At 63.1% G+C, this 111,945-nt stretch carries 113 protein-coding genes, 1 other RNA gene and 1 pseudogene (2 of these 115 running past the window's edge); 73 read left to right on the forward strand and 42 right to left on the reverse strand.

Annotated features, from left to right (window positions below; genetic code table 11):
- The 7 genes from feoB to ssrA form a co-directional block, all read right to left on the reverse strand.
- Positions 1–169: the 5' portion of a ferrous iron transporter B gene (gene feoB, locus Q3C01_RS04665; protein ID WP_458144302.1), read on the reverse strand. Its footprint begins 1,703 nt before the window's first position; the window shows 169 of its 1,872 coding nt (coding positions 1–169); it begins with the start codon at positions 167–169; its stop codon lies beyond the left edge, outside the window.
- 36 nt (positions 170–205) lie between these two features.
- A complete protein-coding gene (locus tag Q3C01_RS04670; protein ID WP_458144158.1) occupies positions 206–517 on the reverse strand; it encodes a FeoA family protein in 312 nt (103 codons plus the stop codon).
- 121 nt (positions 518–638) lie between these two features.
- Positions 639–893: a ribbon-helix-helix domain-containing protein gene (locus Q3C01_RS04675; protein WP_458144159.1), complete on the reverse strand. Its 255-nt coding sequence runs from the start codon at positions 891–893 to the stop codon at positions 639–641.
- The gene (locus Q3C01_RS04680) at positions 890–1,078 is read right to left on the reverse strand and encodes a DUF4169 family protein (RefSeq protein ID WP_458144160.1); all 189 of its coding nucleotides are present in this window, start codon (positions 1,076–1,078) and stop codon (positions 890–892) included. Before Q3C01_RS04680 ends, Q3C01_RS04675 begins: the two co-directional genes overlap by 4 nt.
- A 274-nt stretch (positions 1,079–1,352) precedes the next feature.
- Positions 1,353–2,783 carry a class II fumarate hydratase gene (gene fumC / locus Q3C01_RS04685; protein WP_458144161.1) on the reverse strand — a complete coding sequence of 477 codons (1,431 nt, stop codon included), beginning with the start codon at positions 2,781–2,783 and terminating at the stop codon, positions 1,353–1,355.
- A gap of 87 nt (positions 2,784–2,870) precedes the next feature.
- Positions 2,871–3,389 carry an SspB family protein gene (locus Q3C01_RS04690; RefSeq protein WP_458144162.1) on the reverse strand — a complete coding sequence of 173 codons (519 nt, stop codon included), beginning with the start codon at positions 3,387–3,389 and terminating at the stop codon, positions 2,871–2,873.
- 134 nt (positions 3,390–3,523) lie between these two features.
- Positions 3,524–3,889, reverse strand: a transfer-messenger RNA (tmRNA) gene (ssrA, locus tag Q3C01_RS04695).
- An 86-nt stretch (positions 3,890–3,975) separates the two neighbouring features.
- Between ssrA and Q3C01_RS04700 the strand changes: the two genes are divergently transcribed.
- The 11 genes from Q3C01_RS04700 (at position 3,976) to Q3C01_RS04750 (ending at position 13,622) form a co-directional block, all read left to right on the forward strand.
- Complete coding sequence (locus tag Q3C01_RS04700) at positions 3,976–4,578, forward strand: chromate transporter (RefSeq protein WP_458144163.1); 603 nt, start codon at positions 3,976–3,978, stop codon at positions 4,576–4,578.
- Positions 4,575–5,105, forward strand: coding sequence for a chromate transporter (locus tag Q3C01_RS04705; protein ID WP_458144164.1), 531 nt, complete (start codon positions 4,575–4,577; stop codon positions 5,103–5,105). The genes Q3C01_RS04700 and Q3C01_RS04705 overlap by 4 nt, the downstream gene beginning before the upstream one ends.
- A gap of 96 nt (positions 5,106–5,201) precedes the next feature.
- Positions 5,202–5,966, forward strand: a complete 765-nt coding sequence (locus tag Q3C01_RS04710; protein ID WP_458144165.1) for a tripartite tricarboxylate transporter TctB family protein — start codon at positions 5,202–5,204, stop codon at positions 5,964–5,966.
- Between the two features lie 7 nt (positions 5,967–5,973).
- Positions 5,974–7,491, forward strand: a complete 1,518-nt coding sequence (locus Q3C01_RS04715) for a tripartite tricarboxylate transporter permease (protein WP_458144166.1) — start codon at positions 5,974–5,976, stop codon at positions 7,489–7,491.
- Between the two features lie 196 nt (positions 7,492–7,687).
- The gene (locus tag Q3C01_RS04720; protein WP_458144167.1) at positions 7,688–8,482 is read left to right on the forward strand and encodes a thymidylate synthase; all 795 of its coding nucleotides are present in this window, start codon (positions 7,688–7,690) and stop codon (positions 8,480–8,482) included.
- Positions 8,483–8,968: a GNAT family N-acetyltransferase gene (locus tag Q3C01_RS04725; RefSeq protein WP_458144168.1), complete on the forward strand. Its 486-nt coding sequence runs from the start codon at positions 8,483–8,485 to the stop codon at positions 8,966–8,968.
- Positions 8,968–9,477, forward strand: a complete 510-nt coding sequence (locus tag Q3C01_RS04730) for a dihydrofolate reductase (protein WP_458144169.1) — start codon at positions 8,968–8,970, stop codon at positions 9,475–9,477. The genes Q3C01_RS04725 and Q3C01_RS04730 overlap by 1 nt, the downstream gene beginning before the upstream one ends.
- Positions 9,478–9,631: 154 nt before the next feature.
- Positions 9,632–10,771 carry an FtsH protease activity modulator HflK gene (gene hflK, locus Q3C01_RS04735; protein ID WP_458144170.1) on the forward strand — a complete coding sequence of 380 codons (1,140 nt, stop codon included), beginning with the start codon at positions 9,632–9,634 and terminating at the stop codon, positions 10,769–10,771.
- Entirely contained in the window at positions 10,768–11,673 is a 906-nt protein-coding gene (gene hflC, locus Q3C01_RS04740; RefSeq protein WP_458144171.1) for a protease modulator HflC, read from the forward strand. Before hflK ends, hflC begins: the two co-directional genes overlap by 4 nt.
- Before the next feature lie 72 nt (positions 11,674–11,745).
- Complete coding sequence (locus Q3C01_RS04745; protein WP_449379225.1) at positions 11,746–11,949, forward strand: DUF2065 domain-containing protein; 204 nt, start codon at positions 11,746–11,748, stop codon at positions 11,947–11,949.
- 158 nt (positions 11,950–12,107) lie between these two features.
- Positions 12,108–13,622 carry a Do family serine endopeptidase gene (locus Q3C01_RS04750; protein ID WP_458144172.1) on the forward strand — a complete coding sequence of 505 codons (1,515 nt, stop codon included), beginning with the start codon at positions 12,108–12,110 and terminating at the stop codon, positions 13,620–13,622.
- A gap of 133 nt (positions 13,623–13,755) precedes the next feature.
- On the opposite strand, the gene serB is transcribed toward Q3C01_RS04750, so the two are convergent.
- A complete protein-coding gene (serB, locus tag Q3C01_RS04755; RefSeq protein WP_458144173.1) occupies positions 13,756–14,661 on the reverse strand; it encodes a phosphoserine phosphatase SerB in 906 nt (301 codons plus the stop codon).
- Positions 14,662–14,672: 11 nt separating this feature from the next.
- Here serB and miaA point away from each other — a divergent pair, with 11 nt between their 5' ends.
- The 8 genes from miaA to ilvC all read left to right on the forward strand — a co-directional run bounded on the left by miaA (position 14,673) and on the right by ilvC (position 22,666).
- Complete coding sequence (miaA, locus tag Q3C01_RS04760; protein ID WP_458144174.1) at positions 14,673–15,614, forward strand: tRNA (adenosine(37)-N6)-dimethylallyltransferase MiaA; 942 nt, start codon at positions 14,673–14,675, stop codon at positions 15,612–15,614.
- A 327-nt stretch (positions 15,615–15,941) separates the two neighbouring features.
- Positions 15,942–17,717, forward strand: a complete 1,776-nt coding sequence (locus Q3C01_RS04765) for an acetolactate synthase 3 large subunit (RefSeq protein WP_458144175.1) — start codon at positions 15,942–15,944, stop codon at positions 17,715–17,717.
- A gap of 4 nt (positions 17,718–17,721) precedes the next feature.
- Entirely contained in the window at positions 17,722–18,705 is a 984-nt protein-coding gene (locus tag Q3C01_RS04770) for a threonine dehydratase (protein WP_458144176.1), read from the forward strand.
- 23 nt (positions 18,706–18,728) lie between these two features.
- On the forward strand, positions 18,729–19,271 hold the full coding sequence (gene ilvN / locus Q3C01_RS04775; RefSeq protein ID WP_458144177.1) for an acetolactate synthase small subunit: 543 nt from the start codon (positions 18,729–18,731) through the stop codon (positions 19,269–19,271).
- Between the two features lie 3 nt (positions 19,272–19,274).
- Positions 19,275–19,964, forward strand: a complete 690-nt coding sequence (locus Q3C01_RS04780) for a class I SAM-dependent methyltransferase (RefSeq protein ID WP_458144178.1) — start codon at positions 19,275–19,277, stop codon at positions 19,962–19,964.
- 64 nt (positions 19,965–20,028) lie between these two features.
- A complete protein-coding gene (locus Q3C01_RS04785; protein WP_458144179.1) occupies positions 20,029–20,904 on the forward strand; it encodes an EamA family transporter in 876 nt (291 codons plus the stop codon).
- A 7-nt stretch (positions 20,905–20,911) separates the two neighbouring features.
- Positions 20,912–21,514 (forward strand): LysE family translocator, encoded by a 603-nt coding sequence (locus Q3C01_RS04790; RefSeq protein ID WP_458144180.1) that lies wholly within the window; start codon positions 20,912–20,914, stop codon positions 21,512–21,514.
- A 132-nt stretch (positions 21,515–21,646) separates the two neighbouring features.
- Positions 21,647–22,666, forward strand: a complete 1,020-nt coding sequence (gene ilvC, locus Q3C01_RS04795) for a ketol-acid reductoisomerase (protein WP_458144181.1) — start codon at positions 21,647–21,649, stop codon at positions 22,664–22,666.
- Positions 22,667–23,135: 469 nt separating this feature from the next.
- Here the strand turns inward: ilvC and Q3C01_RS04800 are convergent, their stop codons facing one another.
- Complete coding sequence (locus Q3C01_RS04800) at positions 23,136–23,756, reverse strand: hypothetical protein (RefSeq protein ID WP_458144182.1); 621 nt, start codon at positions 23,754–23,756, stop codon at positions 23,136–23,138.
- Positions 23,757–23,866: 110 nt separating this feature from the next.
- On the opposite strand from Q3C01_RS04800, the gene Q3C01_RS04805 reads away from it, so the two are divergent.
- The 5 genes from Q3C01_RS04805 (at position 23,867) to Q3C01_RS04825 (ending at position 30,059) form a co-directional block, all read left to right on the forward strand.
- The gene (locus tag Q3C01_RS04805) at positions 23,867–24,526 is read left to right on the forward strand and encodes a TetR/AcrR family transcriptional regulator (RefSeq protein WP_458144183.1); all 660 of its coding nucleotides are present in this window, start codon (positions 23,867–23,869) and stop codon (positions 24,524–24,526) included.
- 338 nt (positions 24,527–24,864) lie between these two features.
- Positions 24,865–26,577: a sulfatase-like hydrolase/transferase gene (locus Q3C01_RS04810; protein WP_458144303.1), complete on the forward strand. Its 1,713-nt coding sequence runs from the start codon at positions 24,865–24,867 to the stop codon at positions 26,575–26,577.
- Positions 26,578–26,954: 377 nt separating this feature from the next.
- Positions 26,955–28,127, forward strand: coding sequence for a COG1470 family protein (locus Q3C01_RS04815; protein WP_458144184.1), 1,173 nt, complete (start codon positions 26,955–26,957; stop codon positions 28,125–28,127).
- Positions 28,124–29,107, forward strand: a complete 984-nt coding sequence (locus tag Q3C01_RS04820) for an ABC transporter ATP-binding protein (RefSeq protein WP_458144185.1) — start codon at positions 28,124–28,126, stop codon at positions 29,105–29,107. The genes Q3C01_RS04815 and Q3C01_RS04820 overlap by 4 nt, the downstream gene beginning before the upstream one ends.
- Positions 29,097–30,059, forward strand: coding sequence for an ABC transporter permease (locus Q3C01_RS04825; protein WP_458144186.1), 963 nt, complete (start codon positions 29,097–29,099; stop codon positions 30,057–30,059). Before Q3C01_RS04820 ends, Q3C01_RS04825 begins: the two co-directional genes overlap by 11 nt.
- 58 nt (positions 30,060–30,117) lie before the next feature.
- Here Q3C01_RS04825 and Q3C01_RS04830 read toward each other — a convergent pair whose 3' ends face one another.
- Both Q3C01_RS04830 and Q3C01_RS04835 read right to left on the reverse strand, forming a co-directional pair.
- Positions 30,118–31,677 (reverse strand): ABC transporter permease/substrate-binding protein, encoded by a 1,560-nt coding sequence (locus Q3C01_RS04830; RefSeq protein WP_458144187.1) that lies wholly within the window; start codon positions 31,675–31,677, stop codon positions 30,118–30,120.
- Positions 31,674–32,456 (reverse strand): ATP-binding cassette domain-containing protein, encoded by a 783-nt coding sequence (locus Q3C01_RS04835; RefSeq protein ID WP_458144188.1) that lies wholly within the window; start codon positions 32,454–32,456, stop codon positions 31,674–31,676. The genes Q3C01_RS04830 and Q3C01_RS04835 overlap by 4 nt, the downstream gene beginning before the upstream one ends.
- Positions 32,457–32,596: 140 nt before the next feature.
- Here Q3C01_RS04835 and Q3C01_RS04840 point away from each other — a divergent pair, with 140 nt between their 5' ends.
- Positions 32,597–33,412: an ABC transporter ATP-binding protein gene (locus Q3C01_RS04840; RefSeq protein ID WP_458144189.1), complete on the forward strand. Its 816-nt coding sequence runs from the start codon at positions 32,597–32,599 to the stop codon at positions 33,410–33,412.
- Positions 33,412–34,200 carry an ABC transporter permease gene (locus Q3C01_RS04845; RefSeq protein ID WP_458144190.1) on the forward strand — a complete coding sequence of 263 codons (789 nt, stop codon included), beginning with the start codon at positions 33,412–33,414 and terminating at the stop codon, positions 34,198–34,200. Before Q3C01_RS04840 ends, Q3C01_RS04845 begins: the two co-directional genes overlap by 1 nt.
- 73 nt (positions 34,201–34,273) lie before the next feature.
- Here the strand turns inward: Q3C01_RS04845 and Q3C01_RS04850 are convergent, their stop codons facing one another.
- Positions 34,274–34,723, reverse strand: coding sequence for a cupin domain-containing protein (locus tag Q3C01_RS04850; RefSeq protein ID WP_458144191.1), 450 nt, complete (start codon positions 34,721–34,723; stop codon positions 34,274–34,276).
- Positions 34,724–34,860: 137 nt separating this feature from the next.
- Here Q3C01_RS04850 and Q3C01_RS04855 point away from each other — a divergent pair, with 137 nt between their 5' ends.
- The 9 genes and pseudogenes from Q3C01_RS04855 (at position 34,861) to Q3C01_RS04895 (ending at position 43,407) form a co-directional block, all read left to right on the forward strand.
- Positions 34,861–35,889, forward strand: a complete 1,029-nt coding sequence (locus Q3C01_RS04855) for an ABC transporter substrate-binding protein (RefSeq protein WP_458144192.1) — start codon at positions 34,861–34,863, stop codon at positions 35,887–35,889.
- A 40-nt stretch (positions 35,890–35,929) separates the two neighbouring features.
- Positions 35,930–36,634, forward strand: coding sequence for an NUDIX hydrolase (locus Q3C01_RS04860; RefSeq protein WP_458144193.1), 705 nt, complete (start codon positions 35,930–35,932; stop codon positions 36,632–36,634).
- Positions 36,635–36,745: 111 nt separating this feature from the next.
- Entirely contained in the window at positions 36,746–38,068 is a 1,323-nt protein-coding gene (locus tag Q3C01_RS04865) for an ABC transporter substrate-binding protein (protein WP_458144194.1), read from the forward strand.
- 24 nt (positions 38,069–38,092) lie between these two features.
- Complete coding sequence (locus Q3C01_RS04870; RefSeq protein ID WP_458144195.1) at positions 38,093–38,860, forward strand: ABC transporter ATP-binding protein; 768 nt, start codon at positions 38,093–38,095, stop codon at positions 38,858–38,860.
- A 3-nt stretch (positions 38,861–38,863) separates the two neighbouring features.
- Positions 38,864–39,568 carry an ABC transporter ATP-binding protein gene (locus Q3C01_RS04875; protein ID WP_458144196.1) on the forward strand — a complete coding sequence of 235 codons (705 nt, stop codon included), beginning with the start codon at positions 38,864–38,866 and terminating at the stop codon, positions 39,566–39,568.
- A 17-nt stretch (positions 39,569–39,585) separates the two neighbouring features.
- Positions 39,586–40,467, forward strand: coding sequence for a branched-chain amino acid ABC transporter permease (locus Q3C01_RS04880; RefSeq protein ID WP_458144197.1), 882 nt, complete (start codon positions 39,586–39,588; stop codon positions 40,465–40,467).
- Positions 40,464–41,472, forward strand: a pseudogene (locus Q3C01_RS04885) (branched-chain amino acid ABC transporter permease); the annotation flags it as partial. The gene Q3C01_RS04880 and the pseudogene Q3C01_RS04885, both read left to right, overlap by 4 nt.
- Positions 41,444–42,373, forward strand: coding sequence for a polyphosphate kinase 2 family protein (locus tag Q3C01_RS04890; protein WP_458144198.1), 930 nt, complete (start codon positions 41,444–41,446; stop codon positions 42,371–42,373). The pseudogene Q3C01_RS04885 and the gene Q3C01_RS04890, both read left to right, overlap by 29 nt.
- Positions 42,370–43,407: a patatin-like phospholipase family protein gene (locus Q3C01_RS04895; protein ID WP_458144199.1), complete on the forward strand. Its 1,038-nt coding sequence runs from the start codon at positions 42,370–42,372 to the stop codon at positions 43,405–43,407. The genes Q3C01_RS04890 and Q3C01_RS04895 overlap by 4 nt, the downstream gene beginning before the upstream one ends.
- A 40-nt stretch (positions 43,408–43,447) precedes the next feature.
- On the opposite strand, the gene Q3C01_RS04900 is transcribed toward Q3C01_RS04895, so the two are convergent.
- Positions 43,448–44,338, reverse strand: coding sequence for an MBL fold metallo-hydrolase (locus Q3C01_RS04900; protein WP_458144200.1), 891 nt, complete (start codon positions 44,336–44,338; stop codon positions 43,448–43,450).
- Between the two features lie 669 nt (positions 44,339–45,007).
- On the opposite strand from Q3C01_RS04900, the gene Q3C01_RS04905 reads away from it, so the two are divergent.
- The 10 genes from Q3C01_RS04905 to Q3C01_RS04950 all read left to right on the forward strand — a co-directional run bounded on the left by Q3C01_RS04905 (position 45,008) and on the right by Q3C01_RS04950 (position 58,574).
- The gene (locus tag Q3C01_RS04905) at positions 45,008–47,341 is read left to right on the forward strand and encodes a mechanosensitive ion channel domain-containing protein (protein WP_458144201.1); all 2,334 of its coding nucleotides are present in this window, start codon (positions 45,008–45,010) and stop codon (positions 47,339–47,341) included.
- 94 nt (positions 47,342–47,435) lie between these two features.
- Positions 47,436–48,434: a tripartite tricarboxylate transporter substrate-binding protein gene (locus tag Q3C01_RS04910; protein WP_458144202.1), complete on the forward strand. Its 999-nt coding sequence runs from the start codon at positions 47,436–47,438 to the stop codon at positions 48,432–48,434.
- Between the two features lie 177 nt (positions 48,435–48,611).
- Positions 48,612–50,261: an NAD-dependent malic enzyme gene (locus Q3C01_RS04915; RefSeq protein ID WP_458144203.1), complete on the forward strand. Its 1,650-nt coding sequence runs from the start codon at positions 48,612–48,614 to the stop codon at positions 50,259–50,261.
- 130 nt (positions 50,262–50,391) lie between these two features.
- On the forward strand, positions 50,392–50,784 hold the full coding sequence (locus tag Q3C01_RS04920) for a BlaI/MecI/CopY family transcriptional regulator (protein WP_027524466.1): 393 nt from the start codon (positions 50,392–50,394) through the stop codon (positions 50,782–50,784).
- Complete coding sequence (locus Q3C01_RS04925) at positions 50,781–53,291, forward strand: M56 family metallopeptidase (RefSeq protein ID WP_458144204.1); 2,511 nt, start codon at positions 50,781–50,783, stop codon at positions 53,289–53,291. Before Q3C01_RS04920 ends, Q3C01_RS04925 begins: the two co-directional genes overlap by 4 nt.
- 53 nt (positions 53,292–53,344) lie before the next feature.
- Positions 53,345–54,499, forward strand: a complete 1,155-nt coding sequence (locus Q3C01_RS04930) for a serine hydrolase domain-containing protein (protein ID WP_458144205.1) — start codon at positions 53,345–53,347, stop codon at positions 54,497–54,499.
- A 154-nt stretch (positions 54,500–54,653) separates the two neighbouring features.
- A complete protein-coding gene (locus tag Q3C01_RS04935) occupies positions 54,654–56,138 on the forward strand; it encodes a DUF1800 domain-containing protein (RefSeq protein WP_458144206.1) in 1,485 nt (494 codons plus the stop codon).
- Positions 56,139–56,140: 2 nt separating this feature from the next.
- Positions 56,141–57,397 (forward strand): DUF1501 domain-containing protein, encoded by a 1,257-nt coding sequence (locus Q3C01_RS04940; protein ID WP_458144207.1) that lies wholly within the window; start codon positions 56,141–56,143, stop codon positions 57,395–57,397.
- A 355-nt stretch (positions 57,398–57,752) separates the two neighbouring features.
- Complete coding sequence (locus Q3C01_RS04945) at positions 57,753–58,301, forward strand: septal ring lytic transglycosylase RlpA family protein (protein ID WP_458144208.1); 549 nt, start codon at positions 57,753–57,755, stop codon at positions 58,299–58,301.
- Between the two features lie 117 nt (positions 58,302–58,418).
- On the forward strand, positions 58,419–58,574 hold the full coding sequence (locus Q3C01_RS04950) for a hypothetical protein (protein ID WP_458144209.1): 156 nt from the start codon (positions 58,419–58,421) through the stop codon (positions 58,572–58,574).
- A 23-nt stretch (positions 58,575–58,597) separates the two neighbouring features.
- Here Q3C01_RS04950 and Q3C01_RS04955 read toward each other — a convergent pair whose 3' ends face one another.
- The 3 genes from Q3C01_RS04955 to Q3C01_RS04965 all read right to left on the reverse strand — a co-directional run bounded on the left by Q3C01_RS04955 (position 58,598) and on the right by Q3C01_RS04965 (position 62,205).
- Positions 58,598–58,966 carry a hypothetical protein gene (locus tag Q3C01_RS04955; protein ID WP_458144210.1) on the reverse strand — a complete coding sequence of 123 codons (369 nt, stop codon included), beginning with the start codon at positions 58,964–58,966 and terminating at the stop codon, positions 58,598–58,600.
- A gap of 85 nt (positions 58,967–59,051) precedes the next feature.
- A complete protein-coding gene (locus Q3C01_RS04960) occupies positions 59,052–59,315 on the reverse strand; it encodes a hypothetical protein (RefSeq protein ID WP_458144211.1) in 264 nt (87 codons plus the stop codon).
- 202 nt (positions 59,316–59,517) lie between these two features.
- Entirely contained in the window at positions 59,518–62,205 is a 2,688-nt protein-coding gene (locus Q3C01_RS04965; protein WP_458144212.1) for a flavin-containing monooxygenase, read from the reverse strand.
- Positions 62,206–62,405: 200 nt separating this feature from the next.
- On the opposite strand from Q3C01_RS04965, the gene Q3C01_RS04970 reads away from it, so the two are divergent.
- Entirely contained in the window at positions 62,406–62,621 is a 216-nt protein-coding gene (locus tag Q3C01_RS04970) for a hypothetical protein (protein ID WP_458144213.1), read from the forward strand.
- Positions 62,622–62,730: 109 nt separating this feature from the next.
- Here the strand turns inward: Q3C01_RS04970 and Q3C01_RS04975 are convergent, their stop codons facing one another.
- On the reverse strand, positions 62,731–63,966 hold the full coding sequence (locus tag Q3C01_RS04975; RefSeq protein ID WP_458144214.1) for an LON peptidase substrate-binding domain-containing protein: 1,236 nt from the start codon (positions 63,964–63,966) through the stop codon (positions 62,731–62,733).
- A gap of 276 nt (positions 63,967–64,242) precedes the next feature.
- Here Q3C01_RS04975 and Q3C01_RS04980 point away from each other — a divergent pair, with 276 nt between their 5' ends.
- Complete coding sequence (locus tag Q3C01_RS04980; RefSeq protein WP_458144215.1) at positions 64,243–65,754, forward strand: carboxylesterase/lipase family protein; 1,512 nt, start codon at positions 64,243–64,245, stop codon at positions 65,752–65,754.
- Positions 65,755–65,763: 9 nt separating this feature from the next.
- Here Q3C01_RS04980 and Q3C01_RS04985 read toward each other — a convergent pair whose 3' ends face one another.
- Positions 65,764–65,943 (reverse strand): hypothetical protein, encoded by a 180-nt coding sequence (locus Q3C01_RS04985; protein ID WP_458144216.1) that lies wholly within the window; start codon positions 65,941–65,943, stop codon positions 65,764–65,766.
- Positions 65,944–66,107: 164 nt separating this feature from the next.
- On the opposite strand from Q3C01_RS04985, the gene Q3C01_RS04990 reads away from it, so the two are divergent.
- Together Q3C01_RS04990 and Q3C01_RS04995 are read left to right on the forward strand one after the other, a co-directional pair.
- Positions 66,108–66,905 (forward strand): DODA-type extradiol aromatic ring-opening family dioxygenase, encoded by a 798-nt coding sequence (locus tag Q3C01_RS04990; RefSeq protein WP_458144217.1) that lies wholly within the window; start codon positions 66,108–66,110, stop codon positions 66,903–66,905.
- A gap of 183 nt (positions 66,906–67,088) precedes the next feature.
- Positions 67,089–67,391 (forward strand): hypothetical protein, encoded by a 303-nt coding sequence (locus tag Q3C01_RS04995; protein ID WP_458144218.1) that lies wholly within the window; start codon positions 67,089–67,091, stop codon positions 67,389–67,391.
- A 67-nt stretch (positions 67,392–67,458) separates the two neighbouring features.
- On the opposite strand, the gene Q3C01_RS05000 is transcribed toward Q3C01_RS04995, so the two are convergent.
- The 3 genes from Q3C01_RS05000 to glgC are packed head-to-tail and all read right to left on the reverse strand — an operon-like array spanning position 67,459 to position 70,488.
- Complete coding sequence (locus Q3C01_RS05000) at positions 67,459–67,719, reverse strand: SemiSWEET transporter (protein ID WP_458144219.1); 261 nt, start codon at positions 67,717–67,719, stop codon at positions 67,459–67,461.
- 55 nt (positions 67,720–67,774) lie between these two features.
- Entirely contained in the window at positions 67,775–69,229 is a 1,455-nt protein-coding gene (glgA, locus tag Q3C01_RS05005) for a glycogen synthase GlgA (protein ID WP_458144220.1), read from the reverse strand.
- Positions 69,220–70,488, reverse strand: a complete 1,269-nt coding sequence (glgC, locus tag Q3C01_RS05010) for a glucose-1-phosphate adenylyltransferase (protein ID WP_458144221.1) — start codon at positions 70,486–70,488, stop codon at positions 69,220–69,222. The genes glgA and glgC overlap by 10 nt, the downstream gene beginning before the upstream one ends.
- A 265-nt stretch (positions 70,489–70,753) precedes the next feature.
- Here glgC and Q3C01_RS05015 point away from each other — a divergent pair, with 265 nt between their 5' ends.
- Together Q3C01_RS05015 and Q3C01_RS05020 are read left to right on the forward strand one after the other, a co-directional pair.
- Complete coding sequence (locus tag Q3C01_RS05015; RefSeq protein ID WP_458144222.1) at positions 70,754–71,182, forward strand: hypothetical protein; 429 nt, start codon at positions 70,754–70,756, stop codon at positions 71,180–71,182.
- A 228-nt stretch (positions 71,183–71,410) separates the two neighbouring features.
- Positions 71,411–71,848: a hypothetical protein gene (locus Q3C01_RS05020; RefSeq protein WP_458144223.1), complete on the forward strand. Its 438-nt coding sequence runs from the start codon at positions 71,411–71,413 to the stop codon at positions 71,846–71,848.
- Positions 71,849–71,953: 105 nt separating this feature from the next.
- Here Q3C01_RS05020 and Q3C01_RS05025 read toward each other — a convergent pair whose 3' ends face one another.
- A complete protein-coding gene (locus tag Q3C01_RS05025; protein WP_458144224.1) occupies positions 71,954–72,115 on the reverse strand; it encodes a hypothetical protein in 162 nt (53 codons plus the stop codon).
- 193 nt (positions 72,116–72,308) lie between these two features.
- Here Q3C01_RS05025 and Q3C01_RS05030 point away from each other — a divergent pair, with 193 nt between their 5' ends.
- Positions 72,309–75,395: an ATP-binding protein gene (locus Q3C01_RS05030; protein ID WP_458144225.1), complete on the forward strand. Its 3,087-nt coding sequence runs from the start codon at positions 72,309–72,311 to the stop codon at positions 75,393–75,395.
- Here the strand turns inward: Q3C01_RS05030 and Q3C01_RS05035 are convergent.
- The 4 genes from Q3C01_RS05035 to Q3C01_RS05050 all read right to left on the reverse strand — a co-directional run bounded on the left by Q3C01_RS05035 (position 75,376) and on the right by Q3C01_RS05050 (position 78,614).
- Entirely contained in the window at positions 75,376–76,467 is a 1,092-nt protein-coding gene (locus Q3C01_RS05035) for a catalase family protein (RefSeq protein WP_458144226.1), read from the reverse strand. The genes Q3C01_RS05030 and Q3C01_RS05035 overlap by 20 nt on opposite strands.
- A 154-nt stretch (positions 76,468–76,621) precedes the next feature.
- Positions 76,622–77,008 (reverse strand): hypothetical protein, encoded by a 387-nt coding sequence (locus Q3C01_RS05040; RefSeq protein ID WP_458144227.1) that lies wholly within the window; start codon positions 77,006–77,008, stop codon positions 76,622–76,624.
- Between the two features lie 262 nt (positions 77,009–77,270).
- Complete coding sequence (locus Q3C01_RS05045; RefSeq protein WP_458144228.1) at positions 77,271–78,257, reverse strand: ABC transporter substrate-binding protein; 987 nt, start codon at positions 78,255–78,257, stop codon at positions 77,271–77,273.
- Between the two features lie 132 nt (positions 78,258–78,389).
- The gene (locus Q3C01_RS05050) at positions 78,390–78,614 is read right to left on the reverse strand and encodes a hypothetical protein (RefSeq protein WP_458144229.1); all 225 of its coding nucleotides are present in this window, start codon (positions 78,612–78,614) and stop codon (positions 78,390–78,392) included.
- 133 nt (positions 78,615–78,747) lie between these two features.
- On the opposite strand from Q3C01_RS05050, the gene Q3C01_RS05055 reads away from it, so the two are divergent.
- The 9 genes from Q3C01_RS05055 to Q3C01_RS05095 all read left to right on the forward strand — a co-directional run bounded on the left by Q3C01_RS05055 (position 78,748) and on the right by Q3C01_RS05095 (position 87,648).
- Positions 78,748–79,851 carry an ABC transporter substrate-binding protein gene (locus tag Q3C01_RS05055; protein ID WP_458144230.1) on the forward strand — a complete coding sequence of 368 codons (1,104 nt, stop codon included), beginning with the start codon at positions 78,748–78,750 and terminating at the stop codon, positions 79,849–79,851.
- Positions 79,829–80,842 carry an ABC transporter permease gene (locus Q3C01_RS05060; protein ID WP_458144231.1) on the forward strand — a complete coding sequence of 338 codons (1,014 nt, stop codon included), beginning with the start codon at positions 79,829–79,831 and terminating at the stop codon, positions 80,840–80,842. Before Q3C01_RS05055 ends, Q3C01_RS05060 begins: the two co-directional genes overlap by 23 nt.
- Complete coding sequence (locus Q3C01_RS05065) at positions 80,836–81,627, forward strand: ABC transporter ATP-binding protein (protein WP_458144232.1); 792 nt, start codon at positions 80,836–80,838, stop codon at positions 81,625–81,627. Before Q3C01_RS05060 ends, Q3C01_RS05065 begins: the two co-directional genes overlap by 7 nt.
- A complete protein-coding gene (locus tag Q3C01_RS05070; protein ID WP_458144304.1) occupies positions 81,624–82,805 on the forward strand; it encodes an acyl-CoA dehydrogenase family protein in 1,182 nt (393 codons plus the stop codon). Before Q3C01_RS05065 ends, Q3C01_RS05070 begins: the two co-directional genes overlap by 4 nt.
- A gap of 20 nt (positions 82,806–82,825) precedes the next feature.
- Positions 82,826–83,926 carry an LLM class flavin-dependent oxidoreductase gene (locus tag Q3C01_RS05075; protein ID WP_458144233.1) on the forward strand — a complete coding sequence of 367 codons (1,101 nt, stop codon included), beginning with the start codon at positions 82,826–82,828 and terminating at the stop codon, positions 83,924–83,926.
- Positions 83,923–84,834, forward strand: coding sequence for an ABC transporter substrate-binding protein (locus Q3C01_RS05080; protein WP_458144234.1), 912 nt, complete (start codon positions 83,923–83,925; stop codon positions 84,832–84,834). Before Q3C01_RS05075 ends, Q3C01_RS05080 begins: the two co-directional genes overlap by 4 nt.
- A gap of 334 nt (positions 84,835–85,168) precedes the next feature.
- Positions 85,169–86,014 (forward strand): CmcJ/NvfI family oxidoreductase, encoded by an 846-nt coding sequence (locus Q3C01_RS05085; protein WP_458144235.1) that lies wholly within the window; start codon positions 85,169–85,171, stop codon positions 86,012–86,014.
- 104 nt (positions 86,015–86,118) lie between these two features.
- Positions 86,119–86,418, forward strand: a complete 300-nt coding sequence (locus Q3C01_RS05090) for a septal ring lytic transglycosylase RlpA family protein (RefSeq protein WP_458144236.1) — start codon at positions 86,119–86,121, stop codon at positions 86,416–86,418.
- Positions 86,419–86,478: 60 nt separating this feature from the next.
- Entirely contained in the window at positions 86,479–87,648 is a 1,170-nt protein-coding gene (locus tag Q3C01_RS05095; protein WP_458144237.1) for a Gfo/Idh/MocA family protein, read from the forward strand.
- Between the two features lie 456 nt (positions 87,649–88,104).
- Here Q3C01_RS05095 and Q3C01_RS05100 read toward each other — a convergent pair whose 3' ends face one another.
- Positions 88,105–88,776 (reverse strand): IS110 family RNA-guided transposase, encoded by a 672-nt coding sequence (locus tag Q3C01_RS05100; protein ID WP_458144238.1) that lies wholly within the window; start codon positions 88,774–88,776, stop codon positions 88,105–88,107.
- Between the two features lie 650 nt (positions 88,777–89,426).
- Between Q3C01_RS05100 and Q3C01_RS05105 the strand changes: the two genes are divergently transcribed.
- The 3 genes from Q3C01_RS05105 (at position 89,427) to Q3C01_RS05115 (ending at position 95,010) form a co-directional block, all read left to right on the forward strand.
- Positions 89,427–90,431 (forward strand): AraC family transcriptional regulator, encoded by a 1,005-nt coding sequence (locus tag Q3C01_RS05105; protein ID WP_458144239.1) that lies wholly within the window; start codon positions 89,427–89,429, stop codon positions 90,429–90,431.
- Between the two features lie 623 nt (positions 90,432–91,054).
- A complete protein-coding gene (locus Q3C01_RS05110; protein ID WP_458144305.1) occupies positions 91,055–93,484 on the forward strand; it encodes an arylsulfatase in 2,430 nt (809 codons plus the stop codon).
- A gap of 203 nt (positions 93,485–93,687) precedes the next feature.
- Entirely contained in the window at positions 93,688–95,010 is a 1,323-nt protein-coding gene (locus tag Q3C01_RS05115; protein WP_458144240.1) for a TAXI family TRAP transporter solute-binding subunit, read from the forward strand.
- Between the two features lie 133 nt (positions 95,011–95,143).
- Here Q3C01_RS05115 and Q3C01_RS05120 read toward each other — a convergent pair whose 3' ends face one another.
- The gene (locus Q3C01_RS05120) at positions 95,144–95,605 is read right to left on the reverse strand and encodes an Hsp20 family protein (RefSeq protein WP_458144241.1); all 462 of its coding nucleotides are present in this window, start codon (positions 95,603–95,605) and stop codon (positions 95,144–95,146) included.
- Between the two features lie 952 nt (positions 95,606–96,557).
- Between Q3C01_RS05120 and Q3C01_RS05125 the strand changes: the two genes are divergently transcribed.
- Both Q3C01_RS05125 and Q3C01_RS05130 read left to right on the forward strand, forming a co-directional pair.
- Complete coding sequence (locus Q3C01_RS05125) at positions 96,558–96,863, forward strand: hypothetical protein (protein ID WP_458144242.1); 306 nt, start codon at positions 96,558–96,560, stop codon at positions 96,861–96,863.
- Between the two features lie 583 nt (positions 96,864–97,446).
- Positions 97,447–97,662 (forward strand): hypothetical protein, encoded by a 216-nt coding sequence (locus Q3C01_RS05130; RefSeq protein ID WP_458144243.1) that lies wholly within the window; start codon positions 97,447–97,449, stop codon positions 97,660–97,662.
- Positions 97,663–97,718: 56 nt separating this feature from the next.
- On the opposite strand, the gene Q3C01_RS05135 is transcribed toward Q3C01_RS05130, so the two are convergent.
- The 5 genes from Q3C01_RS05135 to Q3C01_RS05155 form a co-directional block, all read right to left on the reverse strand.
- Positions 97,719–98,105, reverse strand: coding sequence for an NUDIX hydrolase (locus Q3C01_RS05135; protein WP_458144244.1), 387 nt, complete (start codon positions 98,103–98,105; stop codon positions 97,719–97,721).
- Between the two features lie 341 nt (positions 98,106–98,446).
- On the reverse strand, positions 98,447–98,944 hold the full coding sequence (locus Q3C01_RS05140; protein WP_458144245.1) for a chemotaxis protein CheB: 498 nt from the start codon (positions 98,942–98,944) through the stop codon (positions 98,447–98,449).
- The gene (locus tag Q3C01_RS05145) at positions 98,842–99,264 is read right to left on the reverse strand and encodes a hypothetical protein (RefSeq protein ID WP_458144306.1); all 423 of its coding nucleotides are present in this window, start codon (positions 99,262–99,264) and stop codon (positions 98,842–98,844) included. The genes Q3C01_RS05140 and Q3C01_RS05145 overlap by 103 nt, the downstream gene beginning before the upstream one ends.
- On the reverse strand, positions 99,261–99,476 hold the full coding sequence (locus Q3C01_RS05150; RefSeq protein WP_458144246.1) for a hypothetical protein: 216 nt from the start codon (positions 99,474–99,476) through the stop codon (positions 99,261–99,263). The genes Q3C01_RS05145 and Q3C01_RS05150 overlap by 4 nt, the downstream gene beginning before the upstream one ends.
- 9 nt (positions 99,477–99,485) lie before the next feature.
- On the reverse strand, positions 99,486–99,941 hold the full coding sequence (locus Q3C01_RS05155) for a helix-turn-helix domain-containing protein (protein ID WP_458144247.1): 456 nt from the start codon (positions 99,939–99,941) through the stop codon (positions 99,486–99,488).
- Between the two features lie 691 nt (positions 99,942–100,632).
- Here Q3C01_RS05155 and Q3C01_RS05160 point away from each other — a divergent pair.
- From Q3C01_RS05160 to Q3C01_RS05190, 7 genes are all read left to right on the forward strand, one after another.
- Positions 100,633–100,947: a hypothetical protein gene (locus tag Q3C01_RS05160; protein WP_458144248.1), complete on the forward strand. Its 315-nt coding sequence runs from the start codon at positions 100,633–100,635 to the stop codon at positions 100,945–100,947.
- A gap of 475 nt (positions 100,948–101,422) precedes the next feature.
- Complete coding sequence (locus Q3C01_RS05165) at positions 101,423–102,175, forward strand: hypothetical protein (RefSeq protein ID WP_458144249.1); 753 nt, start codon at positions 101,423–101,425, stop codon at positions 102,173–102,175.
- 164 nt (positions 102,176–102,339) lie between these two features.
- The gene (locus Q3C01_RS05170; RefSeq protein WP_458144250.1) at positions 102,340–102,705 is read left to right on the forward strand and encodes a helix-turn-helix domain-containing protein; all 366 of its coding nucleotides are present in this window, start codon (positions 102,340–102,342) and stop codon (positions 102,703–102,705) included.
- A 12-nt stretch (positions 102,706–102,717) separates the two neighbouring features.
- The gene (locus Q3C01_RS05175) at positions 102,718–103,008 is read left to right on the forward strand and encodes a hypothetical protein (protein ID WP_458144251.1); all 291 of its coding nucleotides are present in this window, start codon (positions 102,718–102,720) and stop codon (positions 103,006–103,008) included.
- The gene (locus tag Q3C01_RS05180; RefSeq protein WP_458144252.1) at positions 103,005–103,451 is read left to right on the forward strand and encodes a hypothetical protein; all 447 of its coding nucleotides are present in this window, start codon (positions 103,005–103,007) and stop codon (positions 103,449–103,451) included. The genes Q3C01_RS05175 and Q3C01_RS05180 overlap by 4 nt, the downstream gene beginning before the upstream one ends.
- Entirely contained in the window at positions 103,448–103,777 is a 330-nt protein-coding gene (locus tag Q3C01_RS05185) for a hypothetical protein (RefSeq protein ID WP_458144253.1), read from the forward strand. The genes Q3C01_RS05180 and Q3C01_RS05185 overlap by 4 nt, the downstream gene beginning before the upstream one ends.
- Positions 103,774–103,962 carry a hypothetical protein gene (locus tag Q3C01_RS05190; protein WP_458144254.1) on the forward strand — a complete coding sequence of 63 codons (189 nt, stop codon included), beginning with the start codon at positions 103,774–103,776 and terminating at the stop codon, positions 103,960–103,962. The genes Q3C01_RS05185 and Q3C01_RS05190 overlap by 4 nt, the downstream gene beginning before the upstream one ends.
- 883 nt (positions 103,963–104,845) lie before the next feature.
- Here the strand turns inward: Q3C01_RS05190 and Q3C01_RS05195 are convergent.
- From Q3C01_RS05195 to Q3C01_RS05235, 9 genes are all read right to left on the reverse strand, one after another.
- Positions 104,846–105,025 carry a hypothetical protein gene (locus Q3C01_RS05195; protein WP_458144255.1) on the reverse strand — a complete coding sequence of 60 codons (180 nt, stop codon included), beginning with the start codon at positions 105,023–105,025 and terminating at the stop codon, positions 104,846–104,848.
- A 624-nt stretch (positions 105,026–105,649) separates the two neighbouring features.
- Positions 105,650–106,993 carry a collagen-like triple helix repeat-containing protein gene (locus Q3C01_RS05200; RefSeq protein ID WP_458144256.1) on the reverse strand — a complete coding sequence of 448 codons (1,344 nt, stop codon included), beginning with the start codon at positions 106,991–106,993 and terminating at the stop codon, positions 105,650–105,652.
- Positions 106,990–107,334 carry a hypothetical protein gene (locus tag Q3C01_RS05205; protein ID WP_458144257.1) on the reverse strand — a complete coding sequence of 115 codons (345 nt, stop codon included), beginning with the start codon at positions 107,332–107,334 and terminating at the stop codon, positions 106,990–106,992. The genes Q3C01_RS05200 and Q3C01_RS05205 overlap by 4 nt, the downstream gene beginning before the upstream one ends.
- Positions 107,331–107,927, reverse strand: a complete 597-nt coding sequence (locus Q3C01_RS05210; protein WP_458144258.1) for a DUF4376 domain-containing protein — start codon at positions 107,925–107,927, stop codon at positions 107,331–107,333. Before Q3C01_RS05210 ends, Q3C01_RS05205 begins: the two co-directional genes overlap by 4 nt.
- 12 nt (positions 107,928–107,939) lie before the next feature.
- Positions 107,940–109,265 carry a hypothetical protein gene (locus Q3C01_RS05215; protein ID WP_458144259.1) on the reverse strand — a complete coding sequence of 442 codons (1,326 nt, stop codon included), beginning with the start codon at positions 109,263–109,265 and terminating at the stop codon, positions 107,940–107,942.
- Positions 109,177–109,866 (reverse strand): GIY-YIG nuclease family protein, encoded by a 690-nt coding sequence (locus Q3C01_RS05220; RefSeq protein WP_458144260.1) that lies wholly within the window; start codon positions 109,864–109,866, stop codon positions 109,177–109,179. Before Q3C01_RS05220 ends, Q3C01_RS05215 begins: the two co-directional genes overlap by 89 nt.
- 16 nt (positions 109,867–109,882) lie before the next feature.
- Positions 109,883–110,644, reverse strand: coding sequence for a YmfQ family protein (locus tag Q3C01_RS05225; RefSeq protein ID WP_458144261.1), 762 nt, complete (start codon positions 110,642–110,644; stop codon positions 109,883–109,885).
- 10 nt (positions 110,645–110,654) lie between these two features.
- A complete protein-coding gene (locus Q3C01_RS05230) occupies positions 110,655–111,770 on the reverse strand; it encodes a baseplate J/gp47 family protein (RefSeq protein ID WP_458144262.1) in 1,116 nt (371 codons plus the stop codon).
- Positions 111,770–111,945 carry the 3' end of a phage GP46 family protein gene (locus Q3C01_RS05235; RefSeq protein WP_458144263.1) on the reverse strand. It continues 346 nt past the right edge of the window, so 176 of the gene's 522 nt are visible here — the last part of the coding sequence; its start codon lies beyond the right edge, outside the window; its stop codon occupies positions 111,770–111,772. The genes Q3C01_RS05230 and Q3C01_RS05235 overlap by 1 nt, the downstream gene beginning before the upstream one ends.

The raw sequence follows: 111,945 nt of genomic DNA on the forward strand, positions 1-111,945 counted from the left end.
CCGAGACCTGGCGTCCCAGGGGAGTAACGAAAAAGCCTTCCTTACGCTCGACGGTGACGCCGGGATAGTTCGCGACCTTCTGCTTGCTGCCGGTCAGCGCATTGAACAGCGAGGTCTTGCCGCTGTTCGGCGTGCCCACCAGGGCGAGATGCAGCAGGGGAGATTCCATGGGATCGAAGGCGTGGGTCAAAGGTCCGGTCGCTCGTTACGCGACGATGATGGCCATGGCTTCGCGGCGCCGCACCGCGATGGTGACGTTGTCGACGCGCACCGCGATCGGGTCACGGCCGACGATGCCCTCGTGCAGGATCTCGACCTTGGCACCCTCGACGAAGCCGAGCTCGATCAGGCGGCTTTCCAGCTCGACGTCCGACAAAGCCGAGCCCGCACCGCTGGCGGAAAGATGCTGGATGACGCCCGAATAGCCGCGTTCGGCCAGCCCCAAGGGCAAACTCGAGGGCAAACCCGAGGGCAGCTGCGTGGACGTCTGCGGGCGCGTGATCTTGTCGTCGGTCATGCCCTGTATTTTCAACGGCAGCGAGAGAGGTCAAGCGCACTCACGCAGCCGGGACCGCACCTTAGAGTGATTATAAAGTGCGGGCCTCGCGGCGGGGTTTTGTCGAACGCCTTCGAGCGCTCTATTGCGCCGGGACCTTCTGCTCGGGCAGGACGGCCATAGCGCGGTTCTTGAAGTAATCGAGCACGAACAGGCGGATCGCGGAAGACAGGTTGCCCTGCTGGCGATTGCTGTCGATCTCGCCGACCAGCTCCGACAGCGTCATGTTGCGCAGCCCGGAGATCTCCTTCATGCCGTTCCAGAAGGCCTCTTCCAGGCTGACGCTGGTCTTGTGGCCGGCGACGACGATCGATCGCTTGACAACGGGCGATTTCATGGCTGTTCCTCGCGCTCGATCCGATGCTGATCCAGGCGCTCCTTCGCTTGGGCCTCGCGCTTCTCCTCCGCCGATCGCTCGGCCTTGGTGCGGCCGAACTTCGTCCGGTTGGCCTCCGCCTGCTTCGCCGAGGCTTCCCGTTCGGCGCGCTTCCGGAAGCGGTTCAGGTTGATGACGTTCCCCATGCCGCGTCTCCATCAGCCAATCCTCGGCAGGCGGGATGAAATCGTTAGAAATGATGCACTGCGTTGTGTTCCATGAGACTTGATCGCCATTTGGTCCTCGTCAATCGGCCTCTGATACCATCAAACAATCAATTTCGCCCGGTCGTGGGCAAATACCGCCTAGCACGCGCCAAGGCCGGAACATTGACGGTAATCAAATCCCCTTGCTCGGATCTTATATTTCTTGCCGTTTTTTCCTCCGTATCTTTACGGAGGCCTATCGAAATCCGGCAATTCAGCCGGGGTGGGTCATCTTTTCGGGCTGGACCAGCCGCTCGAACTCGTCCGCCGAGACGAAGCCGAGTCGGAGTGCCTCTTCCTTCAGCGTGGTGCCGTTGGCGTGCGCCGTTTTCGCCACCTTGGCCGCGTTGTCGTAGCCGATCTTCGGCGCCAGCGCCGTCACCAGCATCAGCGAGCGCTCCATCAGCTCGCGGATACGCTTCTCGTCGGCACGGATGCCCGAAACGCAATGCTCGGTGAAGGAGCGCGCGGCGTCGGCCATCAGCCGGATCGAATGCAGCATGTTGTAAGCGAGCACGGGCTTGAAGACGTTGAGCTCGAAATGGCCCTGGCTGCCGGCGACGGTGATTGCAGTGTGATTGCCGAACACCTGGCAGCACACCATGGTCATCGCCTCGCACTGGGTCGGATTGACCTTGCCGGGCATGATCGAAGAACCGGGCTCGTTCTCGGGCAGAATCAGTTCGCCCAGCCCCGAGCGCGGGCCCGATCCCAGCAGGCGGATGTCGTTCGCGATCTTGAAGAGCCCCGTCGCCACCGAATTGATGGCGCCGTGCACGAGCACATAGGCATCGTTCGACGCCAGCGCCTCGAACTTGTTGGCGGCGCTGGTAAAGGGCAGTTTCGTGATGGTCGCGACGTGCCTGGCGAACAGTCTTGCAAAGCGCGGCTTTGAGTTGAGACCCGTGCCGACCGCGGTGCCGCCTTGCGCCAGCGGATAGAGATCCTTCACCGCGACCTTCAATCGCGCAATGCCGCTTTCGACTTGTGCGGCGTAGCCGGAAAATTCCTGGCCGAGCGTCAGCGGCGTCGCATCCTGGGTATGGGTGCGGCCGATCTTGACGATCTCTGCGAACGCCTTCTCCTTCTTGCGCAGCGCGACGAGCAACTCGGAGAGCGCTGGAATGAGATCGGCCGTGATCCGGCCGGCGGCCGCGATGTGCATCGCGGTGGGAAAAGAGTCGTTCGACGACTGACTCATGTTGACGTGGTCGTTGGGATGAACCGGCTTCTTGGCGCCGAGCTCGCCGCCGAGCAGCTCGTTGGCGCGGTTGGCGATCACCTCGTTGAGGTTCATGTTGCTCTGGGTGCCCGAGCCGGTCTGCCACACTACCAGCGGAAAGTGGTCGTCGAGCTTGCCCTCGACCACCTCGCGCGCGGCGCGGATGATGGCATTCGCGCGGCGCTGGTCGATGAGGCCGAGCTCGCGATTGGTCTGGGCTGCGGCCAGCTTGACGATGCCGAGCGCATGCACGAGCGAGATCGGCATGCGATCTTCCCCGATGCGGAAATTCTGCCGTGAGCGTTCGGTCTGCGCTCCCCAGTAGCGGTCGGCGGGGACCTCGATCGGACCAAAACTGTCGGTCTCGATACGGGTGGAAGAGCGGCGTGAGGTGCGGGTCGTCTTGTCCATGAGCACATCCATTCTGCCGCGCGGAATGCGCACAGCTTTTCGATGCTCATCTATATAGGTGGTTTGGCCGCGCTTGGCTCTCGCGCGGCGCGACCTCAATCATTTCTTGCGGAAGCGATCCAGCCGCACGACCTCGGCGCCGCCTTGGTTGGGCGCGGTGGGTTCGTCCTCGGCTTCCGTCTTCTCGGGAGCCGGCGCGGGGACCGAGACGGCCGAGGGAGCAGGGGCTGTGGGGAGTGCCGCGGGCGGCACTTCCGCCACATCGGAGGTGTCGAACTGGAGGCCGAATTTCACCGACGGGTCGAGGAAGCTCTTGATCGCGCTGAACGGCACCACCAGCCGCTCCGGGATGCCGCCGAAGGACAGGCCAACCTCGAAGCGATCATCGAGCACGGTCAGGTCCCAGAACTGGTGCTGGAGGATGATCGTCATCTCGTCGGGGTATTGCGCGAGCAGCCGCGGCGACAGCTTTACGCCCTCCGCCTTCGATACGAAGGTGATGAAGAAGTGATGCTCGCCCGGCAATCCGTGCGCTGCGGCATCGCTCAGCACCTTCCGCAGCACGCCGCGCAATGCGTCGCGTGCCAGCACGTCGTATCGGATATGATCGGTCGCCATTATGGATCCTGACTATCGGTCCTGTCGCATTTCCCGAGCCGGTGCCGCGCCGACTCGCCAAGTCGCAATGGTACCGCGCCCGACCGGCCAGCAGGAGTCCCCGCCCGCGAGAAAATGGTCGGGAGAAAAATGGAAGTGGAGGCTTCTGTTGCCAGGTGCCTCCGAACCCCGCCTAGCGGAGCTTAACCCGCTAGGGCTTTAGAGTGGTCTTTCAAACTGCGTTACGCAGCCTGAGCAACCGGAGCAAAGTTGTCGTTGGCAACTATTGCAGTAGCCCGATAACGGCGGAACAATACCGGGAAAAAGTACGCCCTTTACGCCCTCGTCGATCCTATTTCGCCCCCGCCAAAGCCCGCTCTGGGATAGCCTGCTGGTGGGCTTTGGTGGAGGCGCCGGGTACCGCCCCCGGGTCCGAATGGTTTATTGCGACGACCGTTTATTTCCATAGCCGGCAAGCCGGCACCCCCAATATAGGGGGCAAAGGTCGGGAAAGACAGGGGTTTGGCGAGAGTTCCTTTGGATAGGTGCTGGCCGCCCAGAAGGCCGGCCCTTGGCGCAGGCATACCCGGCCCCTTAAGCTGCCACGATGTCCTCGGATTCCGCACCGGCCGTTCAAGAGCCGGATATCCTCGCCAAGACCGTCCCACCGGGCCTCTTCGCCCTGTTCACGGCATTTGCCAGGATGTCGCTGGCCGGGTTCGGCGGCGTCCTGGTGTTCGCGAGACGGGCGATCGTGGAGGACCATCGCTGGATGACGGCGGACGAGTTCAACGAGACCTTTGCGCTCTGCCACTTCCTCCCCGGTCCCAACATCGTCAACCTGTCGATGGTGTTCGGCTCGCGCCTGCGCGGGCTTGCCGGTGGCGTCGCCGCCTTCGCCGGGCTGCTGGCGCCGCCGACGCTGATCATGACGGCTCTCGCTGTGCTCTACGCCCATTTCGGCGAGCTCGAGGTTTTGCGCCGGACCCTTGCCGGGGTGTCCTGCGCGGCCGTCGGGCTGCTGATTGCGGTGGTCTTTCGCATGATGGCGCCGCTCCTGAGGCGTGCCGACGCGATTGCCCTCGTCCTGATGGCAGCCGTGTTCGTCGCGATCGGCGTGCTGCGGCTGCCGCTGCAAGCGGTGCTGCTGGTCGCGATCCCTGCCAGCATCGCCGTCACGGTTGTCCTGCGGCGGAAGGTATCAGCATGAACAGCGAGAACCCGATCTGGGCGCTGATCTCGACCTTCGGCCTGATGTCGCTGTTCGCGGTCGGCGGCGCGGCTGCCGCGGTGCCGGAGATGCACCGCATCGCCGTCGACGTGCATCACTGGATGACCGACAAGCAGTTCGCCGACGCCTTTGCGATCTCGCAGCTCTCGCCCGGTCCGAACGTCCTGATCGTCACGTTGATCGGCTATGCGGTTGCCGGCATTCCCGGCGCGCTCGCGGCAACGCTCGCGATGTGCCTGCCGACGGCTCTGCTTGCCTACTATGTGAGCCGCCTCCTCAACCGTCCCAGCCAATCGCGCTGGCCCGCCATGATCCAGGTTGCACTGGTTCCGCTGTCGATCGGCCTGATGGCGGCAAGCGCTCTGATCCTGGCCCAATCCACCACTCACACCGTGATTGCCGCGCTGCTGATGGCTTGCGTTGCGGTGCTTGCCTCGGTGTCGCGCATCAATCCGCTCTGGCTGTTGCTTGCCGGCGGCGTCTTGGGTTTTGCTGGCGTTGTGTGATGAAAGTCGCTAGGCAATGATGCTGGTGGTAGGGATCCAATTCCATCCAATAGAACAACAAGGCTCGTGACTTACGGGGTCGCGGAGGAGACATGCATGGCCGACACAATGGGCCACTCGGCGACAACGACTCGAAACACATCGGTCGCAATCGGCATCGTCCTTTTGGCGCTCGCGCCGCAGATCTTCGAATTCATCTGGTCGGTCGGGACGATCTTCGGATGGGGTAGCGGGCGCGGCCCGGCGACCGTCCTGATCAGCCACGCGACCGCGCTTCTGGCGGGGGCGCCCGGCGCGGCGTTCGGGGCGTTCGGCGCTGATGCCAAGAAGGCGCTGTCCTCGGACGTTCTGCTGGCGCTGATCTACTCCTATCCGCTGTTTGCGGTCGCAATCCTCACGCTCTTCATGACCATCCGCGCGCCGCAGGATTATATCGGCGGTATCGTTCTGATGGCGGTGGCGCTGTTCGCATTGTGGGCGTCGAGTGACTTGCAGGGCATGCGCGGCTTCTCCTTCGGAGCCGGCACGGCGCCGCGCATGTTCGGCGGGCTGCTGGTCGCGTTGGCCGCCGCCATCGCGCTGACGGGACTTCTGACCGAGGGGGCGGGGCTCTCGCATTATTCCTGGCGCGGGCCGTTGTTCGTGATGGCGGCGATTGTCTTCTTTGCCTTGGCGATCCGGCCTCTAGGGCTCGTGGTTTCGGCATTCGTCAGCTTCCTGATTGCAGCGATGGGCTCGCATGAGACGAAGTGGATCGAGGCCTTCATGGTCGGGGCCTGCCTGACGATCGGCTGTGCGCTGCTGTTCCCTTACGTGCTCGGATTGCCGATGCCGATGTTCCCGCGATTCCTGGTCCAGTGAGGGCATGATGGTCGATCTCTTTGCCAACCTCGCTCACGGTTTCGCCGTCGCATTTTCGCCGATCAACCTTCTGATGTGCCTGATCGGTGCGCTCGTCGGCACGCTGGTGGGCGTACTGCCGGGTATCGGCACCATCGCAACCGTCGCGATGCTGTTGCCGATCACGTTCGGATTGCCGCCGGTTGGCGCCCTGATCATGCTTGCCGGCATTTATTACGGCGCCCAATATGGCGGCTCGACCACCTCGATCCTCGTCAACATCCCCGGCGAAGCGACCTCCGTCGTCACGGCGATCGACGGCCATCAGATGGCCAAGCAGGGCCGCGCCGGTCCGGCGCTGGCGATCGCGGCGATCGGTTCGTTCTTCGCTGGCTGCGTCGCAACCGTCCTGATCGCCGTTCTCGGCGCCCCCCTGACCAAGCTCGCGCTGGCATTCGGTCCGGCCGAATATTTCTCGCTGATGGTGCTCGGCCTGATCTTCGCCGTGGTGCTGGCGAAAGGTTCTGTGCTCAAGGCGATCGCCATGATCGTGTTCGGCCTGCTGCTGTCGATGGTCGGCTCCGACATCGAGACCGGTGCCTCGCGCATGGCCTTCAATATTCCGGAGCTTGCCGACGGCCTCGGCTTCGCGACGGTGGCGATGGGTGTGTTTGGTTTTGCCGAGATCATCCGCAACCTCGACGCCGGCGCCGAGATGAACCGCGATCTCGTGCAGCAGAAGATCACGGGATTGATGCCGACCAGGAAAGACCTGGTCGACTCCGCGCCCGCGATCGTGCGTGGCACGGTGCTCGGCTCGATCCTCGGCATCCTGCCCGGCGGCGGCGCGGTCATCGCATCCTTCGCCGCTTACACGCTGGAGAAGAAGATCGCGAAGAATCCCTCGCGGTTCGGCCGCGGCGCGATTGAAGGCGTAGCTTCGCCGGAGAGCGCCAACAACGCTGCGGCGCAGACCTCCTTCATCCCGCTGCTCACGCTCGGCATCCCGCCGAACGCGGTGATGGCGCTGATGGTCGGTGCGATGACCATTCACGGCATCGTGCCGGGCCCGCAGGTGATGCAGAAGCAGCCGGACCTCGTCTGGGGCATGATCGCCTCGATGTGGATCGGCAACCTCATGCTGATCATCATCAACCTGCCGCTGGTCGGCATCTGGGTGCGCTTGTTGCGCGTTCCCTACCGGCTGATGTTCCCCTCGATCGTGATCTTCTGCGCGATCGGGATCTACTCGGTGAACAACGCGCCGGTCGACGTCATTCTTGCAGGCGTATTCGGCCTCGTCGGCTACTGGCTGATCAAGCACGATTTCGAGCCGGCCCCGCTGCTGCTCGGCATGGTGCTCGGACCGCTGATGGAGGAGAACCTGCGCCGCGCGCTGCTGATCTCGCGCGGCGACTGGAGCGTGTTCGTGACGCGTCCGCTCTCCGCCGTGCTGCTCGCGATCGCGGCCGCCCTCCTGGTGCTCACGGTTTTGCCGGTGTTGCGCGCCAAGCGCGACGAGGTGTTCACGGAATCGGAGAATTGAGGCCGGCGGTTGCCAACTTGGCCAGTACTATCAAGAAGGTAGGGCAGGGGCGGGACGCAAGTTCCGCCCCTTGTCGTTTGTCGGCGGAACGCTCACTTTTCCGGGTATAATCTGCGCGAAGCAGCGAATCGCTGCTGTCGCAGCACGGGGCTGGCCGCTAAGTTCGCCGTCCCCCCAAAAGGCCCATAGCGCACGCATGCACCAATATCAGGACCTGCTCGAGCGGATTCTCTCAGACGGCGTCGAGAAGCGCGACCGGACCGGCACCGGCACGCTGTCGGTGTTCGGCCATCAGATGCGCTTCAACCTTGCGGCCGGCTTTCCGATGCTGACCACCAAGCGGTTGCCGCTGAAGGCGATCGTGCATGAGTTGCTGTGGTTCCTCAACGGCGACACCAACATCAAATATCTGCGCGACAATGGCGTCACCATCTGGGACGAATGGGCCGATGCCAACGGCGATCTCGGCCCGGTCTACGGCCATCAGTGGCGCTCCTGGCCGACGGCCGACGGCCGCAGCATCGACCAGATCGCCAACGTCGTCGACATGATCAAAAAGAACCCGGACTCGCGCCGGCTGATCGTCACCGCCTGGAATCCGGCCGACGTCGAGAAGATGGCGCTGCCGCCATGCCACCTGCTGTTCCAGTTCTATGTCGCGAATGGCAAATTGTCGTGCCAGCTCTATCAGCGCTCGGCCGACGTCTTTCTCGGCGTACCCTTCAACATCGCCTCCTACGCGCTGCTCACGATGATGGTCGCGCAGGTCACGGGGTTGAAGCCCGGCGACTTCGTGCACTCGCTCGGTGACACGCATCTCTATTCCAATCACCTGGAACAGGCGCGGCTGCAACTGACGCGGACGCCGCGTCCGTTGCCGGTGATGCGGATCAATCCGGACGTGAAGGACATCTTCTCCTTCCGCTTTGAGGATTTCGAGCTCGTCGGTTACGACCCGCATCCGCACATCAAGGCGGAAGTCGCAGTATAGATGTCGCTCAACATCCGCCGCGCGCGCCCAGGCGAGGCCGGGCTCGTTCTCTCCTTCATCCGCGAGCTTGCCGAGTACGAGAAGCTCACGCACGAGGTGGACGCGACGGAAGCGATGATCGCGGAGGCGCTGTTCAGCGCGAACCCGCGGCTCTTTTGCGCGATCACCGAATGGAATGGCGAGGCTGTCGGGTTCGCGGTGTGGTTCGTGAATTTCTCCACCTTCAGTGGCCGCCACGGCATCTATCTCGAGGACCTCTACGTGCGACCGTCGCATCGCGGCAAGGGCATTGGCAAGGCGCTGCTTAACTATCTTGCGAAGGACTGCGTCGAGAACGGCTGGTCGCGGCTGCAATGGGCGGTGCTGGACTGGAACGCGCCATCGATCGCGTTCTACAAGTCGCTCGGCGCCGTCATGATGGATGACTGGACGCTATGCCGCGTCACCGGTGACGCCTTGACGCGGCTTGCAGGGAAGGCGCCCTGATGGAGATCGTCTTCGTCGTCGCCATCGCGGAGAACGGCGTCATCGGCGCCGGGAATGCGATCCCGTGGCGGCTGAAGTCCGACATGCAGCGCTTCAAGGCACTCACCATCGGCAAGCCCGTGGTGATGGGCCGCAAGACCTTCGAGTCGCTGCGCCGGCCGCTGCCCGGTCGCACCAACATCGTCATCACCCGCGATGTGAGCTTCCGCGCGGCGGGCGCCGTCGTGACCACGTCCTCGGCGGATGCCTATGCGATCGCATGTGGCGATGCCCTGCGGCGCTCGGTCGCCGAGATTGCGGTGATCGGGGGGGCCGAAATCTATCGCCAATGGCTCGATCGCGCCGATCGCCTCGATGTCACCGAGGTGCATGCGCGGCCCGAGGGCGACACTGTTTTCGAGATCAACAAGGCAGAATGGGAGGAGGTCGTGCGTGTCCGTCATCCGGCCGCAGGCGACGACAGCGCCGATTTCTCCTATGTGACATATCGTCGGCGGCCGCAACATTAACCGCTTTCACCAATGTTTACATTGACATTTCCCCAGCGCGGCATAGCTCGGAGGCGGTCAGGCGTGCGTTGTAAGGGGGCAAAGCGTCCCCTATAAAGCCGGACCGGACAAAGCGGGCGGGGGCAATTCCAGACCCTGCCGAGGAGACTGTCGAATGCCGTGGAAGAATCAGGGCGGTGGCCCGTGGGGCTCGGGCTCGAAAGGGCCATGGGGCACAGGCCCGCAACCGGTCGGGCCGCGGCCGCCGGATCTGGAAGACCTTCTGCGACGCGGCCAGGACCGGCTCCAGCAGCTCCTGCCCGGCGGCTATTTCAGCGGCCTTGGCATCAGCGTCATCGTGCTGTTCATCGTCGCGATCTGGCTCGCCTCGGGCTTCTTCCGCGTGCAGTCGGAAGAACTCGGCGTGGTCCTGCGCTTCGGCAAGCATGTGCGCACCGTGCAGCCGGGCTTGAACTACCATCTGCCCTATCCGATCGAGACGGTGCTGCTGCCCAAGGCGCTGCGTGTCTCGACCATTTCCATCGGCATGACGCTGATCGATGATCCCTCCCGCCGCGGCCGCACCATCCGCGACGTGCCAGAAGAGAGCCTGATGCTGACCGGCGACGAGAATATCGTCGACGTCGACTTCACCGTGCTGTGGCGCATCAAGCCCGACGGCGTTGGCGACTTCCTGTTCAACATCCAGAACCCCGAGGGCACCGTGAAGGCGGTCGCCGAAAGCGCGATGCGCGAGGTGATCGGCCGCTCGCAGATCCAGCCGATCCTGACCGGCGCCCGTAATACCACCGAGCAGGGCGTGCAGGAATTGATGCAGAGGACGCTCGACGGCTACGGCTCCGGCATTCTGATCACCCAGGTGCAGATGCAGAAGGTCGACCCGCCTGCGCAGGTCATCGACGCCTTCCGCGATGTGCAGGCCGCGCGCGCCGACCTTGAGCGCAAGCAGAACGAGGCGCAGACCGATGCCAATCGTATCGTGCCGGTAGCCCGCGGCCGCGCGGCGCAGATCCTGCAAGACGCCGAAGGCTATAGGGAACAAGTGATCGCCGAGGCCAAGGGCCAGAGCGCGCGGTTCTTGAAGGTGTACGAGGAATACAAGAAGGCGCCGGACGTGACGCGTGAACGAATCTATCTGGAGACGATGGAGCGCGTGCTCGGCGGCTCGGAAAAGCTCGTCTATGACGGCGCCGCGACGGGACAAGGCGGCGTCGTGCCCTTCCTCCCGCTCAACGAGCTGACGCCGAAGCGGCCGCCGGCCACCTCCGGCCAGCAGGGCGGAGGCACCCGATGAGGTCTCCGGTTACAGGCATCGTCTCGCTGATCGTCCTCTTGCTCATCCTGATCGTGGCCTACAGCTCGGTCTTCACGGTGCAGCAGACCGAGCAGGCGCTCGTGGTCCGTCTCGGCGAGCCCGTCAAGGTCGTCACCGAGCCAGGGCTGAACTTCAAGGCGCCGTTCATCGACAGCGTGATCAGCATCGATAATCGCATCCTCGATCTGGAAAACCCGTCGCAGGAAGTGATCGCCTCCGACCAGAAGCGGCTCGTGGTCGACGCCTTTGCGCGCTACCGCATCAAGAACGCGCTGCGCTTCTACCAGAGCGTCGGCTCGATCCAGGCGGCCAACCTTCAGCTCACGACGCTGCTCAACGCGGCGCTGCGCCGCGTGCTCGGCGAGGTCACCTTCATCACGGTGGTGCGCGACGAGCGCGAGAAGCTGATGGGGCGCATCCGCGAGCAGCTCGACCGCGAGGCCGACGGCTACGGGATCTCGGTCGTCGACGTCCGAATCCGCCGCGCCGACCTCCCGGAGCAGAACAGCCAGGCGGTCTACGACCGGATGAAGACCGAGCGCCAACGCGAAGCGGCCGAGTTCCGCGCGCAGGGCGACCAGAAGGCGCAGGAGATCCGCTCCAAGGCCAATCGTGAGGCGACCGTGATCGTCGCGGAGGCCAACTCGCAGGCCGAACAGACCCGCGGCGCGGGCGATGCGGAACGCGCCCGGCTGTTCGCGGAAGCTTACAGCAAGGACCAGGACTTCTTCGCCTTCTTCCGTTCGATGTCGGCCTATGAGACCGGGCTGCGCTCGAGCGACACCCGCTATCTGCTGCGGCCGAACTCGGACTTCTTCCGGTACTTCGGTAGCCCAAGCGGCAAGGCGGGCGCCGAAGCGCAGGCGGCGCCGAAACAGTAAAACGAAGCAAGGGGCGGCGCCAACGCCGCCCCTTCGCGGAACAAGAACGGCACAAGGGGAGGTTCCAGTCCGATGAGGTCAATAGCGTTTGCCGACTTCCTCATCGGCTTGGGCATCCTGTTTGTGCTGGAAGGCTTGATGTTCGCGGCGAGTCCCGCCTGGATGCGCAAGGCGATGAAAAGTGCGCTTGCAACTCCCGATCACATCCTGCGTGCCGTGGGCATCGGCTCGGCCGTGGCCGGCCTGATCCTGATCTGGTGGATCCGACACCACTGAGCCCGGCACTTCCAACGCGAACGCTAAAGTGAAGCGAAGTCGCCGGTTTTTCGCCGTATTATCCGGGTCTTGAGGCCCGTTAACCTCCGTGCTTGCGCCGCCACCCCGTTCGAGCGCAGTCTGGAGAACGAATCCTTAATTCTCTTTCGGAGATCACAATGACCGCTGCCACCATTGCCACGACCCGTTTGCGCCATTGCGTGCGAATTGGGCTGGCTGCGATCGCCATCGGCGCGTTCAGCGCATTCGGCTCGCCGGCTTATGCGCGCGGACCGGAAGGCATCGCCGACGTTGCCGAGAAGGTGATCGATGCGGTCGTCAACATCTCGACCTCGCAGACCGTCGAAGCCAAGGGCGGCGGCACCAACACCATGCCGCAACTGCCGCCCGGCTCGCCCTTCGAGGAATTCTTCGACGACTTCTTCAAGAATCGTCGCGGTCCCGGCGGCGGCAGCAAGGGGGGCGACAGAGGGGACAATGGTCCGCCGCGCAAGACCAACTCGCTCGGCTCCGGTTTCATCATCGACACGTCCGGCATCGTCGTGACCAACAATCACGTCATCGCGGATGCCGACGAGATCAACGTCATTCTCAACGACGGCACCAAGATCAAGGCCGAACTCGTCGGCGTCGACAAGAAGACCGACCTCGCTGTCTTGAAGTTCAAGCCGCCGAAGCCGTTAGTCTCGGTGAAGTTCGGCGACTCCGACAAACTGCGTCTCGGCGACTGGGTGGTCGCGATCGGCAACCCCTTCAGCCTCGGCGGCACGGTAACGGCAGGCATCGTCTCGGCCAAGAACCGTGACATCTCGTCAGGCCCATATGACAGCTACATCCAGACCGATGCCGCCATCAACCGCGGTAATTCCGGCGGTCCGCTGTTCAACCTCGAAGGCGAGGTCATCGGCGTCAATACACTGATCATCTCGCCCTCCGGCGGCTCGATCGGCATCGGCTTCGCCGTGCCGTCGAAGACGGTCGCTGGCGTCGTCGACCAGCTTCGCCAGTTCGGCGAACTGCGCCGCGGCTGGCTCGGCGTTCGCATCCAGTCGGTCACCGACGAGATCGCCGAAAGCCTCAACATCAAGCCGCCACGCGGCGCGCTGGTCGCCGGCGTCGACGAGAAGGGCCCGGCAAAGCCCGCCGGCATCGAGCCCGGCGACGTCGTCGTCAAGTTCGACGGCAAGGACGTCAAGGACCCGAAGGATCTCTCTCGCGTCGTCGCCGATACGGCGGTCGACAAGGAGGTCGACGTCGTCGTCATCCGCAAGGGCCAGGAGGAGACCAAGCGCGTCAAGCTCGGCCGCTTGCAGGATCCCGACAAGGTCCAGGCGGCAGTGAAGACCGATGAGCCGGCGCCGGAGAAGCTGGTGACGCAGAAGGCGCTTGGTCTTGATCTGGCGACACTGAACAAGGATTTGCGCGCCCGCTACAAGATCAAGGACACCGTCAAAGGCGCGGTCGTGACCAATGTTGACGCCAATTCCGACGCTGCCGAGAAGCGGCTCTCGGCCGGCGACGTCATCGTCGAGGTGGCGCAGGAGGCCGTCTCCAGTGGTGCCGACGTCCAGAAGCGCATCGACCAGCTCAAGAAGGACGGCAAGAAATCGGTGCTGCTGCTCGTCTCCAACGGCGACGGTGAGCTGCGGTTCGTGGCGCTGAGCGTGCAGTAGTCGCGGCGCAATCCCGTAGGGTGGGCAAAGCGAAGCGTGCCCACCGTCTTTCTGACATCGCGGTAAGAGTGGTGGGCACGGCGCAAGTGCGCCTTTGCCCACCCTACGGCCGCTGAGCGTGCAGCAAAAGAGGCTACGCCTCCACGAACTCCTCGCGCTTGTACCCTTGCGCATAGAGCAGCGCGGTGAGATCGCCGTGATCGATCCGCGCGGCTGCCGCAGCCGCCACGGCGGGCTTGGCGTGATAGGCGACACCTAGCCCTGCCGCCTGGATCATCGCGAGATCGTTGGCGCCGTCGCCGACGACCAGCGTATCGATGTCGTCGAGATCGAAAGACTCCATCAGGTCGACCAGCGTCGCGAGTTTCGCCGCGCGACCCAAAATTGGTTCCTTCACTTCGCCGGTGAACTTGCCGTCGCGCACGATCAGCTCGTTGGCTCGGTTCTCCTGGAAGCCGATTTTCGCGGCGACCGCATTGGTGAACAGCGTGAAGCCGCCGGACACGAGACAGGTATAGGCGCCGTGCGCGCGCATGGTCGCGACCAGCTCGCGGCCGCCCGGCGTCAGCGTGATGTGCTTGGCGAGCACATCGTCGACCACGCTAACGGGCAGGTCCTTCAACAGCGCGACGCGCTCGCGCAGGGCGGGCTCGAATTCGATCTCGCCGCGCATCGCACGCTCGGTGATCGCAGCGACATGCGCCTTGACCCCGACGACATCGGCGAGCTCGTCGATGCATTCCTGGCCGATCATGGTGGAATCCATGTCGGCGAGAAAAAGTCTCTTGCGCCGGAAGCCGGCAGGCTGCACGACGATGTCGATCGGCAGGTCGCCGCGCAGCTCGCGCAACCGATGTTCAATGGCGTGACGATCGCCTTCGAGGTTATCCTGCGCGCCGAAGGGTATGTCGACCGCGACGCCGTCGAACAGCCAATGCGCAGGCGCGGCCGAGGGCAGCACGGCACGCGCGCCGTCGACGATGGTGCTGTCGAGCGCGGGACTATTGGGGTTGCTGATCAGCGTGGCGACGAGGGACATTTGAGGTTTTCGTGAGCGAGGGGCAAGTGAGCAAGGCCGTGCTTATCGCAGGCCCGACCGCCAGCGGCAAGTCGGCGCTGGCGCTCGAGCTAGCGCTGAGCGCCGGCGGCGTCGTGATCAATGCCGATTCCATGCAGGTCTATCGCGATCTGCGTGTCATTACGGCGCGTCCCACGCGGGACGAGGAAGCGCAGGTCCCGCACCGTCTTTATGGCCATGTCGACGCGGCCCTGAATTTTTCGGCCGGCGCCTGGGTCGCGGATGCGGCGGCAGAGCTGGCCGAGGTGCGGGCGCAAGGCCGCCTGCCGATCTTCATCGGCGGCACCGGGCTCTATTTCAAGGCGCTGACGAGTGGCCTCTCGACGGTGCCGCCGATCCCCGCCGAGGTGCGGGAGGGCGTACGCGCGCGGCTCGATCAGGGCGGCGTCGAGGCGCTGCACGCGGAACTCGCTAGCCGCGATCCGGCCGCCGCCGGGCGGCTGAATGTGCGCGACCGCACACGCATCGCACGCGCGCTCGAAGTGGTCGAGGCGACCGGCCGCTCGCTGCTCGACTGGCATCGCGAGAGTCAGCCGCCCCTGTTGCCCAAAGACAGTTTCAGCGCCCTGTTCCTCGCCCCCGAACGTGATGAGCTCTATGCCCGCATCGATGCCCGCTTCGACGCCATGCTTGGCGCCGGCGCGCTCAACGAGGTCGAGCTGCTCGCCTCGCGCAAACTCGATCCGTTGTTGCCGGCGATGAAGGCCCACGGCGTGCCCACGCTGATCCGGCACCTCCGTGGCGAGATCAGCCTGGACGAGGCGGCGGCGATCGGCCGAGCCGACACCCGCCATTACGCCAAACGTCAGTTCACCTGGTTCCGGCACCAATTGCCGGAGTTCGAATGGGTGAAGCCGGAGGAGGCGAGGAGGTGGCTGACGGCTGCCGTCGGTGCGGCGCGGCAAGCGGAATGACGCGCTTTTGTGCCGGCGCAGCAAATTCTCTCTCGCCGAACCGCCGGAACGCCGCTACACTCCTCGAAATCGCGCGAAAATGGCCGCATTGCCTTGACATCCGGGCTTTGGCCGCTATGGTTTGCGCAACCTTTGGGAAGCCGAGCCGACTTCATGCGTAATATTATTACCAAGCTCCTTATCGTCGTCGTACCCAGGCGCATCGCCGGGGATGGCTAGCGGCCATCCAAAACCGAGCGGTGCGCATGGGGCCTCTTGGGGCCCTTTTTTATTTCCCGAACCAGACCTCGAAGAAGCCGCTGACAACAGCGCATCCGGAGCAAGACAATGACCGAGAACAGCCACGATCCGAACCAGATGACCGGCGCCGCGATGATCGTGCGCGCGCTCATCGATCATGGCGTGACGGATATTTTCGGCTATCCCGGCGGCGCGGTGCTTCCGATCTATGACGAGATTTTCCAGCAGAGCGAGATCCAGCACATCCTGGTCCGGCACGAGCAGGGCGCGGGCCATGCCGCGGAAGGCTATGCGCGCTCGACCGGCAAGCCGGGCGTCGTGCTGGTGACCTCCGGCCCCGGCGCCACCAACATGGTGACGCCGCTGACGGATGCGCTGATGGACTCGATCCCGCTGGTCTGCATCACCGGCCAGGTGCCGACCCACCTGATCGGCAATGACGCGTTCCAGGAATGCGACACCGTGGGCATCACGCGCCCCTGCACCAAGCACAACTGGCTGGTGCGCGACGTCAACGATCTTGCCAAGGTGCTGCACGAGGCGTTCTACGTCGCGACCTCGGGACGGCCGGGCCCGGTGCTGGTCGACGTGCCGAAGGACGTGCAGTTCGCGACCGGTACCTACCATCCGCCGCGCAAGTCCGACGTGCACGTCTCCTACGCGCCGCGCGTGAAGGGCGACGCGATGCAGATCCGCAAAGCCGTTTCACTGCTCGCCAATGCCAAGCGGCCGGTGATCTATTCCGGCGGTGGCGTGATCAATTCCGGGCCTGAGGCCTCAAAACTGTTGCGCGAACTGGTCGAAGTCACGGGCTTTCCGATCACCTCGACGCTGATGGGCCTGGGCGCTTATCCGGCGTCGGGCAAGAACTGGCTCGGCATGCTCGGCATGCACGGCACTTACGAAGCCAACATGACCATGCATGATTGCGACGTCATGCTGTGCGTCGGCGCGCGCTTCGACGACCGTATCACCGGCCGGGTCGATGCGTTCTCGCCGGATTCGAAGAAGATCCACATCGACATCGATCCGTCCTCGATCAACAAGAACATCCGCGTCGACGTGCCGATCATCGGCGATTGCGGCAACATCCTCGGCGACATCCTCCAGGTGTTCAAGGCGGAGGCGAAAAAGCCCGACATCAAGCCGTGGTGGCAGCAGATCGTGCAATGGCGTGCGCGCAATTCGCTGTACTTCAAGAAGAACAACGACGTCATTCTGCCGCAGCACGCGATCCAGCGGCTGTTCGAGCTGACGCGCGGCAAGGACGTCTACATCACCACCGAGGTCGGCCAGCACCAGATGTGGGCGGCGCAGTTCTTCGGCTTCGAGGAGCCGCATCGCTGGATGACGTCGGGTGGTCTCGGCACCATGGGTTACGGCCTGCCGGCCGCGGTCGGCGTGCAGGTGGCCCACCCGGACAGCCTCGTCATCGATATCGCGGGCGATGCTTCGGTGCAGATGACGATCCAGGAGATGTCGACGGCCGTGCAGTACGAGCTGCCGATCAAGATCTTCATCCTGAACAACCAGTACATGGGCATGGTGCGGCAGTGGCAGCAACTGCTGCACGGCAACCGACTGTCGCATTCGTACTCGGAAGCGCTGCCGGATTTCGTCAAGCTGGCGGAAGCCTATGGCGGCGTCGGCATTCAGGCGCATAAGCCCGCCGATCTCGACGGCGCGATCAAGGAGATGATCTCGGTCAAGCGCCCGGTACTGTTCGACTGCCGCGTCGCGGCTCTCGAAAATTGCTTCCCGATGATCCCCTCCGGCAAGGCGCATAACGAGATGCTGTTGCCGGAGCAGGCCAACGACGAGGCCACGGCAGTCGCGTTCGCCGGCGGCAAGGCGCTGGTGTGATGCGATGTTCGACCTGAAGGAGCTAGAGCGCGCACATGCGATCGTGGGGCAGGCGGTGCCGGCGACGCCGGCACACGCCTGGCCGCTGCTTGCTGAGCGGCTCGGTACCCGCGTCGTGGTCAAGCATGAGAACCACACGCCGATCGGCGCCTTCAAGGTGCGCGGCGGGCTCGTCTATCTCGAGCGGTTGAAGCGCGAGCGGCCAAACACGCCCGGCATCATCTCGGCAACGCGTGGCAATCACGGGCAGAGCCTGGCGTTTGCGGCAAGCCGCCACGGCGTGCCCGCGGTGATCTACGTGCCGCGCGGCAATTCGGTCGAGAAGAACCGGGCGATGAAAGCCTTTGGCGCCGAGCTCGTCGAGCACGGCGAGGACTTTCAGGCCGCCCGCGAGGAAGCCGAGCGCCATGCGCAGTTCGCCGGCCTGCACATGGTGCCGTCATTCCACCCGGACCTCGTGCTGGGCGTTGCGACCTATGCGCTGGAATTGTTCCGGACGGCACCCGACCTCGACATTCTCTATGTGCCGATCGGCCAGGGTTCCGGCATCTGCGGTTGCATCATGGCGCGCGACCTGCTCGGCCTGAAGACCGAGATCGTCGGTGTGCAGTCGACCGAGGCGCCGTCATACGCGCTGTCGTTTGCGGCGGGCACAATCGTGACGACGGAGACCAGCAACACGCTCGCCGACGGCATGGCCACGCGCATTCCCGACGCGGACGCTCTCGCACTCATCCGCAAGGGTGCCTCGCGCATCGTGCAGGTTACCGACGACGAGGTGGGCGCGGCGATCCGCGCCTATTGGACCGACACGCACAATCTCGCCGAAGGCGCCGGCGCGGCAGCACTTGCGGCAGCGCTGCAGGAGAAAACCAAGCTCGGCGGCAGACGAGTGGGTCTCGTGCTCTCGGGCGGCAATATCGATTTCGATCTGTTTCGCCGTTGGGTCGGGACGGACGCGCCGATCGCCCGGCGGGCGACGGCGTGACGAAGAGAATAGAGGGGACGACAATGAACCAGCCCGCATCCGCCTATTTCCTCGAGGATCGTCACGATCCCAACGAGACGCATACGCTTTCGGTGCTCGTGCAGAACGAGCCCGGCGTGCTCGCCCGCGTCATCGGCCTGTTCTCGGGACGCGGCTACAACATCGAGAGCCTCACGGTCTCCGAGACCGAAGCCCAAAAACATCTCTCGCGCATCACCATCGTCACCACGGGCACGCCGATGGTGATCCAGCAGATCAAGCACCAGCTCGATCGCATGATCCCGGTCTATCGCGTCGTCGACATGACGCAGACCCGGCGCTCGATCGAGCGCGAGCTGGCGATGGTGAAGGTGCGCGGGGAGGGCGAGCATCGCGTCGAGGCGTTGCGGCTGGCGGATGCCTTCCGTGCTCGCGTGATCGACGCCACCACCGAGAGCTTTGTGTTCGAGATCACCGGCAATACGGACAAGATCAACCAGTTTATCGACCTGATGCGTCCCATCGGCCTTGTCGAGGTGTCGCGCACCGGCGTTGCCGCGATCGGTCGCGGGCCTGAAGGGATGTGAACCATGCTGGCGCGCGACTGGTACTACAACGAGCGCAACCGGATGGGCATCGAGCCCGCGGTCGCCTCGATCTACGACAACTACGATGACGCCGATCTGCGCGCGCGCGCCGCGCTGAAGATGCTCGGCGTACAGCGCGGCTGGCGCATCGCCGACATCGGCTGCGGCAACGGCGTGCTCGCGACCGAAGCCGCGCTGATGGGGGCCGAGGTCGACGCCATCGATATCTCGCCGGCGATGCTGGCGCTTGCCGAGATCTATGCCCGCGATCGCAAGGCCAAGGTCGCGACGCAGTCGGCGGGCCTGCTCAGCTTTGCCTACCGGCCCGAATCCTACGACCTGATCGTCAGCGAATTCACGCTGCATCATCTGCCGGATTTCTGGAAGGCAGTGGCGCTGTCGCGCATCTATCGTGCGCTGAAGCCGGGCGCGAGCTTCTATTTGCGCGACATCGTCTTCGTTTCGATGCCGGATGCGGCCGAGCGCGACGTCGAGCAATGGGCCGACTTCCAGATCAAGAACCACGAGTTTTCGCGCGAGAGCGTCGTCACGCATATGCGCGACGAATACTCGACCTTCGGCTGGGTGATGGAGCGGATGCTGACCGACGTCGGCTTCACGCTGATCTCGGCCGATTACCACGCTCCGATGCACGGCACCTATCTGCTGCGCAAACCCAACCCCTCCACGTAAGCGCCGGCGAGCAAGGCTGAACGACAAGAACACGCAACAGAACAGAGCCCGAAGAAGAACAACAATGAAGCCGGCCGACATCCTCATCGCCGTCATGGTGGCGATCGTCTGGGGACTTGCCTTCGTGGCAAGCCGGCTGGCGCTCGACGAATTGTCGCCGGCGCTGATGACGGCGCTGCGCTTTTCGATCGCCGCCGTGCCCTGCCTGTTCATCCGGAAGCCGAAGATCGCCTGGCCGCTCTTGATCGCGATCAGCTTCACCCTGTTCCTCGGCCAGTTCCTGTCGCAGGCCTATGGCATTGCCCATGGCGTGCCGGTGGGGCTCACGAGCGTCGTCGTGCAGAGCCAGGCGCTGTTCACCATCGGCTTTGCGGTGCTTGCCTTCGGCGAACGTCCGACGCCGGTGCAGACGCTCGGCATTGCCATTGCCGCGGTCGGCCTTCTCTTGATCTGCGGCACCGTCGGCTATGAATTCAGCGTCAGTGCCTTTGCGGTGCTGATGATCTCGCCGATCTCGTTCGCAATCGGCAATCTCCTGTTGCGCGGCGCCCGCGGCATGCCGATGTTCGACCTGTTCGCCTGGCTGTGCCTGACGTCCGCGGTGCCGCTGTTCGCGCTGGCGCTGATCGCCAATGGTCCAGCGCCGACCTGGCAAGCGCTGACGCAGATGTCGCTGACCACGGCCCTCTGCATGCTGGCGCTCGGCGGCATCTCGACGAGCATCGCCTATTGGCTGTGGGGCCGGCTGCTGCGCGACCATCCGGCTGCGCAGGTCGTGCCGTTCGCGCTGCTGGTGCCCTTCGTCGGCTCGGCCGCCTCCAGCATCGTGTTCGGCGAGCGGTTCGGACCGCTGCGGCTGGCCGGCATGCTGACCGTGATCGGCGGTATCGCGGTGATGCTGTTGACCAGGCGCCAACAAGTCCTGCCGAAGACAACGTGAGGTAAGGATGTCGCAGTCGCTTCTCTATGCCTTCATCGTCTTCGCGGTCGTGATGTACTTTACGCCCGGACCGAACAACATCATGCTGTTGTCGTCGGGCCTGACCTACGGCTTCCGCCGCACCATTCCGCACATCGCCGGGATCACCATCGGCTTTGCTTTCATGGTCGCGACGGTCGGTCTGGGGCTAGGGACGGTCTTCCTGGCCTATCCAATCCTCCAGACTCTGCTGAAATATGCCGGCGCCGCCTACCTGATCTATCTGGCGGCCGTGATCGCCTTCTCCGGCCCGGTAAAGTCGGGCGACGACAACGGGCGCGGCCCGATGACCTTCTTGGGCGCGGCCATGTTCCAGTGGATCAACGCCAAGGGCTGGGTGATCGTGATCGGCACCATCACCGCCTATGCGGCGATTGCCCAATTCCCCATCAATATCGCGATTCAGACCGTGATCAGCCTGATCGTCGGCACGGTCTCGACCGTGGTCTGGGCCCTGTTCGGGAGCGCGCTCCGGCCTGTCCTGACCTCCGAGCGGCTGGTCCGCGCCTTCAATATCCTGATGGCGGTCCTGCTGCTTGCCTCTCTCTACCCCGTTTTCATGGATGCATGATGTCGCGGATTTCCATGCAGAAACGGGTTTCCTTCGGGGCGGAAAATGCTCTAGACAGCCCCCGAAATCCGCAAATTTCACCTTCGGACCCTGACCATTGGCCGATTTTCGGCCCTCAATGAGGAAACGACTATGCGTGTTTATTACGATCGCGACGCCGACCTGAACCTGATCAAGGGCAAGAAGGTCGCCATCGTCGGCTATGGCAGCCAGGGCCACGCCCATGCGCTCAACCTGAAGGACTCCGGCGTCAAGGAGGTGGCGATTGCGCTGCGCAAGGACTCGGGCTCGGTCAAGAAGGCGGAAGCCGCCGGCTTCAAGGTGATGGAAGTCGCCGAGGCCGCCAAATGGGCCGACCTCGTCATGATGCTGACGCCGGACGAGCTGCAGGGCGACATCTACCGCGAACACCTGCACGACAACATGAAGAAGGGCGCAGCGCTCGTGTTCGCGCACGGCCTCAACGTCCACTTCAACCTGCTCGACCCGCGCGCCGACCTCGACGTGCTGATGATCGCCCCGAAGGGACCCGGCCACACCGTGCGCTCGGAGTATCAGCGCGGCGGCGGCGTCCCCTGCCTGATCGCGATCGCCAAGGACGTCTCGGGCAACGCCCATGACCTCGGCCTCTCCTACGCTTCGGCAGTCGGCGGCGGCCGCGCCGGCATCATCGAGACCACCTTCAAGGAAGAATGCGAAACCGACCTGTTCGGCGAGCAGGTTGTGCTCTGCGGCGGCTTGGTCGAACTGATCAAGGGCGGCTACGAGACCCTGGTCGAGGCCGGCTACGCCCCCGAGATGGCCTATTTCGAGTGTCTCCACGAGGTGAAGCTGATCGTCGACCTGATCTATGAAGGCGGCATCGCCAACATGAACTACTCGATCTCCAACACCGCGGAGTATGGCGAGTACGTCACCGGCCCGCGCATCATCACCGACGAGACCAAGAAGGAGATGAAGCGGGTTCTCAACGACATCCAGTCAGGCAAGTTCTCGCGCGACTGGATGCTCGAGAACAAGGTCAACCAGACCTCGTTCAAGGCGACCCGTGCCAAGCTTGCCGCACACCCGATCGAGGAAGTCGGCGCGAAGCTCCGCGACATGATGCCCTGGATCAAGAAGGGCGCGCTGGTCGACAAGTCGAAGAACTAACCACTGTCATTCCGGGGGCGCGAAGCGCAACCCGGAATCTACCTCTGGATTCCGGGTTCGCGACTGCGTCGCGCCCCGGAATGACGGGTGAAACGAAGGCTTCACTCGCCAAACCAAATCTTAAACCTTCGCTCTTACAACCGGCGCGAAATCGCGCGCCGCGGTCTCGCTCTTTCCGACTCAGCGCAAGCGCTGGTGCTTCATTCAAATTCTTCGAGGTTGAAGCGCAGCCTGAAGGCCAAGAACTGACGCTTAAAGCACATTCTTGACCTCGCGCAATTTCTGAGGCTTTCGCCTCGCCCTCTAATCCCCAAAAGCCAAACCACTTCAGAGTCTAAGATTCGGCTCTTCATCCGGACTGTGATCATTCGCGCGAATGCACGAGGACGGCTTCGTGTGGCACATCATCTTAAGAGCTGACGTCTGATCGATATTCTTGCCGGCCATCGCAGATGCGAACGACAGACGCCTAAACCGGCGCGATCGGCCTCGGGCGTGAGATCGCGGCCATCGCGATCAGCCGCAGCGCGATCACGGCGAGAAGAGGGACGAGGAAGGCCGCATAGAGCGGCATTGCCGGCACCCGCTTGCCGAACGAGACCATGAACTGGAAGCAGAGATAGTAGCCGCCGACGAGGTGCAGGGCGCGCCAGGCACGGGCGCCGAGCAACTCGGCCGTGCGGTCGAAGGAGGTCGCCGCCATCGCGATGATGACGGCGTAGCCGATCCCGCCGAAGAGGTAGGACGCGGCCGAGGTCGCTACGGCAAAACCGGCCGGATCCATCTTGGCGAAGGCGATGATCGCAACCGCATGGAGGCCATGGGAGACGGCAAAGCCGAGGCCGAGATAGCGCCGATTGCGGCGCTGCCATCGCGTCCACGCGTTGGGCCAGAGCCGCGCCAGGGCGGCGGCGCCGAAGGCGAGGCAGAACAGGAGGAGCGAACTGCGTGCGGTGAAGCGGATTGCCATCCGCACGCCCTCGACCTCGAACTGCCGCATCGTGGCGATCCAGAGGCTGAGCGCGAGCAGGCTCAGGCTGAGCAGCGAGAGCAGGCGCCAGCCCTCGAACCAGCTTTGACGTTGCGACATGACGACGGCCTCCTTCATTGTGTAATCACTGATTACATTTGGGGAGTCTGTTTTGGTCAATAGTGTAATCGCCGCTTACATTCACGTTCGGGTGATGCTAGGAGTATCCGATGCCCGCCCGCGAAACTCCGAAGCGCCGCTCTCGCAATGCCGAAGCCCGGCCCTACCATCACGGCGATCTCCGCCGCGTGCTGATCGACGCTGCGCTGCAATTGGCGGCTGAGGGCGGCGACGTCTCCGTCCGCGAGGCGGCGCGGCGCGCGGCGGTGTCACCGGGGGCGCCGTTCCGGCATTTTCCCAACCGCGACGCACTGATGGCGGCGGTGGCAGAGGAGGCGCAGCGCCGGTTTCGTGCAGAGATCGATACGGCGCTGGCGCATGCGCCGCCGGCCGATCCGCTCGCTCGCTTGCGTGCCTTCGGCCTTGCCTATTTGCGCTGGGCGATGCGCAACCCCGCCCATTTCGAGATCATCTCGACAGGGCGCTACTTCGCCCATGGCAGCTCGCCCGAGCTCACCCGCGATAATGCCGAGCTGATCGCGCTGAGCGAGCGCATGCTGGGTGAGGCGGCCGAGCACGGCCTGTTGCGACAGGGCGAGCTGAAGCCGATCCAAATCGCCGCCCGCGCCCTGGTCTACGGTTTCGCCCGGATGAATCTCGACGGTCATTTCCCGCGCTGGGGCGTGGAGGACGGCGACATCGAGAAGATGGCCGAAGCGGTGATCGATGTCTTCATCGCTGGGATCGCCAGGCCCAAACGCGGCAGCTGACGCTGTCTAACCCTCATGGTGAGGAGGCGCGTAAACGCCGTCTAGCGGACGATGCTTCGCATCGCCGCGAGAACCATAGAGGCCCGGCAGCCGGCCTCCCCTTCGAGACGCCTGCTTCGCAGGCTCCTCGGGGTGAGGGGATCGAGTAGGGCGCGCGCTTTGTTCGCCGCCCGCTAACATTAAGCGAAGGTCGGATGGCGCGTCGCGTTGCTTGCTCGTGACTGTTACGTTACAATTTTATGACACGGCGCTCTCCGGCGGCGCCGGACGCCTGGTCGCCAGCAGGCCGGCCAGATGGCTTGGCATCACCGCGCCGGAGCGTGTTCAGCGTGTCGTCGATGGCGTCCGCGCCCAACCCAGGTCCTTCCGCCGCCACCGCCGTGCTGGCGAGCGTTGCCGCGATCGGCATCTGGCGCCTGCTCGCCGTCGCCGCGCCGCACCTGGCCGCACTCGCGCTGATGTACGAGACCGAGACCGATTTCAGCTCGCGCCTCGGCTTCGTGCTCAGCTGGGGCATCCTCAATTTCTTCTGGATCACGCTGCTCCGCCGCCCGGCGCTGTCGGGCGCGCTGTCGCTGACCATGGTCGTGGTGCTGGTGTTGCTGTCGCGGCTCAAGCACGACGTCGTGCAGATGACGGTCAACTTCATCGACCTGATGATGATCGACCGCGACACCGTCGCCTTCCTGTTCACGATCTTCCCGAACCTGCGCTGGTCGGTGATCGGCGCCTGCCTCGTCATCCTGCCGCTGATGTATGCGCTGTGGTGGCTCGATCCGTTCCGCATCCGCCGCCTGCCGGCGTTTGCCTGCAAGCTCGCCTGCCTCGCCGCGCTGGTCGGCTATTCGCTGTACCATCCGGACGAAGCCTGGCGCGGCTATTACGACGACGGCTATCTCTCGAAGTTCTTCCGCTCCGGTGTCACCGCGGTCTCCGACTTCGTGCAATACGGCTTCATGGAGTCGGCCGCGTCCACCGGCGAGCATCTCAACGTGCCGCTGGTCGATGCCTGCCACCCGGCGGGGCGGCGGCCGAACATCATCATGATCCATGATGAATCCAGCTTCGACATCCGCGCCGCGCAAGGCATCAAGGTGCCGCCTGGCTATGGCAGCCATTTCAAATCCTGGGACGGCAAGCAGCGCATCTTCCTCGCCGAGAGCAATGGCGGGCCGAGCTGGTTCACCGAATACAACGTGCTTGCCGGCCTGTCGTCGCGCTCCTTCGGCCGTTTCGCCTATTTCGTGACGCGCATCGCCTCGGGCCGTGTCGAGCGCGGCCTGCCGCTCAGCTTGCGCCGCTGCGGCTACGACACGATGTCGCTCTATCCGGCCTACGGCGCCTTCATGAGCGCGCGCAGCTTCCAGATAACGACCGGCATCGAGCGCTTCTATGATGCGAAGGACCTCGGGGCGAAGGACGTCGAGCCTGATTCCTTCTTCTACGACAAGGCGCTGGAGTTGATGGGCCAGCAGCCTCCCAACAAGCCGCTGTTCAGCTTCATCTATCTCGGCGCCAATCATTTCCCTTGGGAGACGCGTTTCCGTCCCGACCTGATGCCGGGCTGGCGCGCGCCGGGGAATGCGCCCTCGATCGACGAATATCTGCGCCGGCAGGCGATGAGCGCCGAGCAGTACCAGGCCTTCCTGGCCGGCCTGAAGAAGAAGTTTCCGAATGAGCCGTTCCTGATCGTGCGCTATGGCGATCATCAGCCGGAATTCGCGCCGCAGATCCTCGAGCCGGGTCTCGACGAAGGCAGCCTCGGCAAGAAGCTCGACGACTATGATCCGCGTCTCTACGCCACCTACTATGCGATCGACGCCATCAATTTCGAGCCGGTGAGAAGCGACGCCGTCATGGACACGATTGACGGTGCCTATTTGCCGCTGGTGATTCAGGAAGCCGCCGGCATTCCGCTCGATCCCTCCTTCGTCGCGCAGAAGGATGTCATGCTAAGCTGCAGGGGCATCTTCTATGGCTGCAAGGACGGCGCGGAGGCACGCCGCCTCAACCGCCTGCTGATCAACGCCGGCATGATCCACGGGCTGTAGCGCGCGTATTCGACGTGTGGCGCTTCAACACGGTCATTGCGAGGAGCGAAGCGACGAAGCAATCCAGAGTCTCTCTGCGGAAAGATACTGGATTGCTTCGCTTCGCTCGCAATGACGATGCGGATGCAGGTGTGCAATTTCGCTCGCAAATCCACGTTGCCAACCTTGCCCGCTCACGTCGGTTTGAAGTCTCGCGCATTTTTCAAACTAAAGTCTGAGCCGAAAACGCCTGCAATCACCGACTTGTAACTGGCGCGGCGCTGGGCTTCCAAAACATCGTCACGATTGCTTCGATGATGCGACGCGCTGCCGCCAATGTCTTTTCGGCGGCACGATGCCCATCCGTGATCCAACTTTCCTTGCAAGGAGTATCGTCCATGCGAGCGCTTGATGCTGCGCGTCTTGCATTTATCCTCATCCTCATCAGTCCCGCCGTTCATGCCGCCGAGCCCGCGCATGACCACGACATCAAGGGCCTCTATCTCATGACCGACTATCCGTCGGTCACGGTGCGGCCGGGGACCACCACCAACATTTCGTTGCGCTTGCAGGACTACGGCCTGTCGCCTGAGCGCTATCAGCTTTCGGTCGCGGGCGTGCCTGCGGGGTGGACCGCAACGCTGCTTGGTGGCGGGCAGCCGGTCGGCGCGGCGATGCCTGCGCCCGACTCCAGTGTCGCGTTGCAGCTCAGGCTCGACGTCCCCGCAAACAGCGATCTCAGTCCGCAGACGCTCACGGTGAAGGCGCAAGGGCAGGGGACGAACGCGGAGCTGCCGATCGCGGTGTCGCTCGCCAAGGAACTGCCGGCCAAGCTCAGCGTGAAATCGAGCCTGCCATCGCTGCGCGGAAGTCCGAAATCCAATTTCGACTACACGCTCTCGATCAAGAACGACTCGGGCCGCAATCTCGTCGCAAGTTTTGCCGCGGAAGCGCCGGCCAATTTCGAGACCTCATTCATAGAGGCCTATGGCACGCAGGAGCTGTCTTCGATCCCCATCGACGCCGGCCAGTCCAAGGACATCAAGCTGAAAGTGCGGCCGCCCAGCACGATCGACGCCGGGCATTTCCCTGTGAAGGTGACGGTGAAGGCCGAGGACGTCTCTGCGTCCACCGAACTCGCGCTCGACGTGGTCGGCCAGCCGCAACTTCAGGTCTCCGGCCGCGACGGCCTGTTGAGCGCCCGCGCCGTCGCAGGCCAGCAAAGCTCGATCCCGATCGTCGTGACCAACACCGGCACGGCGCCCGCCGAGAACATCGCGCTTGTGGGCACTGCGCCGAGCGGCTGGAAGGTGACGTTCGAGCCGAAGGCCATCGAGCGCCTCGTCCCCGGCAAGGACGCCGAGGTGCAGGCGCTGGTGACGCCGAGCGACAAGTCGCTCGCCGGCGACTATCAGGCCACGATCCGTGCCACCTCGCGCGGCGAAAACGCCTCGAGCCAGTTCCGCGTCACCGTCGGCACCTCGACGGTATGGGGCATGGCGGGCGCCGGTGTGATCGGCGTCGCGCTGTTGTTGATGCTGGGTGCGGTTGCGAGGTTCGGACGGCGATGAACAGCAATTCGCAGAACCAGACAGTGACTCCCGACGCTGTGATCAGCGCGCGCGGCCTGACGCGGCGCTACGACAAGACGGCGGTCGTGGACGCCATCGATTTCGATATCGCAAAGGGCGAAGTGTTCGGCCTGCTTGGCCCGAACGGTGCCGGCAAGACCACGACCATCCTGATGATGCTCGGCCTGACCGAGATTTCCTCGGGCTCGGTCAGCGTGCTCGGTTTCGATCCGGCGCGCCAGCCGCTACAAGTCAAGCGACGTGTCGGCTATCTGCCGGATGCGGTCGGCTTCTACGACCAGCTCACGGCCGCCGAAAACCTCGCTTACACTGCGAAGCTGATGGGCCTGTCGCGGGCTGAGCGGGCGCGGCGGATCGCGGCGGCACTTGCGCGCGTCGGGCTTGCCGAGGTCGCGGAGCGGCGGGTCGCCACCTTCTCGCGTGGCATGCGCCAGCGGCTCGGGCTTGCGGAGATCATCGTCAAGCGCGCCGAGATCGCGATCCTCGACGAGCCGACTAGCGGGCTCGACCCGCAGGCCACGCTGGAATTCCTCGCGCTGATCGGCGAGCTCAAGGCCGAAGGCATCACGGTGCTGCTCTCGTCCCACATGCTCGATCAGGTGCAGCGCATCTGCGACCGCGTCGCGCTGTTCCAGGCTGGACGCATCGTGCTGATGGGCTCGGTGCCGGAGCTGTCGGTCAAGGTGCTCGGCGCGGGGTTTGTGGTCGAGGTGGAGGCCGAAGGCGCGGGAATCGCGCGAAGGCTCGCGATGATTCCGGGCGTGACTCAGGTCGAGACGCTTGCCGCCGATCGCTTCCGCATGACCGCCGAGCGCGACGTGCGGCCGGACGCGGCGCGCGCGGTGGTCGCAGTCGACGGCGCGCTCAGGCGGCTGTCGGTCGACGAGCCGAGCCTGGAGGCAATCTATGCGCGCTATTTCCAGGCCCAGCCCACGGGAGACGTTCGTCATGCGGCGTGAGGGATCACCGTTCCAGGGCTTGTCCACGGTCTTCGTCAAGGAGCTGGCGGACCACATCTCCAGCGTTCGCATGCTGATGCTGCAATTGCTCATCGTCTTCACGGCGCTCGCTGCTCTCTACGAGGCGATCAACAGTCTCAGGCAGAACACGGCGGAAGATCCCTTCCTGCTGCTGCGCCTCTTCACCACCGACCAGGCGCCGCTGCCGTCCTTCGTCGCGATCCTCGGTTTCCTTATTCCGCTGATGGCGATCGGGCTTGGCTTCGACGCGGTCAACAGCGAGCACAACCGGCGGACCTTGTCGCGCATCCTGGCGCAGCCGATCTATCGCGATGCGCTGCTGATGGGCAAATATCTCGCAGCCCTCGCCACCATCGGCATCAGCCTTGCGGCGCTGTGGCTGCTGGTGATCGGTCTCGGCCTGATCTTCCTCGGCGTGCCGCCCGGCGGCGAGGAGATCGCGCGGTCGCTGGTGTTTCTGGTCGTGGCGATCTTCTATGCCGGCGTCTGGCTCTCGCTCGCCATGCTGCTTTCGATCGTGTTCCGCTCGCCCGCGACCGCCGCGCTGGTTGCCCTCGGCCTCTGGCTGTTCCTGACCGTGCTGTGGCCGATGCTGGCGCCGGCGCTGGCCCAGGCCATCGCGCCGCCGGATCCGCGCTATGCGATGCTCGGCCTCAACGATCCGGTGACCGCAGTGTGGACGCAGGAGCTGTTGCGGCTGTCGCCGAACGATCTGTTCGGGGAAGCAATGCTGGCGGTGCTCTCGCCGACCACGCGTGCGTTGGGGCCGGTCTTCATCGACCAGCTCCGCGGCGCAGTGATGGGCGCACCATTGCCGTTCGGCGAAAGCGTCATGATTGCCTGGCCGCAGACCGTGGGCCTCGTCGCCGGCACCATCGTTCTGTTTGTCTTCGGCTACGTCCTGTTCCAGCGGCAGGAAGTGAGGGCGTGAGATAGCCGCGAGCAAGGTGAGAGGGGAGGGAACGGAGAGAGCCTGCGTTGGGCTTACGCTACCGTTTGCTGACTTTCTCCCAGAGCCACTTCGCCACCGCATCGGGCGATGAGTTCGCGTCATTGCCGCTGGCACGCAGATTGGCTTCGCGCATGTCGGCGATGTCGATCCGATCGATCAGCGGCTTCAGCGCGGCCTTGAGCCGCTCGTCGTTGGCGCGCTTGGGGGCGAGCAACAGAATGGCGTCGTAGGGCGGGATCGCGTTCTTGGGATCGTCGAGCGCCACGAGGTCGTATTTTGCGATCAGGCCGTCGCTGGTGTAGCCCGCAATGACGTCGACCTCGCCGCTCGCGACCGCTGCATACATGAAATCGGGCTGCATCTGCCGCTGGGCGCGGAAGACGAGGCCGTAGGCGTCGCGCAGGGCCGCCCATTCCGGGCGCGAGAAGAATTCGTAGTCGCCGGCAATCGACATGTCTTGCGCATGCGCGGCGAGGTCGGCGGCGGAGTGAATGCCGAGCGCCTCGGCGCGCTTGCGCGGCATCACCAGCGCATAGGCGTTCTCGAATCCGAGCTCGCCGAGCAGCGTGATGTTCTCTTTGGCCAGCGCGGTCTTCAGCTCCTCGATCAGCTCCTTGCGCGGCTTGATATCCGAGCGGTGCAACTGATTGGCCCAGAGCGTGCCGGAATAGTCGACATAGAGATCGATGTCGCCGGCCTTCAATGCCTCGAAGGCGACGTTCGAGCCGAGGCCCGAGCGCGTCGTTGCGGGCAGGCCCGCGGCCGCCAGGCGATCCCGAATCAGGGCCGACAGCACGTATTGCTCGGCGAATGTCTTGGCGCCGACGACGTAAGCCGGCGACGAGCGCCCGAGCGAGGGCACCAGCGTCGCGGCGACCAGCGCCGCAATCCCGACGCCGCCGAGCGTCGTGCGCAGGCGGCTGCGATTGCGCAAGCCGGTTTCGATCAGGCCGAGCAGTTGGTCGACCGCAAGCGCCAGCACGGCCGAGGCAAAACAGCCGAACAGCACGAACACCCAGTTCTGGGTTTGCAGGCCGGCGAAGATGTAATTGCCGAGGCTGGTCTGCCCGATCGGCGTCGACAATGTTGCCGTGCCGATCACCCACACGGCGGCGGTGCGGATGCCCGCCATCATCACCGGCAGCGCCAGCGGCAGTTCGACCATGGCAAGCGATTGTCGCGGCGTCATGCCGACGCCTTGGGCGGCTTCAAGCAAGGCGGGATCGATGCCGTTCAACCCGGTGATGCCGTTGCGCAGCACCGGCAGCATGGAATAGAGCGCCAGCGCCAGCATCGCCGGCAGGAAGCCGAAGGCCGAGAAGGATATGCCGAACCAGGCGAACGTCGCGGAGGCCGCGAGCAGCAGCAGCGGATAGAACAGCGCAAGCAGCGCCAGCCCCGGCACGGTCTGCACGATGCTCGCGAGCGCGAGCAATATGTTGCGCGCTACCGGGCGGTTGCGGCAGAGGATCGCGAGCGGCAGGCTCACGATAAGCCCGAGCGCGAGCGCGGCAAGACTCACCCGCACATGATTGCCGAGATAGTCCGGCAGATGCGCCAGCGCCTCGCCCCAGCGCGGATCGGAGAAGAGGCTCATGCCGCACCACCCTGCGGCAGCCGCTCGTTCAGCCGCGCGACCTGGCGCCGCGGCGTGCGCAACAGCTCCAGCACATACGCATCGTGGCTTCGGCCGAGCTCCGCGGGCGTGCCCTGTGCGAGCAGCTTCCCGGCACGCATCACCGCGATGCGGTCAGCAAGCAAGATCGCTTCCGTCATGTCATGGGTGATCATGACCGTCGTCAGGCCGAGCTTGTGATGCAGCGCACGATAGTCTTCGCCGAGCGCGTCGCGAGTCAGGGGATCGAGCGCGCCGAACGGCTCGTCCATCAGCACAATGCGCGGCCGTGCCGCGAGCGCCCGCGCCACCCCGACGCGCTGGCGCTGTCCGCCGGACAGGTCTTGCGGCAATCGATCGCGATGCTGGGTGCGGTCGAGCCGCACCAGGTCGAGCAGTTCATCCACGCGTGCGGCAATCTCTCGCGGCGGGATGCTCAGCAGCTTCGGCGTGATGCCGATATTGTCGGCGACGCTCAGATGCGGAAACAGCCCGCCGCTCTGGAAGACGTAGCCAATGCGCCGCCGCAGCGCGACCGGGTCGACGCGGCTGATATCCTCGCCCTCGACGTTGATCGTGCCACGGTCGGCCTCGATCAGCCGGTTGGTCAGTCGCAGCAGGGTGGTCTTGCCCGAGCCGGAGCCGCCGACGATGGCCAGAAACTCACCCTCGGCGACGTCGAGCGAAACGCCGTCGACGGCCACGACCGGGCCGAAGTATTTCGCGACATGCGCATAACCGATCACGGGCTTGGAGGGCATCGGTGCGGACCCAGCCTTGCACTCCCGCAAGGGGAGACTGATGGAGGCGACCCCGCATGCGTACCACGCTTGGCCGCTCGATTGAACTTGCCGGCGCAAGCGGGTAAGGCATCCGCCAAGAGCTGGGAGGAAATCGGCATATGACAACGCCCACGGCGGTGGCGCTCGAGGATACGAAAGTCGCATTCCGGCTGGGCGACGGGCGCGTCTATACCGCGGTCGAAGAGGCGCGGCTCACCGTCGGCCAGGGTGAGTTCGTCGCCATCGTCGGCCCGACCGGCTGCGGCAAATCCACGCTGCTCAACGTCGCCGCGGGGTTGCTGAAGCCCGCCGCCGGCAGCGTCAAGGTGTTCGACCGGCCGCTTGCCGGCCTGAACCGGGATGCCGGCTATTTGTTCCAGGCCGATGCGCTGTTCCCCTGGAAGACGGCCATCGACAACGTCGCAATCGGCCCCGAGATCAAGGGCACGCCACGCCCCGAAGCGCTAGCACGCGCGCAAAAATGGCTGACCTTGGTCGGGCTCGGCGCGTTCGCGGGCCGCTACCCGCACATGCTCTCAGGCGGCCAGCGAAAGCGCGTGGCGCTGGCTCAGGTGCTGATCCGCGATCCAAAAATCCTGCTGATGGACGAGCCGTTTGGCCCGCTCGATGCCCAGACCCGGCAGGTCATGGGCAATCTCCTGCTCGAGCTCTGGAGTGCCGACCGCAAGGCGGTGCTGTTCGTCACCCATGACCTCGAGGAGGCGATCGCACTCGCCGACCGCGTCGTGATCATGTCCGCGGGACCGTCCTCGCGCATCATCGGCGACTGGCGCGTAGAGCTTGCACGCCCGCGCGACATTTTCGAGGTGCGGCTGGACAAGGAGTTCCATGCGCTCCATCGCGAGATCTGGAGCGTGCTCAAGGACGAGGTGATGAAGGGCTACGCACAATCCACCCAGGCGGAGGCGGTCTGATGTCGCGCCTCACGCTGCTCTCGCTGCAAATGCTGGTCGCCGTGGTTGCGATCGTGCTGTGGCAGGTGCTCTCTACCGTTCCGGTGTTCGGAAAGATCCTGTTGCCGCCGTTCTTCTTCTCCAACCCGGCCGACGTGTTCAGCCAGATCGTCAAATGGTTCGCGAGCGGCGTGATCTGGAAGCATCTCTGGATCACGCTCTGGGAGTCGATTCTCGCCTTCGTGATCGGCTCGCTCGGCGGCGTGCTGGTCGGCTTCTGGTTCGCGCGGCAGCCGTTGGTCGCCGCCGTGTTCGATCCCTACGTCAAGATGGTCAACGCCCTGCCGCGCGTGGTGCTCGCGCCGATCTTCGCGCTGTGGCTTGGCCTCGGCATCTGGTCCAAGGTCGCGCTCGGCGTGACGCTGGTGTTCTTCATCGTGTTCTTCAACGTCTATCAGGGCGTCAAGGAGGTCAGTCGCACGGTGCTGGACAATGGCCGCATGCTCGGCATGAGCGAGCAGCAGTTGATGCGGCACGTCTATTGGCCCTCGGCGCTGTCGTGGATGTTCTCCTCGCTGCACACCTCCGTCGGCTTTGCCGTGGTCGGCGCCGTGGTCGGCGAATATCTCGGCTCTGCCGCCGGCCTCGGCTATTTGATTCAGCAGGCCGAAGGCGTGTTCGACGTCGCCGGCGTGTTTGCAGGGATGTTCGTGCTGTCGGCCTTCGTTCTCCTGATCGACATGGGCGTGACGATGGTCGAGCGCCGGCTTCTCGTGTGGCGCCCGTCCGCCGCGGACGGGCGAGGCTAGTGATGTGATGGTGCGATCGTTGCCGGACCCGCGCAGGGATGCGGGCCCGGACATGTGTGTGAGCCTCTCCAGCTCAGTCCAGAAGCTTGGTGTCGTCGGGCGCCTGCGGCGGTGTCTTGATCGCGATCGCCTTGACCTGTCCGCTGATCGGCTTGGTGCCACCATGCGGCGTCCCCTTCGGGATGATCACGAGGTCGCCCGGCTTTACCGTTACCTCCTTGTCGCCGAGCCAGATCGTCCCGGTCCCGTCCAGGATGTACTGGATCTCGTTGGTGTTGGGGTGCAGATGCTTGGGCACGTTGCCGACCTGGATCGAGACGGTGGCGCCGTCTGCGGCCATGAACATCTTGGAGCGGTAGCCGACCTCGTTCGCTGGCCCGAGCGCATCGCCTTGCATCTCGCCGGTGTGGATGAGTTGCGCGGTGATGTTCTCGGCAGCCCACGCCGGCTGGAACAGGTAGGTCACGCCGCACCCTGCGGCGAAGGCGGCGGCGAGTGAGGCGGCGATTGCGATGCGGTTCATGGATGATTCTCCCGATAAAGGGTTGTTGTTGTGTCGTCATGCTATTGCGCCGAAAGTCCGATGGCCAGTGCGCTGGCCAGCGCTTCTCAAGCCAGTTCCGCTGCTCTAATGTGCCGCCAGCCGAACGGAGGAAACCAATGAAGAACACGATTGCCAGGCTCGCGGGCGCGCTGCTCGCGCTTACACTCACTACCGGATTCGCCGCAGCGCAGAGCAAGGTCACCATCGCGGTCGGCGGCGGCTCCTGCCTGTGCTACCTGCCGACGGTGCTGGCAAAACAGCTCGGCGAGTACGAGAAGGCCGGCGTCAATGTCGACCTCGTCGACCTCAAGGGCGGCTCGGATGCGCTCAAGGCCGTGCTCGGTGGCAGCGCGGACGTCGTCTCCGGTTATTTCGACCATTGCGTCAACCTCGCCGCCAAGAAGCAGGAGTTGCAGTCTTTCGTGGTCTATGATCGCTATCCCGGCCTCGTGCTGGTGGTCGCGCCCTCGCATACCAACGAGATCAAGTCGGTAAAGGATCTCGCCGGCAAGAAAGTCGGCGTCAGTGCGCCCGGCTCCTCGACCGATTTCTTCCTGAAATACCTTCTGAAGAAGAACGGGCTAGATCCCGCCGGCACCGCCGTGATCGGCGTTGGCCTGGGTGCGACCGCGGTCGCGGCCATGGAGCAGGGCCAGATCGATGCGGCCGTGATGCTCGATCCCTCCGTCACCGTGCTCCAGGGCAGCCACAAGGACCTGCGCATCCTCAGCGACACCCGTACGCAGAAGGATACGCTCGAGACGTTTGGCGGCGAATATCCGGGCGGCGCGCTGTACTCGACGGCGGCCTGGGTCGCCAGCCACGAGAAGGAGACGCAGGCGCTGACCAATGCGATGCTGAACACGCTCGCCTGGATCCATTCGCACTCGCCGGAAGACATCATGGCGAAGATGCCCGAGGAGATGGTCGGCAAGAACAAGGAGCTCTATCTCGCCGCGCTGAAGAACACGATCCCGATGTTCTCCGAAACCGGCAAGATGGACCCGAAGGGCGCAGACGCCGTGCTTGCGGTCTTCAGTGTCGGCTCGCCCGAGGTTGCGAATGCCAAGATCGACGTCAGCAAGACCTTCACCAACAAATTCGTCGAGCAGGCCAAGAAGACCACGGGGATGAATTCCAAGTAAATGCCAAGCAATTGACGTGAAGCGCTGATATGCAGGTGTCATGACGTCTCCCGCCATTCATCGCGTCACGACGCTTGATCTCACCGTGGAAGCGCAGGCGTGGCCGTTCGCACAGGAACGGAGCGCCGACATCGCGGGCCATTTTGCCGAGAAGCAGCGCGAGCGACCGCAGATCTGGAACGGCCGCATCCTGCTCGGGCGCGATCCCGTGCTGGCGGGCGGCCATTTCTCTGCGCGCTATTTCGAGGCAGATTTCGCCAGTTTTCTCGCGTGGCGAGATTGGGGTTTTCCCGACAAGGCCGTGTTCAACGGCTTTGGCATGGGTGCGCTGCGCGCCAGCGATGGTGCCTTCGTGCTGGGCGTGATGGGCGAGCATACGGCAAATGCGGGGCGCATCTATTTCCCGTCGGGCACGCCGGACCTCGATGACATCAAGGATGGTACGCTCGACATCCCCGGTAGTGTGGTGCGTGAGGTCGAGGAGGAGACCGGGCTCACGGCTGCCGACTACCAGGCCGAAACGCATTGGCATTGCGTGGTGTCGGGACCCGCGATTGCCCTGATCCGGATCCTGGACCTGAAGCTTTCGGGTGAAGCGATCCGCGCCTGGATCGAGGCCAACCTCGCCGCGCAGGAGCATCCGGAGCTTGCCGGCATTCACCTGGTCCGCGGGCTCGGTGATCTGACGCCAGCCATGCCGCGCTTTGTCACGGCCTTCATCGAGCAGCAGTTCGCCGCGCGCTGACGCCTCAAGCCCGCGACGCTATTCGGCTTGACATCGCATCTCCCAGCCCATGTGATGGGCGAAAAGCAAAAGCAAGAAGACTGCAACGCACAATCGCCCAGGGAGGTTTTGATGCGCATGCGCATGGCTGCCCGCTTGGTACGTCACTTAGTACAAGGGCTGATGGTCGCGATCGCGGCGACGGGCTTGGCGGTGTCTGCCCAGGCCCAGGAGAAGAAGATCAAGATCGGCGTGATTTTCGACCTGACGGGCCCGCTCGCCGGCGGCGGCTCCGAGCTCGAGTATATCGGCACCAAGATCATCCTCGATCAGTTTTCCAAGACCGGCGTCGAAGGCTACAAGGTCGAGGCCGTTTACGCCGATGCCCAGAGCAAGCCCGACGTCGCCATCAACGAATCCGTTCGCCTGCTCGAGCAGGAGAAGGTCGACATGGTGCTCGGCTTCTTCTCCTCCGCGCAATGCGTTCCGGTCGCGGCCCGCGTCGAACAGTTGAAGAAGTTCATGTGGATGACGACCTGCATCTCGTCCGCCGTGTTCGCCGACAAGAACTACAAATACGTGTTTCGCCCGCAGGCGAGCGGTGACCAGTTCGGCATGATGACGATGGACTTCATCGCGCAGAATTCCAAGGAGAAGTTCGGCAAGGAGCCGAAGGACCTGCGCGTCGCCATTATCCACGAGGACGGCTCCTACGGCGTCGACGTCGCCAAGGGCAACGAGGCCGGCGCCAGGAAGGCCGGCTTCAACGTCGTGCTGAAGGAGGGCTACTCCGCGACTGCGCCCGACCTTTCGGCGCTGGTCACGAAGCTCAAGCGCGCCAAGCCCGACGTGATTTTCCACACCGGCTACAATCCAGACATCACGCTCCTGCTTCGCCAGGCGCGCGAGCAGGGTCTGAAGTTCGGCGCGCTGATGGGGCATGGTGCGGGCTACGGCGTCTATGAGAAGCTGAAGGAGGGTATGGGGGCTGACGCCAACTACATCTTCAACACCGATCCGATCTCGATTTGGCTCGCCAATCAGAAGACCATGGACCCGAAGCTCACGCCCGTGATCAAGATGGTCGGCGAGGAGTTCGACAAGCTCAAGCCGGGCGTCGCAATCCGCTCCGCCCATGTCGGGATCGGTGCGTCCAACACCTACGTCTTCATGGCGGATGTTCTGCCCCGTGCGATCAAGAAGTATGGCGGCGTCGATCCCGACGCTTTGCGCAAGGCGGCGCTCGATACCGACATCCCCGAAGGCGGCACCATGCTCGGCTTCGGCGTGAAGTTTTTTGGCGAGGGCACGCCGATGGCGGGCCAGAACGAGCGGTCGTTCCCAGTCGTGATCCAGTATCTCGATGACAAATCCTATGTGGTGTGGCCCAAGAGCCAGATGCAGCGCGAGGCCGTGCTGCCGCTGCCGAAGGGCACCACCTACAGCAACCAGTAGCGCGAGACGCGGCGGAGGGATGCGGTGCTGGAAGTTAGCGGGCTGGTGAAACGTTTTGGTGGCTTCACGGCCGTCAACAACGTCTCCTTCAGGGTCGATCAGGGCGAGATCCTCGGCCTGATCGGTCCCAACGGCTCGGGCAAGAGCACCATCTTCAACATGCTCTCGGGCACGCTGACCCCGACTGCCGGCTCGATCCTGTTCGCGGGAGTCGAGATCGCGGGGCTCGCGCCGCACCGGATCATCAATCGCGGCATCGGCCGCACCTTCCAGATCCCGCGACCGTTTCGCCGCCTGACGATCTTCGAGAACGTCGCGCTCGCCGGCTATTACGGGCAAGATCGCCATAGCCGGGCCAAGGCCGAGGAGGCCGCCGAGCGCGCGCTCGCCATGGTTGGTCTGCCGACCGATCGGCGCGCGAGCGTCGATGGTCTGGGGGCCGCAGGGCTCAAGAAGCTCGAGTTGGCAAAGGCGCTCGCCACGGGACCAAAGCTGCTGCTTGCCGATGAAAGCCTCGGTGGCCTTGATGAAGCCGAGATGGACCAGGCCGCGGACATGCTGCGAAAGATCCGCGACGATCTCGGCATCACCATCATTTGGGTCGAGCACATCATGGGCGTTTTGATGCGCGTGGTCGACCGGGTGATGGTGCTCGATCACGGCGAGAAGATTTCGGAGGGGCTGCCGAGCGCAGTCGCCAGCGACGTGCGGGTGATCGAGGTCTATCTCGGCACCGACGCCGAGACCACGCAAGCCGCGGCCGCCGAAGCGCGCCGCCGCGCCGGAGGGTAAGCCATGCTGGAGCTTCGATCCGTCGACGCCGGCTATGGCAGCTTTCAGGCACTCTTCGGCGTCAATCTCGACGTCAAGGCCGGCGAGGCAGTCGGCGTGATCGGCCCGAACGGTGCTGGCAAGACCACCTTGATGCGGGTGATCTCGGGCCTGATCCGCCCCGTGCGCGGATCGATCAAGATGGAAGGCGTCGATGTCCTGACGACGCCGGCGCACCGCATCGTCAGTCTCGGCATTGCGCATGTGCCGGAGAACCGGCGGCTGTTTCCGCAACTGTCGGTCGACGACAATCTCAAGATGGGCGCTTTCATGAAGGAGGCACGCCACAAATACGCCGAGCGGCTCGAGATCGTCTTCGAGCTGTTTCCGCGCCTGAAGGAACGCCGACACCAGATGGCCGGCACCATGTCGGGTGGCGAGCAGCAGATGTGTGCGATCGGGCGCGCGCTGATGTCGGATCCAAAACTCCTGCTGCTTGACGAGCCCTCCGCGGGCCTCGCCCCCGTGGTCGTGCAGCAGGTGTTCGAGCTCGTGAAACGCATTCGCGCGAGAGGTCTGACGGTTCTGATCGTCGAGCAGAACGTCCAGCAGGTGCTGCGCGTGGTCGACCGCGCGTATCTGATCGAGGCTGGATCGATCCGCGCGTCCGGCAGCTCGGCCGCCATGCTGGCGAGCGACACGGTCAAGGAAGCTTATCTCGGGGTTTGAAGGAGCGGGCAGGGCAGATGCAGGCATTTCTTGATATCTTCGACATCTATTTGCTCGAGGCGGTGATCAACGGCATCCTGCTCGGCGGCGTGCTGGCGCTGCTCGCGCTCGGACTGAACCTGATCTTCGGGGTCATCGACGTGACCTGGATCTGTTATGCCGAGCTCGTGATGATCGGCATGTACGCCATGTACTTCATGGTCCAGTACTACGGCCTCAGCTATTTCATCGCCGCGCCCTTCACCATCCTTCTGGTCGCGCTGCTCGGTGCGGCGCTGCATTATCTCGTCATCGCGCCACTTTTGACCGCGCCGCCGATCAACCAGTTGCTTGCAACCGGCGGCGTGCTGTTCGTGCTCCAGAGCTTCGCGACCGTCGCTTTCGGCATCGATTTCCGCAATCTCGGCATCCGCCTGCCCGTGCTCGCCCTCGGCGACATGAATTTCAGCTATGCCCGGCTGTTGTCCTTCATCGCGGCGCTGGTCGGCATGGTCGCCGTCTATCTGTTCATGACACGCACCTTCACGGGCACGGCGATCCGCGCCATCTCCCAGGACCGCCAGATCATGGCGCTGATGGGCGTCGATACGAAGAGGATCTACATCGTCACCTCGGCGCTCGGTGGCGCGCTCGCAGGCCTCGCCGCGTGCCTCCTGGTGCTGCAATACGACGTACATCCCTTCGTCGGCCTGTCGTTCGGGCCGATTACCTTCCTGATCTGCGTGCTCGGCGGACTCGGCAATTTCATCGGCGGCTTCATCGCCGCCTTCGTCTTCGCTGAGATCATCTCGCTTGGCGGACTGTTCTCCGACCTCGAATGGGGCTACGTGCTGGCGTTCGCCTTCTTCATCGTCATGATGTTCATCCGGCCCGCCGGCCTGCTCGCGAGGCGCCGATGACGAGACCGGCGCAGCTTGCCGCATGGGCGGTCGGTCTTGCGGCGCTCGTCATGCTGCCGTTCGTTTATCGCGATCCCTACCACCTGCACATACTGGTGCTGATCCTGATCTGGTCCTTTGCCTACACATCCTGGTCGATGATGGGGCGGTTCGGTCTGGTGTCGCTCGGCCACGGTGGCTTCATGGGGATCGGCGCCTATGTCACTGCGCTATTATGGAATCATCTGGGGCTATCGCCCTGGATCGGCATTCCCATCGGCATGGTCGCGGCCGGTGCGCTGGCGCTCATCGTCGGCTATCCCTGCTTCCGGTTCCGGATCACTGGACACTATTTCGTGCTGGTGACGCTCGCGCTCTCCGGAATCGTGCTCCAGGTCATTACAGCCACGCGCGACTGGACCGGCGGCTCGCTCGGCTATACGCCCAACCGTGCGGCAGGCAACAGGCTTTGGGCGCTCCAGTTCGATGACAAGACGACCTGGTATCTGGTCGCGCTTGCGGTCTGGGTCGCAGGTCTCGTGGTCTGGCACTGGATCGATCGCGGCATGGGCCGGTACGCGCTGGAGGCGATCTCGGAGGACGAGGACGCTGCTGCCGCCGTCGGCGTCAACGTCACCGCGGAGAAGCTGAAGATAACGCTGGTCAGCGCGCTGATGACCGCGCTTGCGGGCGCCATCTACTGCCAATACCAGATGTTCATCACGCCTGATACGGTGAGCGGCATCGCGGTGTCGCTCCAGATGGTGTTCGCAGCCATCGTCGGCGGCCTCTTCGTCTCGCTCGGGCCGACGGTCGGTGCCATCATCACAATCCTGCTCGCAGAATCCTTGCGCATCGGATTTGGAACCAAGGCCGTCGGCTGGGACAATCTCGTTTATGGCGTGCTGCTCGTCCTTTTCATCATATTCCTCCCGAAGGGCATTCTTGGTAGCCTGCTGGAACGATTGAAGCCGCAACGCAAACCGTCTTCGAGCTCATGAACAAGAAACCGTCCAAAACGCTCGCCGCAGGGCTCGCCGAATTCATCGCGCCATTCCGTTACGATGGTTCGGGCAAGTTTCATCTGAGGGGCCACAAGACGAACGAGAACGGCGGTCTCGATAAGGACGAGGCGCAAAAGATTCTCGAGGTCAACAAGAAACATCTCGCCGATTTCCAGGAGAAGCTCTACGCGCAGGACCGCTGGTCGGTCCTGATCATCATCCAGGGCATGGACGCGGCCGGCAAGGACAGTGCGATCAAGGCGCTGTTCGAAGGCATCAACCCGCAGGGCTGCGAGGTTCATGCGTTCAAGGCGCCGACCAGCCACGAGCTCGACCATGATTTTCTCTGGCGCCACGTCGTTGCGCTGCCACCGCGCGGCCTGATCGGAATATTCAATCGCTCCCATTACGAGGAATGCCTGGTGACGCGCGTTCATCCGGAGGTTCTTGCCAAGGAGAAGCTGCCGCCCGGGCTCGTCACCAAGAACATCTGGCGCGAGCGGTTCGAGGACATCTCCGGCTTCGAGCGCTACCTCGTGCGCAATGGCACTGTCGTGCTGAAATTCTTCCTCAACCTGTCCAGGGAGGAGCAGCGCCAGCGCTTCCTCGACCGGCTGGAGGATCGCTCCAAGCAGTGGAAGTTCTCGATGGACGACATCAAGGAGCGTGCGCTGTGGCCGCGCTATCAGGCGGTGTATCAGGATATCGTCCGGCACACCGCGACACCCCATGCACCCTGGTATGTCGTGCCCGCCGATCACAAATGGTTCGCGCGCGTTGTCATCGGCTCCGTCATCGTCGCAGCGCTCGAGCGACTTGATCTGCAGTTTCCTCGGGCCGACAGGGCTTCGCTGCGGGAGTTCAAGGCTGTGCAGCACGCCTTGGAGGGTGAAGCGAAGGTAGGGAGGAAGCGGGCAAGGTGAGGGGCAACGGCAGCAAGAACGTCAAAAACGTCAACTTCGCGCTGCAGGGCGGCGGAGCGCACGGCGCGTTTGTGTGGGGCGTGCTCGACCTCGTACTGGAGGATGGAAGGCTCGCAATCGAGGCGATCAGCGCGACCAGCGCCGGCGCAATGAATGCGGTAGCGATGGCTTCGGGCATGGCGCTCGGCGGTGCCGATGCCGCGCGCGAGAATCTGCACCGGTTCTGGTACGAGGTTTCGCGCATGGACATGGTGTACGACCTGTTCTCGCCGCTCAACCAGTGGATCCAGGCTCTCAAGCTGCCGCCGGAGTATCATCCGGTGCACTCCTTCATCCATACCCTGACCCACACGGTGCCGCCGAACGTTCTCAACCCCTTCAATTTCAATCCGTTGCGCGCGCTGTTGCAGCGGGTCGTCGATTTCGACCGGCTGAATTCCTCGGCGGATGCGCCCCAGCTCTTCCTCACGGCCACCAATATCCGCACCGGCAAGATCAAGGTGTTCCAGCCGCCGCACTTGAGTGCGGACGCCGTGCTCGCCTCGGCCTGCCTGCCGCCCTATTTCCAGGCCGTCGAGATCGATGGCGAGCATTATTGGGACGGCGGCTATCTGGGTAATCCTGCGATCTTTCCCCTGATCTATCGCAAGGGCAGCCACGACGTCATCATCGTGCAGGTCACCGCGATCCGGCGCGACGAGCTGCCGGCGAGCGCCGCCGACGTGCTCCACCGCATCAACGAGATCAGCTTCAATTCGTCATTGATGCGCGAGATGCGCGCGATCGCCTTTGCGACGAAGCTGATCGACAATGGGGAGCTCGACAAGGACACGCATAGCCGCATGTACATGCACTGGATCGGCAACGATCAGTTGATGTCGCAGCTCGGGACTGCGACGCAATTCCACCCGGAATGGAGCCTGCTGTGCCGCTTGCGCGACGAGGGCCGCGACGCGGCGCGGGGCTGGCTCGACAGGCACTTCGGTCAGATCGGCAATGCTTCGACCGTCGATCTGACCGAGATGTTTCTCTGAGCCTTCCCCAACGCAGGGAATCGCCGAGAGGTTGGCCCGGTCAATACCCGCGACCCCACCAGTAGCAGAAGCGCTCGACGTTGGCGGCAAGGCCGTTCTCGTAGTTTGCCCACTTCTCGTATTTCGGCAGCTTGACCTCCTTCATCGCGGTGTCGAAGCATTTGCCGGCATCAGCAGCCTTCTTCACCTCGGCGGAGAGATCTTCCATGTAGGCGATGTCGTCCTGCACGTCCTTCTTGGTGCCGAGGCGTCCGCCGGCATTGGGATGCCCGGGGATCATCCGCTCCCAGTCGAGCGAAGCGAGCTTCTTGAGCGAAGCGATATATTCCAGCGGCGAGGCGTTGTCGGGGATGTTGCGGAACTGGATTGATTCGATCGGCGCGAAGTCGACGACGAAGACCAGCTTCTCCTTCGGCAGCCGCATCACCAGCGAATTATCCGAATGATTGCGGCCGACATAGATCAGCTCCAGCGTGGTGCCGCCGAGCGTGATGGTCTTCTTGTCGTCGACGACCTGATCAGGCATCACGACATCAGCTAGCAGCGCGTTCTGCTTCTTCAAGTCGAGCCAGCGCTCCTTCAGCCGCCGGTGCGCGATGAAGGTGGCGCCGAGGTCCTTGAACGCCTGGCCGCCCGCGGCGTGGTCGTAGTGATGATGGCTGTAGATGACGTATTTGATTGGCTTGTCGGTGACGGCCTTGATGGCGTCGATATAGGGCTTTGCAGGACGCTCATACGAGATCGGATCGGTGGCGATCACGCCCTGCGGGGTCACAACGAACATCGACTGGTGACCGCCGTAGCGGAAGATGTAGACGTTCTCGGTGCCCTCGACCTTCCTGGTCGAGACCTGCGGGGAATTTTGCGCGGATGCAGAGCCAATTCCGGTGAAGATCGCGGCTATGACGGCGAGGCGATGGACGATTTTCATCTGTGATTTTTCCGGCTGAAAATATCGGCGCAGGAGGAAGATGCTCTCATCGATACAAACGCCGGTGGAACCGGTTTATTCCGATCATGGAACGTGCGCGCCATCACTTCACATTTGCCCACTGCGTCATCGTTCCCGCTTGACAGTTCTATGTCACGGGAGGAGCATGCGTATGGTCGCCGAGCGCGACGCGTAACGTCCATGTCATGAGCAAGGGGAGGTCTATGACACCACCTCCGCAAATCCAGCCGCGTTAAGTGCGATGGAGCTCGTTCGGACTATCGCATAGCGGCGAAATCCGCGAACGGCACGCCGGGTCAAGGTGAAGTGGGCCGCATCAGTGAGGCATGGCCCCTTACCGGCCCGGCGCTGTATTTTTTGCGCATGCCCCAGCTTCTGTCGGCGATGAGGGCGCGGCCTTTCCCGGGCGAAACGCTGGACGTTTTACGTGCCGGGCAAATCACAGTGGTCTACGTTGCTTTGGAGACGGGGGCGCGGTCGCGCGCGCGTCGACGGCGTGTGTCATGCGTCGCAGCAATGCCAAGAGAATGTCGCCGCGACGGCAAACTTCCGACACAGCACCAGAGCGAATAGCGATTATCCGACATGACTCGTACACAAAGGCGGTGCCGGTTCTGACACCGCCTTAGCCATTTCTGGGGACTCATCGTGTCGCAAAGACTGTCTTCGGCGCTTCTCGCTGCCTGCGTCTTCCTCGCGATCTCAACTCTTTCCGGTGCTCGCGCCGAACCGACGCCGCCTGCGACCGGCAATGCTGCGACCCTCTCCCCTGAGCAGGCCCGGCGCGCGCTGGACACATTGCAGGACGATCAGAAGCGTGCCCGGATGATCGATACGCTGCGCGCAATCGCCAGTGTATCGGATCAGCCGCAGGCCACGGCACCCGCGCCCGAGCAGAAGCCGTCCGCTTCGCTGTCAGCCGACGGTCTCGGCGCGCAGCTCCTGCTGACGGTCTCGGAAGAGATCGGCGAGATCTCGCGTCAGGTTGCCGACGTGGCGCGGACACTCACGCATTTTCCGTCGTTCTACTATTGGATCGTGCGGACCGCGAATGACCCCGCCGCCTACAATCTGCTGATCGAGATCGCGTGGAAGCTGGCGTTGGTATTCGGTTGCGCCTTCTGCGCCGAGTGGCTGATTTTCCGCCTGATCAGGCGTCCGGTCGCATTCCTGGAGGCGCGCGTGCCGCAGGCTCCGCACGTGCCCACGCAGGCGCTCCCCATCATCGAACCGCCATTGTCCGTGGCCGCCGAGCCTGAGCTGCATCGCCGCCGCGCCAGTCTGGCCCAGGCATGGCAGCTCCTGCTCCGTCTGCCCTTCGTGCTCGGCCGCCTTGTGCTCGAGTTGCTTCCGGTGTTCGTCTTTGTCGGCATCGCCACGACATTGCTGGGTACCGAGATCGGCGAGCCGGCAACCGTCCGCCTCGTCATCCTCGCCGTCGTCAATGCCTATGCCTTCTCGCGAGGACTGATCTGTCTGGTCCGGGCGCTGGCGAGCCCCTTCGGCCTCTTCCCGGTTCGCGCCGAGACCGCAGCCTATATCGAGATCTGGGCGCGGCGCATCGTCGGCGTCGGCGTCTCCGGCATTGCCTTTGCCAATGTGGCGCTGCTGCTCGGGCTGCATCGGGCCGGCTATGCCGCCCTGCTGCGCATGGTCATGCTGATCGTGCATCTCTTCATCGTGGTCATCATCCTGCAATGCCGCCGCCCGGTCGCCGAGGCCATTCGCGCGCCGGCCGGCCGGCAGGGCCTTGCGGCAAGGGTACGTAATCGCGTTGCCAGCTTCTGGCATTACCTTGCGATCGCGCTCGATCTCGCGCTATGGGCCGTCTGGGCGCTCAACATTCAAAACGGCTATTCGCTGCTGCTCCAATATTTTGTCGGCACCATCGTGGTTGCGTTGATCACGCGCGTCGCCATCATGGTGACGCTGAGCCTGATCGACCGCGGCTTCCGCATCAATCCGGAGATCCTCCAGCGCTTTCCCGGCCTCGAGATCCGCGCCAACCGCTATCTGCCGTTGCTGCGCAAGATCGTCTCGAGCGTCATCGCCTTTATCGGCCTCGTAGCCGTGCTGGAGGTCTGGGGCGTGGATGCCATCGTCTGGTTCTATGGCGGTCAGATCGGCAGCAGGCTCTTGTCTGCGGTCGCGACCATCGGCGTTGCCGCCGCAATCGCGGCCGCGATATGGGAGGCCAGCAACGCGCTGATGGACCGACAGATCAACGCCTTGTCGCGCGAGGGCCATTATGCGCGCGCGGCGCGTCTGCGCACGTTTCAACCGATGCTGCGGACGGCATTGCTATGCTTGATTGCCACCGTCGTCGGTCTCACTGCGCTGAGCGAACTCGGCGTCAATGTCGCGCCGCTCCTGGCGGGGGCAGGCATCGTCGGCATCGCCATCGGCTTCGGCTCGCAAAAGCTGGTGCAGGATCTCATTACCGGCCTGTTTCTCCTGCTCGAGAATACGGTCCAGGTCGGCGACACCGTCAGCGTCTCCGGGCTGACTGGCGTGGTCGAAAACGTCTCGATCCGCACCCTTCGCCTGCGCGCCGGCGACGGATCCCTGCACATCGTGCCATTCAGCGCGGTGACCACCATTACCAATTCAAGCCGTGGCGCGGGCAATGCATCCGTCAGCGTCAATGTCGCCTACAAGGAGGATACCGATCGCGCCGGACAGATCCTCAAGGACATTGTCGATGAAATGCGTCGGGAGCCCGAATTCCGCGCCGCGATCCGCGGCGATCTCGAGCTCTGGGGCATTGACAAGGTGGACGGTTCGATGGTGTCGATCGTCGGCCAGATCCGTTGCACCGACAGTGGCCGTTGGCCAGTTCAGCGCGAGTTCAATCGCCGCATGAAGTTACGCTTCCAGGAAAACGGAATCGAGATCGCGTCTTCTGCACAGACCATCCTGATGCAGCTTGCCGGGCCGGCCGACGTGGCGTCGAACTTGACCTTACGGCGGGCGACCGGCTGATCTTCGTCCTTGCCTCCTGAACGGCGACGTCGTTCACTCCTCCCCACAAACATGTCGCCGGTCAACGGCGGGCGGAAGCGGGAGACCGGGAACGATGGGTGCATTGTCGGCGGAATTGCGCGGCTGCGTCACTGCGATTTGCACACTGATCGGACTTGTTGCGTTCGCCGCACCAGGGACGACGCAGCCATTCCCGTCACGGCCCATTATGCTGGTGGTGCCGTTTGCGGCGGGTGGGCCGACCGACACGCTGGCGCGGATTCTCGCCGAGCGGATGGCGGCCGATCTTCATGCAACCATCGTGGTGGAGAATGTGGTCGGTGCGTCCGGCAGCATCGCAGGCGCGCGCGTGGCGCGGGCAACCCCTGACGGCACCACGATCACTATCGGTCATTGGGGTACGCACGTGCTGAACGGCGCGGTCTACAAGCTCAGTTACGACGTGCTTGCCGATTTCGAACCGATCGCTCTGGTTGCCAGCGGGCCCCAGCTCATCGTTGGCAGGAAGACTCTGGCAGCCAGTAATCTCAAGGAGCTGATCGCCTGGCTGAAGGACAATCCGAACAAGGCGTCGGCCGGGACGGCCGGCGCCGGCTCCGGCGCGCACGTCGCCGGCGTGTTCTTCAAGACCAGAACCGGTACCGAATTCCAGTTCGTACCCTATCGGGGCGCGGGGCCGGCCATGATCGACCTCGTGGCCGGCCAGATCGACCTGATGTTCGATCAGGCGTCGAATTCGCTGCCGCAGATCAAGAACGGCACGATCAAGGCGTTTGCAGTGACTTCGCCGACGCGACTTGCCTCTGCGCCTGATATTCCGACGGTCGACGAAGCAGGACTCCCCGGCCTCTACATTTCCTACTGGCACGGTTTCTGGGCGCCGAAGGACACGTCCAGGGAGGTCGTCGAGCGGCTCAACGCCGCAATCGTCGCCGCGCTCGCCGATCCCACGGTCCGTCAGCGCTTTGCAGAGCTCGGTCAGGAGATCCCGCCACGCGAGCAGCAGGCTCCGGCTGCACTCGCAGCGTTCCAGAGAGCCGAGATCGACAAGTGGTGGCGCATCGTGAAGATCGCCGACATCAAGGCGGAATAGGCGCAGCATTAACCTTTGCGGCCGGCGCTGCGCGGCAGCCGACTGCATCATTCTTCGCCACTCGCGCGTCGCTGCGGTGCGAGATCACAATTGGGTCTTGACCTGCAACGTCCTTGATCTCAATCAAGGGGTGGCCGACAATGTTCGTTCTCTCACAAGAAACTCTCGGGGGAATTCGTGAATAGACCTGATCGGGTCGGCACCCACTCAACGCCTTCCAACTCGCCGCGTGGCATGACTCTGCTTCGCGATCCCTTGCTCAACAAGGGCACCGCCTTCACCGAGCAGGAGCGGGCCGCGTTCGGCTTGCGCGGCCTGTTGCCGGCGTGCGTGCTGACGATGCAGGACCAGGCGGAGCGTGTCCTGATCAATCTGCGCAATCTGCCGAGCGACCTCGAGAAGTATGTTGCGTTGAACTCGTTGCACGATCGCAACGAGGCGCTGTTCTTTCGCGTCGTCTGCGACAACATCGATGAGATCCAGCCGCTGATCTACACCCCGACGGTCGGCCTCGCCTGCCAGAAATTCGGCCTGATCTTTCAGCGTCCGCGCGGCATGTTCATCTCCTCGCGCGACCGCGGACAGATTGCCGAGATTTTGCAGAACTGGCCCTATCCGGCGAAGCTGATCGTTGTGACCGATGGTGAACGGATTCTCGGTCTCGGTGATCTCGGTGCAAATGGCATGGGCATTCCGGTCGGCAAGCTCTCGCTCTATTCGGCCTGTGCCGGTGTGCATCCGGAGCAGTGCCTGCCGATCGTGCTCGACGTCGGCACCAATAATGAGGAGCTGCTGCACGATCCCTATTATCTCGGTTTGCGCGAACGGCGCCTGACGGGCGAAGCCTATGATAGTTTCGTCGACGAGTTCATGCAGGCCGCGCGCAAGACGTTTCCGGGTGTGCTGATCCAGTTCGAGGATTTTGCCAACCACTCCGCGTTCAAGCTTCTGCACAGATACCGGGACGAAGCCTGCGTCTTCAACGACGACATCCAGGGCACGGCGGCGGTCGCGCTTGCCGGCTTGTTCTCGGCACTGCGCGTCAGCGGCGGCAAGCTCAGGGATCAACGCATCCTGTTTCTGGGTGCTGGCGAGGCGGCGACTGGCATCGCCGATCTCGTGGTCTCCGCGATGATGGCGGAGGGCGCCTCCGAAGCCGAAGCACTCAGCCGTAACTGGCTGGTGGATTCCCGCGGCCTCGTCGTCAAGGGACGGGCCGGCCTGTCCGGTCACAAGCTGCGCTACGCCCATGACCATGGGCAGATCGCCGACTTCCCCGCTGCGATCGAAACGCTGAAGCCGACCGCGATCATCGGCGTCGCGGCAGTCGGTGGCGCATTCACGCCGGACGTCCTCAAGGCGATGGCGAAGCTCAACGCGCATCCGATCGTGTTCGCGCTCTCCAATCCGACCTCGAAGGCGGAGTGCTCGGCCGAGGACGCCTATCGCTACACCGAGGGCCGCGCGCTGTTCGCCTGCGGCAGTCCCTATGACCCGGTGACGCTCAACGGCAGGACCTTCGTCCCGCGCCAGGGCAACAACTCCTACATCTTCCCGGGCGTTGGCCTCGGCGTGATCGCCAGCGCTTCACGCCTCGTGACCGACGAGATGTTCATGGCCGCCGCGCATTCGCTCGCCGATTGTGTCGGCAAGGACGATCTCGACCAGGGCAGCCTCTATCCGGCGCTGCCCCGCATCCGCGAAGTCTCCGCCCGGATCGCCGCCGCGGTCGCGCAAGTGGCCTATCAGCGCGGCCTTGCGGAAGGGCCCGCGCCCAACGACGTGATGACCCTCGTCCGGTCGCAGATGTACGAGCCGCATTACTGAGGGGTTTCGCCCCGCGGGGATCGGTCAGCACCACGGCTCCATCTGAGGTGGAAACGCCGTTGCGCTGCGCGTCAGTATATGCGACGATCTGTAACGTTACACGAAATCTTCAGCCGCAAGGTCAGACACCATGGACGATCGTTTGCCCGAACTGGGCGACCTCGAGCGCGAGGTCATGCAATTGGTTTGGGCTCACGGACCGGTGACGGCCGAAGTCGTGCGTGAACGGTTGCCGCGACGTCTCAAGGAATCGACCGTCCGCACCGTCCTGCGCCGGCTGGAAGAAAAAGGTTACGCGCGGCACACCGTGGACGGACGAACCTACGTCTACCAGGCAGTCGAGCCCCGCGCGCGCGTCGCGGCCAAGGCGGTCCAGCGCATCGTCGACTGGTTCTGCAACGGCTCGATCGAGGAGGTGCTGGTCGGCATGGTCGACAATGCGATGCTCGATCAGCAACAGTTGCGCACGCTGGCTGACCAGGTGGCCAAAGCGAAAAAGGTGAGGGGAGTGAAGAAAGAATGATCGCAACTCTGGCAGAGGCGGCGCTGCGCTCCTTTGTACTGGGAGGCGTCGTCTGGTTTGGTCTTTATCTCTTTCGCGTGCGCAATCCGCACGTGCATATGACGGCGTGGGTCGTCGTGCTGCTGGCCTCGCTCGCGATGCCGTTCGTGATGCACTGGCCGACGCTCACCGTCACCCGCCTGGCGTTGCCGGTGGCAGCGCCGGACGATGTCTGGCCGGCCGAAGCGCCGATGGCCGAGTCCTTGCCGTCCGCCGCGCACGGCGCAGCCCTGGCGCCGCTGGCGAAGAGCGCGGCGCCGATCAACTGGTGGGCCATCGCCACGATGACCTATGCCGGCGTCGCCGGCTTGCTTTTGCTGCGGCTCCTCGTCGGCCTCTGGTTGACCTTTCGTCTGGCGCGGGCCGCAAAGCCGATGGGCGGCCCCCGGGTGGTCAACGCCGAGGTGCGCATCAGCTGCGACGTCGGCGGTCCCGTCACCTTCGGGTCGACCATTCTCGTGCCGCCGCAGTTTCTTGATTGGGATGCGCGCAAGCGGCTCGCGGTGCTCGCCCATGAGGGCGCGCATGTCGCCAACCGCGACTTCTACGTCCTGCTGCTCGCCTCGCTCAATCGCGCCGTGTTCTGGTTCAGCCCGTTCTCGTGGTGGCAGCTCGCGCATCTGGCGGAGCTTGCCGAGATCATCAGCGATGTCCAGGCGATCGAGGCGATCGAGGACAGGCTGTCCTACGCGGAGATCCTGCTCGACGTCGCGACCTCGGTGAAGCCGCGTCCGATGGAGCTCGCGATGGCGCGGGCATCGACGGTGCGCGCCCGCGTCGAGCGCATCATTGCGGCGGCGGCGATGCCCGCCGCAGTCGGCTGGCGCAAGCGAATCTGGATCGCGGCCATGATCGTGCCCGCCGTGATCGTCTCGACCGGCATGATCGCCTATCGCACGCCGGAAGCGAGCTCGACCGTGGAGGATGCCGGCGAGATGGGCAGCGGCCAGCACTACCGCGCGTTCGTCAATTTCTACGCGCTTGGCCCGACGTCGGTGTTCGCCATCTTCCGGGACGGCGATGAATTGTTCGGGCAGTGGACCGGGCAGCGCAAGCTGCGACTGACGGTGCAGGATGGCATGGCGTCCTATGTTGCCTCGTTCGGCAACATTACGTTCCCGGTCGATGCGGAGCGCCGGTCTTCGGAGTTGACGATGCGGGTGAACGGTCGCGACGTCCGCGCCACACGCCTCGCAGAGATGCCGGCTCCTGCCGCCGATGCAGCCTCGCTCGATCAGTATGCCGGCTGGTACAAGGTCGCACCCAACCGTGTGCTCACCGTCAGGCGCGACGGCAATCGGCTGCTGGCGCACGAGACCGGCCGTCCTGCCTTTGCCTTGATGGCCGAAGGGGCCGACGCGTTCTCGATCAAGGGGGACGATCTCGTGGTCTTCCTGCGCGACGATCAGGCCCGGGTGGCGCGCGTCCTCCTGCACAGCGCGGCATCAGGCCCGCGCTTGGTGGGGCGCATCGATGCGGCCGTCGCGGGCAGCATCGAGGCCGACTTCGTGCGGCGGATCGCTGAAGTTCCGGAGCGGTTCAGGGATCAGGTCCCGGCGCCGGGCAGCAAGGAGATGATCCTCCGCGGGATCGACGACATGCGTCGCGGCACGCCGAACTACGACGCCATGAGTGCGCCGCTGGCCGCCAAGATCCATCGTCAGGTCGGTGAATTGCACGCGACGTTTCTGGCTCTGGGGCCGGTGGAATCGATCTTCTTCCGCGGTGTCGGCCCCGGCGGCTACGACATCTATGGCGCGAAATTCGAGAATGGCACCGCCGAGTTCCGCCTGCTGATCGACCCGGACGGCAAGGCCGGTGACGTGATCTTCCGGCCCGACGGCAACGACGAACTCGGCGGCATCGTCGCCTGTTCGGAACAAGCCGCGGTTCGCGGCCAGGCCGGCACCTCGCCGATCAGGATCATGTTCTACAACGACACCGGCGACGACATTCAGCTCTTCAACCTGGATGCGGACGGCAATCGGCGCGTGCAGACAACCATCGGCAACAGCATGACGTCGTCCTTCCTCACCACGGTCAACAGTCCCTGGGTGATCGCCGACCGGTCGGGACAATGCCGCGAGATCCTGCTGCCGGGACGGCAGACGCGCTTCTACAACGTCGACGCGCCGCATCCCGGTGCGCGGCTCGGGCGTGTGGCGCGTCGGAACATGCCGATCGCCAACGGCGAGGAGATGCTGCGGCAGTACATCGAGAGCGTCGGTAAGGGCAGTCCGGACTATGACCACATGACCACGGAGGTCGCCGAGCAGACTCGTCAGCAGCTTCCGTTCGACCAGGCCATCCTGACCCGGCTCGGCGCATTGCGCGCGATGTCGTTCCGCGGCGTCACCGCGCTCGACAGCGACATCTACATCGCGCAGTTCGCCAACGGCTCGGCGGAATGGCGGATCGGAGTCAAGAACGGCACCATCACGAAAATTGCGCTGGGGCCGAATTTCTAGCAACGCACGGATGCCACCTGGGTGGCAGCAAAGAGCGCGAACGAGAGCATCAAATGAGACGGCGCCAGTTTGTTTCGCTTCTCGGTGGAGCTGCACTGGTGCCGCTCACCACGTTGCCGGTGTATCCGGAGCCACCCGACGACTCCGGTGTTCCGGCCGCGCGAGGCGACGGCTGGCCCATAGCCTCCGCTAATGAGGATAAGCTCGTCGACCGCGCTGCACTGGGCAGGATGACCGAAAGGCTCACGGCAAGCGCTGCGAACATCCATTCGGTGGTGGTCGCACACGGTGGCAGGCTGGTGTTCGAGCGGTACTTCAAGGGTACCGACGAAATCAACGGCCGCCGGGTGGAAAACCTCGCCTTCGATGCCGATACACTGCACAACGTGAAATCGGTTTCAAAGAGTATCGCATCACTCGCCGTCGGGATCGCAATCGATCGCGGGATCATCGGCGGCCTCAATGAGCCCATCTTCAGTTTCTTTCCCGAGTTGGCCGATTTGCGTACCCCCGAAAAGGAAGGCATCCGGCTATCGCACCTGCTCACAATGTCCTTGGGTCTGAAGTGGGTGGAAGCGATCCCAAGCAACGAGAACGACAACGACGAGGTGCGCATGCATACGGCGCCGGATCCTTGTCGCTACGTCCTCGGTCTTCCGGCGACGGCTCTGCCAGGACAACAATTCTTCTACAACACCGGCGCGCTTACGCTCCTGTCGGCCATCATGCGCAAGGCCACCGGACGCCCCCTCGACGAGTTTGCGCGTGAGGCTTTGTTCGAGCCGATGGGCATCACCCACGTCGAGTGGACTCGGGTCAAGGGCGATAGCGATGCTGGAGGGGGATTGCGTTTGCGGCCGCGCGATATGGCAAAAATCGGCCAGCTCGTTCTCGCGGGCGGCCGGTGGAACGGTCGCCAGATCGTTTCGAAGGCATGGATCGACGCCTCGATGACACCGCAGCTGAAAGCTACGGGCCCCTACTTCTACGGCTATCTCTGGTGGCTAGGTCGCTCAGAGATCAATGGGCGTGACGTCCACTGGGTTGGCGCGCTCGGTCGAGGCGGGCAGTCGATCCGCATCGTCCCGGAGCTCGATCTCGTCGTCGTGGTGACTGCGGGATACTACCAGGACTACAGCCCGCAAGCGTTTCAATTGCAGCTTGGCGTTTTCAAGGATGTCGTGCAGGCGATTTCGCCTTCCGGCTGATTGATTTGCGGCGCGAGGTTGATGAGCACACGTCGCGGACCGCTCAATCGGAGCTTGCAGCCGTTATGCGCAAGTGCTACGATCTGTAACATTACAGAGCGTCATGGTCGCTGAGCCTTGGCGCATCGGTTGACTGACATATCGGGCATCCGCCATGAGCAATTCTGCAAAGGCTGAAGCCGCGCTGGCGCTCCATCGTTTCGGCATGGGACCGCGACCGGGGTCGATTGCCGCGATCGAGGCCGACCCACGCGCAGCACTGATCGCCGAGCTCGACCGGCCGCTGCTGCTGGCAGCCGCCGCGAGCCTACCCTCCAGCGCCAAGGCCTACCGCACGGTCGCAGACGCCAACGCCAGGCGTGCGGCGCGGGCCAAGCAGGAAGCCAAGAAGCAGCAGATGGCCGCGGCTCCAGTCATGGCGGAGGGCCAGGACGCGAGCCAGGGGAACAACCAAACGCAGAGGCCAGGACAGACTCGAGGGCAGGGTCAGGGCGCGGAAGCTACCGAGATGGCAGCCAAGAAGGCCGCCGACGCCGTTCCCGATCCGGGACGGCCGATCTATCTCGAGGAAGCAAAGGTGCGCACGGAGGCGGCGCTGGCTGCGGAAATCGGCTTTGCCGAGCGGCTGGTGTGGTTCTGGTCCAACCACTTCTGCATCTCCGCAAACAAGATCCAGAGCATGTCGGGTGCCTATGAGCGCGAGGCCATCCGCCCGCACGTGCTGGGCCACTTCAACGATCTCCTGCATGCTGCCGAAGGCCATCCGGCCATGCTGTTCTATCTCGACAATCTCGGCTCGATGGGCGCGAACTCGATCGCCGGCATCAACCGCAGCCGTGGCCTGAACGAGAATTTTGCGCGCGAGATCATGGAGCTGCACACGCTCGGTGTGCGCAGCGGCTACACGCAGGATGATGTCATCAGCTTCGCCAACGTTCTGACAGGCTGGACTCTGATTCCGCCCGGCAACGATCCCGAGCGGGGCGGAGAGTTCACCTTCAACCCGCGGCTCCATGAGCCTGGCGGGCAGACGGTGCTCGGCAAGCTCTACGACCAGGACGGGGTGGAGCAGGGACGCGCCGTGCTGCGCGACCTCGCGGCCCATCCTGCGACGGCGACACACGTCGCGACCAAGCTCGCGCGCCACTTCGTTGCCGAGACACCGCCACCATCGCTCGTCGAGCAAATGGCGAAGACATTTCGCGAGACCGACGGCGACCTCAAGGAGATCGCGAAGACGATGGTGTCTTCGCCCGAGGCCTGGAGCGAGCCGCCGTCCAAGCTCAAGCGTCCTGGGGAATGGGTCGTCGGTATGGTGCGCGCGACCGGCATCACGCAGGCCGATCCGACGCGCTTCACGGGAGGACAGGAACTGCTCGGCGAGGCACTGTGGCGGCCACCGGCGCCGATGGGCTATCCGGATGACGAGGCGAGCTGGATCGACGGCGTGGGCCGGCGGCTCGACGTCGCCAACTATTTTGCCGAGCGGATGGCCGGCCAGGCCGACCCGCAGGAGATCATCGAGACCGTCTACGCATCGCAGGTGTCGTCCGAGGTGAAACAGGCGGTCAATCGCGCCGAAAGCCGGCAGCAGGCGCTCGCGCTCCTGTTCATGTCGGCAGACTTCCAGAGGAGGTGAGCATGAGCTTCGCCAACCACCTGCCGACACGGCGTGAACTGCTGATCGGCTCGGGCGCGCTGTTTGCGTGGAGCCAGATGCCGAAGCTCGCGCGCGCCGAAGGGCGCGATCCGCGCCTGCTCGTCATCATCCTGAGGGGCGCGCTCGACGGCCTCGGCGCGGTCGCGCCGGTCGGCGATCCCGACTGGATCTCCTTGCGCGGCGAGCGCGCACTGGTACTCGACGGCAAGACGCCGGCGCTGCCGCTCGATTCCTTCTTCGCGCTCAATCCGGCGATGCCGAATCTGCATCGGCTGTACAAGAGCCAGCAGGCGCTGATCGTGCATGCCACGGCGACGCCCTATCGCGAGCGCTCGCATTTCGACGGCCAGGACGTGCTCGAGAGCGGGATCGCAAAGCCCGGCGCGATCGGCTCCGGCTGGCTCAATCGCGCGCTCGTCGCGCTGGAATCGGGCGGTCGCGTCGATCCACGCGGCAGCCGGGCGCTCGGCGTCGGTGCGGTGACGCCGCTCGTGGTGCGCGGCTCGGCGCCGGTGATGTCATGGGTGCCGCAAAAGCTTCTGTCGGCGAGCGAGGACACGCAGAACCGCCTGCTTGATCTCTATCAGCACACCGATCCGAAGCTTGCCGCCGTGCTCCAGGCGCGGATGAAGCTCGCTTCGCTCGGCGGCACCGCGGGGATGGGCGATCCGATGTCGGAGGATCCGACACTGGTGCCGCCCGGGATTGCGCGCGTGCGCGCCTATTTTGCGGAAGCCGCCGGCACCGCGGCGCGGTATCTCGCAAAACACGACGGCCCGCGCGTTGGTGCCATGGGTTTTGTCGGATGGGATACGCATATCGCCGAGGGCGCTGCCTCGGGTCAGCTCTTCAACCTGCTCGGTGCGCTCGACGGCGCGCTCGCCTCGATCGAAACCAACATGGGCGAGGCCTGGCACGACACCGTCGTCGCCGTCGTCACCGAGTTCGGGCGCACCGCGCGGATCAACGGCACGGAGGGCACGGACCATGGCACCGGCACGGTCGCATTCCTCACCGGCGGTGCATTGAAGGGCGGCCGCGTGATCGCGGACTGGCCGGGATTGAAGCCGGCACAGCTGTTCGACGATCGCGACATGAAGCCGACGACGGATCTGCGCGCCGTGCTGAAGGGGCTGCTGCGCGATCATCTGCGTGTCGAGGACACCGTGCTTGCCAGCACCGTGTTCCCCGACAGCGCCGATGTCACGCCGATGAGTGGACTTGTTGGTAGCGGATGAGGCGAAACGCGCGAGTTGCGGAATCGCGATTGGGGTCGTCATGTGCTTTCTGACCCAGCGAGAGATCGAGTTTCTGGCCGGCCTGCAACGGCGATGGCGCAAGCTCTATTGGCGTGAGCTCGCGCGGCTTCTCACGGAGAGCGCGGCGCGCGAAGCGCATTCCGTTTTCTGGCGAGAGTTCCACGGTTGATGCGCCTGATCGGACTCGCTGTGTCTCGATTCGCGACGCACGCCGAGCTGTGATGGAATCGCAACAGCTCGGCTGAAACTGCATCCAGCCGCAGGCTGGCTTTTTTTCCGACAAGGTTCTGCCTCCATTGACCGACGGAGTAGAGGCCGATCGGAGGGGCTAATCATGTCTCGCTTCGAATGTGCCAGAACCGTTCACCAGAACGGCGCAAGCCAAGGTTCCCCGCGCGGGCAGGCCGCTCGACTTGTCCTCGCTGTTATCGGCGCCGCATCGCTCGCGGCCTGTGCGCAATCCCCGGTGGCGCGGCAGAAAGCCGAATTCGCAACTTCAAGCCGGCAGGCCATGACCGAGCGCCGTCACGAGACCCGCAGGTTCGCAGGCGTCTACGCCCGGCCGCGGCATCATGCGCCAACACGCGCGGTCGAGACCCGGACGGCCTCGCAGGGTGTCGCAAGCTTCTACTCGGATGACCAGGAGACCGCGAGCGGGGAGAAGTTCGACAAGCACGAACTCACCGCCGCCCATCCGACGCTGCCGTTCGGCACGCGACTGCGCGTGACCAACGTCTCTACCGGCCGCTCGGTGACCGTTCGCGTCAATGATCGCGGACCCTATGTCCGCGGGCGCGTCGTCGACGTCTCCTATTCGGCCGCCGAGGCGCTCGGGATGGTCAACAAGGGCGTGGCCAACGTGAAGCTCGACGTGGTGCAGTAACCGCGTCGCGGGAGTCCAGCTCTAAGCCGTCGCACCCGCATACCGCGCTTAACGGGCTGTTAGTCTCCGCCGAAGCAAGATGGCGGGCTAGACGATTTCGACGGTTCGGGAGGGTGCGTGAACACGATCCAGTATCTTGAGGACCAGGCTGCGCGTGCCGAGCGGCTGGCGAAACGGATCACGGATACGCTCACCGTCGAAAAGCTGTTGTCGTTCGCAGGCGATCGTCGCCGCGAGATCGAGGTGATGGCCGGCAGGCGCCGGCAGGCCTGATCACTCCGAACACCGTAAGCGATCTAGCGTGCCGCAATCCGCGCGCGAAGTGCCGCGGGCAGGCCGGGCGGGGTACAGGCGCTCGCGCAGATATTGCTCTCGACGAAATCCCGGAGATGGTCGGGCAGGTCGGTGCCATCGATGTCGCAGCGGGACTGGATTTCGAGGGCGACGTCGGCCGAGATGTCCTTGACCCAGTGCTCGAGCGTATTGAACGAAATCACCCGCACGGGATCGCTGAAGCAGCCGGCGATGAACTCGCCGATGGCCTGGTCGAGATCGGTGCGCTCGATGCGGATTTCCCTGGCACCGCTGATCCGGTCGATCACGACGAATAGCGTTTGATCTGCGCCATAGGGTACATCGAGGGATAACGGGACGGCTTCGAGCATCGTGGGCACTCACGCCTTGGTTCTCATCACCAACGGGAAAGTGCAGAAGAATGTTCCTCGCGATGTCATTCGTCGTCGCGCGGCGTCAGAGAAACTCCCGCAACCGGGACAGCTCGGCGATGTGCTCGGGCGAGAGAGTCGCCGTCACCAGCGGCGGTTGTGGCGATGTTTGGATCTCATAGAGGTGCCGGGTTGCCAGCGGCTTGTCCATGAAGGCCGTGATGCATCGGTCCAGCGTGTCTTCGAGCACAAGATAGGTCTCCCGGTCCTCGCGCCGCTGGTTTCCGAGCGAGGGCCATTTGCGCAAGCGCGCAGTTGCGCCGAAGTTCACCTTGGACTCGGAAGACATCTGCCCCTGCTGTGCGCTTACGCAAAAAGAACCCCGGCACGCATGGTTGCGTGCCGGGGCCCACACCTATCGCTGCATCTCAATGCCACGCGCTCTCAACGCCCGCGGCCAGGATTCGTTCCCTGTCGACGAAACCATTTTGACGCATCCTGCTGACCGGTCGAGGGCCACAGATCACGTCACCAAAGCCGCGATACGGCCATTAGCTCGCGGCGGCCGCGATCTTATGCGCGGGCGGCGCGTGACCGCGGCTCGCGTCATCGTCGCGCCGTGCCGCCGGCGGGAGGCCCGCAAAGCGGCGCAAGGCGTCCGCCATCTGCACCCGTCCACTGACGCCAGTGATCACCACGTCGACCATGGTGAAGGATGAATGGAAATGGCCACGCGCCTTCAACTGCTCGACCGGAACGCCCGCGGCTGCGAGCGCGTCCGCATAGGCGATGCCTTCGTCGCGCAAAGGATCGAACTCGCAGGTCACCACGAATGCCGGCGGCAGGCCGGAGACCTCGCCGCGCAGCGGCGAGACGCGCGGATCGGTGCGCTCGGCGGGCGAGCAGTAGATGTCCCAGAACCAGTGCATCAGCGAACGCGTTAGGAAGTAGCCGACCGCATTCTCCTCATAGGACGGACGGTCGAACGTGCAGTCGGTGACCGGGCACACCAGAAGCTGGCCGGAGATCTGCGGGCCTCCACGATCGCGCGCGAGCTGGCAGGTGACGGCGGCGATATTGCCGCCGGCACTCCAGCCTGCGACCAGAACCGGGCCAGGCGTGCCGCCGAGCTCGGCCGCATGCGCGGCGACCCAGCGCGTCGCCGCATAGCCGTCCTCGGCTGCCGCCGGGAAACGGTGCTCCGGCGCATGCCGATAACCGACGCTGACGAAGATCATATCTGTTCGCCGGCACATGTCGCGGCAGAACGGATCGTCGGACTGCTCGTCGCCGAGCACCCAGCCGCCACCGTGGAAATAGACCACGATCTGGTGTGGTCCCGGCGTCGCCGGCCGATAAAGGCGATAGGGCAGCGGAACGTCAGCGCCTTCCAGCGTGCCATCGAGGACCTCGGCGACAGGCCGGCCTGCGGGGCGGGCCTTGTTGAACTCGTTGACGAAGGCGCGTGCACCCAGTGCGCCCATCGATTCGATCGGCGGCAGGTTGAGCTGCGTCAGCATGCCGAGCACGATGCGAACGTCCGGCTGCAGGCGCACGATCTCGCCGTCATTGCATTGCGCGGCGACATTCGGGCCGGCGAGGCCGAAGCCGAGCATGCCGCGAGCAACGATCTCGTCGCAGATGCTGCGATAGGGGCCGACGCCGCCGTTATAGGGCATCAGGCCCTGCACCTTGCCGGGAACGTTGGCGCCCGTGTACCAGGTGTTGGCGAGCCGATGCAGCGTCAGCATCGAGCAGTCGGCCATGTGCTGACCCCAGCCGGCCTGCGCCCTCTCGGTCGCCTCGATGGTGGTGAAGCCGGCGTCGCGAAGCGCGGCCAGGCGCTCGACCACCCAATCGACATGCTGCTCGATCGATACCGCCATGTTCGACAGCACCGACGGGCTGCCCGGTCCCGTAATCATGAAGAAGTTAGGGAAGCCGGCGACCGTCAGGCCAAGATAGGTCTGCGGCCCGTCCGCCCAGACGTCGGACAGCGATTTGCCGCCGCGGCCGGTGATCGGATGCACGGCCCGGATCGCGCCGGTCATGGCATCGAAGCCAGTCGCGAACACGATGACATCCTCCTCGAAGCTGCGCTTGTCGGTGGTGATGCTGTCGGCGGTGATCGCCTTGATCGGTTCCTGTCGCAGATTCACAAGCGTTACGTTCGGTCGGTTGTAGGTCGCATAATAGTTGGTATCGAGGCAGGGCCGCTTGGCGCCGAACGGATGGTCGTGCGGCATCAGGGCTACGGCGGTTTCGGGATCCTTCACGACGTTGCGGATCTTTTCGCGGATGAAGTCGCCGATCAGCGTATTGCCCTCGACGTCGACACCCTGGTCGGCCCAGAGTTGCGTGAGGATGTAAACGAGATCGCCCTTGCCCCATGCTTCCTCGAACCGCGCGCGTCGCTCGGCATCGCTGAGCTGCCAGCTCACCGACGTCTGTTGCGGATAAGGCACGCCCGTCATCGACCAGCGCGCCTGCTCGCGATAGGCGGTACGGTCGCCTTGCAGCAAGCCGAGGCGGTCTGCCGGTGTAGGACCGTTGTGGGCGGGCAGCGCAAAGCCCGGCGTGCGCTGGAATATGGTGAGCTGTGCTGCCTGCTCGGCGACCAGCGGAATCAACTGGATGCCTGAGGAGCCCGTGCCGACCACGGCGACGCGCTTGCCTGAGAGATCGACGCCGTCATGCGGCCAGCGCCCGGTGAAATAGATTTCGCCCTTGAAATCCTTGACGCCGTTGATTTCAGGCGGCTTTGGCGCGGAGAGACAGCCCGTCGCCATGATGTAGTGGCGGCAGGAGACGGCCGGGCCGTTGCTGGTCGTGAGCTGCCAACGCCCAGTTGCCTCGTTCCACCGCGCTTCAATGACCTTGGTCTTGAAGCGGATGTCGCGCCGCAGGTCGTAACGATCGGCGACGAAACCGAGATAGCGCAGGATTTCGGGCTGGGTTGCGTATTTCTCCGACCAGGTCCAGGCGGTCTCGAGGTCCGGATCGAACGTGTAGCTGTAGTCGATGGTCTGAATGTCGCAACGTGCGCCGGGATAGCGATTCCAGTACCAGGTGCCACCGACATCGTCGGCCTCTTCCAGCGCGACGCTCGTCAAGCCCGCCTTGCGCAGCCGGTAAAGAAGATAGAGACCGGCAAAGCCTGCGCCGACCACGGCGACGTCCACGTGTTGGGCTTTCCCGGTGTCCTCCGAAGCACGTGCTGCAACCATTGCCTCAGCCATGCGATTATCCTCCCGAGCATTTTGCTTTGTCGACAGGCTATCGCCGCAGCGGTGGTTTGTCATCAACGCAAATTCAATCTTGGGTAGCGAGCGGCGCGATGCGCTGCAGCAACGGCGGTGAGCGCTTGATTTTTCGAGGCAATCACGCTGTTGTTCCGAGTATGCTGAGTTCCGTGCCGAGACTCTGACCAACAAACGCCATGAAGAAGCTGAGCGAGCGAACCAAGGCGAACATGGACGTGGTGCTGGAGGAAACCTGCCGTCAATTGCCGCATGGCGGCGACCACGACAGCCGCAGGTTCATTGCCGAGCGCTTGATCAAGGCGGCAGAAGCCGGGCATTCGACACTCGGAGAACTCGGTATCGTCGCGCGCCGCGCGCTCGCGGAGCTGACCGGCAAGGATAGCCAAGGATAGCGAAGGATAGTGCCAGCCGTAGACGAAACAGCCGGACCTGAGCGCCAGGTCCGGCTGCGGCAGTCTTGCGAGTGCGAAAGTCCCGAACGTTGTGGCGCCAGACCGCGCCTCAGGTCTTGCTTGCGTTGCGAGCGACGAGCTCGACCACACGGGCGCGCAGGACCCCATGCTCGGCGAGCAACTGCGCTGCAGGGCTTCGCGTCTCCGGAAATATACCGATCAGCATATTCGCGCCGGTCACCGCGGCGCGTCCCAGCTCATGCGCATGGATTTCCGCGCGCTGTTCTGCGCGTTCGAATGCGGCGGTGGGTTTGGCCTCCGCGCCATCCTGGGCGACGATGTTGTTGAGCCCGCGATCGACATAGGCCTTGAGGCTCGCTCTCATGGCGTCGAGGTCTGCGTTGCAGGCCTGCATCACGGCGCAGGCATCGGCATCGTCGAGCAGTGCGAGCAGGAGATGCTCCAGCGTGGCGTATTGATGGTGCCTTTCCGTGGCACTGCCGAGCGCGCGGAGCTTCGTTGCCTGGAGCGCCGGCGACAATGGGCGTCCAAAGTCCATAAACGCATCGACTTGCTTCAGCCGCGCCACAGGATCGATCGTTGCCAGCAGGCTCTGCTTGTCGCCCATCGGCAATCGCAGCCGCGTTGCAATGATGTCAGCGACGCGGCCGGGATCGCGGGTCTGTTCGAGCAGTGGCCAAACCCCGGGAATGCGGATGTCACGGGCCGCCGCGTAGCGTTCGAAGCGCTTGACCGCGCGAAGGATCAGTTCGGGCGCATCGGGGATCGGCCCCTCGCCGAGGGCGGCAACCTCCGCCTCGAATGCGCCGCTGCCGGTGACGAAGCGGTGGATCAGGACGCGGCGGTTGACCTGCGTCAGCACCTTCAGCGTCCCGTCAGGGAGCGATTCAAGCTCGAGCAGCTGGGCGAGAACGCCGATGGCATGGACATCCCCGTCTCCAGGCTCGTCGGTGCCCGACTCCTTCTGGATCGCCAGCACCACCTCGCGCTGTCGCTCGAACGCGTGGTCGAGCGCCTGCATGGTCTTTGGGCGCCCGACGAACAGGGGATAGGTCGCGGTCGGGAAGGGGACGAGGTCGCGCAGTGGAACGGCGGGGTAGCTTGCGATTCCGGTTTGCAGTCCAGTTGCCTGCCCCCCTGCGCGCGGCGTCGTGCCGTCGCGTCGATCGGCCTGGAGCAGCGCCGACATCGTGTTCCAATCGGCGACGCCGAACATCCTGGAGACCAGCTCCAGGCTCTCGCTGTGACTTATGCTGACGGCCTTGATCTGGAGGGAGTCGCGCAGGGTCTGCGCCATAGCCTTGGCATCGCGAAAATCGCGCATCAATGTCGTCCTTTGCAATGAGCGAACCAGGCGTGTCAGGTGGTTGCGTTGCTGACCCGGTCGCTCGGGCAAAGGGAGGCCGAAATGGGCTTCGATACGTTCACCGTCCCCTAGAGGGTGCAACCGGCAGGTCGTATCAACCGGACGAAAAAGTGACCCAAAGCGCGCTCGCTGTCAATCGCACCGACGCCTGGGTGAGACTTGCGAGGCTTGCCTCACCGCGTCAGGCGGACGTAAAAGCATTGGACGCACTTTCTGTGCATTGAGATTTCGCCGATGCGGTCCTTGCTGGCGCTCGCTACGGCTTCGATGGTCTCTTCGGTGGTCCTGGGACAGGTCGGCTTGGCCGCGGCCCAGCAGGCCGGGCAATACCCGTTTGCCTTGACGCATGAAGGCCAGATGCTCGGCGCTGTCGAAGGCGAGGTAGCTTCTTTCAAGGGACTGGCGTACGCGGCCGCGCCAGTCGGGCTACTCCGGTGGCGCGCGCCAGAGGCGCTTGCCGAGAGCTCGGAGATGCGAACCGCCTACGATTTTGGTCCGGCGTGCCTGCAGCCTGCGATGCCCCATGCGAGCGAGGATTGTCTGACGCTGAACGTCTTTCGGCCCTTCGGCGTCGATGGCCCGCTGCCGGTGATGGTTTTCTTCCATGATGGCGGCTTCGTCACGGGCACGGCGAACGATCCCTTGTTCGATGGCGCGAAGCTTGCGCAGGCCGGCATCATCGTCGTGACGGTGAATTATCGTCTCGGCGTGTTCGGCTGGCTTGCGCATCCCTCGCTCGCCGTGAATGCGCCCGACGGCGCAAGCGCCAATTACGGCATGATGGACCAGATCGCGGCGCTGCGTTGGGTTCATGACAATGCCGCCGCGTTCGGCGGCGATCCCAACAACGTCACGTTGTTCGGTTCGGGCTCCGGCGCGACCTCGATTGCCCTTCTGATGCTTTGCCGAGAGGCACGCGAGTTGTTTCATAAGGCGATCTTGCAGTCGCTGCCTGCGCGCCAAGGCATAGCACCGCTGCAAGAGGCTGAGGCCGTTGGGCAACGTGTGTTCTCCCTGGTCGCGCGCGACAGGAGTACGTCTGATCCGCGTGCGTCGGATACGAGAATGCTGCTCGCGGCCGAAACCCTGCTGTTCGCCAAATCTGCGCGCAGCTTCGGCCCGGTGCTGGACGGACGGCTCGTGACGGAAGATATCGCGAGCGGCTTCGGTGCTGCGCATGAAAGCCGCATCCCGATGATCATCGGCTCGAACGAGGACGAGACGAGTTTTGTCGGTGAGCCCGATCTGAAGGAGGAGCTCCGCCTCGCCGGTGAATCCGCCGATCGATTGAAGGCGCTCTATCCCGGTCTTTCCGGCAAACCCGGGGAGCTTGCCGCCCGGCTTTATACGGACCGGGTCTTCACCGAGCCCGCGCGGTTCCTCGCGCGTCTGCACGCGGCGACTGGCGCGCCGACCTACCGCTATCGCTTCGCCTATTCGGGCGAAGCCCAGCGTGCGAACGGCGATGGCGGTCACGGTGCGGAATTGCAGTTCGTTTTCGGCGCCCAGGGCGTGCCAGGCGCGAGCCCCTTTACGCGCGCCGACCGCGAGCTCGCGGGTCAGTTGCGCGGCTACTGGACCAATTTCGCCAGGACGGGTGATCCCAACGGGCCGGGCCTGCCGCGTTGGAACGCAAGCTCGGAAGGCGAGCGCTTGCTGCAGATCTCCAATGACGGAATAGCAAGCCGAGACGATCCGCTGTCGGGCCCCCTCGACCATCTCGAACGGCGGAGCCCGAAGGGGTGAGCGAAGAGACTACGCTGCGAGCTCGACGCGGGGCGCCGCCGTCAGCCGCTCTTCCTCGATGAAGTCCATCGCACCGTCCTTCTCGACGGCGTAGCACTGCCGGCCTTCTCTCGACACGTAGGCGGCACGGACGACCCCGCGGCGACCCTTCTCACTGTTGACGACGTCCCCCAGCGCAAACTTTGCCATCCTGCTTCCCGCAAAAACCAACTGGCCGATTGCCTCGACCGGCTGCGGATTTTGGAAGGCAAATCGTTAACGGCTTGCTAACCATGCGCGTTTCCCTATGCTCGCCGCCGAAAAGCGCGTAGGGCTACGCCTCGCGCTTGTTGCAAGAGAGATGAGCCGAGGCGATGACGCGATTTCCGACCTTCTTCCTGTCGCATGGCGGTGGACCCTGGCCATTCATGGACGACAGGCGGGTGCAATATGCCAAGACCGCGCAGGAGTTCGGCCGGCTACCCCAGCGATTGCCGTCACGGCCGAAGGCGGTGCTCGTCATCACCGGTCATTGGGAGACGGACCAGTTCACGGTCTCGACCTCGGCACATCCGCCGATGGTCTACGACTACTACGGTTTCCCCGAGCATACCTATCACCTCAAATACCCCGCGCCGGGCGAACCGGCGCTGGCCGCGCGGGTGAAGGAGCTTCTGGGTCATGCCGGCGTCGATTGCCGCGAGGACGCCAATCAGGGCTTTGATCACGGCACCTTCGTGCCGCTCGGCCTGATGTATCCGAATGCCGATATGCCGATCGTGCTGTTGTCGCTGAAATCGAGCTACGATCCGGCCGAGCATATCAGGGTAGGCCAGTCGCTGGCGGCGCTCCGCGACGAGGGCGTTCTGATCATCGGCAGCGGTCTCACCTATCACAACATGCGCGGCTTCGGACGCGCGGAATCGAAGTCCGTGTCGTATGAGTTCGAGGCCTATCTGAACGAGGCGATCGGCCAGCCGGACGCCGCGCGGCGCAACGCCATGCTGATCGAGTGGCAGAACGCGCCGGGCGCGCGCCTCGCCCATCCGCGCGAGGACCATCTGCTGCCGCTGATGGTCGCGGCCGGTGCGGCCGATGGCGATGCGGGGCACCGTCTGTTCGTCGATGAGGTCGCAAACGTCGCGATGGCGTCGTACGAGTTCGGTAGCTGAATATCCGCATTGCGGGGCATAACCTCCGACGACCTTTCGCTCGAAAAGGTCACGGACCGCATAATTCTGCATTCCAAGTAAGCAGCGCCTCCGCTTGAGTACCTCTTAATGGTGGACGCGAGATCTACCGTTTGTTCGCGACGATCGGCATCATGCAGGCACCGAACGTCGCGAGGTAAGACAATGACCACCGATCACCTCTTGCAGTCGCCACCGATCCGTCACGGCAACCGCAAACCCGGCATCATTGGAGCCGCAGTTCTTTTGCTCGCGCCAATTGCCGCTGCCATCGTTCTCGGGGGAGAAACGCGCATCTCCGACGGCTTCGAACCGTTCGAGAAATCAGCGAATGAGCGTGTGTCGCAAGCCTTCGAGGACCTTAATGACCTGGCGCCGATCTCCGAAGACCTGAAGACTGCGCTGGCGTCGCTGAGCCAGAGCCTCCAGGGCGAGCAGAAGCCCCCGGTTCAGGCCGAGGGGCAGTGATCCCATCGCTTGCCTTGGAATGTTCGAGAGCAGCAGCGTTTATCCGGCAGGGACCACCAGGCCGTCCTCATCCGTATTTCAGTTTCATGACCAGGATGCCGCCGGCGAGCACCATGGTGATCGCGTTGGCGGCGACCAGCGGCGCATCGCCCGAGAGCAGGCCGTAGATCAGCCAGAGTGCAAGCCCCAGCATCATCGCGAGGAACATGCCGAGCGAGATGTCTTCGGTGGAGCGGGTCTTCCAGACCTTGATGAATTGCGGGGTGTAGGCGAGGGTCGTGCAGGTTGCCGCAGCGAACCCGAGCAGCTTAACGATGAGCGGTTCCATGGTGGCCGCCCTATAGCACGGATTCGTTGATGGAAATGCGTCTGTTGCCCCATCATTACCGGCGGGCTGCTATGAGCGTGCGATAGAGTGCCGCATAGTCGCCCGCCCGGCTACGCCAGGAGACGTCGGTCGTCATGCCGCTCAGTTGCAGCCTGCGCCAGGTCAAATGGTCATGGAAGGCGACGTTCGCCTTGCGCAGCGCGGCGGCGAGCCCCTCCACCGTCACCGGGGCGAACTTGAATCCGGTCGCGTCGTGGCCGCTGCTATCGGCCTCGCCGATGTCCACCACCGTATCCGCAAGCCCGCCAACGCGCGAGACCACCGGCACGGCACCATAGCGGAGGGCGCAAAGCTGGGTGAGGCCGCATGGCTCGAAACGCGACGGCACGACGAGCGCATCGGAGCCCGCCTGGATGAGGTGGGCAAGGATCTCGTCATAGCCGATCACGACGGCGATGCGGCCGGGATGGGCACGTGCAGCGGCCTGATAGCGCTCCTGGAGGTCCGCATCGCCGCTGCCGAGCAGTGCGAGCTGCATGCCTTCGCCAAGTATCGTCGGAATGGCATCTAGCAGGAGATCGAGGCCCTTCTGCCACGACAGCCGGCTGATCACGCCGAGCAGAAGCGCATCCGCCGAGGGCGCGAGATTGAACTGCTTCTGCAGCGCTGCCTTATTGGCGGCCCGGAATTGCAGCTCCTTCGCGCCAAAGCGATAGGCGATGTGGGGGTCGGTCTCGGGATTCCAGACGCCGATATCGATGCCGTTGAGGATTCCGCTGAGCACGCCGGAGCGTTCGCGCAAGAGGCCACCGAGCCCCATGCCGCCCTCGTCGCCCTGAATCTCCCGTGCGTAGGTGGGCGACACCGTGGTGATGCGGTCGGCGAATTGCAGGCCGGCCTTCAGGAAGCTGATCCCGCCAAAATATTCGACGCCTTGGAGGCCGAAGGACTCCGGCGGCAGGCCGAACGAAGCAAGCATCTCATAGGCGAACTTGCCTTGATAGGCCATGTTGTGAATGGTCATCACGGTCCCGGGACGGGGACCGCCGGCATAGTGCAGATAGGCTGGCAGCAATCCCGCCTGCCAGTCGTGTGCATGCACGACATCGGGCACGAACGAAGGGACGAGGCCGAGGCCGATATCGGCGGCGACGCGCGACAGCGCCGCAAAGCGCACGCCATTGTCGGGCCAGTCGGTACCCTCCGCGGTGACATAAGGGTTGCCCGGCCGCTCGTAGAGATGTGGCGCGTCGAGCACGAAGAGGTCGAGCTCGTCCTGCGTGCCCGCGAGCAGGCGCGCGGGCCCACCGAAATAGTCCGGCCAGCGCCGGATTTCCTTCGCCTGCGGCAAGGCCCGCATGACGGCCGGATAGCCCGGCAGCAGCGTCCGCATCTCGACGTCATGGGCTTTCAATGCGGCCGGCAGCGCGCCGGCGACATCGGCAAGACCGCCGGTCTTGATGATCGGATAGATTTCCGATGCGACCGCGAGAACGCGCATCAACGCCATGCACTCAGCCTGTCGATCATCGGCTGGGTGATGAGCGAGATGCCCTGCTCGGTGGTGCGAAACCGCGCGCCATCGGCTTCCGGATCCTCACCAACGACGAGTCCTTCGGGAATCTCGACGCCACGGTCGATCACGACGTTGCGCAGCTGCGCGCCGCGGCCGACATTCACGTAAGGCATGATCACGGCGTTCTCGACATTGGCATAGGAATTGATCCGCACGCCCGTGAACAGCAGCGACCGCCGCAGCGAGGCGCCGGAGATGATGCATCCGCCTGATACCAGCGAGCTCACTGCCTGTCCGCGCCGGCTCTCCTCGTCGTGCACGAATTTGGCGGGAGGTGTGATCTCCGCATACGACCAGATCGGCCATGAGCGGTCGAACAGATCGAGCTCCGGCACAACGTCGGTGAGATCGATGTTGGCGGCCCAGTAGGCGTCGACGGTGCCGACGTCGCGCCAATAGGAGCGCGTGTCGTCGCCGGAGCGGACGCATGAGCTCGAGAACTGGTGCGCCACCGTGCGGCCGTTCTTGACGATGTAGGGAATGATGTCCTTGCCGAAATCGTGGCTCGAGTTGAGGTCGGCGGCGTCGCGCTTCAGCTCGTCGTATAGAAATTTGGCGTCGAAGACGTAGATGCCCATGCTGGCAAGCGACATGTCGGGCTTGCCGGGCATCGGCGGCGGGTCTTTCGGCTTCTCGAGGAAGGACTGGATGATGCCGTTCTCGTCGATATGCATGATGCCGAAGCCGGAGGATTCAGTGCGCGGCATCTCGAGGCAGCCGACGGTGACGTCGGCGCGGCTCTCGACGTGCTGCCGCAGCATCACCTCGTAATCCATCTTGTAGATGTGATCGCCGGCGAGCACCACGATGAAGCGGGCGCCGTGCGACTCGATGATGTCGATGTTCTGGTGGACGGCATCGGCCGTGCCGACATACCACATCGTCTCCGAGACGCGCTGGCTCGCTGGCAGGATATCAAAACTCTCGTTGCGCTCGGGCCGGAAGAAGTTCCAGCCCATCTGGAGATGCCGGATCAGGCTGTGGGCCTTGTACTGGGTGGCCACCGCGATGCGCCGGATGCCGGAATTCACGGCGTTCGACAGCGCGAAGTCGATGATGCGGGATTTGCCGCCGAAATAGACCGCCGGCTTGGCACGCCGGTCGGTCAGCTCGAGAAGACGACTTCCTCGTCCGCCGGCGAGAACGAAGGCCAGGGCCTGGCGCGCGAGTGGCTCATTTCCAACACGATTCATTCTGTCCTCCCGGGGGCCCCGTTTTTATCGCCCCGAAACTTCCCGCGCGGGAAGCCGGCGGCGCTTGCATCGAAGCAGAATTCTAGCGGCACGGATAACAATTCGGAAAGTGCCCTGTTGGTTGCCATACGTCGTGGCCGCCCCCGCGGCCCGGCTTTTTTTGATTGCCGAGCCTTCCAGACCGCCCCGAAAGGGTGGTAGGCTGAAGTCTATTTCAGATCGCTTTCATATTTTTTGGATTTATCCGATGCCCTGCGCCAACGAAATGTTCGGCCTGCTGCGGCTGCTTTCAGTCGGGCTGGCTTACCTGACCGGCACTCCGGATCATCCCGTACAGCAACGCGATCTCGCCGAGGCCTGGCAGGTCCTCTCGCCCTGCGCGGAGACCTCCTCCTTCGACGGGGCGTGGGCCCTGTCACTGACGGAAAACGGCACCGCCATCGCCAAAAGCGATCGCCACGCGCAGTTGCTGCAAGGCCGCTGGGAGCTCGTCGATGCGGGGACGCACACCTATCGCATCGACGTGCTCGCCTTCGGCAATGATTTCGTCGTGGTCCCGACGGCAGCCGGCTGCCTGCTTGGCTCGGGCACGTTCAGAAATGTCGATCTGCGCCAGAGCTGGTTTACGCATGGCGGCCGCGAGGCGCGCGATCTCATGGCATCGGCGGCCGATCCGGGCATGAGGACGAAGTAGCCGCTTCGGCTGTCGCTTGCGGGTGCTCGTCCTGCGGCATTTCAGCGCCCGCGGCGGCGCGGGGTCGATCCGCGCCGGCTTTCTCAGGTTTGAGGCGGTCGCGATCGACGACGGGCCGGGATGCTTGTGCGGTGCACGCAAGCGGACGCTTTGATTCAGCGCAAAGATGCCAGATCATGCGGCGTGCGACCCTTTTGCCAAACGAAACGTCAGACAGGGAGCAAGGTGATGAGTATCTGGAAAACGGCAATAGCCTGTTCGCTCGCCGGTGCCGTCATGGCGGGCCAGGCGCAACAGGCCGCGGCGGCGCCAATGCCGACCAATGTGGCGACGATCAAGGCCATGGTCTCCAACGACGTCACGCAGGTGTACTGGCGCGGCGGATGGGGATGGCGCGGCGGCGGATTCGGCTGGGGCGTCGGAGCGCTCGCGGCCGGGGCCATCATCGGGGGCGCCATCGCGAGCAGCGCGCCTTACGGCTACTATGGTGATCCGTATTACGGTGGCCCCTATGGCTACGGCGGTGGCTACGCGCCAGCCTATTACGGCTACGCGCCCGGCTACGCCTATTCGCCCTATTATGCCCGCCCGTATCGACCGTATTACGGTTACGGCTCTGGCTACTACCGGCCATACCGCCCCTACTATGGCGGCGGCTATTGGTGATCGCGCGAGTCGCGCGAGGGTAGCCCTGACAGGTCGGCCGACCGAGACTCCGCGCTCGCGCTGTCGCGCGCGAGCGCGGGTAATGGGCGCGCTATCCGGCGCTGGTCACGGCAGAAGCGCGATGATCGCAAAGCCGGCGTCGATGACGATTGGCTCCGACGACGAGAAATAGACGGCGGCAAGCACGCAGGCGATCGCGTAGACGAATACGAACCAGCCTTCGCAATCACGGGTTGAAAAAATACCTCTGCGGTATGGAAGTGGCATGGTCAACTCCCTGCCAAAATTTGGGCATCGACTGCCCTGATTGAAAAAGACAGCGTGATGAAATGCTTCCTGGTGATGTTCACGACATCGCCAGGCGCGACGCTAACGCCGAGAAACGGCAGGAGTCCTTACGCCGTCCTTACATTTGACTGAGCTTTCTCTTAAGCTCGGAAATCATCCGGAGGTCGCGGCCGTGCGGAGAGACGAGCTCGCCTTTGGTCAGTTTCGGCTCGATCGCGCCAATGCGCTGCTGTGGCGCGGACCGGAGCGTGTCGTGCTGGCGCCGAAACCCTTCGAGGTCCTCTGCTGCCTGATCGGTCGTCCGGGCGAGCTCGTCACGAAAGAAGAGCTGCTCGACGCAGTCTGGTCGGATCTGCATGTCAGCGAGTCGAGTCTCGCGGTTGCCATGAATGCGCTGCGTGCGGCGCTCGGTGACGACAGGCAGTCGCCCAGCTACATCGAGACGGTCACGCGACGCGGCTATCGCTTCATCGCACCCGTTACCACCACACCATCGTCGGCCGCCGAACGGTTGGAGGAGCCGTCCGAGGACGTCGCGGACCGCAGGCGGCAATGGCGTGTTGGACGCACGACGGCGCTCGAGACACTCGACACCGCGTTGCAGAAGGTCCGCGCCGGTCAGCGTCAGGTCGTATTCATCACCGGCGAAGCCGGAATAGGCAAGACGACGCTTGTTCAGATGGCTCTCGATCGGATGGCAGGCGAGAGACCCGGTGTGCTGCATTGCGGTTGCAACGAATTGTTCGGCACCCACGAGGCTTTCCTGCCGCTGATTGAAGCCCTCAACGAACGATGCCGCGGCGAGGGAGACGCCGCAATGCTCGCCGCCATTCGCGAGCACGCGCCGACGTGGCTCGCCCAGATGCCGGGTTTCCTTGGTGAAGGCGATCGCGTCGCCTTCCAGCAGGAGGTTTTTGGCGCGACGCGGGAACGCATGCTGCGTGAGTTCGCCGATCTTCTGGAGAGCATCGCCGCGAAGCGGCCCTGGATCATCATCCTGGAAGACCTGCACTGGAGTGATCTTGCTACCGTGGATGTTCTGTCGCGCCTCGCGCGGCGGGACCGGAAGGCGGCGATCCTCGTTCTCGCCACCTATCGGCCGATGGAAGTCGCCGTCGGCGGACATCCGGTCAAGGCCGTCCACCAGGATCTCCAGATCCACGGACGTGCGACCGAGCTCGCGCTCGATCGGCTGACGGACGGCGACGTCGAGCGCTACCTCGCCCTGCGCTTCAACTCGGCCGAACTCGCCGGCGAACTGGTCGAGCGCATCTTCGCGCGGACCGAGGGGCAGCCCTTGTTCGTGACGTCGCTCCTCGATCATCTCGTTGCCCAGCGCGTGCTCGTCGAGGATAACGGCAGGTGGCGGCTGGAGCGTGAGGAGGCGGCCTCGCACGACAGCATGCCGCGCGATTTGCAGGGCATGATCGCGCGGCAGATCGATCATCTCACGGCTGAGGAGCGCAGCCTGCTCGAGGTCGCGAGCGCGGCGGGGGCCGAGTTCTCGGCGCTGCACATCGCGGACGCGCTCGATCGAAACGTGCTGGACGTGGAGCAGATGTGCGAGGAGCTCGCGCGTGCGGGCCGCATCATCCTCGTAGCCGGTTCGACCGAATGGCCGAGCGGAGAGGTCTCCGGCCGCTACGCGTTCCAGCACGCGCTGTACCAGGAGATGCTGTACCAGCGGCTGGCGCCGGCCCGCCGCGTGAATACCCACGTGCGGCTCGGTGTCAGTCTCGAGCGCGGGTATGGATCACAAGCCGGGGAGGTCGCCTCGGTGCTCGCGCGTCACTTCGAGCTCGGGCGCGATTTTCCGAAGGCAATGCGCTATCTCGCCACGGCGGCCGAGGGCTCGGCGCGGCGCTTCAGCACGCGCGAGGCTGCGAACTACCTTACGCGTGCCCTGGATCTCGTGCCGCATCTGCCGACAAACGTGCAGGTGCCGACGCGCCTGAAGCTGCTGTTGCAGCGCGCCTGGGCCTGGCGAGCCGGTGGCGACTTCCTGAACTCGCTGCAGGATCTCGGCGCGATCCTCGCCCATGCAGCCGAGAACGGCCTCGTTCGGGAGGAGGTGAACGCGCTGGTCGATCTCAGCAGGTTCTGCCTCTATGTCGATAGGCGACGATGCCTGCCCTTCGCCGAGCAGGCACTGGCGAAGAGCCGGGCGATCGATGACGCTGCATTCGCTGCCCTGGTTAGGGGCAACGTCGCCAATCTGAAGCTGATGCTTCGCGGCTGGAGCAGCGAGGACGCCGAGTTCTCGGAGCAGGCGTCGGCACTGATCTCGGAAGCGCAAGACCTCAGCATGCGCTTGCGTCGCTGCTCCATGGAAATGGTGCTCGAGTTCCTGAGGTCGAACTATCCGGCCTGCATTGATGCGACGAGCAGGGGCAAGCAGCTCGCCCGCGTGCTCGGCGACGTCTACCTCTTCGTGCTCTATGAGTCCGTCGAAGCGTTCGCGTCCCTCTACGTGGGCGAATGGGGGGCGCTGCAGCAGAGCGTTCGCTCGGCGCTCGCCATCGCGGAGCGGAACGCGAATCCGCAGGCGCGCGCCCTATGCCAGCTCACGATCGGGTGGCTTCATGCCGCGGCGGGGGACCATGAGACTGCGGCGAGACAGGCGCAGGAAGTCATCGCCCCGATGCTCGAGGCAAACCCGTTCACTTTCTTCCTCGGCAGGAATTTGCTGGTGCGCGCCCAGCTCGGGATGCGCAACCTCACTCTGGCGCGACAGCATCTTGATGCCGTCGAGCGGCGGATGGAGGTGGACGGTGTGCCGATCGAGTCGCTGGTCATGCCGCAGTATTTGCTGAACTGCTGCGAGTACTGGATCGAGGCCGGCGACCTCGACCAGGCAAAGGCGGCCGCGAGCCGGTTCCACGAGGTGACGAGCGCGGCACCGGATCGGCCGTTCCTCGCGCTGTGTCAGGAGGTGATGGCGCGAATTGCGCTACTGGGCGGCGATGTGGAGAGCGCCAGGCGGCACCTGTCCGAGGCCGTTTCGACCGTTCACCGTGCTGGGCTACCCTACGCGGCGTGGCGGGTCTACGCCTCGCTCGCCGAGTTTTACGCCAGCCGTGGAGAGGCACGGAAGGCAGCGAACTGGAGACGGCACTCTAATACGGTTGTGAAGTCGCTGGAGAGTTCGCTCGCGCCTGACGACCCGCTGCGCTCGCTGCCATTCTTCGCCCGCACCGAGATTGCCGGTGCAGCGGACAGTTGCATCTGCCGGCCTGACATCAATCGGGAAACTCGCTGATATCTTGCGGTTCTCTGGGCGGCGGGATCGGTCCGTTCTGCTTGTGCCGTCGCTCGCGCGACGCGCGATAGGCATCCCTGCGCAGCCGCATGATCGAGCCGAGCGGCTGATGATCGGCCAGGCAACGCCAGGGATCGAACGACAGGACGTCATTGGCGTAGTCGCGGCGTGTGGAGGTATTGGCGGCCTGTAAGGGAAGGGTGATCTTGCCCAGTGGCTGCGGCACTGCGACATCCTCTGGCCAGTCGATCGAGGAATCCTCGACCGGCGTGCGTTTCAGGTCGGTGCAGAGCTGGGCTCGCAGCTCATATTCCGCAAAGTTTTCCCGAAAGAACTCCGTGACCGAGTCCCGCACGATTTCGTCGCCGTCATGGCTGGGCTGACCCGTGAGCCTGCGCACGGCATCCGAGACCGGCACCGCCCGGATCCTCGCGATATAGTCGCCGAAGCGAAGCGTGCCCTCGGTGTGAAAGGTTTCGCCGAGGATGTTGTTGCCGGGGTCGCCAAGCGCCTTCGCAAGCAATGGTATAGGGGCGCCAGTCGCGTTCGAAACCGTGATGGCGATGCGCGAGAAGAAACCCACGATCCTGAATCCGACGTCCGGGGTATTCAGATTGCGCTCGACGTTGCGCTGGGCTGCCAGATAAGCCTTGGCATCGGCCATGTAGCTCGGGTGATTGACGAGAAGGAAATCCTGGTTGGTCGAAGTGTCATCCGCCAGCGCCTTGTCGCCGGACACACCCAGGACCTTGATCGCCATGCCGCGGGGCGCGCGAACGCGATCGCTCTTGAGGCCGAAAGCGGTGGAGAGCCGGACGATAATCGGATGACGGGCAGGCTTTGCGAACAGGCCCTGGCGCAGATGCGCCGGCAGATTGTCGTAGACGGTCAGCTCGCCGCGCAGGAAGCCGACGCCTTTGGCATGTTGCTGGCGAATGCCGTGGTGGAATCGCTTGAAGGTGGCGTCGCTGGTCCGCTCGATCGAGGCGACGATGTCCCGGACGGCGTCGGCCTCTTCGGGACTTGGCTGTTCGACAGAGGGGTCGTAGCGAACATATTGATCGGCTGCCATGGCGCTGATCTCCAGCCCGCGGATCACCTGGGCCTTGCGAACGGTGGCGGCCGCTGGGCGAATTCCATTGTAAGCGCGTGCCTGCCGCGCGAGCAACCGGAACACGAATTCCGGTTGCTCTGACGCCCCCTTCCGTCGCGGCTTTCAGTCGCGGCTATTGCGCGACGCGCTGCGAGGCGACCAGGTTCTCCTGGCGAACTTCGCTGCGGCGTTCAGGTGTCGTGCAGACCTTGTCGCCGTAAAACGCCTCGCGCCAGACATACCCCGACTGGCATATGTCGCTGCCGGGTTGATGCCGGCTGGAGGCCCTTGCGTTCTCGCTTGCGACGACGCTCCTGGACTCCGGCGTGACGCAGACGAGGTCGCTCGGAACGGCGACCCGCCACACATAGCCGGAGGCGCATTCCATCGCCGCCATGGCTGGGCTGGCCGAGGAAACGCAGATCGTCAGGAACGCACAGAGGGCGGCGATCCGATAGCTATTCCGGACAGTGTTGTTGTCCGAACGCGAGGGAGAAGGTGTGCGTGATGAAATGGTCATGATCAAAATCCTCCTGAAATAAGGCGCCACGCGGTCTCCCGATTGATGCGGGGGGCGTGGACGTCACCAGAGGCGATGCTAGGGCGGAGGCTCCCTTGAGTCCTTAAGCACGCCTTATCTTCCTCTCATCTTTCTCTTAAGCGCGGCGGGCCTCACAACGACAACCAGACCATCGCCGCCATGCAGGCGAGGTGCACCAGCACGATCGCCGCAAGGTGAAGCGGCCCGGCCTTGAGGGGCGGACCGCTCATCTTTGGGCTCCTCAGTTCGATCCTGCCGCGGCCGCCGTGAAGCTGCGGTCGACAGCCTGGCTGACGTCGAGCTTCTTCGGCAGGATGCCGTAGCGCGTGGCGCGATGGGAGGCCTCCTGCACTTCCTTCACCACGTTCTCGTCAATCACGATCGGGCTGGTGCGCTGCGCGGAGTAGGCGCTGAGCAGAACGTCTTCCGGCAGCTTGGTCAGCTCGGCGGTGTCCTTCGCATACTCACTGATGTGATCGAGCGACCACAGCCGCGCCTTGTTCAAGCGCTGCAGGAAATCCTGCACGGCGGCGCGCTTGCTCGCGATGGCGCTGTCGGAGGCAACGATGAAGGTGATGGTCGGCGTCAGGCCCTCGCCGTCGGCAATCACGCGAGCCTTGTCCTTCAGTGTCGCGAACGAGACATACGGCTCCCATACCGCCCATGCATCGACCGAGCCTGCGACGAGCGCGATCTTGGCGTCGACCGGGCCGAGCGGCGCAAAGGTCGCGTCGTCGAGCTTGATCTGCGCCTTCTCGAGTGTCGCGTCGATCAGGAACTGGCCCCAGCCGCCGCGGGTGCCGGCGAGGCGCTTGCCCTTGAGGTCGGCGGCCGACCTGATCGGCGAATCCTGCCGCACGAGGATCGCTTGCGTCTTCGCGTCCGACTTGGTGCCGCCGATCGCCTTGATCGGCGCGCCCGCGGCATAGACCGACAGGAAGGAGAGATCGCCGGTGTAGCCGACGTCGAGCGCGCCGGCGTTGAGCGCCTCCAGGATGGGCGCCGCCGCCGGAAATTCGGACCATTCGATCTTGTAGGGTAGATCCTTGGCGTAACCGGAGATATCGAGCAGCGAACGGTTGCCGCCTTTCTGATCGCCGACGCGCAGCACGACCGTGTCGGCAGCGAACGATGCGGCGGCCGTCGATAGGGTCATGGCGGCCGCGACCAGCGACGCCGCAAGCCTGCGCGTGAGGGAGTGATCGTGCGAGTCGGAATTGATGCTCATATGATGCTTCTTGTTTCTTCCTGGCTCACTTGGCGTGAGCGATGATGCATTGGGCTGGTCAAGTTTATGAGCCGAGAGGCCGCAGTCAATGAAACGGCCAACCGAATTGCGCGCGCTTGCCAGAAGGACGTTTCATTGAACGGATGCTTGCGAGAAGGCGATGTGCGCGTCGGCAGATATGCGTGAAGATTGTGCAAGAGATGGCATCGTCATCAGGTGCGTGACGACGAGCAGATCGCGCCGAACTCGAAGAAATCGTTTCGTCGTTGATGCGCGCACCGGTGGAGAGAATGACTGCGCTGCTCGCAACATTCGAAATTCCATTTCATTGACGATGCCGTCAACGCGCCGCATCATTTGCGCAGCGCAGTGAAGAGGTGAGGGATCGCCTCGAGAAATTTTTTCTCCTAACGCGGCTCCGCACGGGACGAGCGCAACGCGACGCGTTGCGTGGACGGCGGAGGCTTGGGGTAATGAGGAGCTGAAGCAAATGGATAACAACGAGAATAAGCGCAGCGGATCGGGGCTCGATCGGCGCCATTTGCTCCAAGCCAGCCTCGCTGCGGCTTTCGCGGCGCCACTCGGAGCCATCGGTGCGCAGGCCTTTGCGCCGCGCGCGATCGCGCCGGCGATCGATTTCCACGAGTTCCCGCTGTGCCAGACGTCCTCCGATGCACCGGCGCTCACCGGCGCGCCGCGCAAGCTTAAGCTGTCGTGGAATGCCGGCGCCGTCTGCCTCGCGCCGGTCCCCGTGGCGATCGAGCACGGCTTCTTTCAGAAGCAGAATCTCGACGTCGAGCTCGTCAATTATTCCGGCTCGACCGATCAGCTCCTGGAGGCGATCGCGACGGGCAAGAGCGACGCGGGTCTCGGCATGGCGCTGCGCTGGCTGAAGCCGCTGGAGCAGGGCTTTGACGTCAAGATCGCGGCCGGCACGCATGGCGGCTGCATGCGTGTTCTGTCGCGCGCGGATTCCGGCGTTGACAAACTTGCGGATCTCAAGGGCAAGATCGTCGCCGTGGGCGATCTCGGCGGCCCCGACAAGAATTTCTTCTCGATTCAGCTCGCAAAGCTCGGCATCGATCCGCTCAAGGAGGTCGACTGGCGCGCCTATCCGGGCAATCTGCTGGATGTCGCGGTACAGAAGGGTGAGGTGCAGGCTTTTCTGTCGTCCGATCCGCTCGCCTATCTCTGGCTGAAGGACAGTCAGTACAAGGAAGTCGCCTCCAATCTCGACGGCGAATATCGCGACAAGAGCTGCTGCATCCTCGGTCTGCGCGGCAGCCTGGTGCGCGACGAGCCGCAGGTCGCTCGTGCGATCACGCAGGCGCTGCTCGATGCCGCGATGTTCTCGTCGCAGAATCCGCAAAAGGCCGCAAAGTCGTTCCAGCCCTATGCGCCCAAAACTGCGTCGCTCGCTGACCTCGAAGGCATCGTGCGTTACCACACCCATCATCACCATCCCGTCGGCGAGGTGCTCAAGCGCGAGCTCAAGGCCTATGCGGACGACCTGAAGAGCGTGCAAGTCTTCAAGCAGAGCACCGATACCGCCAAATTCGCGGAGCGCATCTATGTCGACGTATTCGCTGTCTGACGGCGTTGCCTCCGTTGCGCCGCGCGAGGTCGCGCTTTCTGGCTGGTTGAGGGAATCCGGCGCCGGCATCGCGGCGAGCTTGGCCTGGATCGCCTTCGGCCTGTCGTGCCTCTGGTGGGAGGATGTCGGCGACTGGTCCCGCACGCATTCACTCGGCATCGCCGCCTTCATCATCGCCGCCTTCGCGCTATTCGGGACGGTCGGCGCCGATTACCTCGGTTCTGCCGGACGCGCCTTGCGCAACCGCGCGCCGTGGCTGCTGGCGCTCGGCTTGATCCTGACGCTGTGGGAGGTCGCGACTGCAAAATTCGCCTGGCTGCCGCTGCCGTTCTTCCCGCCGCCGCAGGCGATCATCGAGGTCTATACCGACGATCTGCCGAAGCTGCTCGACAGCGTCTTTGCCTCTGTCCGGCTCCAGCTCGGCGGCTATCTCATCGGTGCAGCGATCGGCTTCCTCACCGGCGTTTCGATCGGCTGGTCGCGCGCAATTGGCTATTGGATGCATCCAGTCCTGCGCTTCATCGGCCCACTGCCGGCCACCGCCTGGCTGCCGATCGCCTTCTTCACCTTTCCGTCGAGCTGGAGCGCTTCGACCTTCCTGATCGCGCTGGCGACCGGGTTTCCCGTCACCGTGCTGACCTGGTCGGGCGTCGCGAGTGTCAGCAACGCCTATTACGACGTCGCGCGCACGTTGGGTGCAAGGCCGTCCTTCCTGGTGCTGAAGGTTGCAATCCCCGCAGCACTGCCGCACGTCTTTGTCGGCCTGTTCATGGGGCTCGGCGCGTCCTTTGCCGTCCTGGTCATCGCCGAGATGATCGGTGTCAAGGCGGGCCTCGGCTGGTACCTGCAATGGGCGCAGGGCTGGGCCGCCTACGCCAACATGTATGCGGCGCTGATCGTGATGTCGCTGCTCTGCTCCGGCGCAATCACGCTGCTGTTCGCGATCCGCGATCGCCTCCTGGTCTGGCAGAAGGGGACCGTCAAATGGTAGCGACGGCCGAGGTCATCGCTTATGCAGCCGCGGGCGCCGCGCTCGACATCGAGCAGGTCAGCCATGCCTTCGACATCGACGGCACCGAGCTTCCGGTGCTCAGCAACGTCAGCATCGCGGTCGAGCCTGGCGAGTTCGTTGCGCTGCTGGGGCCATCCGGTTGCGGCAAGTCCACGCTGCTGCGACTGGTCGCTGGGCTCGAGAAGCCGCGGGCCGGCGCCTTGCGCGAGGACGAGACCCGTATCACGCACCCGCATCCCACGCGTGTCGTCGTGTTCCAGGATCCGACGCTGTTTCCCTGGCGCACGGTCTGGGACAACGTCGCACTCGGCCTCGAGGCTCGGGGCATCCTGAAGAGCCAGCGTTCGCGCGTCGATGCGGCACTCGATCTCGTCGGGCTGTCGGAATTTCGCAACGCCTATCCGCATCAGCTCTCCGGCGGCATGGCGCAGCGCGTGGCGCTCGCGCGTGCGCTCGTCAACGATCCGAAAATCCTGATTCTCGACGAGCCGCTCGGCAAGCTCGACTCGCTCACCCGCATCACCATGCAGGCCGAGCTCGTCTCGCTGTGGCGGCGCAAGGGCTTTACCACTCTTCTCGTGACCCACGATGCGGAAGAGGCGCTGTTCCTCGCCAACCGCGTCATCGTGTTCAGCGAGCGTCCCGCGCGCGTCAAGGCCGACATCCGCGTCGATCGGTCCTATCCGCGCCATCGCGGCGATCCCTATCTCGCGGAGCTGCGCCGCCAGATCCTCGGCCTGTTTGGGCTCGACGCCACGTGGTGACACCGCACGGCAACTCGGCCGCAAAAAGCCGCGCGGCGCAAAGCGAGCAGGACTACATCGAGCGTGCGCAGGGTCTCGCCGCGGTCTTCGCCCGACGTGCCGCCGAGCATGATCGCGCGGCCAGCTTTCCCTTCGATAATTTCAAGGAGTTGTCGGAAGCCGGCCTGTTGTCGCTAACGGTACCCGCCGCGCTCGGCGGTGCCGGCGCAGGCGTGCGCTATGCGGCGCGGATCGTCGGCATCATTGCCCAGGCCGATCCGTCCACCGCGCTGGTGCTCTCGATGCACTACATCAACCATCTCGTGATGGCGCGCAGCCCGACCTGGCCGGGCCGCCTGTCGCGCAAGCTCGCCCGCGAGACGGTGGAGGGCGTCGCGCTGGTCAATGCGCTGCGCGTCGAGCCGGAGCTCGGCTCGCCCGCGCGCGGCGGCCTGCCCGCAACGATCGCGCGGCGGACCGAGACCGGCTGGCGCCTCTCCGGCCACAAGATCTATTCGACCGGCGCGCCGATCCTGAAATGGTACCTGGTCTGGGCGCGAACAGATGAAGAGGAGCCGCGCGTCGGCCAATTCCTGGTGCCGGCAGGCCTCCCGGGCACGCGCATCGTCGAGACCTGGGACCATCATGGGCTACGCGCGAGCGGCAGCCACGATGTCATCTTCGACGAGGTCGTATTCCCGCTCGACCACGAGATCGATGTTCGCAAGCCCGCGGACTGGCGCGGGCTCGATGCCACGCAGGCGACCACTCATACCGTCTTCATCGCCGCGATCTATGACGGCGTCGCGCGCGCCGCGCGCGACTGGCTGATCGACTTCCTGAAGAGGCGCGCGCCCTCCAGCCTCGGTGCGCCGCTTGCGACGCTTCCCCGCGCCCAGGAGGTGCTCGGCGCCATCGAGGCCAGGCTTGCCGTCAACGCCCGGTTGATCAATTCATTTGCCGGCGACTTCGACGACGGTATCGAGCTGTCGGCCGCCGAATCAAACGCGATCAAGCTCACCGTGACCAACAACGCGGTGGCCGTGGTCGAGGACGCGCTGTCGCTCACCGGCAATCACGGTCTTAGCCGCACCAACCCGCTGGAGCGGCACCATCGCGACGTGCTGTGCGGCCGCGTGCACACCCCGCAGGACGATTCGACGCGCGTTGGCCTTGGCCGCGCTGCGCTGGGGCTTTGAAAATCACAAAGGAGAGATCAATGTCGATCGAGTTCATCGGCTTCATCAGCAACAATAATTCGTCGGAGACGATCGTCCGTGAGGGGCCGGTCCTGAACCCCACCCATGTCGAGGCGGTGGCGAAGGCGCATGAAAATGCCGGTTTCGATCGGGCACTGCTCGCGTTCCATTCGACGAGCCCCGACGCCCTTCAGGTGGCTCAGCACGTGCTGAATGTCACCGACCGCCTCAACGTGCTGATCGCGCAGCGTCCCGGCTTCACCGCACCGACGCTGCTGGCGCGGCAGGTTGCCGTGCTCGATCAGTTCTCGCGCGGCCGCGTCGCGCTGCACGTCATCACCGGCGGCAATGCCACGGAGCTGCGGCAGGACGGCAATACGCTCGACGACAAGGACGAGCGTTACGCCCGCACGTCCGAATTCCTCGACATCGTCAGGCTGGAATGGACCAGCGACAAGCCATTCACCTACAAGGGCAAGTACTATCAGGTCGAGAACGGCTTTGCGCAGGTGAAGCCTTTCCGTCCCGAGGGCATTCGCATCTATTTCGGCGGCGCCTCGGATGCTGCGATCGACGTCGCCGGCAAGCATGCCGACACCTTCGCGCTGTGGGGCGAATCCTATGCCCAGGTGCGTGACGTCACCTCGCGCGTCCACAACGCGGCGGTAAGGCACAGCCGGCCGACGCCGCGCTTCAGCCTCTCGGTCCGGCCGATCATCGCGCCGACCGAAAAGCAGGCTTGGGAGAAGGCGGAAGCGATTTTGGCGCGTGCGAGCGCGCTTCAGGACAAGACCGGTTATCGCAAGCCGGCCGACGGCCACGCTACCGCCGGCGCCCGCCGTCTGCTCGCGCTCGCCGACCAGGGTAGCCGCATCGACAAGCGCCTGTGGACCGAGATCGCAAAGCTGACCGGCGCCAACAGCAACACGACCGCGCTCGTCGGCACGCCCGAGCAGGTCGCCGAAGCCTTCGGCGACTACTATGACCTCGGCATTTCGCACTTCCTGATCCGCGGCTTCGATCCGCTGATCGATGCCATCGAATACGGGCGCGAGCTGATCCCGCTGACGCGCGAACTGATCGCCAAGCGCCAGGTCGCCCGCGGCGAGGCGGCGGAATGATCAGGCTGATGCTCGCCGGCGCGCTGCTGTTCGGTTCGATCGACCTCGCAGCAGCACAAACAACCTTGCGCGTCGGTGATCAGAAGGGCAATGCGCGGGCCGTGATGGCAGCGGCAGGCCAGCTCAACGATGTACCGTACAGGATCGAGTGGAAGGAATTTCCGGCAGCGGCGCCGCTGCTCGAAGCGCTGAGCGCGGGCGCGATCGAGACCGGGCTCGTGGGCGATGCCCCTTTTACCTTCGCCGCCGCCTCCGGTGCGCCAGTGAAGGCGATCGCGGCCATCCGGCAGACGCGTGAGGGGCTTGCCATCCTCGTGCCGGAGAACTCGTCCATCAAGAGCTTTGACGGTCTGCGCGGCAAGAAGATCGCAACGGGGCGTGGTTCGATCGGCCATCAGCTCATTCTGGCGGCGCTGGAAAAGAACGACTGGGCTGCGGCCGACGTGCAGATCGTGTTCCTCGCGCCGTCCGATGCCAAGATCGCCTATAGCCAGGGCTCGGTCGATGCCTGGGCGACCTGGGAGCCCTACGTCAGCCAGGAGGAGGTGCTGTTCAAGTCGCGTCGCATCATCACCTCGGAAGGCCTGACGCCGGGCCTCAGCTTTCAGGTGGCGCGGCTAGAAGCGATCCGCGACAAGCGCGCCGAGCTGACCGACTTCATCCGGCGCCTCACCGCCGCGCGCGCCTGGTCGATCAACAATCTGGACAGCTATGCCGAGACCTGGGGCAAGCTGATGAACATCCCGACCGCAGTGCCGCTCAACTGGCTCTCGCGCGCAAAGATCCGCATCACGCCGATCGACGACAGCGTGGTCACGGACGAGCAGGGCACCATCGATCTCTATTTTCGCTGGGGCCTGATCAAGCAGAAGCGCGAAGCGGCGGAGATCGTCGACCGCAGCTTCTAAAAGCGGGATTGTAGGTCTCGTGTCCCGGACGCGGCGCAGCGTGAAACGCTGCGACGCAGAGCCGGGACCCATGCCGCATACCAGCTCTGGGCTACATAGGCCCCGGCTCTGCAGCGCACCACTGCGTGATGCGCTGCGTCCGGGGCACGACATCTCACGTGCTCCTCAAGCGTTCGTGAGGCGAGAACGGAGTTTCCCGCTCCGCCGCCATCCTCGAAATTCCTTCTGCGTTTGGTCTCGTCGGCGACAGCCGCATTGCTATTTGCAGCGTGCCTCTTGCCGCACGCTATCTCCCGTCAAAAGTCAGGCAGACGACCACATCGGGAGACTGGCCATGGGCCTGCAACAAACAAAAATCGAATCGCTTCCCTTCGTCACAGCCGAGCTCAACTATCTCGCACCCACATCCGGCAAACCCCGCACCTACGCGTTTGATCCGCCGCCGGGCGAGCCGAAAAGCACCTCATTGCCCGAGCCGCACCAGGTCCCGATCTTCGACGGACGTCTGATTGCGGAAAACTTCTCGCTCGATCGCGAAGGTTTCGCGCTGGTGCGGCATCCGACGCGCGTCAGGGATTTTTACAACGACGAAGAGGTGAGGACGATCTACTATCCCGCCGTTGAAGCCTTCCTGCGTGCGACGTTGAAGGCCGATCGCGTCGTCATCTTCGATCACACCGTGCGCAAGCGTGTTGATGGCGCCGCCGACATCCGCGGCGCAGGTCCGCGCCAGCCCGCAACGCGCGTTCATGTCGACCAGACCGTCACCTCGGGCGCCAACCGCGTGCGCGAGCATCTGCCGGATGAAGCCGAGGAGCTTCTCAAGGGCCGGGTGCAGGTTATCAATCTCTGGCGTCCGATCCGCGGTCCCTTGCGTGATTCTCCGCTCGCAATGGCCGACGGCGCGACGATTGCCCCCGACGACCTCGTGGCCTCCGATCTGATCTATCCCAACCGCCGCGGCGAGACCTATTCGGTGAAATATAATCCGAACCATCGCTGGTTCTATTTTCCGGAGATGACGCCAGACGAAGCGCTGCTTCTGAAGTGCTATGATTCCGCAACTGACGGCCGCACCCGCTTCGGGCCACATACTGCGTTCGTCGATCCGACCACGCCGACCGATGCGCCGCCACGCGAAAGCATCGAGCTGCGAACTCTGGTTTTTCACAAATCGTAACAATGTGTGATGGCACTGCCGGCCTTGAACCGGCAGCGCTCCTGGAACTTCAGGAAACAGATCGACGTTTGCAGCGCCGGGCAGGGCGAACCCGGAGGGGTGCCGTGCGAGCGCTGACCGCTTTATTGTTCTGTCTTGCTACCTCTTCTCTAGCGCATGCCGAAAACGGACTAGCCTCATATTACGGATACGGAAAAGCCGCCAGGAACGGCGAATTGACGTGCGCCCACCGGACGCGGCCGTTCGGCAGCGTGCTCACGGTGTCCTACGGTGGGCGCTCGATTCAATGCCGCGTCAACGATCGCGGGCCGTTCATCCGTGGCCGCATCGTTGATCTATCCGTCCCTGCCGCTCGCGCGCTTGGCATGATGAGCGCGGGTGTGGTGCGGGTCTCCGTGCAATAGGCATGCGTCTGCCCGCAAGCTCGCTATAATGCCGCCCAAACACATGCGGAGGGGGGCGCAATGGCGAAGGTCAGGGTAGGGCTCGTGGGCTGCGGTTTCGTGTCGGAACTGCATATGTATGCGTTTCGGCGTGTCTATGGCCTGGATGTCGAGGTTGCGGCGGTTGCCGCGCGCGGCGACCATGTCGTGGAGTTCGCCCGCCGTCATCAAATCCCGCGCAGCTATCGAAGCTTTTCCGACTTGCTCACGGATGCGGATATCGACGTCGTCGACATCTGCACGCCCCCCAATCTGCATGCGACGATGATCGTTGCGGCCATGCAGGCGGGCAGGCACGCGATCTGCGAAAAGCCCTTTGCCGGCTATTTCGGCCGCGAGGGCGACAAGCCGCCAATCGGGAAGCACGTGCCGAAGGCATTGATGTACGAGCGCGTGCTGGAGGAGATGGAGGCCACGCGCGACGCGATACAGCGGACTGGCAAGCTCTTCATGTATGCCGAGGACTGGGTCTATGCGCCGGCGGTGACCAAGACCGCGGAGATCATCAGGGCGACGAAGGACAAGATCCTGTTCATGAAGGGCGAGGAGAGCCACTCCGGCTCGCATGCCGCGCACGCCGCGCAATGGGCGATGACCGGTGGCGGTTCGCTGATCCGCATGGGCTGCCACCCGCTGTCGGCGGTGCTTTACCTGAAGCAGGTCGAGGCGAAAGCGCGTGGTGAGACGATCAGCGTCGCGAGCGTCACCTGCGACGTCGGCAACGTCACCGCCGGTCTCAAGCCGGAGGAGCGCGCCTACATCAAGGCCAACCCGGTCGATGTCGAGGATTGGGGCACGCTCACCATCACCTTCTCCGACGGTACCAAGGCGACGGTGTTTTCCGGGGACATGATCATGGGCGGCGTTCGCAATTTGATCGAGACCTACACCAGCGGCGGCTCATTGTTCGCCAACATCACGCCGAATACGCATCTGGTGAGCTATCAGACCAGCGAGGAGAAGCTCGCCTCGGTCTACATCACCGAAAAGGTCGACCGCAAAACCGGCTGGCAATATGTCTGCCTCGAAGAGGAATGGACGCGCGGCTATTTGCAGGAGATCCAGGATTTTATGGAGTGTGTGGCGACCGGCCGGCAGCCGCTGTCGGATCTCGCGCTGGCGTTCGAGACGATCAAGGTGAACTACGCCGGCTATTGGGCCGCGGAGGAGGGACGGCGGGTGGTGTTGTGAGGCATCGTAGTGCTTGATTGATCGGCCACGCGCACGCTGCCATCCCGTCTCCCCTTGCGGGATGCGCCAGGGCGGGAAAAGGTCAATGAACTCAATAACAGACGCCGCTAGTGTCGGCCCAGTGTCGGGAAACGCTTTTTTCAGGCGTTTTCCAGTATTTTTTTGGCGCGCCGCCCATGGGGACCTGGACGCGGTTGTCGCCCGGATGCGACGGATTTTGATCTTGAGCCAATGCGCGCAACGGCCATAGCCAGGCGGTGCTTCGACACTAGGTTTTCCAAGCCCATGCGGCACGCCGCGAGGAATAAGCGCTTTTGGACAGAAGTGGACATCAACCAACCGACAAACTCAGCCGAACCGTCGAGAATGATCCTGGCTGTTCTCTAATTCCGGGCCTTCGGTCAAGACTCTCCAAACACATCCTTGCCGGTTTGGTCGGCGGGAATTCGCTAGTTGCTATGCTGTTTGCATGGCGGTCTCCTTTGACGACCATCTAAATTCGGTACCATTGATCCACATGCGATGCAGAATGACCGCGAGCTTTCGCGCGACCGCAACTTGGCTTTGCGTAGCCCGCTTCGTTGCAAGCCGCGTGCCCCAGGCTTTGAGGGCTGACCATTTTGCTACGCGCGTGAGCAGCACATTGGCTGCCTCGTAGAGATAGCCGCGCAACATCTTGTCGCCGCACTTCGAGATTCGACCCGTCCAGTCGATCTCGCCGGATGCGTATCTTCGGGTCGTTAGTCCGACATAGGCCCCAACGCTTCTTGACCTTTTGAAGCGCGTAGGGTCATCGATCGTTGCAAGAAAGCAAAGAGCCGTGACAGGACCAATGCCAGGTGCCGTCATGAACTGTCGCACTTGAGCATTGCCGCGTGCGAGCTTCATGACCTTGCGGTCGAGATCCGCAACCTGCTGCTCGATGGCCATTCGGGCGGTGAGTAGCGGCGTTACCGCAACGGCGAGTTCCGGCCGATCTTTGATGAGCTCCGCAGCACGCAATGCAAATACGTTCATCTTTGCTGGGCCAATAACCAACCCGAGGTTCTTTAAGAGCCCGCGGATTTGGTTCTCGAGATCCCGCTTGATCTTGACGAGCAGAGCCCGGCTGACCAGCAGAGCCTTCACCGCATGACTGGCGCACCTCCTTATACCATCCACATTGCATGATGCGGGCGATGCCTACGGCATCGTTGCGGTCGCTCTTGTTGATCTGCATTTTCAAAACCGCCTTGGCGTGCCTGGCGTCGATGCAGATGACCGGCAGCCCCAGCTTATTCAACTCGGTCCACAGCCATGTCGACGTTGTCCCTGTTTCGAGTACCCCATGTGTGAAAATGCGAAAGATCGAAGCGCGGTGAGAACTACATTCTTCAATTCGCTCTTTAAGTTGAGCGCGCTTTCGAGTTTGAGTGCCAGAACCGTCCTGGACGCATAACTTCACCTATCACCACCAAGGGCCTTAGCGTTTTCACACAGCCAAGACCCAACTGAGACATCAGCGGCCTGTTTTTGCTGCGAGGCGGTGCATAGCTCTCGCTCGAATGGCGCTGGCATGCCAAGAATGAAGATGCCAGCGAATGTCGCTCGGCAATATTGCGGTATGTCAAAATAGGTACATTGATCAGAGGTAATAACAGAACTACGGTACAACCTGGACCGGCCGGCACCACCTCCGCCGCCTTGCGATCCGAGGACTCGTTTTAGTCACACTTTTTGTCCGACCAATCACGCTTGTTGCCCACCAAATCGTAGTCTTGTTTTTTGGGAGAGCAGAAGTGGCGTGGAGTAGAGTTCTTTGCTTTACCGATCCGCTGGCGTGTCAAGCAGCCTTCCCGTATTCTGACATTGAAATACTTCCCACGACGAAAGATTTTCGGGTCGAGATGACCCAGGTCGCCATGAGCCGGCTCTGGTTGCAACGTACTCACTTATCCTCGCCAACAGTCAGCATCGCCACAAGCAGGCCCGGTCGGCGATCGATCGGCTTTCTTACCGAATCCAATTTGTCACCGTACTATCACTGCGGAATTGAGGTCATCCCCGGCGACATCATTGACAACACGCTTGAAGCTGAGCATCGACGATGCGGCCCTGGTCTTGACTACGGCGCGATGTCCATCCCAACCGACGAGCTTGATACTGCAGTCGAAGCGATAATTGACTGCGAGTTGATGGAAAAGTCAGAACGGCACATTTTTCATCCGCACCCTCAGTCGATGTCACGGCTACTGAAGTTACACCGGGCGATCGGACAGCTCGCCCACGACACTCCCGATATTCTGCAACTGCCGGAGGTGCTTCGCGCGCTGGAGAATGAATTCGTCCACGTCATGGTCAGATGCCTCGCTGATGCGGTCGACGAAAAGACCAGCACTCGTGGCCGGCGCCGTGATGCGATCATCGCGCGGTTCGAAGAGTTTCTGGAGGCAAATCCCGACCGGCCACTTTATCTTACCGAAATCTGTGCGGCTATCGGCGTCGCGGAGCGAACGCTTCGCGCCTCTTGCGAAGAGCATCTGGGCATGGGACCGATCCGGTTTCTCACTCTCCGTCGGATGCACCTCGTGCATCGCGCGTTGCTGAGCGCGGTTCCATCGACATCAACCGTAACTCGGATAGCTACCGACCATGGCTTTTGGGAGCTTGGCCGTTTTGCGGTCGCCTATCGCGCCGCGTTCGGAGAGTCGCCGTCCGAGACCTTGAAGCGCCGCCCCACGAAGCAGATTGCGATCCATCTCAATCGCCCATCATCACTCGTGGCCGCCGAAGCGAACTCATAATCTTGCAAAGGGGGAGCCTCTTTGCTCATGCAAGAGTCTACTTGAAAGCCAGCATTATTGGAGGAGAAGTTTAGGACGAAAAAGAGCAGTCTGTTGCGGGCCTTTCCGAAACCCGGAGATCGCAGCGATGGATGATCTTCACAATAGATCGATCCGGAGACGTTGCGGGCCGGGCGGTGCTTAAAGGCGCTGTTCGTGTTTGTGATTTCCTCTTCCGCAGCGATTTTCCTAATCCTGGAGTTGAGCCAGCCGTTTGTCGGACTGACGCAGATTTCCAGCAGGCCACTGCGCAACGCCCTTGCGCCGCTTGGGCGGCTGAATGTCCGGGTCTGGGCCCCTCGCGTTATTTGCTGCGTCTGCTCAAAAGCGATCGCTATCGGGACCGAAGCTCATCGATTGGTAGCGAGCACTGCCCGGCTCCGTCACCCCGAGCAGACATGAGTGCCCCGCTAAACGCGGCCCTCCCTCTGATATCTTACTCGTCTGCCGAAAACGCATAGGCCGCGAAATGAAGGCGCCTTAAACGGTAAGCTCGGTGTAGTGGACAGCGAAACCGGCCATTCGAGGAGGACGTCGTGATCAAAATTGCGAGTTTCCTATCATCGAGTTTTCTCCTGTGCGCAATGTTGGCCCCCGGAGCGCACGCTCAGCAGATCAACGGCGTACCGGGTTCGCCCAGCGCCACGACCACGATCGACGGAAAACAACTGCCGCCAGAGCCTCCGAAATTCGGTGGCGTGGTCAACGAGACCGCCAAAGATTCCAAACCGTATTGGCCACCGTCCGTAGTTCCGCCCAAAGGCGCGCCGAACGTTCTGCTGATCATGACCGATGACCAGGGCTATGGCGTTTCCGGCACCTTCGGCGGTGTCATCCCGACCCCGAACATGGATCGCATCGCCAAGGCGGGATTGCGCTATACCCAGTTTCACTCCACGGCACTTTGCTCGCCGACGCGGGCGGCATTGATCACCGGCCGCAACCACCATTCGGTCGGGTACGGCGTCATCGGTGAAATGTCCACCGGCTATCCGGGCTACGATTCTGTCATCGGTCCCGAAAGCGCGACGATCGGGACCATTCTCCGCGACAACGGATATGCCACGTCGTGGTTTGGCAAGAACCACAATACCCCGACCTATCTGTACAGCGCGGCCGGACCGTTCGATCAATGGCCGATCGGTATGGGATTCCAATATTTCTATGGGTTCATGGGCGGCGAGACCGACCAGTGGACGCCCTATTTGTTCCGCAACACGACCCAGGTTTTTCCCTGGATCGGCAAGCAAAACTACAACCTCATCACCGACATGGCTGATGACGCCATCAACTACATGAACAGCTTGAACGCCTCGGCTCCCGACACGCCGTTCTTTGTCTATTACGTGCCGGGTGGCACGCATTCGCCGCATCAGCCGAAGAAGGAATGGATCGACAAGTTCAAGGGCAAGTTCGACATGGGATGGGAGAAGCTGCGCGAGCAGATCTTCGCCAACCAGAAGCGGCTCGGCGTGATCCCGGCAAATACCGAGCTGACCCCCTGGCCGGATGTCCTGCCGAAGTGGGACTCGCTTTCCTTCGTGCGAAAGAAGTTGTACGCGCGCGAGGCTGAAGTGTTTGCCGGCTACGCCGCCTATACCGACCACGAGATCGGCCGCGTCATCCAGGCGGTCGAGGACATGGGAAAACTCGATAACACGCTGATCGTCTACATCAGCGGCGACAACGGCACCAGCGCCGAAGGCACCCTCGAGGGCACCCCGAACCAGATGACCGCTTACAACGGCATTCTGGACCTCCCGGAAGCCGAGCTGCTGCGGTACTACGAGGATTGGGGCTCCGACAAGACGTACCCGCATATGTCAGTCGCGTGGTCCTGGGCGTTCGACACGCCGTTCAAATGGACCAAGCAGGTGGCGTCGCACTTCGGCGGCACACGCCAGGGCATGGCCATTTCGTGGCCCGGCCACATCACGGACGTCGGCGGCATCCGCACCCAATTCCACCACATAATCGATATTGTGCCGACGATCCTCGAGGCCGCGGGTATTCAGGCGCCGGCCATGGTCAATGGCATTGCGCAAAAGCCCATTGAGGGCGTGAGCATGGTCTACACGTTCGACCAGGCGAATGCCAACGCACCCTCGAAGCGCGACACGCAGTATTTCGAGATGTTCGCCAATCGCGGAATCTACCACGATGGCTGGTATGCATGCACGACGCCCCCGGTGCCGCCGTGGATCTTGGGAACAGCCAAGCTGCCTGACATCAACGACTATAAATGGGAGCTCTACAACATCGCTGACGACTATTCGCAAAACAACGACCTCGCAGCCAAGAATCCTGACAAGTTGAAGGAGCTCCAGGCGTTGTTCCTGACCGAGGCGGCGAAATACCAGGTCTTGCCGCTGGACAACTCGATCCTGCCGCGCCTCGTGACGCCGCGGCCGAGCGCGACCGCCGGGCGAACGGTCTTCACGTATTCCGGTGAGAATCCCGGCATTCCGGATGGAAACACCCCGAGCATCCTCAACAAGGATTACACCATCACCGCGGAGATTACCGTCCCCCAGGGCGGCGCGGAAGGAATGATTGCCACTTTCGGCGGTCGCTTCGGCGGATATGCTCTCTACCTGCTCAAAGGCAAGCCAGTCTTCGTTTACAACTTGCTCAATCTAGAGCGGTATCGCTGGGAGGGCGGAGTGGGAGGCCGCGATGTGTTTGGCGATGCGCTCAAGCCCGGCAAGCACACGATCGTGTTTGGCTTCAAGTATGACGGCCCCGGCCCGGGCAAGGGTGGCACCGGTGTGTTGACGGTGGATGGCAAGCAGTTGGCCAAGAAGACGATCCCGCACACGATCCCCTTCCTTATGGCGATCGACGAAACCTTTGACATCGGGAGCGATACCCGCACGGCGGTGGACGACAGCTACAAGCTGCCGTTCCGCTTCACCGGCAAGATCGACAAGCTGACCTACAAGCTTGGCGCGACGCAAATGACGAGTGACGAACAAAAGCTCATGCGGCATGCTCTCGAAAGAGCAAGGGATTAGGTACCGCAATCCCGGTACGGGCGCTGAGTAGGCGCCCGTGCCGGACATATTGCGATAGTCCGGATGTGGCACGTTTGAGACATGCCGACTTCATCGAGCAATGTCCGAGTTCGAGAGCAAAGCGACTTTAGTATTGCGGTTGTACGCGCTGCAATTAAGGCATGCAGCGATGTCCATCGACCGATGCGCCTGGAGTGACGAGCATGATGTCGATAAAATTGCCGCTCTGGCTTCGCTTTTTCCTGCTTATCGGAGTCGCCGTTTTTGCCGCAGGCGCAGGTCTCCTTGGCTATCGGTACTACACCCGCCCGGCAACACTTACCGTGGCAGTCGGCTCGATTGACGGCGGGGCAGCCCAGGCAATGTCAGCCATGGCAAGCGAACTCGTTTCAACGAACGCGCCGGTCCGGCTCAAGGTTATCGACAGCGGCACCGCGCTTGAGGCGGCTAACGCCTTCTCCGCGGGCAAGGTCGACCTGGCCGTGGTTCGCGGCGACGTCGGCGACTTGTCGCAGGCGCAGGCCGTCGTCGTCGTCAGCCACATGGTCGTACTGATCATCGTGCCGCCGGGATCGTCGATCGACGAAATGGCCAACCTGAAGGGACACACGGTCGGCGTGGTCGGCGGAGTAGCGAACGCCAAAATTGTCGATGTATTGACCAAGGAATATGATCTGGCGAGCGCAAAAGTTGCGTTCAAGAACCTTGCTGTGACGGATGTCCGGCAAGCCATTCAGTCAAAACAGGTCAGCGCCCTGCTTGTCACGATCCCGCTCGCCGAAAAATATCTCTCGCTCGTTCGCGGATTTTTTCAGCTCGACCATAAAAAGGTTCCGGTACTGATCCCGATCGAGTCCGCGGGGGCAATCGCAGAGAGTCAACGCGCATTTGAAAGCTTCGACGTTCCGAAGGGCACGCTGCGGGGATCGCCGCCGGTCCCGGAAGATGACCTGACGACCCTAAGGACCTCACTATACCTGGTTGCGCAAAAGAAGCTCGGCACCGATCTGGTAACCAGCCTCACGGAGGCGATCATGAGCGCGCGCAGGAATCTTCTGCGCGAGCAGCCGATTTTCGCGCAGATCACCGCGCCCAGTACCGACCAGGATGCCTACCTTCCGCTGCACCCTGGCGCGGCAGCCGTCTACAACAGCACCACGCAGAGCTTCATGGATGAATACGGCAACTGGATCTATTTGACGCCGATGGTGCTGGGTGGCGCTGCCACCATGCTTGCGGCGGCGTGGAAATTCCTGGGCATCGGCAACCGCGCAACCGAAGGCCCGCTCGATTCTCTCTACGCCCTGGCGCGCCGGATTCGGAAAGTCGACACAGAGGCTGAACTTTCGGATATCGAAGAAGAAATCGACGGCATTCTAAAGGCGGAGCGCGCTAAATCCGCTGCTGGAGACGAGAGCGCGGTGGATGATGCCACATTGAACGTGGCAGCCCACCGGCTGGAGAACTTGATTCACGACCGACGCACATTGATCGCGAAGGGACACGCAGTTGCCTCCGCCGCATAGGCGACACACCGCCAAGTCGCGACACAGGTGAATCATGAATGCAATCGCGGTATCGTGCATCACGTTTGTATGCATCTCAGGCGGCGCCCCATCTGGCGCGCCGCGTTCCACCGTCGTTACCTCGATCGAGCGGTTAGGCCGCATGCTTCTGCTCGATCTGCGGTGAGGAAAATGCGCCGCTCGCGATGTTGATCCTGCGCGGCTTCATGGCCTCCGGGACCTCGCGGACCAAGTCGATGATCAGCAGCCCATCCTTAAAGGAAGCCTGCTTCACCTGAACGTAGTCGGCGAGATTGAACACGCGACGGAACGGACGCGCGGCGATGCCTTGGTATAGGTATTCGCCGGCGGCCTTCTCGGGCTTCCGGCCCTCGACGGTCAGCGCGTTCTGCTCGGCGGTCACGGTGATGTCGTCGACGCCGAACCCTGCCACCGCAAGGCTGATCCGGTAGTGGTCCTCGCTCGTACGTTCGATGTTGTATGGGGGATAGTTGTCCTCGGTCGCCTGGTGCAAGGTGCTGTCGACGAGGTCGGCCAGGTGATCGAAGCCGATGGTGGAGCGCCACAGGGGCGCGAAGTCAAAGGTGGTCCTCATAACCACATCCTCCAAAGAGCAAGATGGATACGAAGGAGCGCAAGACAGGGTTTCAGAACGGGTCCGAAGACACCGGTCCGGCGCCCGCACCGGGCCCGATCTGGCGCCCGGCACACCGCTCTCGCGGCGAAAAATGACTTAGAAAAACGGAGAGCCGTTTCAAGAGGCCGGCCAAAATTTTTCTTGTAACGAAGCCGCTGGCTCGAACGACTCGGAAGCGCGGCACAGGCGCGTCTTGACACCGAGATCGCTTTGAATATTTTTGCGGCGGGAAAGTTCTCTTCCCTCTCTCAACCGAAAAAGGACGACGACAACCGTCAGGAGTGACGACGATGCTCGATGAACATCTCGCTCGCATTCGTGTGCACCGCAACAACATCCACCGCTATCGACGCCTGCTGCGAACGAGGCTGTCAGATCTCGAACGCCAGTTCATCGAAAGACGCCTTGCTGAGGAGCAAACTGCGCTCCGGTCTGTGGCGGCCGAAACTTTTCCTATTGCATTCACACTTCCGAAAAATCCGACTTCCACAACTTTTGGGGACGGAGCCATGAGCGACGTCCGCGAACTCACTACTTGTGGGCCACGTGTTACAACTCGCGCTCCATTGCAGGATGGCTGCGGTTTTTGACCTTGATCCAGAACTTTTGTCGGCCGCCACAGTACGGCCGATCGCGATGCTTCGAGACAGGACCCTCCAAGCCCATGCGACACGCCGCGCGGAATAGGTCTAGCGCCGATCGGCCTCCGCCGAGGTGGTAAAATGCGAGAGAGGGTAGTTTCTGGAACTTGATTGCTCTGCTACTAGGTGGCGAACGCGTTGCGGAGAGGCAACACGGACAAATCCTGTTGTGAGCGGAATGGCCATTCCGTTGCACGCTTGGTATCTCTCTAGCAGAGATGGAGGACATCGCATCAATTTAACTCCGACTACAGCCAGGGGACGAAGTCATGACTGATGTAGAATTGACTGAAGACGCATTGGGCAAATTTCTAGACGGGCTTTTTGCTCGACATTCCCGAACGGCAGTAAAGGCGGCCATCATGGTTTGCATGACTGCAATATCGATTGTCATGTTCACTGGATCATTTTGGAAGGCCGCTTGGATCAGCTTTTCGGTACTTGTTTTGTCGGTCTTCACGACATGGCGCCGCTATCTCGAGCCGTTGTGCTTTTTCGTCTTTGTCCTCGCCGTGATCTTTGCCTGCATCGAGCCTGACACGCTCATTAAGCTGCAACTCGCGGTTCAGCGGTAGACGACTGCGGTCCTGCGCCTCTCGCGCATGGGAAAAACTCCGCTTTTCGAGCACGGCGAGATCGGGCGCCAGATGCAAATTGAGAGAGCTGCTTACCCTCCTCTGGCGATCGGGAAAGAGTGGTAATAGAGTGAAGTTGTTGATTCGGCGTTTCGCCTCGGCGACGTAGCGCCGACACGAGAGGCCTCAGCTGGCCAGCCCCGGAGCTGAGGCCTTTTCCTTTGCGCATTCAGTCGCGAGAACCAAGATCTGTCTGTGCTTTTTTTCACTTTCGCTGCGGAATGGAATCGCCGCTCAGGACTCTTGCGTTTGTTAAGCAAAAGCGCAGAAGGCTGAGCGCTCCATACCGTGTCAAGCTGACGTCACCGCTCACATTGATGGGTGGTTACACTCTCCGGGACTGAAAGCCCCGACCTAGGTTATAGATCGCGCCGATTCACATATGTGTTCGCCGGAACCAGAGCGATCGGGAAAACTCGGCAGTCCGGGGAGGCTGAGCTATTTCATTTCGGATATTTTGAAACCCGGAAGGGCCGCTGCTCCCCTAGAGCAGCGGCCCTTTAGCTCTGATGGAGGGGCCGCGATGAAAGACATGCAGGCCCAACTGGAAAAGCTCCGCAGGGATGCTGCCGACTGTGCTCTGATCCGGGACTTGGCGATTGATCCAAAGAAGCGAGAACTATTTACCCGGTTAGCCGAGCACCTCAGTACGCTTGCCACCGAGGTGGAGCGCGCGATCGCTGACGGTGCAGGCAGCAACGCTTCCGAATCACAAAATGCAGGGCAAAACTTGTGTTGATTGCGGCGGTCGCCCGGCCGCGCGGCTGAATTCTGTCGCGTGTGAGAGGCTTGCGTCTACGAGCGCCGTTTCGGAAATAGCTTGTCGCGGATATAGCGCGACGTCGGCGTCAACCTCAGGCCGCGGGGTTTGTGCCACGCAGCCTTGTCGATCTCTTTCTTGTCGCCGATCTTTAGGCACCCGGAAACCCTTTTGGCCACGAAAATCGCGTCGCTCATCATTCGGCCGGACCGGCGGTTCCTGACCTTAACTTCCCTCCAGAGCCTTACTGGCCCAAGCTTCAGACTTGGGAGTTCTTCTCTGATCTCGCGGCGAAGGCATGTCCTTTCGTTCTCACCTACGTGCTTCCGCCCTCCCGGAAACATCCAGAGCCGATCGCGCCGACGCCTGACAAGCAGCACGCGCCCCTTCCTTGCCGCGACTAGTTTTGACGATTTTGCCATTTCGGGCTTCGACTCATTGGTTGCCTCATCAGTGTAGCCGAAGAAGTTTGGTCTATCTCAATGTGGCACCGCCCGCCCGTAGTTCACCGGATGAGCGATGGCTTTGAAATGGGGCAAGCTTGGGCGATGCCCAAGGGCTTCGACGATAGTCCGAAAGCTCCGGTCTGCGAGACGTGCGGGCGGGAAATGACGCTGTTAGGTATACTGCCGGAGATCGGCAACAGGCCGCTAATCCGCGTGTACAAATGCGCGCCCTGCAGAAAGATAGGGATCGTCCCAGAGAAGTAGTGCCCGTCGGTTGTGAGAGCCGCACTGCCTGATCACGAGGGATGCAGAAATCGTTACGTCCCCACGGCACGCAATGCCTCGGCGATCTTTAGTGGAGTAAAGATCAAATCACTACCGCCAAAATCCACTGCCGCGCACGGCATGCCGAAACAAAGGGACGTAGCCTCATTTTGGGCCATTGTGACTCCCCCGCAGCGACGCACTTCGGCGGTGCCTCGCGCGCCGTCGTCGAGCATTCCGCTCAGCACGATGGCAATGGCGCGACTGCCGAACACTTGCGCCACGCTGTCAAACAGAGGGTCCACCGCGGGCCGATAGTGGTTGACGCGAGCAGAGACGCAGCACAACTTGATTTTGTGTTCAGCCGTCACGGTCAAGTGGTTGTCAAGGGGCGCGACGTAGACTGTTCCGCCACATAGGGCTTCACCGTGTTCGGCCCATTTTACTTTCAGGTCGGTCCGGCGACCGAGCACTGCGGCAAGGTGGCTCCCTCCGCTGCGGGGAAGGTGTTGCACCAAAAGGATCGGAATTCTGAATGTCGCTGGAAACATCCGGCCGTTGACCGTCCGCCGCCCTGGGTTCTCATCGAAATAGAAGAACTCGACCGACCCGTCAGCGCGAACGGCCTCAAAGCTCTCTGCTGAACGATGCCCACCTTCGGCATCGGGGGCGCGGTTACGTCATCGCGCTCCATTTGATGCACCACCGACACGGTCCAGCCGCGCTGCTGGCACTCGGCCCGCACTCGATCTCTCGACCAGTTTCGCATGTAGCGGAGGATCGGCGCGGTCTCGATCACCTTGTCGTCGAACAGGACGATGCCCGCTGTGAAACTGGGCGCGCGGATTTGGGCGAGGATTTCGGTGATCATCCACCCTTTATAGCGGCCTGCCTGGAGGCGGTCACTGCGGCGTTGACCTCTTCTTCCGAAAACTTCTCGGCCTCGCTGCCTAGCCGTCGCTCTTCCTTCGCCAACTCATCGGTGACGGAGCAATAGTCTTCGAACGTGCTCGTCGGCTTGATGTATTTGGCGATCAGCGCCCGCAGCTCTTGCCTGAACCGCTCATTGCCGAGTTTTCCCATGGGCGGCTCCTATTGCGTCTTGGGCTTTTGCACTGGCCGCTTCCGACCCGATGCAGCGGGCCGCGCTGGACCGGGCTTCATCGCCGCAAGCTGGGCGGCGGACTTGAAGATCGCTTCTTGAATTTCCGGAATGTAGTTGTCGGTGTCAGACCGTACAAACACATAATCTGGATTGCCGATGTAGCCATCGCCGGATTTGCGGACCGCGCCGTTGTGCTCGCTGATCTCGACGAGTGCGCGGCGCACGCTTGTTCGCGACATGCCGAGCCGCCTGGCTATCTCGCTGATCGAGATCGGCGGAAGGCCAGCGCCGTCGTTGACCCGGACCGTCATCATCACAAATATTATGTCGGCCACCGCAACGGCGTGCGCTCCGCGTCCCCATTCACGGTGCAGGATCGCAATGATGGTGAGGACCATCTCACAGACAATCGCGGCCTGGCTTTGCCAGCGCTTGGTCGGCACAATAGTTCGCTCCTCTGTTTCCCGGCCGCGCCTTTAGCAAACGACCCATCGCGCGCAACTTACGATGCGGTAACGATTGCACGGATGCAATCCATACAATCGAGGCTTAAAACGTCGCGGCACTTATGAGTTTTTTATGCGCTGTCCTCCTTTCGAGCGGCCAAATTGTCCAGCTTGACTGCGCTCGCGCGTGAATGAAAAAAAGCCCGCCCTTCGGAATGACGAAGGGCGGGCAGTAACGGCAAGGTGGACCCGAGATCGCCGCGTGCGGCAAGTCGGGCATGTGCAAGTCTTCCTCGCCGGTCATCATGTCCTAAAGGTTGTCGTTCGGGTTGGCCATAGTCAACTCGGACGGCAGCTGAATAATCATTCAACTCGCATTTCAACTTTAGCAGTGCTGGAAACATCTGCGGCAAAAACGATTTCGCCACAATCGTCAGACTAATCATTCGACACATCGGAACACGATGCAAAGCAGCGGCAAAAGCCGCGCGGTTAAAATGTGCAAGATGGGATACGGGCACCGATGAGACGCTGCGGTGACTGCTCGTTGTGCTGCAAGCTTTTGCCTGCGCCGCCTTTACAAAAGGCTGCAGGCGAACGTTGCCGCTTTCAGAAATTCCACAAGGGATGCTCCGTCTATCATACGGCGCAAATGCCGCCCGAGTGCGGCCTCTGGAATTGCCGCTGGTTGGTGAATGACGACTGCGAGCTGCAGAACATTCAGGTCGTCCAAATATGGTGCGATCCCAATTACCCTGATGCCCATCGCGATCCGGCCCTGCGCCGTTGGCTGTTCCGTCGCGCCGAGGAAGGCATCGCCGCCCTGGTCCGCTTCAATGCAGAAGAGGCCCTGACCATCTTCGCGCCGCCCTTCGACGAGAACGGCGAGTGGCACGAGAGCAGCGGTGCATCAACGGGGCGCACCCATTCATTGCTCGAAACCATCAAGGCGCTCAGTGGCCATGCTTGCAATATGGGAGCGGGCAATGACGGGGGCGCATAACCGCGCTGATCTGATCGGCAAACGATTTGGACGGCTTACCGTCTTGGAGAACATTGGAAGCGTCCGTCGCTACGGTAAGCGATGGGAGGCAAATTGGCTCTGCAAGTGCGACTGCGGGAGGTTATCCATTCGATTTACCCGCGATCTGCGCACGGGCGATGTTCGCTCATGCAATTGCCTCGCGCGTGAGAACCTGAAATCCAGACGTATCGACCTTACGGGTGCCCAGTTTGGCCGCCTGACAGTCGTGTGTTTTGTTGGCGGATGCAGCCGCGCCTCATGGGCGTGCCGGTGCTCGTGCCGCCCAGACAAATGGATCATTGTTGACGGCAACAACCTGCGGCGGGGTCTCACCCACTCGTGCGGATGCTTGCGGCAAGGTGGCAGACCATCGCGGAAAGTAGAAATCGCAAGGGCGCTCGGTGGTCGGGCGTCGGCGACAATCGAGCCGGACGATAAGGGATAGGTTTAGGGAATGGCGTACAGCAATGAACTGACCGAGATCGCGCTCAACGAACTGAAGCTGCATGGCGTCAAGGGGCAGACCCGAGACACCAATGGCGGGCACATCGAGATCGCCTGGCAGGTGGTGCCGGAAAAGGAGGTCCGCCGCGTCTTCGTCGCCAAGACCACCAGCGACTGGCGGGCGCGCATGAATACCCGCGCCGAGGTGCGCAAGCTTCTGCGCGCCGATAACGTGACGCTGAAGTCCCAGAACGAGAAGCAGCTGAGACCGAAGCCGCAGCCGCTGACGAAGGCACTCGAGTTGCCGCAACCCGACGCCATCGTGCCGATACCGGACCAGATGAAGGCGCTTCGCGGCGAAGTCGCTGATCTGACCGAGCTGGTGCTGCGACTCACCAAGATTGCGACCGGCATGCGCGAGGTTCTCACGACTCACGTTCCGAAGCCGCAACCGGCCGCACCGGTGATGAAGCCCTCGTCGCGCAGCATCAAGCTGGTCGAGTACCTGTCGCTTGACAGGTGGATCGCGATCTCAGCCCTGGTGCGCGATACGGGCCTGACCCCGACGCAGATCAAATTGAAGCTGCATTACCTCAAGACGCACGACCAGATCGAGATTTACCGTGGCGAGGTCCGGCTGAAGCCCGCGCCGGTCAAGCCGACCGCGAAGAAGGCGACGAAGAAGGTCACGAAGACGAAGCCGCCTGTGCGCAGGAAGCGCGCTCAGCAGCTAGGCGCGCTCCAGGCAGAACAGGCCGCATGAGCGATTGCCTCTAGGCAAAGGAGAACTCACCAAACCAATAAAAACGAACTGGGAAGGATCACGAGAAGCAGCGCAAAGCCCGTAAGGCCGCGCGCAGCTAAACCTGGGCATGGGAATGAAGGAGCGCAAACATGCGCCGTAGACAAAAGGCATCGCCTCGTGCGGTGAACGATCAGGATCGCGAAGTCGGCAGGCGTATCCGGTCGCGGAGGCTTGAGCTGCACATCAGCCAGGCCGAGCTGGGCGAACAGCTGGGCATCAGCTTCCAGCAAATCCAGAAGTACGAGAAGGGCACCAACCGTGTCGCAGCGGCGCGGCTGGCCCAGATCGCTGCTTTCCTGAAGACCACGATGGCGGCTCTGATCGGTGGGGATCTTCCATGGGACAAGCAGCAGAACAGTTTGGTTAGTGACTTCATCGCGAGCAAAGATGGCGTCGATCTGATCGAGGCCTGGTCGAGGCTGGAGAGTCAGCAGGTTCGGCGCAGCATCATCTCGCTGACGCGCTCCCTGGCCGCCGAAGGGCACTAATAGGAGAGTTCGATGTCTGACAACGATCCGGAAGTGCACTCCCCGCCGAACGAGTTGAGGCGGATCGATGCGGTGTGGGCCTTCATCTCCAGCGACGAGACCGGTGAAGGTCTCTGCGCTGGGCCCCTGATGGGGCCCGGCACGCTTATCCCGCTGGTCGCGGCCGACGAGGTGCGGCTCCAGAGCTTGCTGCCCTGGGCGCGCTGGATCGCGCAGGCGAGCGGCAAGGCCATCAAGCTGGTCAAGCTGTCCCACCGCGAGGAGATCATGGAAATCGGGCGTGGCGGGGAGACGATGCAATGAGTGGCGTTCTGATCATCGGAGATAGCGAGCGGGCCGCCATCGCTGAAGCAATCCGGTCTGCGCTGGCCAAGCCGATGCCTTGGGAAAAGATGCGGCAACTCATTGTCGACGACAGGCTCGAACCGAGCAATACGCTGAAGCACGACGAGCGGCCCGACCAGGACCGCATTGACGCGCTCCGGAAGGAATATCCGACCTACCCCGTGCAGCTCGGGTCCTACGTCGCCGCGATCTCGTTTGAGGAGCAGCCCTCCGGACTGTTCCGGCATCTCTCGATCTCGTCGCTCAATCCCGGCAAGGCCCCGAACGAGCACGCTGCGAGGATGGTGCTGGAGGCGTTCGGCTTCTCCGGATATCCGCCGAGCCGCCCCTACCGCGTATGGGTCGAGGAATACGAGCCCGGTTGCGTCGCCATCAACTTCGTCGAGCTGGAGCCTTCATGACCGAGCACACCAAGGACAAGCTCGCTGCCGCATTGCGCGAGGTCGGGCTGCACGAGATGGCCGACCGCGCGGCGACCGGCTACTATCACGACTTCCTTTCGCCGCTCGCGCTTCCTGAGATGGAGCTGGAAAAGGACCTCCGCGTGGCCACCAAGGTCGCCCTGTCGTTCAACGATCAAAAGCGGGCCCAGGCCATCGAGGCCGTGCGGAAGCGGCACATCAATGGGGACTTCGATGCGAGCCCGAAGGAGTCCGAGGCCTGGGCCGAGAGCGAGGAAGGACGGGACGCGTTCCGGCAGTTGATCGAGCCGAGGTCGAAGAAGTGACCACCAAAGACGAGATCATCGAGCAAGCAGCGCGCATCATCGATCTGAACGCCTTCACCCGCTTTCAGACCCAAGAGGGCATGATCAAGCGGCAGCAGATCGCCAGGCGCAAGGCTGCGGAGATCCTTGCCATGCTGTGCGCAGCCCCGTCGGGCGCGACCGAGACGCACGAGGACACCGAATGAACAGGGATGACGACGACTAGCGCAGAAGTTCAGCGAAGCGCCAACAGCGTTCTCGAATCAAAACAGCTAGCTAAGCCAGGGGGCGCTTCTTCTTTTCGTCTTCCCTGCGAAGCTCGCGCAAATACTGCAAGTGCTGATCATGCTGCTTTGCCTTCCATATGAGTTCGGAAAGCCGGTTCATCAGCACTTCGCTTTCGGCGATAGCTCAGTCGGCGCGCACCAACAGGTCGTCCTGCATTGCTGCCCACGCGCTATGAACTTGGTTCTTGCTTTGGGCGGCATTCCTGTTCGGTCAGGGGCGGCTTGCCAAGCCCATCACCTAGGAAGGTTGATGGTCTTGGCAGAGCCAGGGCCGCTCTAGCCTTCTCGATGCACTCCCAGGCGTACTGCACCAACTCAGCGTCGGCTTTCTGTGGCCGGTATATGTATGCTTTCGGTGGCTTCGGTATCATGGCGAAAACCGGGATTAGTACCTATTTCTTCACTCCCGAAGAAGGCAAACGAAGAAAGGCAAACCTTGTTTCTTGGGCCCGCAGCTCTCTCGCACATGCCGCGTGCACCTGGCGGGTTTGCTCCACCACCGTTCGGCTTCTCTCAATGGCTCGGTCGGCCGCGTCCAATAGTTGCTGCGTTTCTTCGCTCAAAGGCTGAGCCATAGGTCGCTCCCTCGCTATGCAGGCGGGAGCACCCTTGGTCTCTCAGCCACCGACGCCCACGGACAGAGCCTTGGCCGGTGATGTTTGTAAACTACCACAAGCCGTTTCGATTCAAAATGGAACTTAGAACTCCGACCGCTTTCGATCCTCAGCGAGAATGGATTTAGGCAGCGGCGCTCTTTGGCGCGGCTAGGCATCCGATCGATCGATAATGGCGGCAGGCGCAATCACCTGGGTTTATCACTCTCGCTCAGGAAGGGCTGATGTGTCTCACGCCCCAAAAAGGTGTCCGGCGGCCCCTCATCTAACAGCTCGCTCGTTTCGTTGATGATTTTGCGAGTTTCTTCGATGAGCTTCTGATCTCGTGGGTCGAGGTACTTTTGCGTTGAATGGCGATTGCGTGGCATCGCTGCGCTCCCTGGCTATGCAGGCGGGAGCGCTATCGGTCTCTCAGCCACCGACGCCTACGGGCAGAGCCTCGGCCGGTGATAATTGATCATACCCCGACTTTGGTCTTGGCGCCTAACTTCTTCGGCGGCTCAGGATGCCAGACCTTCGGTGGAGGGATTTTGAGAAGCGCCTCCGATTTCGCAAGCTGCTCATGCGATCTGCGCAACAGCTCGCGCGACCTCTGATTGGACGCCCTCATGCGCTCCAAGCGCATTGCAATCCAGTGTTCGATCCACTCGCGGTCACCAGGCGACATGGGATTGCCCTCAATGAGCCTATTGCCGAGTTTAACGTATGTTAATGGAACTTGTTCCTAGGTACCTTTGGGGTGAGCACCGCCCGCATCAGCCCTCGGGATGGACCACGTCATTTTGGCAATGGGCCGCTCCTGATGTTTGAGACCATGATCAGTCAGCGCTCTCAACGAGTTTCAGAACCGCTGCTCGATCCAGGACGAGGCCGAGGCGATGCACGCTGAAGCGGTCGACAGGTTCGCCGTGGGCACCTGCGCGTGGTCAAACGAGCAATAAGAAAAGGCCCCGCCGAAGCGAGGCCTAGGCCGGAACGATAGTTGTTTTAAGTCAGGCCAACTTGGCTTCCAGCGCCTCGATGCGCGCCTGCGCTTCCTGCAGGGTCTTGGTCAGCGCTGCGATCATGGTCCAAGGGTTTGGCGACTGGATTGCGTCGGGCGCATCCTTCTCGCAACTCGCCGCGCTTTCGACTGTGGTCGCTTGAAGCTCGTGCGCGAGGAAGCCCCAACGCTCAACGTCGTCGGCCGGAAACATCGGTGCTTCACTGACCTCCTGGCCTTCGGATCGCGCCCTGGCGTTATGCTCCAGTTGAGCGGGCGGCGTGAACTCTGCCTGCGTGTACTTGATCGGCCGCAATTTCTTGACGGTTGACCACATGCTTGGGAGATCGATCACGTCCTTCTTGACGCGATAGTCTGATATGAAGGAGACGTTGCCCAGATTCGTCGCATCGACCCACGCCTGCAACGCTCCAGCGTTGTAGTAAAAATTGAAGCTGTTGGCACCATACGCGCCACTAAAACCTTGTTTGCAGACGTACCCGAGGGCACTTTGAAATTGCCCGCCGCCCTGAAATTGCCAATCCTGACTTCCCATAAGAACGTGAAATTTTGACGTGCTACGTTCCCAATATGTCAAAACCTTATTGTTCGCGTTCTCATCGTTGTACCAAGTGTGGCAGTTGCCCGTGGGCTGCGCTTGCGCGACAAGACTGCCGCTGTTTGCAATCACACCGCCACCGGCATTCACGTCTTTGGTCGTGATGACGTTGCCTGTCGAACGGTTGATCTTGAAGGGCACGTCGATGGGTGAACCGCCGTCGTTGTAACGGATGATGTCGAAATCGCTGCCCGCGTTGCTGCCAGCCTCCGCTGAGGCATTGCCAAGCTCCATGATCCAACGTGAAGCGCCACCGGTAGAGCCTTGGATCGAACAATTTGCGCCCGCACTTCCCGATGCCTTGCTCATCGTTATCGTGGGCGCAGCCGAAGCCATGCCCAAATTGCCGGTCAGCGTGCCACCGCCGATCGGCAGCACTTGCGCCCAGGACGCGCTCACCCTCCCATAGGTGATGCCGTCTGTCGGCGCTTCCGGCACCGGTCCGGGAGGGCCAGCAGGACCAACAGCGCCTGTGTCGCCCTTGTCGCCCTTTGGCCCTTGCGGGCCTACAGCGCCTTGCGGCCCCGGATCGCCTTGATCGCCCTTGTCGCCCTGATCGCCCTTGGGTCCGGGTGCGCCTGTAGTGCCTGGAGGACCGGGCGGCCCTACGGGACCGGGCGGGCCTTGCTCTCGCACTTCGATGATCGAAACCGGGTCCGCCAGAATGACTTCAACGTCATCCTCGTCCTGCATGACGAGCACATCATCATCGGCTCTGACAACGACATCGGTCATCGCGACGGTCCCATGCTATGAGCCCAGGTCCCGCGCCAGATACGGATTTGCGCGCCCGCTTTGCTCGCGATCAACGATTGCTGGTACTCAAGCGCCGCGAGCTGCTCCAAGTCGGCTTGCAGGACGATCAGTTCAAACTTGCCGTTGACGGCATCGACCAGGACGATGCGTCCATTCTCGGTCGTCAGTTCAATCGACACGGTGGCATCCTCGACGTGAGGCCGCAGCATCATGTGAAACGTCCAGCCCGTCAGATCGATGGGCGTTCCATCCACTGTCTGGTAGACGAACGCGCGGCGGAAGTCGGCGTCGCTCTCGGTGCTGATGGTGACGGTGGTCATTTTTTGGCGGCTGCCGGTTTGAATACGTTCTTGAGCTTCTTGGAAAGCGGCACGTTCGCGAAGGCGTCATCGATCTGCTGATGCGTGGTGATCGTACCGCCGTCGATACCGGCCTTAACTTGTGAGTAGATATCGAAAAGCGCTCTGATGTGATCCTGCACGCCATCCGACAGTGCGATCATCTGGTGCTTGTCGATTGGCACCAGTCTGCCGTCTTCGGTCACCCAGTCGGTCGTGAATTGCGGGTCGTTCTCTGCTGCGATGCGTGAGCCGATGATCATCAGCTTGGAGCGGTCATCGGTGCCGACCACGTAGCCGTTGACAACAAGGCTTGTGGTCTCCGTCTTCCACCGCACGTTGGCGGCATAGGCTTCCAGCGTCACGAAGATGTCGAACGGCTGCAGCACCTCCTGCAAGGCATCGTCGGTCTGGTTGCCAGCAAGATCGCGCGGCCAGCCCGTAGGTGAGCCGCCCGCTTCAAGCCAAGCGGTGTAGTCGGCATCGTCCGCCGCGATGATCGTCTGCGGCGCGCTTGCGAAGATGCGCCCGTCGTCAGCGAGCCAACACCAGTTTTGAGGGTTGTAGATTGCCATCGCCGTGCGCTCCTAACCGTATTGTCCGCCTGTGCCCGTTGTGCCTGCAACGGTGCCAGGGAAGTGGTTGATGCCGGAACCTCCGGTGGAGATGATGCCGTTCATTTCGGCGTCGTACTTCTTGCCGGTCACGTTGGCGTAGCCGGTGATCGTGCCCATCTTGTTGACCCACACGCCGAGCATGGTGACGTTGCAGAACGGTCCGGAGAAAGTGACAGGGGCCGGGATGTTCCAAGTCGGCGGGTTGACCGGGTCCAGAATGATGAGCGAGTTGACCTGACACCAGAAGTGCCAAGCACCGCCGCCAGAGATGGTGTGGTTGCCGGTCAACCCCACTGAGCCGCCATCGGTGGCAACGACTTGCCCGGCGAGAACAGACCCATACTCCATGTTGCGAAGGGTCACCGCGCCGTTGTTGCCGTGCGCCCACACGCCGTTGCCGGGATCGCCGCTGCCGGCCGTGACACCGCTGCAACTCACCTTGAAGCCGGCCATGGTGTAGCCGGGGCCGTAGAACACGATCGCGGTGCCGGTCGAACTGACAAGCTGCACCGCCGAAGGCGTCGTCTCATTGCCGATGATGTTGACCGCGCCAGAACCGTTCATCAGCGGGGCGTTAATCGGCCCGGTGTAGACACCGTTGGTGGCGTGGATGTTGACCGTGTAGCCGTTGAGGTTGAAGCTCTGTGTGACCGCGATGGCGTGCTGGATGGTCGCGAAGGGCGAGCCGGGTGAGCGGCCGTCGTTGAGCGTGTCGCTGCCGCTGTTGGAGACGTAGTAGTCCAGCGATGCACCCAGCATCGTGACGCTATCTGCGCCGATGAGGAAGAACACGGCGCCGTCGTAGACCAGCTCAATGACGTCATTGGCGGCGAAGTCACCGTTCTGGATGTCCTTATTGCCGCGCTTCTTCATCGGCTTTGCGCCAAGCGCGTTGACGTTGAGCACCGAAGGCCCGGTCGGCGCATTGCCCACCTTCATCCGCACGACGAGACCGGCGCGCAACGCGGTCGGTGCCGGTGTCAGCGTCACCTGATAGGCATTCGCCGTTCCAGCATCGAGCGCGTAGTTGAGCTTGCCGCCCTGCACGCCCTGGGCAAGCTGCGTGAGGTCGGCGTTGTCCGGGGTGAGACCGCCGTCGCTGATCAGCGCAACGATCTCGCGCTGCGGATATTCGATGCTCGCCGCTGGCGGGATCGAGCCCTGCGTGCCGGTCGCGGGATTTCCGTTGATATACGGCGCGTTCGGATCAGAAACGCCATAGGGTTGAATATACTGAATTGTCGCCTCCCATCTGACTGCGCGACCGCCGCCTGGACCAGCCTGCTTTGGCCGCAAGGCTGCGCTTCATGCGATGCTGATCGGACGAATTGGCTTGTTTGATCTGAGCGCGGAAATGATGGTCTGCCCATCGAGTTATTGCTGCTGCGGAGCGCTTCGATCTGCTCTCCGGTGTGGCATCTGTCGCCGCTCTTCCGATCAGAACGCGCTCGCGATATTCCGGTCGAAGCCAATGGACTTTGGATCGTTCGCGGTGCTGGCTTCTCAAGCCCTCATCCGCCCACGTACGCTTGTTGCTCTCGGCAATCTTTCGTCGCTGCTGCTCGCTCTTGGCGTAGCCCTTCGAGCTACCTTCGCCGCCTGGCCAGAAATTCCAGAGCTGATCGCTCGGAAACGACGCTATCGTCTCGATTTCTGCCTGAAACGCAGCCTCATGATCGAGGCCGGAAATCAGCATGCGTTCTTCGATCTCGGCACCGGCAAGCCATGCTTTGGTCAGGCGGTTGTAGAAATAACTCGCCTGAACCAGTTCGCCTGCCGCGCGCCGACGCGCGATGCTTCTAACGATACGCATGTGCGCGCGTGCGCGGCCACCCGAGCCCTTGCCGACATAGCGGATCACGCCATCGACAACGATAGCGTAGACGTAGGCTTTCAATTTTGTGGTCGGTCCTTTAAGGCGTGCCCGCCATCGGGTCGCCAGGCGTCAGGCCAGAATAGTCGTAGACAATCTCGGTGTGCGCGGGCTTCCAGCGGTCCAGGATGCACTCAAGGTCCTGGGCGCGACCGATGCGCAGATGCGGATCGACGCCGCACTGGCCGCTTGCGCACCTGAACCAATGCAGGTCGGCCTGGTGGACGTGCACTGTCCAGTAGTAGCGGTTCTCAGGCGGCCCGAGGCCGTAGTTCGGCCACTCGCTTAGCTCGCCGTCTGCGACTGGCGTGCCGTTCGGATTGAGGATCGGGCGGCCCCACGCATCTTGCATGAAGGTGCCATCGCCATAGACGCGATTATCGCCGCAAGCGTCGATGCCGACCATGAACGGCCGATATTCGGTGATGGTGATCGTGTAGCCGAGGAAGGCCGCGAAGCTGATGTAGAACTCTCGCGACTGCGAGCCGTACAGCGTCATTCGCGCGACGAGTGCGGCATGGCACTGGGCTATCGTCTGCGGCGCGCTATAACAGGGATCAGGCAGGCCCCAGTTGCGCTCCCAATCAGGCAGCAGCTCGACGGTCTTGCGCGGATCGCTCTCGGTCTCCAGGAGATCGGCAGCCCGCCCGTCGACATAGCCCCAGTAATTGTTCAGCCCGTCGCAGGCCTGCCAGAGCACACTATCAATGGAATGCTTCGGCCACGCCTGGCCCTGTGGCAGCAGTTCGAGAAAGGCGTCACGATAGTCACTTCCGGCACGGCGGATATGCCGGTCGCTCATCAGCGCACTCCTATTCGTAAAGGATTGTCTCAAGCACCGCCATGGTGCCGATGTTGGGCATGACGAAATCGTTGTTGGTGACGAGATCGAACGAGATCACGCTCGGGGCCTGCATCATCGCTGCGCTGATCCACGCCGAGTAGATCGTCTGACCAGGCGCGGCCATCCGGAACAGCATGTCCTTGAGCTGCGCTTCGATCTCGGCCTTGCACTCGTCGGTGTTCGGATTGAGAGCCGCTATCGTCAGATCGAGGAAATACTTGATCGGCGCGGCGACGAAGCAGTCCTTGACGGTGACTGGCCGCATCTTGTCGAGATAGGCACCTACCGTGGCGATGTCCTGCTGCAGAGGGAAGCCATCGTTGTCGGCGCGCAGATCGTCCATCATGAAGCGAACGGTCATGGTGCCGATGCCTTGCTCGACATTGGCCCAGGCCCGCGTGACGCCAGGGACGGCCAACGCCCAAGAGACATAGTCGGCCTGCGCCCCGCCCATCGGCGGGTTGCGGATGCGCTGAAGGATGCGGGCGCGCAGCTCGTCGTCGGTCTCGGTGTCGGTGCCGCCCGTCACGTTATAGGCGAAGGCAACGCTGCTGACGCCTGGAATGCTGGGCGTGATCGACAGCGAGGAACCGTCCGGCAGATTGCCGAACGATCCTGCGTCCACCGCCCGGATGTTGCCCGTCACGGGCACGCTCGCAGACGTGGTGATGTCCTCAAGCGTTTCGAACATCACCACGGTGTTCGGCGAGCTGAAATCGACGGGCAAGCCGACCGCGCTCTGCAGCTGCGTGCCGGTGGGAATGACGGTGCCGTCAACCAGGCCCTGGAATTGCGCAGTCCCGGTCGAGAGCGTCGCCATCTTCCGGCCGGTCGAACCGTCCGCGTTGACCAGCCAGATTTGCCCGTGTCTATCGAGCCATTCGGTCTCGGCGGTGTCGGGCAAGAGCTGCAGCGACAGCCAGTCGACATATTGCAGCGTCAGGTGACACAGCGCACCCTGGTTATCCGAGAGAACCCGCAGCACGCTGTTCGGGACGTTCGCGTCCGCACCAGGCAGCGAGGCGTTGACCGCGTCGCGGACCAAGGAGCGAACGTCGCGCAGGGTTGGCGTTGACCACGGCATCAGCTGTTCACCATCGCATCCCAGAGGACAGCGTATCGCAGCTCGATCTCGGGCAGCGGACCGCGATAAATGCGCAGCAAGGCGTCAATGCGCTGCGTGTCGACGCGCGTCACCCACACATCGAAGCCCGAGCAAATCTTGCGGTCGACGAACGGCTGGATCGCGGCGCGGATGT

The organism is Bradyrhizobium sp. UFLA05-109, assembly GCF_054185165.1.

Coding starts and splice junctions, on each gene's coding strand:
- Q3C01_RS04670 (WP_458144158.1), bottom strand. CDS start 517: ATGACCGACGACAAGATCACGCGCCCGCAGACGTCCACGCAGCTGCCC.
- Q3C01_RS04675 (WP_458144159.1), bottom strand. CDS start 893: ATGAAATCGCCCGTTGTCAAGCGATCGATCGTCGTCGCCGGCCACAAG.
- Q3C01_RS04680 (WP_458144160.1), bottom strand. CDS start 1,078: ATGGGGAACGTCATCAACCTGAACCGCTTCCGGAAGCGCGCCGAACGG.
- fumC (WP_458144161.1), bottom strand. CDS start 2,783: ATGGATGTGCTCATGGACAAGACGACCCGCACCTCACGCCGCTCTTCC.
- Q3C01_RS04690 (WP_458144162.1), bottom strand. CDS start 3,389: ATGGCGACCGATCATATCCGATACGACGTGCTGGCACGCGACGCATTG.
- Q3C01_RS04700 (WP_458144163.1), top strand. CDS start 3,976: ATGTCCTCGGATTCCGCACCGGCCGTTCAAGAGCCGGATATCCTCGCC.
- Q3C01_RS04705 (WP_458144164.1), top strand. CDS start 4,575: ATGAACAGCGAGAACCCGATCTGGGCGCTGATCTCGACCTTCGGCCTG.
- Q3C01_RS04710 (WP_458144165.1), top strand. CDS start 5,202: ATGGCCGACACAATGGGCCACTCGGCGACAACGACTCGAAACACATCG.
- Q3C01_RS04715 (WP_458144166.1), top strand. CDS start 5,974: ATGGTCGATCTCTTTGCCAACCTCGCTCACGGTTTCGCCGTCGCATTT.
- Q3C01_RS04720 (WP_458144167.1), top strand. CDS start 7,688: ATGCACCAATATCAGGACCTGCTCGAGCGGATTCTCTCAGACGGCGTC.
- Q3C01_RS04725 (WP_458144168.1), top strand. CDS start 8,483: ATGTCGCTCAACATCCGCCGCGCGCGCCCAGGCGAGGCCGGGCTCGTT.
- Q3C01_RS04730 (WP_458144169.1), top strand. CDS start 8,968: ATGGAGATCGTCTTCGTCGTCGCCATCGCGGAGAACGGCGTCATCGGC.
- hflK (WP_458144170.1), top strand. CDS start 9,632: ATGCCGTGGAAGAATCAGGGCGGTGGCCCGTGGGGCTCGGGCTCGAAA.
- hflC (WP_458144171.1), top strand. CDS start 10,768: ATGAGGTCTCCGGTTACAGGCATCGTCTCGCTGATCGTCCTCTTGCTC.
- Q3C01_RS04745 (WP_449379225.1), top strand. CDS start 11,746: ATGAGGTCAATAGCGTTTGCCGACTTCCTCATCGGCTTGGGCATCCTG.
- Q3C01_RS04750 (WP_458144172.1), top strand. CDS start 12,108: ATGACCGCTGCCACCATTGCCACGACCCGTTTGCGCCATTGCGTGCGA.
- serB (WP_458144173.1), bottom strand. CDS start 14,661: ATGTCCCTCGTCGCCACGCTGATCAGCAACCCCAATAGTCCCGCGCTC.
- Q3C01_RS04765 (WP_458144175.1), top strand. CDS start 15,942: ATGACCGAGAACAGCCACGATCCGAACCAGATGACCGGCGCCGCGATG.
- Q3C01_RS04770 (WP_458144176.1), top strand. CDS start 17,722: ATGTTCGACCTGAAGGAGCTAGAGCGCGCACATGCGATCGTGGGGCAG.
- ilvN (WP_458144177.1), top strand. CDS start 18,729: ATGAACCAGCCCGCATCCGCCTATTTCCTCGAGGATCGTCACGATCCC.
- Q3C01_RS04780 (WP_458144178.1), top strand. CDS start 19,275: ATGCTGGCGCGCGACTGGTACTACAACGAGCGCAACCGGATGGGCATC.
- Q3C01_RS04785 (WP_458144179.1), top strand. CDS start 20,029: ATGAAGCCGGCCGACATCCTCATCGCCGTCATGGTGGCGATCGTCTGG.
- Q3C01_RS04790 (WP_458144180.1), top strand. CDS start 20,912: ATGTCGCAGTCGCTTCTCTATGCCTTCATCGTCTTCGCGGTCGTGATG.
- ilvC (WP_458144181.1), top strand. CDS start 21,647: ATGCGTGTTTATTACGATCGCGACGCCGACCTGAACCTGATCAAGGGC.
- Q3C01_RS04800 (WP_458144182.1), bottom strand. CDS start 23,756: ATGTCGCAACGTCAAAGCTGGTTCGAGGGCTGGCGCCTGCTCTCGCTG.
- Q3C01_RS04805 (WP_458144183.1), top strand. CDS start 23,867: ATGCCCGCCCGCGAAACTCCGAAGCGCCGCTCTCGCAATGCCGAAGCC.
- Q3C01_RS04810 (WP_458144303.1), top strand. CDS start 24,865: ATGGCGTCCGCGCCCAACCCAGGTCCTTCCGCCGCCACCGCCGTGCTG.
- Q3C01_RS04815 (WP_458144184.1), top strand. CDS start 26,955: ATGCGAGCGCTTGATGCTGCGCGTCTTGCATTTATCCTCATCCTCATC.
- Q3C01_RS04820 (WP_458144185.1), top strand. CDS start 28,124: ATGAACAGCAATTCGCAGAACCAGACAGTGACTCCCGACGCTGTGATC.
- Q3C01_RS04825 (WP_458144186.1), top strand. CDS start 29,097: ATGCGGCGTGAGGGATCACCGTTCCAGGGCTTGTCCACGGTCTTCGTC.
- Q3C01_RS04830 (WP_458144187.1), bottom strand. CDS start 31,677: ATGAGCCTCTTCTCCGATCCGCGCTGGGGCGAGGCGCTGGCGCATCTG.
- Q3C01_RS04835 (WP_458144188.1), bottom strand. CDS start 32,456: ATGCCCTCCAAGCCCGTGATCGGTTATGCGCATGTCGCGAAATACTTC.
- Q3C01_RS04840 (WP_458144189.1), top strand. CDS start 32,597: ATGACAACGCCCACGGCGGTGGCGCTCGAGGATACGAAAGTCGCATTC.
- Q3C01_RS04845 (WP_458144190.1), top strand. CDS start 33,412: ATGTCGCGCCTCACGCTGCTCTCGCTGCAAATGCTGGTCGCCGTGGTT.
- Q3C01_RS04850 (WP_458144191.1), bottom strand. CDS start 34,723: ATGAACCGCATCGCAATCGCCGCCTCACTCGCCGCCGCCTTCGCCGCA.
- Q3C01_RS04855 (WP_458144192.1), top strand. CDS start 34,861: ATGAAGAACACGATTGCCAGGCTCGCGGGCGCGCTGCTCGCGCTTACA.
- Q3C01_RS04860 (WP_458144193.1), top strand. CDS start 35,930: ATGACGTCTCCCGCCATTCATCGCGTCACGACGCTTGATCTCACCGTG.
- Q3C01_RS04865 (WP_458144194.1), top strand. CDS start 36,746: ATGCGCATGCGCATGGCTGCCCGCTTGGTACGTCACTTAGTACAAGGG.
- Q3C01_RS04875 (WP_458144196.1), top strand. CDS start 38,864: ATGCTGGAGCTTCGATCCGTCGACGCCGGCTATGGCAGCTTTCAGGCA.
- Q3C01_RS04880 (WP_458144197.1), top strand. CDS start 39,586: ATGCAGGCATTTCTTGATATCTTCGACATCTATTTGCTCGAGGCGGTG.
- Q3C01_RS04890 (WP_458144198.1), top strand. CDS start 41,444: ATGAACAAGAAACCGTCCAAAACGCTCGCCGCAGGGCTCGCCGAATTC.
- Q3C01_RS04900 (WP_458144200.1), bottom strand. CDS start 44,338: ATGAAAATCGTCCATCGCCTCGCCGTCATAGCCGCGATCTTCACCGGA.
- Q3C01_RS04910 (WP_458144202.1), top strand. CDS start 47,436: ATGGGTGCATTGTCGGCGGAATTGCGCGGCTGCGTCACTGCGATTTGC.
- Q3C01_RS04920 (WP_027524466.1), top strand. CDS start 50,392: ATGGACGATCGTTTGCCCGAACTGGGCGACCTCGAGCGCGAGGTCATG.
- Q3C01_RS04925 (WP_458144204.1), top strand. CDS start 50,781: ATGATCGCAACTCTGGCAGAGGCGGCGCTGCGCTCCTTTGTACTGGGA.
- Q3C01_RS04930 (WP_458144205.1), top strand. CDS start 53,345: ATGAGACGGCGCCAGTTTGTTTCGCTTCTCGGTGGAGCTGCACTGGTG.
- Q3C01_RS04935 (WP_458144206.1), top strand. CDS start 54,654: ATGAGCAATTCTGCAAAGGCTGAAGCCGCGCTGGCGCTCCATCGTTTC.
- Q3C01_RS04940 (WP_458144207.1), top strand. CDS start 56,141: ATGAGCTTCGCCAACCACCTGCCGACACGGCGTGAACTGCTGATCGGC.
- Q3C01_RS04945 (WP_458144208.1), top strand. CDS start 57,753: ATGTCTCGCTTCGAATGTGCCAGAACCGTTCACCAGAACGGCGCAAGC.
- Q3C01_RS04955 (WP_458144210.1), bottom strand. CDS start 58,966: ATGCTCGAAGCCGTCCCGTTATCCCTCGATGTACCCTATGGCGCAGAT.
- Q3C01_RS04960 (WP_458144211.1), bottom strand. CDS start 59,315: ATGTCTTCCGAGTCCAAGGTGAACTTCGGCGCAACTGCGCGCTTGCGC.
- Q3C01_RS04965 (WP_458144212.1), bottom strand. CDS start 62,205: ATGGCTGAGGCAATGGTTGCAGCACGTGCTTCGGAGGACACCGGGAAA.
- Q3C01_RS04970 (WP_458144213.1), top strand. CDS start 62,406: ATGAAGAAGCTGAGCGAGCGAACCAAGGCGAACATGGACGTGGTGCTG.
- Q3C01_RS04975 (WP_458144214.1), bottom strand. CDS start 63,966: ATGCGCGATTTTCGCGATGCCAAGGCTATGGCGCAGACCCTGCGCGAC.
- Q3C01_RS04980 (WP_458144215.1), top strand. CDS start 64,243: ATGCGGTCCTTGCTGGCGCTCGCTACGGCTTCGATGGTCTCTTCGGTG.
- Q3C01_RS04985 (WP_458144216.1), bottom strand. CDS start 65,943: ATGGCAAAGTTTGCGCTGGGGGACGTCGTCAACAGTGAGAAGGGTCGC.
- Q3C01_RS04990 (WP_458144217.1), top strand. CDS start 66,108: ATGACGCGATTTCCGACCTTCTTCCTGTCGCATGGCGGTGGACCCTGG.
- Q3C01_RS04995 (WP_458144218.1), top strand. CDS start 67,089: ATGACCACCGATCACCTCTTGCAGTCGCCACCGATCCGTCACGGCAAC.
- Q3C01_RS05000 (WP_458144219.1), bottom strand. CDS start 67,719: ATGGAACCGCTCATCGTTAAGCTGCTCGGGTTCGCTGCGGCAACCTGC.
- glgA (WP_458144220.1), bottom strand. CDS start 69,229: ATGGCGTTGATGCGCGTTCTCGCGGTCGCATCGGAAATCTATCCGATC.
- glgC (WP_458144221.1), bottom strand. CDS start 70,488: ATGAATCGTGTTGGAAATGAGCCACTCGCGCGCCAGGCCCTGGCCTTC.
- Q3C01_RS05015 (WP_458144222.1), top strand. CDS start 70,754: ATGTTCGGCCTGCTGCGGCTGCTTTCAGTCGGGCTGGCTTACCTGACC.
- Q3C01_RS05020 (WP_458144223.1), top strand. CDS start 71,411: ATGAGTATCTGGAAAACGGCAATAGCCTGTTCGCTCGCCGGTGCCGTC.
- Q3C01_RS05025 (WP_458144224.1), bottom strand. CDS start 72,115: ATGCCACTTCCATACCGCAGAGGTATTTTTTCAACCCGTGATTGCGAA.
- Q3C01_RS05035 (WP_458144226.1), bottom strand. CDS start 76,467: ATGGCAGCCGATCAATATGTTCGCTACGACCCCTCTGTCGAACAGCCA.
- Q3C01_RS05040 (WP_458144227.1), bottom strand. CDS start 77,008: ATGACCATTTCATCACGCACACCTTCTCCCTCGCGTTCGGACAACAAC.
- Q3C01_RS05045 (WP_458144228.1), bottom strand. CDS start 78,257: ATGAGCATCAATTCCGACTCGCACGATCACTCCCTCACGCGCAGGCTT.
- Q3C01_RS05050 (WP_458144229.1), bottom strand. CDS start 78,614: ATGATGCGGCGCGTTGACGGCATCGTCAATGAAATGGAATTTCGAATG.
- Q3C01_RS05055 (WP_458144230.1), top strand. CDS start 78,748: ATGGATAACAACGAGAATAAGCGCAGCGGATCGGGGCTCGATCGGCGC.
- Q3C01_RS05060 (WP_458144231.1), top strand. CDS start 79,829: ATGTCGACGTATTCGCTGTCTGACGGCGTTGCCTCCGTTGCGCCGCGC.
- Q3C01_RS05065 (WP_458144232.1), top strand. CDS start 80,836: ATGGTAGCGACGGCCGAGGTCATCGCTTATGCAGCCGCGGGCGCCGCG.
- Q3C01_RS05075 (WP_458144233.1), top strand. CDS start 82,826: ATGTCGATCGAGTTCATCGGCTTCATCAGCAACAATAATTCGTCGGAG.
- Q3C01_RS05080 (WP_458144234.1), top strand. CDS start 83,923: ATGATCAGGCTGATGCTCGCCGGCGCGCTGCTGTTCGGTTCGATCGAC.
- Q3C01_RS05085 (WP_458144235.1), top strand. CDS start 85,169: ATGGGCCTGCAACAAACAAAAATCGAATCGCTTCCCTTCGTCACAGCC.
- Q3C01_RS05095 (WP_458144237.1), top strand. CDS start 86,479: ATGGCGAAGGTCAGGGTAGGGCTCGTGGGCTGCGGTTTCGTGTCGGAA.
- Q3C01_RS05110 (WP_458144305.1), top strand. CDS start 91,055: ATGTTGGCCCCCGGAGCGCACGCTCAGCAGATCAACGGCGTACCGGGT.
- Q3C01_RS05115 (WP_458144240.1), top strand. CDS start 93,688: ATGATGTCGATAAAATTGCCGCTCTGGCTTCGCTTTTTCCTGCTTATC.
- Q3C01_RS05120 (WP_458144241.1), bottom strand. CDS start 95,605: ATGAGGACCACCTTTGACTTCGCGCCCCTGTGGCGCTCCACCATCGGC.
- Q3C01_RS05125 (WP_458144242.1), top strand. CDS start 96,558: ATGACTGATGTAGAATTGACTGAAGACGCATTGGGCAAATTTCTAGAC.
- Q3C01_RS05130 (WP_458144243.1), top strand. CDS start 97,447: ATGAAAGACATGCAGGCCCAACTGGAAAAGCTCCGCAGGGATGCTGCC.
- Q3C01_RS05135 (WP_458144244.1), bottom strand. CDS start 98,105: ATGGCAAAATCGTCAAAACTAGTCGCGGCAAGGAAGGGGCGCGTGCTG.
- Q3C01_RS05140 (WP_458144245.1), bottom strand. CDS start 98,944: ATGTTTCCAGCGACATTCAGAATTCCGATCCTTTTGGTGCAACACCTT.
- Q3C01_RS05145 (WP_458144306.1), bottom strand. CDS start 99,264: ATGATCACCGAAATCCTCGCCCAAATCCGCGCGCCCAGTTTCACAGCG.
- Q3C01_RS05150 (WP_458144246.1), bottom strand. CDS start 99,476: ATGGGAAAACTCGGCAATGAGCGGTTCAGGCAAGAGCTGCGGGCGCTG.
- Q3C01_RS05165 (WP_458144249.1), top strand. CDS start 101,423: ATGGCGTACAGCAATGAACTGACCGAGATCGCGCTCAACGAACTGAAG.
- Q3C01_RS05175 (WP_458144251.1), top strand. CDS start 102,718: ATGTCTGACAACGATCCGGAAGTGCACTCCCCGCCGAACGAGTTGAGG.
- Q3C01_RS05180 (WP_458144252.1), top strand. CDS start 103,005: ATGAGTGGCGTTCTGATCATCGGAGATAGCGAGCGGGCCGCCATCGCT.
- Q3C01_RS05185 (WP_458144253.1), top strand. CDS start 103,448: ATGACCGAGCACACCAAGGACAAGCTCGCTGCCGCATTGCGCGAGGTC.
- Q3C01_RS05195 (WP_458144255.1), bottom strand. CDS start 105,025: ATGCCACGCAATCGCCATTCAACGCAAAAGTACCTCGACCCACGAGAT.
- Q3C01_RS05200 (WP_458144256.1), bottom strand. CDS start 106,993: ATGACCGATGTCGTTGTCAGAGCCGATGATGATGTGCTCGTCATGCAG.
- Q3C01_RS05205 (WP_458144257.1), bottom strand. CDS start 107,334: ATGACCACCGTCACCATCAGCACCGAGAGCGACGCCGACTTCCGCCGC.
- Q3C01_RS05210 (WP_458144258.1), bottom strand. CDS start 107,927: ATGGCAATCTACAACCCTCAAAACTGGTGTTGGCTCGCTGACGACGGG.
- Q3C01_RS05225 (WP_458144261.1), bottom strand. CDS start 110,644: ATGAGCGACCGGCATATCCGCCGTGCCGGAAGTGACTATCGTGACGCC.
- Q3C01_RS05230 (WP_458144262.1), bottom strand. CDS start 111,770: ATGCCGTGGTCAACGCCAACCCTGCGCGACGTTCGCTCCTTGGTCCGC.